108 protein-coding genes, 2 pseudogenes and 1 riboswitch (1 of these 111 cut by a window edge) are annotated in these 110,422 nt (G+C 72.3%); of the genes and pseudogenes, 49 read left to right on the top strand and 61 right to left on the bottom strand.

The features are described from left to right. From GTY47_RS36795 to bioB, 5 genes are all read right to left on the bottom strand, one after another. Window positions 1–140, bottom strand: partial view of an endonuclease/exonuclease/phosphatase family protein gene (locus GTY47_RS36795; protein WP_010041113.1) — the 5' portion only. It extends 790 nt beyond the left edge of the window; 140 of the gene's 930 nt are visible here — the first part of the coding sequence; its start codon is at window positions 138–140; its stop codon lies beyond the left edge, outside the window. Between the two features lie 9 nt (window positions 141–149). Next, window positions 150–1,073, bottom strand: a complete 924-nt coding sequence (gene bla, locus GTY47_RS36790; RefSeq protein ID WP_010041111.1) for a class A beta-lactamase — start codon at window positions 1,071–1,073, stop codon at window positions 150–152. A gap of 61 nt (window positions 1,074–1,134) precedes the next feature. Then, window positions 1,135–1,860 carry a dethiobiotin synthase gene (gene bioD, locus GTY47_RS36785; RefSeq protein WP_010041108.1) on the bottom strand — a complete coding sequence of 242 codons (726 nt, stop codon included), beginning with the start codon at window positions 1,858–1,860 and terminating at the stop codon, window positions 1,135–1,137. Window position 1,861: 1 nt separating this feature from the next. Next, window positions 1,862–3,142 (bottom strand): adenosylmethionine--8-amino-7-oxononanoate transaminase, encoded by a 1,281-nt coding sequence (locus GTY47_RS36780; protein ID WP_010041106.1) that lies wholly within the window; start codon window positions 3,140–3,142, stop codon window positions 1,862–1,864. Further along, on the bottom strand, window positions 3,135–4,328 hold the full coding sequence (gene bioB / locus GTY47_RS36775) for a biotin synthase BioB (protein ID WP_010041104.1): 1,194 nt from the start codon (window positions 4,326–4,328) through the stop codon (window positions 3,135–3,137). Before bioB ends, GTY47_RS36780 begins: the two co-directional genes overlap by 8 nt. Before the next feature lie 150 nt (window positions 4,329–4,478). Here bioB and GTY47_RS36770 point away from each other — a divergent pair, with 150 nt between their 5' ends. Continuing rightward, window positions 4,479–5,606 carry an 8-amino-7-oxononanoate synthase gene (locus GTY47_RS36770; protein ID WP_010041102.1) on the top strand — a complete coding sequence of 376 codons (1,128 nt, stop codon included), beginning with the start codon at window positions 4,479–4,481 and terminating at the stop codon, window positions 5,604–5,606. A gap of 63 nt (window positions 5,607–5,669) precedes the next feature. Here GTY47_RS36770 and GTY47_RS36765 read toward each other — a convergent pair whose 3' ends face one another. After that, window positions 5,670–5,900, bottom strand: a complete 231-nt coding sequence (locus tag GTY47_RS36765; RefSeq protein ID WP_010041101.1) for a DUF397 domain-containing protein — start codon at window positions 5,898–5,900, stop codon at window positions 5,670–5,672. Window positions 5,901–5,909: 9 nt separating this feature from the next. Continuing rightward, complete coding sequence (locus tag GTY47_RS36760) at window positions 5,910–6,770, bottom strand: helix-turn-helix transcriptional regulator (RefSeq protein WP_010041100.1); 861 nt, start codon at window positions 6,768–6,770, stop codon at window positions 5,910–5,912. Between the two features lie 213 nt (window positions 6,771–6,983). Between GTY47_RS36760 and GTY47_RS36755 the strand changes: the two genes are divergently transcribed. Next, on the top strand, window positions 6,984–7,442 hold the full coding sequence (locus tag GTY47_RS36755; protein ID WP_029181257.1) for an ATP-binding protein: 459 nt from the start codon (window positions 6,984–6,986) through the stop codon (window positions 7,440–7,442). Between the two features lie 2 nt (window positions 7,443–7,444). Here GTY47_RS36755 and GTY47_RS36750 read toward each other — a convergent pair whose 3' ends face one another. After that, a complete protein-coding gene (locus tag GTY47_RS36750; protein ID WP_010041098.1) occupies window positions 7,445–8,371 on the bottom strand; it encodes a LysR family transcriptional regulator in 927 nt (308 codons plus the stop codon). A 92-nt stretch (window positions 8,372–8,463) separates the two neighbouring features. Between GTY47_RS36750 and GTY47_RS36745 the strand changes: the two genes are divergently transcribed. Continuing rightward, complete coding sequence (locus GTY47_RS36745) at window positions 8,464–9,093, top strand: LysE family translocator (protein ID WP_010041095.1); 630 nt, start codon at window positions 8,464–8,466, stop codon at window positions 9,091–9,093. Here GTY47_RS36745 and GTY47_RS36740 read toward each other — a convergent pair. From GTY47_RS36740 to GTY47_RS36725, 4 genes are all read right to left on the bottom strand, one after another. Further along, window positions 9,029–9,670 (bottom strand): DUF6328 family protein, encoded by a 642-nt coding sequence (locus tag GTY47_RS36740; RefSeq protein ID WP_010041094.1) that lies wholly within the window; start codon window positions 9,668–9,670, stop codon window positions 9,029–9,031. The genes GTY47_RS36745 and GTY47_RS36740 overlap by 65 nt on opposite strands. Before the next feature lie 81 nt (window positions 9,671–9,751). Beyond that, complete coding sequence (locus GTY47_RS36735; RefSeq protein ID WP_010041093.1) at window positions 9,752–10,225, bottom strand: C40 family peptidase; 474 nt, start codon at window positions 10,223–10,225, stop codon at window positions 9,752–9,754. Between the two features lie 3 nt (window positions 10,226–10,228). Next, window positions 10,229–10,441: riboswitch (cyclic di-AMP (ydaO/yuaA leader) on the bottom strand. A gap of 335 nt (window positions 10,442–10,776) precedes the next feature. Next, window positions 10,777–11,085 carry a hypothetical protein gene (locus tag GTY47_RS36730; protein WP_010041092.1) on the bottom strand — a complete coding sequence of 103 codons (309 nt, stop codon included), beginning with the start codon at window positions 11,083–11,085 and terminating at the stop codon, window positions 10,777–10,779. 7 nt (window positions 11,086–11,092) lie between these two features. Continuing rightward, entirely contained in the window at window positions 11,093–11,728 is a 636-nt protein-coding gene (locus GTY47_RS36725; protein WP_010041091.1) for an ATP-dependent Clp protease proteolytic subunit, read from the bottom strand. A 130-nt stretch (window positions 11,729–11,858) separates the two neighbouring features. Between GTY47_RS36725 and GTY47_RS36720 the strand changes: the two genes are divergently transcribed. From GTY47_RS36720 to GTY47_RS36685, 8 genes are all read left to right on the top strand, one after another. Then, a complete protein-coding gene (locus GTY47_RS36720; protein WP_010041089.1) occupies window positions 11,859–12,146 on the top strand; it encodes a hypothetical protein in 288 nt (95 codons plus the stop codon). A 202-nt stretch (window positions 12,147–12,348) separates the two neighbouring features. Beyond that, complete coding sequence (locus GTY47_RS36715; protein WP_010041088.1) at window positions 12,349–12,636, top strand: type II toxin-antitoxin system Phd/YefM family antitoxin; 288 nt, start codon at window positions 12,349–12,351, stop codon at window positions 12,634–12,636. A 167-nt stretch (window positions 12,637–12,803) separates the two neighbouring features. Continuing rightward, on the top strand, window positions 12,804–13,106 hold the full coding sequence (locus GTY47_RS36710) for an urease subunit gamma (RefSeq protein ID WP_010041087.1): 303 nt from the start codon (window positions 12,804–12,806) through the stop codon (window positions 13,104–13,106). An 11-nt stretch (window positions 13,107–13,117) separates the two neighbouring features. After that, a complete protein-coding gene (locus GTY47_RS36705; protein WP_010041085.1) occupies window positions 13,118–13,429 on the top strand; it encodes an urease subunit beta in 312 nt (103 codons plus the stop codon). After that, on the top strand, window positions 13,422–15,143 hold the full coding sequence (locus tag GTY47_RS36700; protein ID WP_010041081.1) for an urease subunit alpha: 1,722 nt from the start codon (window positions 13,422–13,424) through the stop codon (window positions 15,141–15,143). The genes GTY47_RS36705 and GTY47_RS36700 overlap by 8 nt, the downstream gene beginning before the upstream one ends. A gap of 10 nt (window positions 15,144–15,153) precedes the next feature. Next, window positions 15,154–15,828 carry an urease accessory UreF family protein gene (locus GTY47_RS36695; protein WP_010041073.1) on the top strand — a complete coding sequence of 225 codons (675 nt, stop codon included), beginning with the start codon at window positions 15,154–15,156 and terminating at the stop codon, window positions 15,826–15,828. Window positions 15,829–15,895: 67 nt separating this feature from the next. Beyond that, window positions 15,896–16,585, top strand: a complete 690-nt coding sequence (gene ureG / locus GTY47_RS36690) for an urease accessory protein UreG (RefSeq protein ID WP_010041070.1) — start codon at window positions 15,896–15,898, stop codon at window positions 16,583–16,585. Continuing rightward, on the top strand, window positions 16,567–17,346 hold the full coding sequence (locus tag GTY47_RS36685; protein WP_010041068.1) for an urease accessory protein UreD: 780 nt from the start codon (window positions 16,567–16,569) through the stop codon (window positions 17,344–17,346). Before ureG ends, GTY47_RS36685 begins: the two co-directional genes overlap by 19 nt. Before the next feature lie 8 nt (window positions 17,347–17,354). On the opposite strand, the gene GTY47_RS36680 is transcribed toward GTY47_RS36685, so the two are convergent. Further along, entirely contained in the window at window positions 17,355–18,380 is a 1,026-nt protein-coding gene (locus tag GTY47_RS36680) for an NAD-dependent epimerase/dehydratase family protein (protein ID WP_086012523.1), read from the bottom strand. Window positions 18,381–18,439: 59 nt separating this feature from the next. Continuing rightward, complete coding sequence (locus tag GTY47_RS36675) at window positions 18,440–19,159, bottom strand: lysophospholipid acyltransferase family protein (RefSeq protein ID WP_010041063.1); 720 nt, start codon at window positions 19,157–19,159, stop codon at window positions 18,440–18,442. 320 nt (window positions 19,160–19,479) lie between these two features. Here GTY47_RS36675 and GTY47_RS36670 point away from each other — a divergent pair, with 320 nt between their 5' ends. Further along, window positions 19,480–19,935 (top strand): RpiB/LacA/LacB family sugar-phosphate isomerase, encoded by a 456-nt coding sequence (locus GTY47_RS36670; protein WP_029181256.1) that lies wholly within the window; start codon window positions 19,480–19,482, stop codon window positions 19,933–19,935. A gap of 15 nt (window positions 19,936–19,950) precedes the next feature. Here the strand turns inward: GTY47_RS36670 and GTY47_RS36665 are convergent, their stop codons facing one another. From GTY47_RS36665 to GTY47_RS36645, 5 genes are all read right to left on the bottom strand, one after another. Beyond that, complete coding sequence (locus GTY47_RS36665) at window positions 19,951–21,192, bottom strand: SpoIIE family protein phosphatase (RefSeq protein WP_010041059.1); 1,242 nt, start codon at window positions 21,190–21,192, stop codon at window positions 19,951–19,953. Window positions 21,193–21,259: 67 nt separating this feature from the next. Continuing rightward, window positions 21,260–23,737 carry a SpoIIE family protein phosphatase gene (locus tag GTY47_RS36660; protein WP_010041056.1) on the bottom strand — a complete coding sequence of 826 codons (2,478 nt, stop codon included), beginning with the start codon at window positions 23,735–23,737 and terminating at the stop codon, window positions 21,260–21,262. A 275-nt stretch (window positions 23,738–24,012) separates the two neighbouring features. After that, on the bottom strand, window positions 24,013–25,266 hold the full coding sequence (rocD, locus tag GTY47_RS36655) for an ornithine--oxo-acid transaminase (protein WP_010041055.1): 1,254 nt from the start codon (window positions 25,264–25,266) through the stop codon (window positions 24,013–24,015). After that, window positions 25,263–26,084, bottom strand: coding sequence for a dimethylargininase (gene ddaH, locus GTY47_RS36650; protein ID WP_010041054.1), 822 nt, complete (start codon window positions 26,082–26,084; stop codon window positions 25,263–25,265). The genes rocD and ddaH overlap by 4 nt, the downstream gene beginning before the upstream one ends. A gap of 126 nt (window positions 26,085–26,210) precedes the next feature. Continuing rightward, window positions 26,211–26,726: an Lrp/AsnC family transcriptional regulator gene (locus GTY47_RS36645; RefSeq protein WP_010041053.1), complete on the bottom strand. Its 516-nt coding sequence runs from the start codon at window positions 26,724–26,726 to the stop codon at window positions 26,211–26,213. A 121-nt stretch (window positions 26,727–26,847) separates the two neighbouring features. Here GTY47_RS36645 and GTY47_RS36640 point away from each other — a divergent pair, with 121 nt between their 5' ends. The 4 genes from GTY47_RS36640 to GTY47_RS36625 are packed head-to-tail and all read left to right on the top strand — an operon-like array spanning window position 26,848 to window position 30,908. After that, complete coding sequence (locus GTY47_RS36640) at window positions 26,848–27,597, top strand: LytTR family DNA-binding domain-containing protein (RefSeq protein WP_010041051.1); 750 nt, start codon at window positions 26,848–26,850, stop codon at window positions 27,595–27,597. A gap of 2 nt (window positions 27,598–27,599) precedes the next feature. Further along, entirely contained in the window at window positions 27,600–27,959 is a 360-nt protein-coding gene (locus tag GTY47_RS36635) for a hypothetical protein (RefSeq protein WP_029181255.1), read from the top strand. Between the two features lie 25 nt (window positions 27,960–27,984). Then, a complete protein-coding gene (locus GTY47_RS36630) occupies window positions 27,985–29,697 on the top strand; it encodes a cation acetate symporter (protein WP_010041047.1) in 1,713 nt (570 codons plus the stop codon). Continuing rightward, window positions 29,694–30,908, top strand: a complete 1,215-nt coding sequence (locus tag GTY47_RS36625) for a histidine kinase (RefSeq protein WP_010041045.1) — start codon at window positions 29,694–29,696, stop codon at window positions 30,906–30,908. The genes GTY47_RS36630 and GTY47_RS36625 overlap by 4 nt, the downstream gene beginning before the upstream one ends. A 4-nt stretch (window positions 30,909–30,912) precedes the next feature. On the opposite strand, the gene GTY47_RS36620 is transcribed toward GTY47_RS36625, so the two are convergent. Further along, window positions 30,913–31,092, bottom strand: coding sequence for a hypothetical protein (locus GTY47_RS36620; protein WP_010041043.1), 180 nt, complete (start codon window positions 31,090–31,092; stop codon window positions 30,913–30,915). A 13-nt stretch (window positions 31,093–31,105) separates the two neighbouring features. Next, complete coding sequence (locus tag GTY47_RS36615) at window positions 31,106–32,932, bottom strand: serine/threonine-protein kinase (RefSeq protein ID WP_010041042.1); 1,827 nt, start codon at window positions 32,930–32,932, stop codon at window positions 31,106–31,108. A 61-nt stretch (window positions 32,933–32,993) separates the two neighbouring features. On the opposite strand from GTY47_RS36615, the gene GTY47_RS36610 reads away from it, so the two are divergent. Continuing rightward, window positions 32,994–33,278, top strand: a complete 285-nt coding sequence (locus GTY47_RS36610) for a hypothetical protein (protein ID WP_161286432.1) — start codon at window positions 32,994–32,996, stop codon at window positions 33,276–33,278. Between the two features lie 125 nt (window positions 33,279–33,403). On the opposite strand, the pseudogene GTY47_RS42000 reads toward GTY47_RS36610, so the two are convergent. The 5 genes and pseudogenes from GTY47_RS42000 to GTY47_RS36590 all read right to left on the bottom strand — a co-directional run. Further along, window positions 33,404–34,300, bottom strand: a pseudogene (locus GTY47_RS42000) (PASTA domain-containing protein); the annotation flags it as partial. 121 nt (window positions 34,301–34,421) lie between these two features. Then, window positions 34,422–35,372, bottom strand: a complete 951-nt coding sequence (locus GTY47_RS36605; protein WP_010041037.1) for a cytochrome c oxidase assembly protein — start codon at window positions 35,370–35,372, stop codon at window positions 34,422–34,424. A gap of 154 nt (window positions 35,373–35,526) precedes the next feature. After that, window positions 35,527–36,552, bottom strand: a complete 1,026-nt coding sequence (locus tag GTY47_RS36600) for a 6-phosphofructokinase (protein ID WP_010041036.1) — start codon at window positions 36,550–36,552, stop codon at window positions 35,527–35,529. A 202-nt stretch (window positions 36,553–36,754) separates the two neighbouring features. Further along, a complete protein-coding gene (locus tag GTY47_RS36595; RefSeq protein ID WP_010041035.1) occupies window positions 36,755–37,483 on the bottom strand; it encodes a glutamine amidotransferase in 729 nt (242 codons plus the stop codon). 28 nt (window positions 37,484–37,511) lie between these two features. Further along, window positions 37,512–38,750, bottom strand: a complete 1,239-nt coding sequence (locus GTY47_RS36590) for a MurT ligase domain-containing protein (protein WP_010041034.1) — start codon at window positions 38,748–38,750, stop codon at window positions 37,512–37,514. A gap of 159 nt (window positions 38,751–38,909) precedes the next feature. On the opposite strand from GTY47_RS36590, the gene def reads away from it, so the two are divergent. Further along, a complete protein-coding gene (gene def, locus GTY47_RS36585; protein WP_010041032.1) occupies window positions 38,910–39,449 on the top strand; it encodes a peptide deformylase in 540 nt (179 codons plus the stop codon). A gap of 101 nt (window positions 39,450–39,550) precedes the next feature. On the opposite strand, the gene GTY47_RS36580 is transcribed toward def, so the two are convergent. Then, window positions 39,551–40,195 (bottom strand): TetR family transcriptional regulator, encoded by a 645-nt coding sequence (locus tag GTY47_RS36580; protein WP_010041030.1) that lies wholly within the window; start codon window positions 40,193–40,195, stop codon window positions 39,551–39,553. Between the two features lie 172 nt (window positions 40,196–40,367). On the opposite strand from GTY47_RS36580, the gene GTY47_RS36575 reads away from it, so the two are divergent. After that, window positions 40,368–41,594 (top strand): acyl-CoA dehydrogenase family protein, encoded by a 1,227-nt coding sequence (locus GTY47_RS36575; RefSeq protein WP_010041027.1) that lies wholly within the window; start codon window positions 40,368–40,370, stop codon window positions 41,592–41,594. Here GTY47_RS36575 and GTY47_RS36570 read toward each other — a convergent pair. Together GTY47_RS36570 and GTY47_RS36565 are read right to left on the bottom strand one after the other, a co-directional pair. Beyond that, a complete protein-coding gene (locus tag GTY47_RS36570; protein WP_158688415.1) occupies window positions 41,516–42,013 on the bottom strand; it encodes a hypothetical protein in 498 nt (165 codons plus the stop codon). The genes GTY47_RS36575 and GTY47_RS36570 overlap by 79 nt on opposite strands. Continuing rightward, a complete protein-coding gene (locus GTY47_RS36565; protein WP_010041024.1) occupies window positions 42,010–43,224 on the bottom strand; it encodes a cytochrome P450 in 1,215 nt (404 codons plus the stop codon). Before GTY47_RS36565 ends, GTY47_RS36570 begins: the two co-directional genes overlap by 4 nt. Before the next feature lie 155 nt (window positions 43,225–43,379). On the opposite strand from GTY47_RS36565, the gene GTY47_RS36560 reads away from it, so the two are divergent. Continuing rightward, window positions 43,380–44,045, top strand: a complete 666-nt coding sequence (locus GTY47_RS36560; protein WP_010041021.1) for a transcriptional regulator — start codon at window positions 43,380–43,382, stop codon at window positions 44,043–44,045. A gap of 3 nt (window positions 44,046–44,048) precedes the next feature. Here GTY47_RS36560 and GTY47_RS36555 read toward each other — a convergent pair whose 3' ends face one another. The 5 genes from GTY47_RS36555 to GTY47_RS36535 all read right to left on the bottom strand — a co-directional run bounded on the left by GTY47_RS36555 (window position 44,049) and on the right by GTY47_RS36535 (window position 48,759). Further along, on the bottom strand, window positions 44,049–44,285 hold the full coding sequence (locus GTY47_RS36555; RefSeq protein ID WP_029181253.1) for a DUF6213 family protein: 237 nt from the start codon (window positions 44,283–44,285) through the stop codon (window positions 44,049–44,051). 25 nt (window positions 44,286–44,310) lie between these two features. Next, on the bottom strand, window positions 44,311–45,696 hold the full coding sequence (locus GTY47_RS36550; RefSeq protein WP_010041019.1) for an NADP-dependent succinic semialdehyde dehydrogenase: 1,386 nt from the start codon (window positions 45,694–45,696) through the stop codon (window positions 44,311–44,313). A 76-nt stretch (window positions 45,697–45,772) separates the two neighbouring features. Next, window positions 45,773–46,231 (bottom strand): NUDIX domain-containing protein, encoded by a 459-nt coding sequence (locus tag GTY47_RS36545; protein WP_010041018.1) that lies wholly within the window; start codon window positions 46,229–46,231, stop codon window positions 45,773–45,775. Continuing rightward, window positions 46,228–47,766 carry an ATP-dependent DNA ligase gene (locus tag GTY47_RS36540; RefSeq protein WP_010041016.1) on the bottom strand — a complete coding sequence of 513 codons (1,539 nt, stop codon included), beginning with the start codon at window positions 47,764–47,766 and terminating at the stop codon, window positions 46,228–46,230. The genes GTY47_RS36545 and GTY47_RS36540 overlap by 4 nt, the downstream gene beginning before the upstream one ends. A 72-nt stretch (window positions 47,767–47,838) precedes the next feature. Further along, entirely contained in the window at window positions 47,839–48,759 is a 921-nt protein-coding gene (locus tag GTY47_RS36535; RefSeq protein WP_010041014.1) for an NAD(P)/FAD-dependent oxidoreductase, read from the bottom strand. A 78-nt stretch (window positions 48,760–48,837) separates the two neighbouring features. Between GTY47_RS36535 and GTY47_RS36530 the strand changes: the two genes are divergently transcribed. From GTY47_RS36530 to GTY47_RS36505, 6 genes are all read left to right on the top strand, one after another. Continuing rightward, on the top strand, window positions 48,838–49,410 hold the full coding sequence (locus tag GTY47_RS36530; RefSeq protein ID WP_010041010.1) for an XRE family transcriptional regulator: 573 nt from the start codon (window positions 48,838–48,840) through the stop codon (window positions 49,408–49,410). 118 nt (window positions 49,411–49,528) lie between these two features. Then, the gene (locus tag GTY47_RS36525) at window positions 49,529–50,497 is read left to right on the top strand and encodes an NADPH:quinone oxidoreductase family protein (protein WP_029181251.1); all 969 of its coding nucleotides are present in this window, start codon (window positions 49,529–49,531) and stop codon (window positions 50,495–50,497) included. Beyond that, window positions 50,494–51,711, top strand: coding sequence for an acyl-CoA dehydrogenase family protein (locus GTY47_RS36520; protein ID WP_010041002.1), 1,218 nt, complete (start codon window positions 50,494–50,496; stop codon window positions 51,709–51,711). Before GTY47_RS36525 ends, GTY47_RS36520 begins: the two co-directional genes overlap by 4 nt. Next, window positions 51,708–52,781 (top strand): acyl-CoA dehydrogenase family protein, encoded by a 1,074-nt coding sequence (locus GTY47_RS36515; protein WP_010041000.1) that lies wholly within the window; start codon window positions 51,708–51,710, stop codon window positions 52,779–52,781. The genes GTY47_RS36520 and GTY47_RS36515 overlap by 4 nt, the downstream gene beginning before the upstream one ends. Before the next feature lie 196 nt (window positions 52,782–52,977). Further along, window positions 52,978–53,841: a phosphatidylinositol-specific phospholipase C/glycerophosphodiester phosphodiesterase family protein gene (locus GTY47_RS36510; protein ID WP_010040998.1), complete on the top strand. Its 864-nt coding sequence runs from the start codon at window positions 52,978–52,980 to the stop codon at window positions 53,839–53,841. Between the two features lie 110 nt (window positions 53,842–53,951). After that, window positions 53,952–54,146: a hypothetical protein gene (locus GTY47_RS36505; protein ID WP_010040996.1), complete on the top strand. Its 195-nt coding sequence runs from the start codon at window positions 53,952–53,954 to the stop codon at window positions 54,144–54,146. Between the two features lie 2 nt (window positions 54,147–54,148). On the opposite strand, the gene GTY47_RS36500 is transcribed toward GTY47_RS36505, so the two are convergent. The 6 genes and pseudogenes from GTY47_RS36500 to xylB form a co-directional block, all read right to left on the bottom strand. Next, the gene (locus tag GTY47_RS36500; RefSeq protein ID WP_029181250.1) at window positions 54,149–55,387 is read right to left on the bottom strand and encodes a phosphodiester glycosidase family protein; all 1,239 of its coding nucleotides are present in this window, start codon (window positions 55,385–55,387) and stop codon (window positions 54,149–54,151) included. Between the two features lie 127 nt (window positions 55,388–55,514). Further along, window positions 55,515–56,612, bottom strand: a complete 1,098-nt coding sequence (locus GTY47_RS36495) for an NUDIX domain-containing protein (protein ID WP_102515041.1) — start codon at window positions 56,610–56,612, stop codon at window positions 55,515–55,517. Window positions 56,613–56,690: 78 nt separating this feature from the next. After that, window positions 56,691–57,086, bottom strand: a complete 396-nt coding sequence (locus GTY47_RS36490; protein ID WP_010040991.1) for a luciferase family protein — start codon at window positions 57,084–57,086, stop codon at window positions 56,691–56,693. 104 nt (window positions 57,087–57,190) lie between these two features. Then, window positions 57,191–57,499: pseudogene (locus GTY47_RS36485) on the bottom strand (N-acetylmuramoyl-L-alanine amidase); the annotation flags it as partial. A 69-nt stretch (window positions 57,500–57,568) separates the two neighbouring features. Then, window positions 57,569–58,777 (bottom strand): ROK family transcriptional regulator, encoded by a 1,209-nt coding sequence (locus tag GTY47_RS36480; protein ID WP_010040989.1) that lies wholly within the window; start codon window positions 58,775–58,777, stop codon window positions 57,569–57,571. Window positions 58,778–58,792: 15 nt separating this feature from the next. Continuing rightward, window positions 58,793–60,238 (bottom strand): xylulokinase, encoded by a 1,446-nt coding sequence (xylB, locus tag GTY47_RS36475; RefSeq protein ID WP_010040988.1) that lies wholly within the window; start codon window positions 60,236–60,238, stop codon window positions 58,793–58,795. A gap of 116 nt (window positions 60,239–60,354) precedes the next feature. Here xylB and xylA point away from each other — a divergent pair, with 116 nt between their 5' ends. Beyond that, window positions 60,355–61,521 carry a xylose isomerase gene (xylA, locus tag GTY47_RS36470; RefSeq protein ID WP_010040987.1) on the top strand — a complete coding sequence of 389 codons (1,167 nt, stop codon included), beginning with the start codon at window positions 60,355–60,357 and terminating at the stop codon, window positions 61,519–61,521. A 155-nt stretch (window positions 61,522–61,676) separates the two neighbouring features. Continuing rightward, a complete protein-coding gene (locus tag GTY47_RS36465) occupies window positions 61,677–62,015 on the top strand; it encodes a hypothetical protein (protein WP_010040985.1) in 339 nt (112 codons plus the stop codon). On the opposite strand, the gene GTY47_RS36460 is transcribed toward GTY47_RS36465, so the two are convergent. Further along, complete coding sequence (locus tag GTY47_RS36460) at window positions 62,004–63,284, bottom strand: hypothetical protein (RefSeq protein WP_010040983.1); 1,281 nt, start codon at window positions 63,282–63,284, stop codon at window positions 62,004–62,006. The genes GTY47_RS36465 and GTY47_RS36460 overlap by 12 nt on opposite strands. Beyond that, entirely contained in the window at window positions 63,281–66,016 is a 2,736-nt protein-coding gene (locus GTY47_RS36455; protein ID WP_010040980.1) for a DEAD/DEAH box helicase, read from the bottom strand. Before GTY47_RS36455 ends, GTY47_RS36460 begins: the two co-directional genes overlap by 4 nt. Window positions 66,017–66,381: 365 nt before the next feature. Here GTY47_RS36455 and GTY47_RS36450 point away from each other — a divergent pair, with 365 nt between their 5' ends. After that, complete coding sequence (locus GTY47_RS36450) at window positions 66,382–66,564, top strand: hypothetical protein (protein WP_010040978.1); 183 nt, start codon at window positions 66,382–66,384, stop codon at window positions 66,562–66,564. A 63-nt stretch (window positions 66,565–66,627) separates the two neighbouring features. Here GTY47_RS36450 and GTY47_RS36445 read toward each other — a convergent pair whose 3' ends face one another. Next, window positions 66,628–67,485: a hypothetical protein gene (locus GTY47_RS36445; protein ID WP_010040975.1), complete on the bottom strand. Its 858-nt coding sequence runs from the start codon at window positions 67,483–67,485 to the stop codon at window positions 66,628–66,630. Window positions 67,486–67,619: 134 nt separating this feature from the next. After that, complete coding sequence (locus GTY47_RS36440; protein WP_010040973.1) at window positions 67,620–67,916, bottom strand: hypothetical protein; 297 nt, start codon at window positions 67,914–67,916, stop codon at window positions 67,620–67,622. 99 nt (window positions 67,917–68,015) lie between these two features. On the opposite strand from GTY47_RS36440, the gene GTY47_RS36435 reads away from it, so the two are divergent. Beyond that, entirely contained in the window at window positions 68,016–68,918 is a 903-nt protein-coding gene (locus GTY47_RS36435) for an oxygenase MpaB family protein (protein WP_010040972.1), read from the top strand. Window positions 68,919–68,940: 22 nt separating this feature from the next. On the opposite strand, the gene GTY47_RS36430 is transcribed toward GTY47_RS36435, so the two are convergent. Then, window positions 68,941–69,540: a class I SAM-dependent methyltransferase gene (locus tag GTY47_RS36430; RefSeq protein ID WP_010040971.1), complete on the bottom strand. Its 600-nt coding sequence runs from the start codon at window positions 69,538–69,540 to the stop codon at window positions 68,941–68,943. Window positions 69,541–69,692: 152 nt separating this feature from the next. On the opposite strand from GTY47_RS36430, the gene GTY47_RS36425 reads away from it, so the two are divergent. The 5 genes from GTY47_RS36425 (at window position 69,693) to GTY47_RS36405 (ending at window position 74,633) form a co-directional block, all read left to right on the top strand. Then, window positions 69,693–70,466, top strand: coding sequence for an MHYT domain-containing protein (locus tag GTY47_RS36425; protein ID WP_010040970.1), 774 nt, complete (start codon window positions 69,693–69,695; stop codon window positions 70,464–70,466). Window positions 70,467–70,571: 105 nt separating this feature from the next. Continuing rightward, on the top strand, window positions 70,572–73,097 hold the full coding sequence (locus GTY47_RS36420; RefSeq protein WP_029181247.1) for a nitrate- and nitrite sensing domain-containing protein: 2,526 nt from the start codon (window positions 70,572–70,574) through the stop codon (window positions 73,095–73,097). Then, window positions 73,094–73,531, top strand: coding sequence for a roadblock/LC7 domain-containing protein (locus tag GTY47_RS36415; protein WP_010040967.1), 438 nt, complete (start codon window positions 73,094–73,096; stop codon window positions 73,529–73,531). The genes GTY47_RS36420 and GTY47_RS36415 overlap by 4 nt, the downstream gene beginning before the upstream one ends. Window positions 73,532–73,553: 22 nt before the next feature. Beyond that, the gene (locus GTY47_RS36410) at window positions 73,554–73,964 is read left to right on the top strand and encodes a DUF742 domain-containing protein (RefSeq protein ID WP_010040964.1); all 411 of its coding nucleotides are present in this window, start codon (window positions 73,554–73,556) and stop codon (window positions 73,962–73,964) included. Window positions 73,965–74,027: 63 nt separating this feature from the next. Next, window positions 74,028–74,633: an ATP/GTP-binding protein gene (locus GTY47_RS36405; protein WP_010040962.1), complete on the top strand. Its 606-nt coding sequence runs from the start codon at window positions 74,028–74,030 to the stop codon at window positions 74,631–74,633. Window positions 74,634–74,655: 22 nt separating this feature from the next. Here GTY47_RS36405 and GTY47_RS36400 read toward each other — a convergent pair whose 3' ends face one another. Continuing rightward, window positions 74,656–75,084: a PPOX class F420-dependent oxidoreductase gene (locus GTY47_RS36400; protein WP_010040960.1), complete on the bottom strand. Its 429-nt coding sequence runs from the start codon at window positions 75,082–75,084 to the stop codon at window positions 74,656–74,658. Between the two features lie 104 nt (window positions 75,085–75,188). Between GTY47_RS36400 and GTY47_RS36395 the strand changes: the two genes are divergently transcribed. From GTY47_RS36395 to GTY47_RS36380, 4 genes are all read left to right on the top strand, one after another. Further along, window positions 75,189–75,602 (top strand): roadblock/LC7 domain-containing protein, encoded by a 414-nt coding sequence (locus GTY47_RS36395; RefSeq protein WP_010040958.1) that lies wholly within the window; start codon window positions 75,189–75,191, stop codon window positions 75,600–75,602. 125 nt (window positions 75,603–75,727) lie between these two features. Beyond that, the gene (locus GTY47_RS36390) at window positions 75,728–76,606 is read left to right on the top strand and encodes a DUF6397 family protein (protein ID WP_010040956.1); all 879 of its coding nucleotides are present in this window, start codon (window positions 75,728–75,730) and stop codon (window positions 76,604–76,606) included. A gap of 112 nt (window positions 76,607–76,718) precedes the next feature. Beyond that, the gene (locus GTY47_RS36385) at window positions 76,719–77,090 is read left to right on the top strand and encodes a VOC family protein (protein WP_010040954.1); all 372 of its coding nucleotides are present in this window, start codon (window positions 76,719–76,721) and stop codon (window positions 77,088–77,090) included. A 10-nt stretch (window positions 77,091–77,100) separates the two neighbouring features. Then, window positions 77,101–77,886 carry a DNA-formamidopyrimidine glycosylase family protein gene (locus tag GTY47_RS36380; RefSeq protein ID WP_010040952.1) on the top strand — a complete coding sequence of 262 codons (786 nt, stop codon included), beginning with the start codon at window positions 77,101–77,103 and terminating at the stop codon, window positions 77,884–77,886. An 87-nt stretch (window positions 77,887–77,973) separates the two neighbouring features. Here GTY47_RS36380 and GTY47_RS36375 read toward each other — a convergent pair whose 3' ends face one another. The 4 genes from GTY47_RS36375 to GTY47_RS36360 form a co-directional block, all read right to left on the bottom strand. Then, on the bottom strand, window positions 77,974–78,870 hold the full coding sequence (locus GTY47_RS36375; RefSeq protein WP_029181246.1) for a DMT family transporter: 897 nt from the start codon (window positions 78,868–78,870) through the stop codon (window positions 77,974–77,976). Window positions 78,871–79,129: 259 nt separating this feature from the next. Then, window positions 79,130–80,443, bottom strand: a complete 1,314-nt coding sequence (locus GTY47_RS36370) for a prolyl oligopeptidase family serine peptidase (protein ID WP_010040947.1) — start codon at window positions 80,441–80,443, stop codon at window positions 79,130–79,132. Window positions 80,444–80,754: 311 nt separating this feature from the next. Next, on the bottom strand, window positions 80,755–82,005 hold the full coding sequence (locus GTY47_RS36365) for an SLC13 family permease (RefSeq protein ID WP_173937326.1): 1,251 nt from the start codon (window positions 82,003–82,005) through the stop codon (window positions 80,755–80,757). Between the two features lie 107 nt (window positions 82,006–82,112). Further along, window positions 82,113–83,246 (bottom strand): PrpF domain-containing protein, encoded by a 1,134-nt coding sequence (locus GTY47_RS36360; RefSeq protein ID WP_010040943.1) that lies wholly within the window; start codon window positions 83,244–83,246, stop codon window positions 82,113–82,115. Window positions 83,247–83,415: 169 nt separating this feature from the next. Between GTY47_RS36360 and GTY47_RS36355 the strand changes: the two genes are divergently transcribed. After that, entirely contained in the window at window positions 83,416–84,369 is a 954-nt protein-coding gene (locus GTY47_RS36355; RefSeq protein WP_010040942.1) for a LysR family transcriptional regulator, read from the top strand. A 62-nt stretch (window positions 84,370–84,431) separates the two neighbouring features. Here the strand turns inward: GTY47_RS36355 and GTY47_RS36350 are convergent, their stop codons facing one another. Both GTY47_RS36350 and GTY47_RS36345 read right to left on the bottom strand, forming a co-directional pair. After that, a complete protein-coding gene (locus GTY47_RS36350) occupies window positions 84,432–85,304 on the bottom strand; it encodes an acyl-CoA thioesterase II (protein ID WP_010040939.1) in 873 nt (290 codons plus the stop codon). 37 nt (window positions 85,305–85,341) lie between these two features. Further along, entirely contained in the window at window positions 85,342–87,855 is a 2,514-nt protein-coding gene (locus tag GTY47_RS36345; RefSeq protein WP_010040937.1) for a DEAD/DEAH box helicase, read from the bottom strand. Window positions 87,856–88,000: 145 nt separating this feature from the next. Here GTY47_RS36345 and GTY47_RS36340 point away from each other — a divergent pair, with 145 nt between their 5' ends. Then, window positions 88,001–88,795, top strand: a complete 795-nt coding sequence (locus GTY47_RS36340; protein ID WP_010040935.1) for a metal-dependent hydrolase — start codon at window positions 88,001–88,003, stop codon at window positions 88,793–88,795. Window positions 88,796–88,823: 28 nt separating this feature from the next. Here the strand turns inward: GTY47_RS36340 and GTY47_RS36335 are convergent, their stop codons facing one another. The 4 genes from GTY47_RS36335 to GTY47_RS36320 all read right to left on the bottom strand — a co-directional run bounded on the left by GTY47_RS36335 (window position 88,824) and on the right by GTY47_RS36320 (window position 93,362). Next, complete coding sequence (locus tag GTY47_RS36335) at window positions 88,824–89,069, bottom strand: type B 50S ribosomal protein L31 (protein WP_010040933.1); 246 nt, start codon at window positions 89,067–89,069, stop codon at window positions 88,824–88,826. Between the two features lie 35 nt (window positions 89,070–89,104). Continuing rightward, the gene (locus tag GTY47_RS36330; protein WP_010040932.1) at window positions 89,105–89,575 is read right to left on the bottom strand and encodes a DUF5709 domain-containing protein; all 471 of its coding nucleotides are present in this window, start codon (window positions 89,573–89,575) and stop codon (window positions 89,105–89,107) included. 203 nt (window positions 89,576–89,778) lie between these two features. After that, entirely contained in the window at window positions 89,779–91,560 is a 1,782-nt protein-coding gene (locus GTY47_RS36325) for an ABC transporter ATP-binding protein (RefSeq protein ID WP_010040931.1), read from the bottom strand. Next, entirely contained in the window at window positions 91,557–93,362 is a 1,806-nt protein-coding gene (locus GTY47_RS36320; protein WP_010040930.1) for an ABC transporter ATP-binding protein, read from the bottom strand. Before GTY47_RS36320 ends, GTY47_RS36325 begins: the two co-directional genes overlap by 4 nt. Before the next feature lie 200 nt (window positions 93,363–93,562). Here GTY47_RS36320 and GTY47_RS36315 point away from each other — a divergent pair, with 200 nt between their 5' ends. Beyond that, window positions 93,563–95,170 (top strand): peptide-N4-asparagine amidase, encoded by a 1,608-nt coding sequence (locus GTY47_RS36315; protein WP_010040929.1) that lies wholly within the window; start codon window positions 93,563–93,565, stop codon window positions 95,168–95,170. A 175-nt stretch (window positions 95,171–95,345) separates the two neighbouring features. Then, window positions 95,346–96,758: a C4-dicarboxylate transporter DctA gene (locus GTY47_RS36310; protein WP_010040926.1), complete on the top strand. Its 1,413-nt coding sequence runs from the start codon at window positions 95,346–95,348 to the stop codon at window positions 96,756–96,758. Window positions 96,759–96,867: 109 nt separating this feature from the next. On the opposite strand, the gene GTY47_RS36305 is transcribed toward GTY47_RS36310, so the two are convergent. Beyond that, complete coding sequence (locus tag GTY47_RS36305; RefSeq protein ID WP_010040923.1) at window positions 96,868–97,317, bottom strand: MarR family transcriptional regulator; 450 nt, start codon at window positions 97,315–97,317, stop codon at window positions 96,868–96,870. Between the two features lie 104 nt (window positions 97,318–97,421). Between GTY47_RS36305 and GTY47_RS36300 the strand changes: the two genes are divergently transcribed. Then, complete coding sequence (locus GTY47_RS36300; protein WP_010040921.1) at window positions 97,422–99,224, top strand: ABC transporter ATP-binding protein; 1,803 nt, start codon at window positions 97,422–97,424, stop codon at window positions 99,222–99,224. A gap of 43 nt (window positions 99,225–99,267) precedes the next feature. Further along, entirely contained in the window at window positions 99,268–100,113 is an 846-nt protein-coding gene (gene mltG / locus GTY47_RS36295; protein WP_010040920.1) for an endolytic transglycosylase MltG, read from the top strand. 12 nt (window positions 100,114–100,125) lie between these two features. Here the strand turns inward: mltG and GTY47_RS36290 are convergent, their stop codons facing one another. Genes GTY47_RS36290 through GTY47_RS36275 form a run of 4 tightly spaced genes read right to left on the bottom strand, consistent with a single transcriptional unit; the run spans window position 100,126 to window position 103,920 of the window. After that, window positions 100,126–101,202, bottom strand: coding sequence for an NAD(P)-binding domain-containing protein (locus tag GTY47_RS36290; protein WP_010040918.1), 1,077 nt, complete (start codon window positions 101,200–101,202; stop codon window positions 100,126–100,128). Window positions 101,203–101,258: 56 nt separating this feature from the next. Next, window positions 101,259–102,284, bottom strand: coding sequence for an ABC transporter substrate-binding protein (locus GTY47_RS36285; RefSeq protein WP_010040915.1), 1,026 nt, complete (start codon window positions 102,282–102,284; stop codon window positions 101,259–101,261). 53 nt (window positions 102,285–102,337) lie between these two features. Beyond that, the gene (locus GTY47_RS36280; protein WP_010040911.1) at window positions 102,338–103,078 is read right to left on the bottom strand and encodes an ABC transporter ATP-binding protein; all 741 of its coding nucleotides are present in this window, start codon (window positions 103,076–103,078) and stop codon (window positions 102,338–102,340) included. After that, window positions 103,051–103,920, bottom strand: coding sequence for an ABC transporter permease (locus tag GTY47_RS36275; RefSeq protein WP_029181244.1), 870 nt, complete (start codon window positions 103,918–103,920; stop codon window positions 103,051–103,053). The genes GTY47_RS36280 and GTY47_RS36275 overlap by 28 nt, the downstream gene beginning before the upstream one ends. Before the next feature lie 336 nt (window positions 103,921–104,256). Between GTY47_RS36275 and GTY47_RS36270 the strand changes: the two genes are divergently transcribed. From GTY47_RS36270 to GTY47_RS36255, 4 genes are all read left to right on the top strand, one after another. Beyond that, window positions 104,257–104,679: a secondary thiamine-phosphate synthase enzyme YjbQ gene (locus GTY47_RS36270; protein WP_010040909.1), complete on the top strand. Its 423-nt coding sequence runs from the start codon at window positions 104,257–104,259 to the stop codon at window positions 104,677–104,679. Between the two features lie 144 nt (window positions 104,680–104,823). Beyond that, entirely contained in the window at window positions 104,824–107,841 is a 3,018-nt protein-coding gene (locus GTY47_RS36265; RefSeq protein ID WP_010040908.1) for a SpoIIE family protein phosphatase, read from the top strand. A 67-nt stretch (window positions 107,842–107,908) separates the two neighbouring features. Next, window positions 107,909–109,462: a sugar ABC transporter ATP-binding protein gene (locus GTY47_RS36260; protein ID WP_010040907.1), complete on the top strand. Its 1,554-nt coding sequence runs from the start codon at window positions 107,909–107,911 to the stop codon at window positions 109,460–109,462. After that, window positions 109,459–110,422, top strand: a 964-nt coding sequence (locus GTY47_RS36255; RefSeq protein ID WP_010040906.1) for an ABC transporter permease, incomplete at its 3' end; no start/stop codon positions are given. The genes GTY47_RS36260 and GTY47_RS36255, both read left to right, overlap by 4 nt.

Below are 110,422 nucleotides of genomic sequence, written 5' to 3'. Positions count from 1 at the left end.
CCCAGCCACGGCAGGAACGTCTCCAGGAGGCTCCCGAGCCGCCCGAACCCGTTGGGCACGGCGGAGTGCAGGGCCAGCAGACCGGCGACACCGGCGGCGCCCCCGACGAGCCAGGCGTCCCAAGGCCGTACGCCTCCCACTCGCACTCCCTACCCGAGTTCAGCCGCCAGCAACGCGGCCGTCCTGGCCACCAGCGCGTTGTCGGCCGGGGCGTCCCGCTCGGGCTGCATCGTCAGCACGGACAGCACGATCGGCGTGCCGTCGGGCGGCCAGGTGATGCCCACGTCGTGGGCGCCGCCGTACTCCGGCTGGCCGGTCTTGTCGGCGAGAAGCCATTCCGGGGGAAGGCCCTTGCGGAACTTCTCGGTACTGGTGGTGTTGCGCAGCAGCCAGTCCGTGAGCCGTGCCCGGTCCCGGGGCTCCAGCACGTCGCCGAGCACGAGACGGGCGTAGGACAGGCCGATCGCGCGGGGAGACGTCGTATCGGTCACGCGCCACGGTTCCGCGCTGTTCAGGTCCGGCTCCCACCGGTCGAGCCGGGTGACACCGTCACCGATCGAACGGGCGAAGCGCGTGACGGCGGTCGGTCCGCCCAGCTCCTTCAGCAGCAGGTTGCCCGCGGCGTTGTCACTGAAGCGGATGGTCGCGTCGCACAGTTCGCCGACGGTCATGCCGGTCGCGAGGTTCTCCTGGGTGACGGGGGAGTAGCCCGACTTCGTCACGCAGTCCTGGGTGTAGTGGATCCGCCTGGCCAGGAACTCGCCGTCGCGGTCGAGGTCACGCAGGACGGCCGCGGCGGCGAGCGTCTTGAACACCGAGGCGATCGGGAAGCGTTCACCGGCCCGGTACGCCACCGTCCGGCCCGTACGCATGTTCCGCGCGTACACACCCAGCCGGGCGGTGTGCTCCCGCTCCAGTTCCCTCAGCCGTGCGGTGACGCCGCCCGTACCGGGTAAGGCGTGGGCCGTGCCGGCGCCCAGCGAGAGAGCGGCGGCGGCGCCCAGCGTCAGGGCCGTGCGCCGGGACGGGCGCGGGTGTGTGGTGTGCACGGTGTTCCCTTCGAAGGTGATCACGTACGTAGTCCAACACGCGATCACGTCCGCGCCGGTTCTCACCGGGCGCCCGCCGGAACCCTCAGAACGCCGGAGGCGCCTCCCGCACCTGGAACGCCTCCGCGTCCCACGTACCGTCCAGGCGCGGTGCCAGCCAGTGCGGCGCGGCCGCCCGGAAGGCGGCGGGGGACAGGGCCCCCGACCCGGCGGGAACGGAGCCCAGCAGCGGAGCCCCGGCCACGTCCGGCAGGTCCGCGACATTGCAGCGCGAGGCGAGGTCCGGCGCGGCGGGCCAGCTCCCGATCACGATCCCCGCCAGGTCCAGCCCCCGGGAGCGGAGCTCACGCGCCGTCAGCTCCGTCGTGTTCAGGGTGCCGAGCCCCGCCGACGCCACGACCAGCACCGGCGCCGACAGCAGCCGGGCCGCGTCCGCCAGGGTGCCGCCGGCCGGGTCGAACCGTACGAGCAGTCCGCCCGCGCCCTCGACCAGCACCAGATCGTGTTCGGTGGCCAGCTTGGCGGCGGCCTCCGCGACCTCGTGCGGGTGCACGGGGGCGCGACCGGCCCGGCGGGCGGCCGTGGCGGGCGCCAACGGCTCGGGATAGCGGGCGATTTCCGCCGCCGTCACGGCACCCGCGAGCCGCGCGACCTCGGCGGCGTCCCCAGGCTCGTCCGGCCGTACTCCCGTCTGCGCGGCCTTCAGCACGGCCACCGAACGGCCGGCCGCCAGCGCCGTCGCGGCCACCGCGGCGGTCACGACAGTCTTGCCGACCTCCGTGCCCGTGCCCGTGATCACCAGTACCGGCATGTCATCCCTCCCGTGCCGCCGCGCACACCGCCCGCGCGATCCGCGCCACGTCCGCGTCGCCCGTGACGTACGGCGGCATGGTGTAGATCAGATCGCGGAACGGCCGCAGCCACACGCCCTCGCGTACGGCCGCCCGCGTTGCCGCCGTCATGTCCACGGCATGATCCAGCTGCACGACGCCGATGGCGCCGAGCACCCGCACGTCCTGGACGCCAGGCAGCTCCGCGGCCGCCGCGAGCCCGTCCCGCAGCCCCGTCTCGATCCGCTTGACCTCCGTGCGCCAGTCCTGGCCGAGCAGCAGCTCGATCGAGGCGCAGGCCACCGCCGCCGCCAGCGGATTGCCCATGAACGTCGGGCCGTGCGCGAGCACCGGCACCTCGCCGCGCGAGATGCCGTCGGCCACCCGCGGCGTGCACAGCGCCGCCGCCATGGTCAGATAGCCGCCGGTCAGCGCCTTGCCCACGCACATCACGTCCGGCGTCACGGCCGCGTGGTCCGCCGCGAACAGCGCGCCCGTACGGCCGAAGCCGGTCGCGATCTCGTCGAACACCAGCAGCACGTCGTGCGCGTCGCACGCCTCGCGCAGCACCCGCAGATAGGCGGGGGAGTGGAACCGCATCCCACCCGCGCCCTGCACCACAGGCTCCACGATCACCGCGGCCAGCTCGTCGGCATGCCGCTCGATCGACGCGCGCAGCAGTTCGGCGTACGACTCCTCGTACTCGACCGGAGGCGGACCGACGAACACCTGACGGGGCAGTACCCCGGTCCACAGCTCGTGCATCCCGCCCTCGGGATCGCACACCGACATCGGCTGCCAGGTGTCGCCGTGGTATCCGCCGCGCCAGGTCAGCAGCCGCTGCTTGCGGGGGCGGCCCAGCGAGCGCCAGTACTGGAGGCACATCTTGACCGCGACCTCGACCGACACGGACCCGGAGTCGGCGAGGAACACATGCTCCAGACCCTCGGGCGACATGTCGACAAGGAGCTTCGCCAGCCGCACGGCGGGCTCGTGCGTGAGCCCGCCGAACATCACGTGGCTCATCCGCTCCAGTTGCCCGCGCGCCGCCTCGTTCAGCACCGGGTGGTTGTAGCCGTGGATCGCCGACCACCAGGACGCCATGCCGTCGACCAGCTCGCCCGAGCCGTCGGCGAGCCGCAGCCGCACCCCGCTCGCCGACTCCACGACGAGCGGTTCCTGCCGGCCGGGCATCGGGCCGTACGGATGCCACACGTGCCGCCGGTCGAGCTCCAGCAGTTCGGGCACCGTCAGCTCAGGCATTGGGCGCGAGGTCCGTTCCGGCGCCCCGGCGGCGGACGGCGACCAGGTCGGTGCGGGGCTCCGCGGCCGTACGGGGCTCGGCTGCCGTACGGGGCTCGGAGGACTCCGGGGCGGCAGCGGAACCGCAGACTCCGCCGCCCTCGGAACCGCAGACCCCGCCGCCGTCGTGGCAGCCGCCGGCCGCGCGGTGCTCCGGCAGCGTCACCTGGTCGGTGCCCTCCACCTCGAACCCGGCGTCCGCGATCATCTCCAGGTCGGCCTTGCCCGCCTGGCCCTCGCTGGTGAGGTAGTCGCCGAGGAAGATCGAGTTGGCCAGGTGCAGGGCGAGCGGCTGCATCGTGCGCAGATGGACCTCGCGCCCGCCCGCGATCCGCACCTCGACGTCCGGGCACACGAACCGCGTCATGGCCAGGATCCGCAGGCACCGCTGCGGGGTCAGGTTCCACTCCTTGCCGAGCGGGGTGCCCTCGAACGGGATCAGGAAGTTGACCGGAACCGAGTCCGGGTCCAGCTCGCGCAGCGAGAAGACGACGTCGACCAGGTCCTCGTCCGACTCGCCCATGCCGGCGATCAGCCCGGAGCAGGCGGACAGCCCTGCCGCATGGGCCTTCTCGACGGTGTCCACGCGGTCGGCGTAGGTGTGGGTGGTCGTGATCTCCCCGTACGTCGCCTCGGACGTGTTGAGGTTGTGGTTGTAGGCGTCGGCGCCCGCCTCGCGCAGCCGCTCGGCCTGTCCGTCGGAGAGCAGCCCGAGGCACGCGCACACCTCGACGCCCTCGTTGTTCTCCTTGATGGCCTTGATCGTCTCGGAGACCCGGTCCACGTCCCGGTCGGTCGGGCCGCGCCCGCTGGCCACCAGGCACACCCGCTTGGCGCCTCCGGCGACCCCGGCGGCGGCCGCATCGGAGGCCTGGTCGGGTTTGAGCCAGGTGTACTTCAGGATCCCGGTCCGGGAGCCGAGTCGCTGCGAACAGTAGGAGCAGTCCTCGGGACACAGGCCGGACTTCAGGTTGACGAGATAGTTGAGTTTCACCCGCCGGCCGAACCAGTGCCGGCGCACCTTCCCGGCCGCGGCCACCACATCGAGCAGGTCGTCGTCGGACGTGGCGAGGACGGCCAGCGCCTCTTCGCGGGTCGGCAGTTCGCGCCGAAGCCCCTTGTCCACCAGCGTGTTCAGCAGGTCCATGGGAGCCGATCCTGTCGTACGGAGCCGCCCGCGGCCAAGGAGAGTTCGTACAACAGAGGCGCTTCGAGGTGTGGGTATTGCCACACACTGACCTGCTGGTGGGCCCGCTAGTGTCTGTGCACTGCCTACAAATTCCCCGGAGGACCCCCCATGGCGTTCGGCTGGATCGACGAGCAGGCGCGGCTGCGCCGTCGCGCCGGACTCGTACGGACACTGCGCCCCCGTCCGGCCGTTTCACCGCTCCTCGACCTGGCGAGCAACGACTACCTGGGACTGGCCCGCCATCCCGAGGTCACCGAGGGTGCGGCCCGTGCCGCGCGGCTCTGGGGCGGCGGCTCGACCGGCTCCCGGCTCGTCACCGGCAGCACCGAACTGCACGCCGAACTCGAACGGGAACTGGCCGATTTCTGCGGTGTCGAGGCGGCCCTCGTCTTCTCCTCCGGCTACGCGGCCAACCTCGCGGCGGTCACCGCGCTGGCCCCGCACGGCTCCCTCATCGTCTCCGACGCGGGCAACCACGCCTCGCTCATCGACGGCTGCCGGCTGGCCCGCGGCACCACACAGGTGGTGGCGCACGCCGAGCCGGAGGCCGTGCGCAAGGCGCTGCACACGCACGGGGGCACGGCGATCACCGTGTCCGACACGGTCTTCTCGGTCGACGGCGACGCGGCCCCGCTCGCCGCGCTCGCCGAGGCGTGCCGGGAGCACGGCGCGGGTCTGGTGGTGGACGACGCCCACGGCCTGGGCGTCCTCGGTGACGGCGGCCGCGGCGCCCCGCACGCGGCGGGGCTCGCGGGCGCCGACGACGTCGTCGTGACGGTCACGCTGTCCAAGTCGCTCGGCAGTCAGGGCGGAGCCGTCCTCGGCCCGGCCCGGGTGATCGACCACTTGGTCAACGCGGCACGGACGTTCATCTTCGACACGGGTCTCGCCCCCGCGGCGGCGGGGGCGGCCCTGTCGGCACTGCGGCTGCTGCGCCGCGAGCCGGAGCGCGCGGCTCGGGTCCGCGCGGTGGCGGGCGAGTTGCACGCACGCCTGACCGCCGCGGGTCTGGAAGCGGTACGTCCGGACGCCGCGGTGGTCTCGGTGCGGGCGCCCTCTCCCGAGGACGCCGTGCGCTGGGCGGCCGGGTGCCGCGCGGCGGGCCTGGCCGTGGGCTGCTTCCGTCCTCCTTCCGTGCCCGACGGCATCTCACGGCTCAGGCTGACCGCCCGCGCGGACCTGACCGCGGAACAGATCGAACGCGCTGTACGACTGATCGGCGAGACGCGGCCATGAGTCGGCGTGACACGGCCGTGCGTCGCTCGACGACGGACTGATCAGGAGTGGTTCGGATGCGGCTCAGATGCGGTCGACCGCGGCCGTGAACTCCGTCCAGCTCCTCCGTGAGAAGAGCAGTGCGGGCCCGGCCGGGTCCTTGGAGTCGCGCACGGCGAGCAGTCCGGCCCAGGGCGGGGCGGCCGGACACGCGGTCTCGACGCAGTTGTTCGCGCCGGTGCTGTAGCTGCTGCGCAACCACCGCACACCGTGCAGTTCGATGCTTGAGGGGACGTGACGAGGCAGTGCACGCATGGTGCCTCCTTACGCGCCGGCGGCTGTCCCGGCGATGAAATCCAACGAGTCCTCGGGCGAAAGGGCGTGGATCTGAAGGGCGTTGAAGGCCTCCGTGTAGGCCCGGAGGTCTTCTTTCCGTTCGAGGTAGAGGCTACTCGTCAAGTGGTCGAGAACAACAACATCCAGATCAGATGTGCTCGAAAATGAGAAAATAACGAAAGGGCCGGTGACTCCGATGTGCGCCCCGGCGGCGAACGGCAGCACCTGGAGCCGCACTTGGGGCAGCCGCGCCGCCTCGACCAGCCGTTCCAGCTGCCGGGCCATCACCCCGGGCCCGCCCACCTCCCGCCGCAGCACCGCCTCGTCCAGGACGGCGCTCAGTTCCAGCGGCGGATCCGCGCGCAGCACGTCCTGCCGGGCCAGACGCACCTCGACCAGCGTGTCGAGCCGGTCCTCCGGCAGCCCCTCCACCGCGGCCTTCGTCACCGCACGGGCGTACTCGGGCGTCTGGAGCAGCCCCGGGACGACCGTGGTCTCCAGCGTGCGCATCGCGCCGGCCTGTGACTCCAGGCTGATGAAGTCCCGGTAGGTCGGCGGCAGCACCCCGCGGTAGGCGTGCCACCAGTGGGTCCGCCCGCCACTGTCCTCGGACCCCGCCAACACCATGAGCAACTCGCGCAGTTGAGCGTCCGCCACGGCGTACGCGTCGAGAAGTAACCGCACATCGGCCGGTTTCACCCCGCTCGTGCCCGTCTCGATACGGCTGACCTTCGACTGGTGCCAGCCCACCAGCCGGGCCGCCTCACCACTGGTGAGCCCCGCCGAGGTGCGCAGCGCGCGAAGTTCGGCGCCCAGTTTCCGGCGGCGCACCGCGGGACCGTGCTGCATGGGTTACTCCTTACTCCTTCCGAGCCACCCAAATACGGTCTCGCGTCGCAGAGTTCACCGCTTTGAGCGACAGATATATGCATATCTTGGTGGATCGCCGCCCTTCCGGGGTGTTCTGGTGGCACTCTGGCGACGAAGCACCAGTCCGGGACCGTACTCGAACCTTCCGCTCCGTGTCGGACTGCGGTCCCGTGGGAAAGGGACGACGTCGCCATGGCAGACCATTTGGAAGCATCCGTCACTCTGCCGAGCGATCCCGCCTCGGTCTCCGCAGCGCGCGCCTACGTGGTGGGCACGCTGGCGGAGTGGGGCCTGCCGGCGGACACGGAAGTGTCCGACACCATCCGGCTCATCATCTCCGAACTCGCGACCAACGCCGTCCAGCACACGTTCGGACAGTCGCCCACCTTCACGGTGGACGTCGAACTCGACCGCGACGAACACCTGCGCATCGGCGTCACGGACAGCCACCCGCGATTCCCCAGACGCCTGCCCGCCGCCGTCCAGCAGGACAACGGGCGCGGCCTCGTCATCATCCGCTGGCTGACCGCGGAATGCGGCGGCAGGCTCAGGATCCGCCGCACCCGCGAGGGCGGCAAGACCATCTCGATCGAACTCCCGTGGACCGTCCCGGTCCAGCCCGTGACGGCTGCGGGGCAGCAGGAGCCGTGATCTCACCGCATCTCTGACGCGTGCCGCGCGCGGCCGAACGCCCCGCGCAACAGGGCCCGGAAGGCCTCCACGGCAGGCGCCGCCTCCTCGCCCCGGTAGGCGACCGAGATCGTACGGCGCAATTCGCCCGCCCCGAGCGGGCGCACCCCGACCGGCGTGACCGATGTCCGCGCCACCATCTCCGGTACGACGCCCACCCCGAGCCCCGCGCTGACCAGTGCGCACACCAGCGCATAGCCGGGTGTCGAGACCAGGACCGACGGGCTGGCCCCGGCCCGCGCCAGCGCCGCCTCCACACCCTGCCGGGAAGGATGTTCCGGCGCCATGCTGATCAGCGGCTGACCTGCCAGTTCCGTCAAGGGAAGCCTGGACGTGCCGTCGGCGAGGGCATGACCCGGGGCGGTCACCAGAACCAGCTCCTCCACCAGGACCGGCTCCAAGCGGACGGAAGCGGGGAGCGAGAGGGCGTCGGCGGGCTCGTACGTGTGCGTCAGGGCCAGGTCGATGTCACCGGCGGCCACGGCCATGACACCGGTCGGCGGTTCGTGGTCGGCGACGGACAGCTCCACATCCGGGTGAGCCCGGCGGAACGCGCTCAGTACCGGCGGCAGCAGATGGATGCCCGCCGTCTGGAACGTCCCGAGCCTCAGGACGCCGCCCGACAGACCGGCCAGCCGGGCCAGTTCATGACGGGCCCGCTCCAACTCGTCGAGCACGCGCCGGGCCCGTGCCACCAGCAGCTCGCCCGCGCCCGTCAGCCGCGCCCCGCGGTGATGCCGGACCAGCAGCGCCGAGCCGGCCTCCCGCTCCAGCTTGGCCAGTTGCTGGGAGAGCGCGGGCGGGGTGTAACCGAGGCGCTCGGCCGCCCGGGTGATGGACCCGGCCTCCGCGACGGCGACCAGAGCCGCGAGCCGGGTCGGGTCGTACATGCCGCTGACCTCCACAGACCAAAGCGATGCTTAAGGCTTCCTCAGGATATTCGACATACCTGCTGAAGGCCCTGGTCCGGCAGGCTGGCCGCATGGACGCACAACTCATCGCCTTCACCGGGGTGGCGGCGGGCATGGTCGCGATGCCGGGCGCCGACTTCACGGTGGTCGTGCGCAACGCCCTGGTCTCCCGCCGGGCCGGCGTGGCCTGCGCGCTCGGCATCGCGGGCGGGCTGCTCCTGCACACCGCGCTGGCCGTTGCGGGGGTCGCCGCGGTCCTGGCCGCCGTGCCCGCGCTGTTCCGGGCGCTCCAGCTGCTGGGCGGCGGCTACGTCCTGTACCTGGGAGCGCGGACGCTGTGGTCACTGCGCGGGCACCGTGCCGTGGTCGCCGAAACCACGGGGACCGCTTCGTCCGCCGTGCGTCCCTTGCGGCAGGGCTTCGTCACGAACGCCCTGAACCCGAAGGCGCCCATCACCTTCCTCAGCCTGCTGCCGCAGTTCGTGCCCGCGAGCGGTCCCGCGCTGCCCCGGACGCTGCTGCTGGCGCTGATCGTGGTGGTCCTCGCCCTGCTGTGGTTCCCGGCCGTGGCGCTGCTGGTGGACCGACTCGGCCGCCGGCTGCGGGAGCCGCGTGCCGCGCGGGCCGTCGAGGGGGTCACCGGGGCCGCGCTGACGCTTCTCGGCGTGCTGCTCCTTCTCGAACCCCTGAGGGCTGCCTGATCGTGCCGCGCGGCGGTGCGGGGATCCGGACGGGACCCCGGGACGCAGGCTCCTCGCTGGTGGCTTGCGGCCGTCCGGGGCTGCCCTGCGTCTCGTCGCGCAGCCCCGCTCGCCGCACCAGCCGGGGGAGCAGCCCCCACAGACCGACGCAGACCAGGAACGTCGCCGCGCCCGCGGCGATGCCGCCGGCCCGACTGGTCGTCACATCGACCACCAGCAGGACCGAACCGCTGAAGGCGAACACCAGAACGATCAGACCGGTGGTGGCCAGTCGTGAGGAGACCTGCACGATGCGCGGCTTGGCGCCCTGCTGGAAGAGCGAGCGGTGCAGCGCGGCCGGCGCGGTGAACAGGGCCGCGGCCAGGACCGCCAGCAGCAGCGTGATGACGTAGGTGACGCGCTGGACCGTGTCGAGGGACGTGAAGCGCGAGGTGAACGCGAGCGACAGCAGGAACGCGAAGAGGATCTGTACGCCCGTCTGGGTGACCCGGAGCTCCTGGAGCAGCTCGACGAAGTTCCGGTCGGCGCGTTGCAGCGGAGTCTCGCCGCGCGCGGTGCAGGGACGGTGCTCGGCCATGGGGGACGGGTAACCACTTGAGGCCGTGTCACGCCCCGGCGTGCGGCGGCGCGTCAGGGACGCCGCCGCACGCCGGGCGGATCACCTCACGCGTCCGTACCAGACGCTCTTGGTCCAGATCTTCTGCAGCCGCACCACGTCCCCGCTCTTGGGGGCGTGCCAGAGCTTGTTTTTACCCGCGTAGATACCGACGTGGTACACGCTGCTGCCCGAGTGGAAGAACACCAGGTCTCCGGCTTTGCGGTTCTTGGCGGAGATGTGGCGCGTCTTGTTGTACTGCTGGGCGGCCGTGCGGGGGAGCTTCTTGCCCGCCTTCTTGAACGAGTACAGCGTGAGACCCGAGCAGTCGAACCTGTGCGGGCCGGTGGCCCCGTACTTGTAGGGCGATCCCTTCTTCGAGGCCGCTATCTGGAGTGCCTTGGTCGCCGGTGTGGCTGCCGCCGCCTCGGAGGAGAAGCCGGGAGCCACGATCGAGCCGCCCACGGCGGCGATGGTGAGGGCCGAGGCCGTACCGGCCCGGACCATGAGCGACGGGACACGATTGAGCGCAGTCATGCGCAACCCTTCGTCAGCCGCCTGTGAAGGATGACCTGTCGGATTCGGGCTGGCGAAGTTGCCCGGCCGCTGACGCGGCTTCACCCCAAGGGCTGCTCGGACCCGGTCATGGCGTGACCGTCCCGGCGACCCGTCGTGCTTGGGTCCTCCACTCCTGCCGATCCACTCCTGTCGACCGGTCATCCGGGCGGCGGCAGGACTCGGCGTCCGCCCGGACCGCCCCGCCGCTGCGGCGGGGGCTTGTCGTCAGACGGGATCTTGGCTCATGGTTGTCCCGAAATCCCAACGGAACCGGGGATTTGTGTTGTTACTCACCACTCACCCGTTCGGGTGGACACGTCTGTGTTCGAGCCACGGTCCACAGGCCCACTGGCCGTCGGACCAGCGATGGAATGTCCCATTCCGCCCTTCGGTCACGCGCGTTGCGCAACTGTGAGGGCCCGAAAAAAGGACTCTCGTCTACTCCGAACAGGGGTACGTCGTTCGGCCCGTTTCGACTCAGGCCCGGGCGCTCCGTCGACAGGGCGGGTGTCCGGGCCGGTGAGGCGGCGTCAACTGACGGACTCGGGGGGCAGGGTGACGCGGGCCGTGCGCCGCTCGCCGTCCAGCACCCGCAGTGCCCGGCCGAGGGTGCCGGCGTGCAGCTCCGTCTCGCCCCGCTGGTGCATCAGCGTCAGTGCGTCACGCAGCGCGGTCGCCTTGCCGACCAGGGCCTGGGCGGCGCGCAGTCCGCGATAGGTGTCGCCGGGCAGCGCCGGGTTGATCCGGCCGAGCAGATCGACGACCTCCAGGTAACGGTCGATCAACTCCGCCTCGGCGCGTGTCAGCGCGGGCAGCGGCGGCAGTTCGGGTGGGAGCACCGGCGGCTCACTCTCCGGTCGGCGGGGCCAGGGTGGCCTTGCGGTTGGGGATGATCCGGTCCACCAGGCCGTACTCCACCGCCTCCTGGGCGGTGAGGACCTTGTCGCGCTCGATGTCCGCGCTCACCTGCTCCCGGGTGCGCCCCGTGTGCCGTGCGAGCATCTCCTCCATGCGGGTCCGGATGCGTGTCAACTCGTCGGCCTGGATCGCCAGATCGCTGGCCTGTCCGCGGACCGGCTCGGGCAGGGCGGGCTGATGGATCACCACCCGCGCGTCCGGCAGCACGGATCGCTTGCCGGGCGTGCCCGCCGCCAGCAGCACCGAAGCGGCCGCGCCGGCCTGGCCCAGGCAGGTCGTCACCACGTCGCAGGCGACGTACTGCATCGTGTCGTAGATGGCCGACATGGCGTGGAAGGTGCCGCCGGGGGAGTTGATGTAGAGCGAGATGTCACGGTCGGGGGCCTGGTGCTCGAGGTACATGAACTGGGCCATCACGTCGTTCGCCGAGGTCTCGTCCACCGGCGTCCCGAGGAAGACGATCCGCTCCTCCAGCAGCTTCGAGTACGGATCCATCGACCGTTGTCCGGACGCCGTGCGTTCGGTGAACTCGGGCAGCACGTAACGGGCGGACGGTCGGGTCATGGCGACCCCCTCCTCGCGGGCAGAGCCGTCTCCGGCGACAGCTGTGTCTGTAAAAAATGTACAGGACGTACTTTTCAGAATGGAGGCAGATCGTGGGGGCGGGTAGATCACGCCGCGGTGCGCCGGGCCCGTGGTGCAGCGTCAGCAGATCAAGAAGCTGCCGTTGCGCGAGAGGATCGCGGCGGCGCGACGGCTGGCCGAAGGGCTGGACCCCGAGCTGCCGGACGCGCCGGTGACGCGGGAGCGTTTCCGTGTGGAGGTTCAGGAGAACATCGACACGGCCGGCTTCCATGACCAAGATCCTCAGCGGCAAGCGGGCGATCAAGTAGGGCCGCACCCACGCATGCACCATGAGGCCCGGGCCAGAGCCGTGGCTCACCACCTGGAGGTCAACCGCACTGCGGCCTGGGGGACGTGACAGAAAGTCCGTGTTGATCTCATGGGCCAGGGCCTCGGACATCATGTCTCGACGGACACGGACAGCGCGAGCAGGCGTTCGGCGGCCTCGACCAGCTCACGGGCCCCGTGGGTGAGTCACCGGTCAAACCCGCCTCTGACCTGCGGTTTTTATGGTCTCTATGGATCCCACGGACGTCATGGACGCCGCGTAGGCTAGGGGCATGGCCTACGAGATTCCGGTGACGCAAGCCAGGGCTGAGCTCGCCGACCTGATCAACCGCGTGGTGTACGGCGGCGAGCGCGTCGTCGTCACCCGGCACGGGAAGCCCCTCGTCGCCCTCGTCTCAGCCGATGACCTGCGGCGGCTCGACGAGACCCAGGAGCTCGTGGAGCCCGCGGAGGAGCAGGTGATCAGCGCGGTCTCCACGGTCCGCGATGTCGCGTCCGCTCCTCGCGAACGGCAGCGGTTCGGGATCGCGGCGGAGCACCGGGGGGCCGACCCGGCGTAGTCTCCGCGCCCGGAGCACGCGCCCGCTCGCCGGCCCGAACGAGCACGGCCCGGTTAACGTGCCTGAAACCCGGTCCAACTAGCCTGCCGCCACGCCACCAGGGCTTTTCCCCGGGGCTGCGGCAACCGGGCCCCGCACGGTCCGGAGCGAGGACTGTGAGGTGGGACGTGCAACTGACCCCGCACGAGCAAGAGAGACTGCTGATCCACGTGGCGGCCGACGTGGCCGAGAAGCGCCGGGCCCGTGGGCTCAGGCTCAACCACCCCGAGGCGGTCGCCCTCATCACGTCGCACATCCTCGAAGGCGCCCGTGACGGCCGTACCGTCGCCGAGCTCATGTCCTCCGGACGCACGCTGCTCACCCGGGACGACGTCATGGAAGGCGTCCCGGAGATGATCCACGACGTCCAGGTCGAGGCCACCTTCCCGGACGGCACCAAGCTCGTCACCGTCCACGAGCCCATCGTCTGAGAGAGGCCTCGATGACCCCCGGAGAGATCCTCTTCGCCGACGACCCGATTGTCTACAACGAGGGCCGCGACGTCACCCGGCTCACCGTCCTCAACGCCGCCGACCGGCCCGTACAGGTCGGCTCCCACTACCACTTCGCCGAGGCCAACCCCGGTCTGGAGTTCGACCGCGCCGCCGCGCGCGGCAAGCGGCTGAACGTCGCCGCCGGCACGGCCGTGCGCTTCGAACCCGGGATCCCCGTCGACGTCGAACTCGTACCGCTGACCGGCGCCCGCGTCGTGCCCGGTCTGCGCGGGGAGACCGGAGGTGCCCTCGATGCCTGAGATCTCGCGTGCCGCGTACGCCGACCTGTTCGGCCCGACGACCGGCGACCGGATCCGGCTCGCCGACACCGATCTGCTGGTCGAGATCGAGGAGGATCGTTCCGGCGGGCCCGGGCGCGCCGGAGACGAGGCGGTGTTCGGCGGCGGCAAGGTCATCCGCGAGTCCATGGGCCAGGCCCGCGCCACCCGTGCGGAGGGCACCCCGGACACCGTCATCACCGGCGCTGTAATCATCGACCACTGGGGCATCGTCAAGGCCGACGTCGGCATCCGCGACGGCCGGATCACCGGCATCGGCAAGGCCGGCAACCCCGACACCATGGACGGTGTGCACCCGGACCTGGTCATCGGCCCCGAGACCGAGATCATCGCCGGCAACGGGCGGATCCTCACCGCCGGCGCGATCGACGCCCACGTGCACTTCATCTGCCCGCAGATCGCCGACGAGGCGCTGTCCTCGGGCATCACGACCCTCGTCGGCGGCGGTACGGGCCCCGCGGAGGGCTCCAAGGCCACCACCGTGACCCCCGGGCCCTGGCATCTCGCGCGGATGCTGGAGGCCATGGAGGCCTACCCGCTCAACATCGGCCTGCTCGGCAAGGGCAACACCGTCTCCCACGAGGCGATGCTGTCGCAGATCCGGGGCGGCGCACTCGGCCTGAAGCTGCACGAGGACTGGGGCTCGACCCCGGCCGTCATCGACGCCTCGCTCACCGTCGCCGGGCAGACCGGCATCCAGGTCGCCATCCACACGGACACGCTCAACGAGGCCGGGTTCGTCGGCGACACGCTCGCCGCGATCGCCGGACGGGGCATCCACGCCTACCACACCGAGGGCGCCGGCGGCGGGCACGCGCCGGACATCATGACCGTGGTCTCCGAGCCGCACGTGCTGCCGAGCTCCACGAATCCCACCCGGCCGTTCACCGTCAACACCGCCGAGGAACACCTCGACATGCTGATGGTGTGCCACCACCTCAACCCGGCCGTGCCGGAGGACCTGGCCTTCGCCGAGTCCCGGATCCGGCCGTCCACCATCGGCGCCGAGGACGTGCTGCACGACCTGGGCGCGATCTCGATCATCTCCTCCGACTCGCAGGCCATGGGGCGCGTGGGCGAGGTCGTCATGCGGACCTGGCAGACCGCGCACGTGATGAAGCGGCGCCGGGGTGCGCTGCCCGGCGACGGCCGCGCCGACAACCGGCGAGTACGCCGCTATGTCGCCAAGTACACGATCAACCCGGCGCTCGCCCAGGGCCTGGCCCGGGAGATCGGGTCGGTGGAGAGCGGCAAGCTGGCCGACCTGGTGCTGTGGGAGCCGGCCTTCTTCGGCGTCAAGCCGCAGCTCGTGATCAAGGGCGGGCAGATCGCCTACGCGCAGATGGGCGACGCCAACGCCTCGATCCCCACACCCCAGCCGGTCCTGCCGCGCCCGATGTTCGGGGCGATCGGGCGGGCGCCCGCCGCCAACTCCGTGAACTTCGTCGCGCCCCTGGCCGTCGAGGACGGGCTGCCGGAGCGGCTGGGCCTCGGGAAACCATTCGTCGCGATCGAGTCGACGCGCGGCGTCACCAAGGCCGACATGCGGGAGAACGACGCCCGGCCCGACGTACGGGTCGACCCCGACAGCTTCGCCGTGCACATCGACGGGGAGCTGGTCGAGGCGGCGCCGGCGGCCGAACTGCCCATGGCCCAGCGGTACTTCCTGTTCTGAGGACGTCCTGATGTCACGTGCGGCACTGCTCGTCCTGGCCGACGGCCGCTTCCCCGCCGGCGGCCACGCCCATTCCGGCGGGGCGGAGGCGGCGGTCAAGGCCGGGCGAATCAGCGGGGCGGCGAGCCTGGCGGACTTCTGCCGGGGGCGCCTGCACACGGCCGGTTCGGTCGCGGCGGCCCTTTCGGCGGCTGCCGCGCTGGGGATCGACCCCGTCATGCTGGACCGTGCCGCGGACGCCCGTACGCCCTCGCCCGCGCTGCGGGTCGCCGCGCGCAAGCTGGGGCGGCAGCTGATGCGGGCCGCCCGGGCGACCTGGCCGTCCGCCGAGCTGGACGCCCTGGCCCGGGAGTTCCCCAAGGGCGCCCATCAGCCGGTGGTACTCGGGCTGGCGGCGCGGGCGGCCGGGCTGGGGCCGGTCGACGCGGCGTACTGCGCGGCGTACGAGAGCGTGAGCGGGCCCGCCACGGCGACGGTGCGGTTGCTGAGTCTGGATCCCTTCGACGCGACGGGGGTGCTGGCCCGGCTGGCGCCGGAGGTGGACCGCGTCGTGGACCGGGCGGTGCAGGCGGCACGGAGGGTGGTCGACGAGGGGGTCGACGCGCTGCCGGCGGGGTCGGCGCCGCTGCTCGAGATCGGGGCGGAGGTGCACGCGGCCTGGCCCGTGCGGCTCTTCGCCTCATAGGCAATCGATCAATCCCTTTCCCCCACCACCACTCGAATCAGTCGGACAAGAACGCGGGAGCCGCCCGATGCACCTCGACCACGACCACACCCACGACGGCCCCGGCGCCGTCAGCGCCGACGCCCTCCGGCCCGACGGCAGCCGCCGGGCCCTGCGGATCGGACTCGGCGGGCCCGTCGGGTCCGGGAAGACCGCCACCGTCGCCGCGCTGTGCCGCGCCTTGCGGGACGAGTTGTCCCTCGCGGTCGTCACCAACGACATCTACACCCGCGAGGACGCCGAGTTCCTGCTCCGGGAGGCCGTACTGCCGCCCGAGCGGATCTCCGCGGTGGAGACGGGAGCCTGCCCGCACACCGCGATCCGGGACGACATCTCCGCCAACCTGGAAGCGGTGGAGGACCTGGAGGACGCGGTGGGGCCGCTGGACCTGGTCCTCGTGGAGTCCGGTGGGGACAACCTCACCGCGACCTTCTCCAAGGGGCTCGTCGACGCGCAGATCTTCGTGATCGACGTGGCGGGGGGCGACGACATCCCGCGCAAGGGCGGTCCGGGCGTGACCACCGCCGACCTGCTCGTCGTCAACAAGACCGACCTCGCACCGTACGTCGGCTCCGACCTCGCGCGGATGGCGGCCGACGCCAAGGCACAGCGGGCCGAACTGCCGGTCGTCTTCCAGTCGCTGCGCAGCGGGCCCGGGGTGACGGATGTCGCGGCCTGGGTGCGTGCGCAGCTCGCCGCATGGACGGCACGGGCGTGAACAGCGCCGGGGTGCGGTCCGTGGCGAGGATCGTCGCCCGGGACGACGGCCGGGGCGGAACCGCCCTGCCGCTGCTGGAGAGCGACGGACCGCTTGCGCTGCGGCGCACCCGGGCGAGCGGTGCCGAGGCGCGGGTCATGCTGGTCGGAGCGATGAGCGGGCCGCTCGGCGGTGACCACTTCACCGTGCGAGCCCGGGTGGAGGAGGGGGCGCGGCTGTCCGTCGGCTCGGCCGCCGCCACCATCGCCCTGCCGGGGCAGGCCAAGGGAGAGGCCCGCTACGACGTCCGGCTCGACGTTGCCGACCAGGCCGAACTGCACTGGCTGCCCGAGCAGTTGATCTCCGCACAGGACAGCGACCTGTACGTCACGACCCGCGTCGAACTCGCCGCCACGGCCCGGCTCGTGCTGCGTGAGGAGCAGGTGCTCGGACGGGCCGGTGAAGAGCCCGGGCGGCTGACGAGCCGGCTGACCGTGCGGGTCGCCGGGCAGGTCCTGCTCGACCAGGAACTGGCCTGCGGGCCCGGCGCGCCGGGCGGCTGGGACGGCCCCGCGGTGCTCGGGGGGCACCGGTCGGTCGGTCAACTCCTCATTGTGCGGCCGGAGTTCGCCGCCGAGCCGGTGCCGGCCCGGGCACTCGGGGAAGGGGCCTCGGTGGTCCCGCTCGCCGGTCCCGCCGCCCTGGTGACCGCCGTGGCACCGGACGCGCTGCGGCTGCGGCGGCTGCTGGACGAGGCGCTGGCGTCTCTCGCGGAGACCTAGACGTCCGCTCAGGCCCCGAACGAGGCGTCCTCCGCCGCATAGTCGAACAGGTCGGGATAGGCCCTGGCGAGCGTCGGGAACGCCTCCTGCCAGTCCTGCCCGGACAGCCGGCGGGTGAGCCAGTCGATCGTCTCCGGCAGGCTCTCGGCGTAGGACACGACCGGCCGGTAGCCCAACTCCCGTTCCGCCGCGGTCATGTCGAAGACCACCGGCAGCTCCACCGACCAGGGCGAGCTGCCCACGGACGGCGAGGGCGGCGCCCCGTCCACCAGGACGGTCTCCGTCTCCACTCCCATCACCGCGTCCACCGCAGACCCGATCTCGGCCACCGTCGGCGGCTGCGGATCGCAGGCGTTGAGCACGCGCGAGCCGGGCCGGGCGGCCGCCAGCCGGATCAGTTCGGCGATGTTGCGGGCGGCCGACGTGTGGAAGCGGCTCTCGCCCCGGTGGGCGAGCACCCTCCTGCGCCGGCCGTCGAGGTTCCGTTTCACGAAGTACAGCTCGCGGGGGAGCGGGCTGTGGGGACCGTGGATCGCGGCCGGGCGCAGCAGGGTCGTGGGCAACCGGTCGCCCGCCGCGACGAGTTCGCTCTCCAGGGCGGCCTTGCCGGTGCTGTACGTGGCGTCCCCCGGCGGGACCGTCGGCTGGTCCTCCCGCACGGGCACGGGGTACTGCGGGAAGCCGCCCGGCTCGCTCATCGTGTCGAAGCCGCGACCCGTGCCGTCCTCGTACACCGTCACCGTCGACACGACCACGGCCGAGCCGATGCGGTCGGCCAGCCCGGTCAACTGCCGGGCGTGCCGGGCACCGTAGGCGACGATGTCGACCACGAGGTCGCAGCCGCCGCCGATCAGCGAGCCGAGCGCCGCGTCGTCCTCGCGGTCCAGCCGCACCGCCCGTACCTCGGCGGGCCAGCTCTCGTCCCGTGCCCCGCCGCGCGACGCGGCCGTCACCTCCCAGCCGTCCCGCGCCAGCGCCTCCACCGCCGGCCGTCCGATCTGCCCGCCGGCCCCGATCACCACAGCACGTCTCATCCCTCGACCGTAGATCGCCGGTCCGGCCGGGGAGGCGGCTTCTGCCGACAGCAGACACCTCAACTGAGCGGCAAGCGCGGGAACTTCCGCTCCTTCGCGGCGGCGGCCTCCTCGGCCTTCACGACGGCCGCGTACTGGTCGACGTACTCCTGCTCGGACAGGGAGAGGATCGCGTACATGATCTCGTCGGTGACGGCGCGCAGGATGGCCTTCTCGTTCTCCATGCCGGCGTAGCGCGAGAAGTCGAGGGGCTTGCCGAAGCGGATCACGACGGGGTGGATGTTGGGGATGACCTTGCCGGGGGGCTGGGCCTCGAAGGTGCCGATCATCGCGCAGGGGATGACCGGGACACCGGCCTTGAGGGCCATGACCGCGACGCCGACCTTGCCCTTGTAGAGCCGGCCGTCGTGCGAGCGCGTGCCCTCCGGGTAGATGCCGAGCAACTCGTCCTTGCCCAGCACGCCGAGGCCTTCGCGGATCGCGGCCTGCCCGGCGTCCTTGCCGGAGCGGTCGACGGGGATCTGCCCGGCGCTGCGGAAGAACGACGCCGTCAGCCGGCCCTTGATGCCGGGGCCCGTGAAGTACTCGGCCTTGGCGAGGAAGGTGATGCGCCGCTTGAGGACCGCGGGCATCAGGAAGTGGTCCGAGAAGGACAGGTGATTGCCGGCGATGATGGCGGCGCCCTCCGAAGGAACGTGCTCCAGGCCTTCTATTCGAGGCCGGAACACCAGTCTCAGCAGCGGTCCCAGCAGCACGTATTTCAGCAGGTAGTAGAACAAAGCGGGCGCTCCTCGACTCTTGCGGTGGACTCAACCGCCGCGTTCCAGCAGGTCAACCGGCATGTCGTGGGGTGCCAGTGTAGGTGCAGGCATGGCCACCGGGCACCTCGTGGGACCGGACCCGGCCGATCTTTTGCCGATTGACTGACGGTCAGTCAGAGAGGTGCATCCGGTGGTGCTCGTGCGGCTGGGGAGGACCGCGGGACCAGCGTGCTGCTCCATGCGGGTGACCGGCAAGCCGAACGGCCTGCCTGGCGGGATACGAGGGGGTGCCTGGCCAGCCGCTGGTTCTTGCGGCCCCGCCGAGTAGTCTGCGAAGCATGCGGATCTCTGTTTCCTCGGACATGGACGAGCCCGTCGCCCGCTCCCTCGTGGCCGCGCTGCGCGAGAGAGGGCACGAGGTGCGCCCGCACGGCGCGCTGCGCCCCGGGGACGACCCCCAATGGGCGGTGTGCTCCCAGGCCGCGGCCCGCGAGGTCGCCGACGGGACGGCCGACCAGGCCGTGGTGTGCTGCTGGACCGGCACCGGCGCCTCGATCGCCGCGAACAAGGTGCCCGGCGTCCGGGCCGCCCTGTGCACGGACGCCTACACGGCCGACGGGGCCCGCCGCTGGAACGACGCCAACGTCCTCGCGCTCAGCCTGCGGCTCACCTCCGAGCCGCTGCTGAAGGAGATCCTCGACGCGTGGTTCGCCGGCGAGCCCAGCACGGACGCCGAGGACCGGCAGAACGTGGACCGCGTCCGGCTGCTCGATCACGGCAACACCCGCCGCTGAGCCGGTCGCCCCGGCTCACAGCCGCACGATGATCAGCGCGGTGTCGTCGGTGGCGCCGCCGGGCGGCAGCAGTTCCAGCAGCACCGTGTCGGCGAGGCGCTCGGGATCCTGCTCCCGGTTCCGGTACAGGGCGTCGGCGAGACGGGTCAGGCCGGTGTCGATGTCCTCGCCGCGCCGCTCGACCAGGCCGTCGGTGTAGAGCGTGAGTGTGGCACCCGGCGTGAAGGACGTCTCGGCCTGTGGTCTCGGGATCGGGTCGGGGCGGGCGTCGAGCGGCGTGTCGGTGGCCTGGTCGAGGAACTCGGCGCGGCCACCGGGGTGGACCAGTACGGGCGGGAGGTGGCCGGCGCTGCTGTAGGTGATGGTGTGCCGGTCGAAGTCGATGAAGGTCGTCACGGCGGTCGCCGACTCCGCTCCTTCGACCACATGGGCGTAACGCCCCAGCACGTCCAGGGCCTGGGCCGGGCCCTCGGCGACCCGGGAGGCCGCGCTGAGCGCGCTGCGCAGCTGGCCCATGACGCCGGCGGCCTCCAGCCCGTGCCCGACCACGTCGCCCACGGACACGCCGACCCGGTGGCCGCCGACCAGGTCGACCAGGTCGTACCAGTCCCCGCACACGTTGAGCGCGCCCACGGCGGGCCGGTACCGGACGGCGGCCCGGTGGTGGTGGCTGACCTGACGGCGGTCGGGCAGCATCGCCTCCTGGAGGACCATGGCCACCTCCCGCTCCCGGGAGTGCGCCTGACGCAGCCGCTCGTTGAGCTCCTGGAGCTCGCGGGCCCGGGTGTACAGCTCGGCTTCCAGGACCCTGGACCGGCCGCCCCGGCCTCCCCCCGAGCGGCCCCGGGCCCGGATCAGCTCGGTGACCTCCTCGACCCGGTGCAGGATCAGCGCCACCTTGCCGTCGGGGCCGAGCAGCGGCGCGTTCACCGGACTCCAGTAGCGCTCCTGCCACTCCCCGGGCCGCTCGGGATCCTCGACGTCGTAGCGCTGGAGGGCCATGGCGTCACGCTCCCCGGTCGCCAGGACCCGGTACAGCGAGGCCTCCAGGTTGCGCATGCCCGTCGAGGCCGGGTCGTTGGGGTTGTCCGGGAAGACGTCGAACAGGTAGTGGCCGACCAGCTGCTCGCGGGAGCGGCCGGACACCCGGACGAACTCCTCGTTGACGTCCGCGTACACCAGCTCGGGCGTCAGCAGCGCCACCATGCCGGGCAGGGCCTGGAACACCGCCGTGTAATCGATCGCCGAGTCCGTCATGGCTGCCGCCTCACCACTGCCGGGTTCAGACCAGTTTCCCACGGTATGGGCGAACCTGTGTCCGGCATCACTCGAGGAGCGCCGCCACGGGCAGCTCGGCGAGCTCCGTCAGGGACTGCTCCGCCCAGATGATCTTCCCGTCGGGGACGAACCGCGTGCCCCACCGCTGGGTCAGCTGGGAGACCAGCAGCAGACCGCGCCCGCCCTCGTCCGTCGTACGGGGATGGCGCAGATGGGGCGCGGTGGCGCCGCTGTCGAAGACCTCGCAGACCAGGGCGCGCTCCCGGATCAGACGGAGCCGGATGGGCCCGGTGGCGTGCCGGATGGCGTTGGTGACCAGCTCGCTCACCACCAGTTCCGTGGTGAACGCCAGCTCCTGAAGCCCCCAGCGGGCAAGTTGCCGGGTGGCCATGCGGCGGGCGTCGGCGACGAGGGCCGGGTCGGGGTCCAGGTCCCAGGCCGCGACCTGCTCCGTGCCGAGGCGTTTCGTCCGGGCCATCAGCAGGGCCACGTCGTCGTACGGGCGCGCCGGGACCAGCGCGTCGACGACGTTCCGGCAGTGCGCCTCGAGCGGGCCGGCCCCTTCCAGCGCCCCACGCAGCCGTTCCCGGCCGGCGTCGACGGCCCAGGTCTCGGCCCGGGCCAGCAGCCCGTCCGTGTGCAGGGCGAGGGTGCTGCCCTCCGCGAGCGACAGCTCGACCGCCTCGAAGGGCGGCCCGCCCACGCCGAGCGGCGGCCCCTGCGGGAGATCGACGAACGTGACCGAGCCGTCGGGCAGGACCACGGCCGGCACGGGATGGCCCGCCGCGGCCATCGCGCACCCGCCGTCGACCGGGTCGTAGACGACGTACACACACCCGGAGCCCACACACTGCTGGCCCGCGGAGCCCGCCGTGCCCGGTTCGGCGCCGTCTTCCCGGGCCGACCGCGCGACCAGGTCGTCGAGGTGCGCCAGCACCTCCTCGGGCGGCAGATCCTGAGCGGCCAGCGTCCGTACGGCCGTCCGCAACTGCCCCATGGCCGCGGCGGCGTCGATGCCGTGCCCGGGCACCTCACCCACGACGAGCGCGACGCGCGCTCCTGACAGCGGGATGAGGTCGTACCAGTCGCCGCCCAGACCGGTCAGCTCGTCGGCCGGCCGGTAGCACGCGGCCACCTCGACCGCGTCCTGCTCGGGCAGCCGGTGGGGGAGCAGACTGCGCTGGAGGACGAGCGCGGCGTCGCGCTCGCGCGTGTAGCGCCGGGCGTTGTCCACGCAGACGGCCGCGCGGGAGACGAGGTCCTCGGCCAGCCGCAGGTCCTCCTCGTCGAAGGGCATCCGGCGCTGCCGGAAGAAGGTGGTGATGCCCAGGGTGGTGCCGCGCGCCCGGATCGGCACGACCATCACGCTGTGCAGGCCCAGCTCCGAGAACGTGGACCGCCGGCCGCCCGGGACGTCCGTGACCCACACCCGGGCCGACGGATCGAGCCGCTCCGCGTGCCAGGCCCGTCCCGTGGTCAGACAGCGGACCGGGGGCGACCCGGCCGGGTACGTCGCGACCTCGCCGATCCCGACGACGGCCTCCGGGACGCCCGCCTCCACGGACCGGTGGCCCGCCCGGCGCAGCGCCACCGAGTCGGCGTCCGCGAGCGGTCCGGGCGTCACCTCGGCGCCCCGCAGCACCGTCTCCAGCAGGTCCACGGTGACGAGGTCGGCCAGTCCCGGCACGGCCACGTCGGCCAGTTCCTGCGCGGTGCGCATGAGGTCCAGGCTGCGGCCGATCTTCTCGTTGGCGCGGTCGAGGAGCGCCAGCCGCTGCCGGGCGCGGTGCCGCTCGGTCATGTCGACGACCGTGTAGTACACGCCCATCGGGCGGCCCCGGTCGTCGTCGAGCCGGGTGAACGACAGCATGTGCGCGGTCTCGCGCAGCGGCGCCGACACCACATGGCCGACGTGCTCGTACCCGACCACGGCCTCGCCGGTCTCCAGCACGTGCCGCATCTGCGCCTCGACCGCCTGGGCGTCCAGGCCCGGCTGGACGTCCGCGAAGCGCAGCCCGAGACGCCGGGGCGGCGGTCCGCCGCCGAACTGCTCCAGGGCGGCGTTCGACCACACGAAACGCAGGTCCGTGTCCACGATCGCGATACCGACCGGGGCGTCGGCCACCATCCGTTCCAGCACCGTGCGGCTCATGTCCCAGCCGGGCGCGTCGGCCAGCTCCGACAGCAGCACCAGCCAGCGTGAGGCGCCGTGCGCCTCCTCGGCCGAGGTGATCCGGGCCGCGACCCTCACCGGCTGCCCGTCCCTGTGGCGGGCCGTCAGCAGCCCCGTCCAGCCGCCGTCCCTGCGGCACCGCTCGACCAGGTCCGGCACGCGCTGCGCGTCCTCGGCGGTCAGCAGATCCGCCAGCTTCCTGCCGACCGCCTCGGCAGCCGGGTACGCCAGCAGCCGCCGGGCCTCGCTGGTCCAGCCCGTCACCACGCCCTGCGGATCGAGCAACAGGGGCGCGGCGTCGGCCACGTCGAACCGCTGCCGGGCAACGCCGTACTCCTCGTGTGCGCCCACGGCCGACCTCTCTGTCGCTGAGAGTGGTCTACCACCTCTTGCCTCAATCTTCACCCTTCCGGCATGCGGGGGCGGTTTGTACGGGGCCGGTCGGGGCGGCCCAACGCCCCGCACCCCGCCGACACGGTCGTACGCCCGGCGCATTTTCGCGATGCACCTGGTCGGGGTGGCTCGCGGCGCGCCCAGCCCGGCGGAGGCCGCCCCCTGTCGGGCGGCCTCCGCCACACACCGGGCCTCCGCGACAGACCGGGCCTCCGCCGCAGATCCTGCGCCTCTTACCGCAGTACCTTCTCCAGCGACCCGAGCGCCCCTTCGAGCTCCTCGCCCGTGATGGTGAGCGGTGGGGCCAGGCGGATCGTGGAGCCGTGGGTGTCCTTGGCCAGGATTCCCTCCCGCATGAGGCGTTCGCTGATCTCCCGGCCCGTGCCGAGCGCGGGATCGATGTCGACGCCCGCCCACAGCCCCCGCGAGCGGAAGCCGACGACGCCCTTGCCGACCAGACCGGTCAGACCGTCCCGCAGGACCGCGCCCAGCTCGGTCGCGCGGCGCTGGAACCCGCCGGTCTCCAGCAGCTCGACCACCGCCGTGCCGACCGCGGCCGCCAGCGGGTTGCCGCCGAACGTCGACCCGTGCTCCCCGGGGTGCAGCACCCCGAGTACCTCCCGGCGCCCGACCACCGCCGACACCGGCACGATGCCGCCGCCCAGCGCCTTGCCCAGCAGCACCACGTCCGGCACGACCGACTCGTGCTCGACCGCCAGCGTGCTGCCCGTACGGCCGAGCCCGGACTGGATCTCGTCGGCGACGAACAGGCACCCCTTGCGGCGGGTCAGCTCACGCACGCCGGCCAGATAGCCGTCGTCCGGGACGATCACCCCGGCCTCGCCCTGGATCGGCTCGATCAGCACCGCCGCCGTCGTCTCGTCGACCGCCGCCTCCAGCGCGGCCAGGTCGTTGTACGGCACGATCCGGAAGCCGGGTGTGAAGGGCCCGAAGCCCGCCCGGGCCGTCTCGTCCGTGGAGAAGCTGACGATCGTCGTCGTACGGCCGTGGAAGTTGTCCGCGGCGACCACGATCGTCGCCCGGTCCGCCGGGACGCCCTTGACGTCGTACGCCCACTTGCGGGCCACCTTCACCCCGCTCTCCACCGCCTCCGCACCGGTGTTCATGGGCAGCACCATGTCCATACCGGTCAGCGCCGCCAGCCGCTCGGCGAACTCGGCGAGCCGGTCGTTGTGGAAGGCCCGCGAGGTCAGGGTCAGCCGGTCGAGCTGGCGATGGGCCGCCTCGATCAGCGCCGGGTGCCGGTGCCCGAAGTTGAGCGCCGAGTAGCCGGCCAGCATGTCGAGGTACCGCCGCCCCTCCACGTCCTCCACCCAGGTGCCCTCGGCGCGCGCGACGACCACGGGCAGCGGGTGGTAATTGTGCGCGAGGACCGGCTCCTCCGCGCGGATCAGGTCCTGCGAGCCACGGCTCTCCCGCGGGTCACGGGCCCCCTGCGAGTCGTCGGTGCGGACGGGTGCGGTCATGAGCGGATCTCCCGGATCTCCTGGGTGCAGCACTTGATGCCGCCACCGGCCTTCTGGAACTCGGACAGGTCGACGGGGACGGGGACGTAACCACGGTCGGCGAGCCGGCCGGCCAGGGCCGTCGCCCCCGGTGAGATGAACACGTGCCGTCCGTCGGAGACGGAGTTGAGCCCGAACGCCATCGCGTCCTCGCGGGTGGCGAGCACCGCGTCCGGGTACAGCCGGGCCAGCACCTCGCGGCTGCCCGGCGAGAACGCCTCGGGGTAGTAGGCGATGTTCTCCTCGTCCAGGACGAACAGCGCCGTGTCCAGGTGGTAGAAGTACGGGTCCACCAGCGTCAGGCTGATCACCGGCACCCCGAAGTACTCCTGCACCTCGCTGTGTGCCTCCCGGGTGGTACGGAAGCCCGTCCCGGCCAGGATCCAGCGGCCGGCCGGCACCAGGTCGCCCTCCCCCTCGCACACCGACTCGGGGTGATAGACCTCGTGGCCCTCGGCCTTGAACCACGCCTCGTACGGCACCGATTCGGGGCGGCGCTCGGGCGCGTGGAAGAGGGAGCCGAAGACGCGGCCGTCGACGACGACCGCCGCGTTCGCGGCGAAGACCATGTCGGGCAGACCGGGCACGGGTTTCACAGTGTCCACGGTATGGCCGTGGGCACGATAGGTGTCGACCAGCGCCTGCCACTGGTCCAGGGCGCGGATGACGTCGACGGGTTCGTCGGGATGCATCCACGGGTTGATCGCGTACTGCACGGCGAAGTGTCTGGGTTCGCAGACGAGGTAGCGCCGCCGGCGCGGCACACGGGAGTCGGGCACAGAGGGGTCCCTCCGCTTCCTCACGGTGTGTGACTGGGTGTTGACCCAACGGTAGGAACTGACGGAGGGGGCCGACAAGAAACAAAGGTTGCGCGTCCGCGCAGGAACGCTGCGTCTTCGGGCCGGTCAGCGCACGTCTGCTGCGCCGCCCGGGGCCTCCTCCGGCGCCGGGTGGCTGGCACCCGCCTCCGGGCTCTCCGGAAGCAGATGGGACAGCACCATCACGCTGATGGTCTTCCGGATGAACGGCTCCTGGCGGATCCGCTCCAGCACCTCCTCGAAGTGCTCCACGTCCCGCGCCCGCACATGCAGCAGCGCGTCCGCACCACCGGTCACGGTCATCGCCGCGGTGATCTCCGGGTAGTCGCGCACGACCTCCGCGAGCCGCCGCGGCGGGGCCGCGCCCTCGCAGTACACCTCGACGTAGGCCTCGGTCCGCCAGCCCAGCGCCGACGGCTTCACCGTGGCCGTGAACCCGGTGATCACGCCCGTCTCCCGCAACCGGTCGACCCGGCGCTTGACCGCCGTGGCGGACAGCCCGATCGCCGTGCCGATCTCGGCGAAGGACGTCCGGGCGTTCGCCATCAACGCGGTGATGATCTTCCGGTCGAGTTCGTCGAACGGCGTGGACCTGCTGTTCATGCGGGCACTGTATCCACCGGCACCCCACCCCGCGCCCGGCCCGACGCGGCCACCGCATCCAGCGCGAACGTCCACCCGGCGCATGTCCAGACGTACCGATCGCCCCCTACACTCCGGGTTCATGCTGCGCGCCCTGGCTGTCGACGACGAACGCCCCTCGCTGGAGGAACTGCTCTACCTGCTGCAGGCGGACCCCCGCATCGGCAGCGCGGAGGGCGCCGGCGACGCGACCGAGGCGCTGCGCCGCATCAACCGGGCCCTGGAGTCCGGCCCGGGCGGGCCCGAGGCGATCGACGTCGTCTTCCTCGACATCCAGATGCCCGGCCTCGACGGCCTCGACCTGGCCCGGCTGCTCACCGGGTTCGCCCGGCCGCCGCTCGTCGTGTTCGTCACCGCCCACGAGGACTTCGCCGTGCAGGCCTTCGACCTCAAGGCCGTCGACTACGTCCTCAAGCCCGTCCGCAAGGAACGGCTCGCCGAGGCCGTACGGCGCGCCGCCGAGCTCCGCGGCACCGCACCCCGCATCCCCGTGAGCGAACCCGATCCCGACCACATACCCGTCGAGCTCGGCGGCGTGACCCGCTTCGTCGCCGTCGACGACATCACCCACGTCGAGGCCCAGGGCGACTACGCCCGGCTGCACACCGACAAGGGCAGCCACCTGGTCCGCATCCCGCTGTCCACCCTGGAGGAGCGCTGGCGCTCCCGCGGCTTCGTCCGCATCCACCGCCGCCACCTCGTCGCCCTGCGCCACATCGGCGAACTCCGCCTCGACGCGGGCACCGTCAGCGTCCTCGTCGGCTCCGAGGAACTCCAGGTCAGCCGGCGCCACGCGCGCGAACTGCGCGACCTGCTCATGAGGAGGACGTGACGGTGCCCCAGGACCACACCGAGCGCCGCGTCGTCGTCACCGGCCCGCCCCGCCAGTCCGGCAGGGCCTCCGGCTACTACCGCCCACGCACCGAGATCGACGAGCAGACCACCCTCGGTCACACCTACGTCCGGTCCCTGATGCGCACCCAACTGCGCGCCGGCCTCACCGTCTTCGCGATCCTCGGCCTGCTCATCGGCCCGCTCCCGCTGCTGTTCGCGGCGATGCCCGACACCCGCCGCCTGGAGTGGGCCGTCCTCGGCTTCGGCCTCTACGCCCCGCTGGTCCTGCTCGCCCGCTGGTACGTCCGCCGCGCCGAGCGCAACGAGCGCGACTTCGTACGCCTCGTCGAAGACCGATGAACGACGACCGAACTGGCGCCCGCCGATGAACTCCAACTACGCCGTCCCCGCCGTCGCCCTGGTCGTCGTCGCGACGGTCCTGGTCGGCGCCTTCGGCCTGCGCATCTCCCGCACGACCTCCGACTTCTACGTCGCCTCCCGCACCGTCGGCCCCCGCCTCAACGCCGCCGCCATCAGCGGCGAGTACCTCTCCGCCGCCTCCTTCCTGGGTATAGCGGGCCTGGTCCTGGTCCAGGGGCCCGACATGCTCTGGTACCCGGTCGGCTACACCGCCGGCTACCTGGTCCTGCTCCTCTTCGTCGCGGCCCCGCTGCGTCGCTCCGGCGCCTACACCCTCCCCGACTTCGCGGAGGCCCGCCTCGCCTCCCAGGCCGTGCGGCGGCTGGCCGGTGCCTTCGTCGTCGGTGTCGGCTGGCTGTATCTGCTGCCCCAGCTCCAGGGCGCGGGACTCACCCTGACCGTGCTGACCGGGGCGCCCGACTGGCTCGGCGGAGTGATCGTCGCCGTCGTCGTGACCGCCACCGTCGCCGCCGGCGGCATGCGCAGCATCACCTTCGTCCAGGCCTTCCAGTACTGGCTGAAGCTCACCGCGCTGCTCGTCCCCGCCCTGTTCCTGGTCCTCGCCTGGCAGAGCGACGGAGCTCCCCGCCACGCCTTCGACGAACCGGCCACCTTCCGCGAGCAGCGCGTCGTCCGCGTCGGCGACAGCATCGACCTGAAACTGGACCGGCCCCTCACCGTCACGGTCACCGGCACCGTGGACGGCCGTACGCACACCGGTACCCGCCTCGATCTCCCCGCCGGCACCCACCGCGTCGAACGCGGCACCCGGCTCACGTTCGCCGAGGGGGCGGCCGTCCCCGAGGCGCAGCGCAGCGGCGGCGGCGACCTGTCGCCCGCACAGGCCGAGAGCCGCGAGGAACGCCCGCTGTACGCCACGTACGGGCTGATCCTCGCCACGTTCCTCGGCACCATGGGCCTGCCGCACGTCGTGGTCCGCTTCTACACCAGCCCGCACGGCGTCGCGGCCCGCCGCACCACCGTCGTGGTCCTCGGCCTGGTCGGCGCCTTCTACCTCCTGCCACCCCTCTACGGCGCCCTCGGCCGCCTCTACGCACCCGAACTCACCCTCACCGGCGACACGGACGCCGCCGTCCTTCTGCTGCCCGACCGCATCATCGGGGGAGTGGGCGGCGACCTCCTGGGCGCGCTGGTGGCGGGCGGCGCCTTCGCCGCGTTCCTGTCCACGGCCTCGGGGCTCACCATGGCCGTCGCGGGCGTGCTCACCCAGGACGTCCTGCCCGCGCGCGGCGTACGGCACTTCCGGCTCGGGACCGTCCTCGCGATGGCCATGCCGCTCGCGGCGAGCGTCCTGGTCGGCGGGCTCCCGGTGGCCGACGCGGTGGGGCTCGCCTTCGCCGTGTCCGCGTCGTCGTTCTGCCCGCTGCTCGTCCTCGGCATCTGGTGGCGGCGGCTCACCCCGCCCGGCGCGGCCGCCGGCATGCTGGTCGGCGGCGGCTCGGCCCTGCTCGCCGTCGCCGCGACCATGGCGGGCTACCCGGGAAAGGGCGCGCTGCACGCCCTGCTCGCCTGGCCCGCGCTCTGGTCGGTGCCGCTGGGCTTCCTCACCATGATCCTGGTGTCCCTGGCCACCCCCGGCCGGGTGCCGCCGGCCACGGCGGCGGTCCTGGCCCGGTTCCACCTGCCCGAGGAACTGCGCACGGAGGTGACGGCATGAGCGGATTCCTGGCCGGCCTGTGCGTCGCCGTGCTCCCGGTCCTGGCCGTGGGAGTCTGGCTGGGCCGCCGCACGGCACGCCCCAAGAGCCTCGGCGGCCTGGGCACCCCCGTCGAACACGCCACCTTCGAGACCCTGCACACCGCCTCCCTCGCCGCACCCCCGCTGCGGGCCGGGCTGACGGAGGAGACGGCCCGCAAGTCCGCCCGCAAACTGCGCTCCCTGCTCGGCACGGACGCCCTCTGCCTGACCGACCGCAAGCAGGTCCTGGTCTGGGACGGCGACGGCGCCCACCACCGCAGCGAGATCATGGGGCGCCTCGCCGGACCTCTGGAGACCGGCCGCGGCGAGGCCTTCCAGCTGACCTGCGACCTCCTCGACTGCCCGGTGCGCTGGGCGGTCGTCGCCCCGCTCACCGTCGACGACCGGGTGCACGGCGCCCTCGTCGCCTGCGCGCCCCGCGAGTCCGCGGTCCTCGTCCGGGCGGCCGGCGAGGTGGCCCGCTGGGTGTCCGTACAGCTGGAGCTGGCGGATCTGGACCAGTCTCGCACCCGCCTCATCGAGGCCGAGATCAAGGCGCTGCGGGCTCAGATATCCCCGCACTTCATCTTCAACTCGCTCGCGGTGATCGCCTCGTTCGTCCGGACCGACCCCGAGCGTGCCCGCGAACTGCTCCTGGAATTCGCCGACTTCACCCGCTACTCGTTCCGCCGGCACGGCGACTTCACCACGCTCGCCGACGAACTGCACGCCATCGACCACTATCTGGCGCTCGTGCGGGCACGCTTCGGCGACCGCCTCTCCGTCACCCTCCAGATCGCCCCGGAGGTGCTGCCCGTCGCCCTGCCCTTCCTGTGTCTCCAGCCGCTCGTCGAGAACGCCGTCAAGCACGGCTTGGAGGGCAAGGCGGTGTCCTCGGGCAAGTGCCACATCCAGATCACCGCCCAGGACGCGGGTGCCGAGGCCCTGGTCGTCATCGAGGACGACGGCGCCGGCATGGACCCCGACCTGCTCGGCCGCATCCTGGCCCGCGAGGTCAGCCCCTCGGGCGGCATAGGGCTCTCCAACGTCGACGACCGGCTCCGCCAGGTCTACGGCGACGACCACGGCCTCGTCATCGAGACCGCCATGGGCGCGGGCATGAAGATCACCGTCCGGCTTCCCAAGTACCAGCCGGGCGTGCATTCGGCCGGACGGCTGACCCGGGAGTGAGTCCTCAGGTGCTCTTCGTGGTGACCACCATCCCGAGGGTGATCAGGCCCAGGACGACCCAGCCGAACCACAGCCAGCCGTTGCTGCCCAGCGCCACCGTGTAGGCCGTCACCAGGACGAGGCCGCCGACGGTGACGACTCCCATGGTCTTCGTCGCGTTCGAACCGTTCGTGGAACCGGGCATCGCAACACCCTCCTCATGGTTCTGTCCCCTCCATGGTGCCCCCGTTCTGCCTCCTGACGGTGCAGACGACGACATGAGTACCGGATTTCCAGGGTCCGTCGCTGGTCCACGAACCCGCTTCGTAGACGGACGGGTCGAAGCCGTAGTCGCGCGGCGCCACCTCCCGGGCGCATGCCGCGTCCGACGAGGTCCGCGCCTCGGCGAGCGTCACATCGGCGCCCAGTCGGGTGAACCCCAGCACCTGCTGGTCGTACCGCCCGCCGCACGGCACCAGCCGCGCCTCCCGGTTCGAACGGACGTCCAGGCAGTCCCGCTTCTGCATGGTCGCGGTGTCGGCGAACGGCGTACCGAACCTACGTCGCTCCCCGAGCGGCCCGTACAGCGGCCCGTGCGCGCCCAGCACCAGGCAGGCGGTGCGCCGCCCCGCCGCCTCGAACCCGGCGCCGCTCGGCACGACGGCGTGGCTGCGGACATCGGCGAGCCGGTCCCGCAGCTCCCGGGTCAGCTCCTCGCACCGGACCGGTCCCAGCTTCCGCGCCTCGTCCGGCGAGGCCGCCTCGGCGAACGCCACCACCTGCCCGTCGGGCGCCTGGTCCCGGCAGGTCGGGTCCAGGGAGAGCCGGGGCGTGCCGGCGAACCGGGTCCCGCCCGGCCAGTCCGCGAGCACACAGTCCCCGTCCGCGAGCGGCTTCCCCAGCCCCACGGCCTCCCCGTACGGCCGGGCCGTCCCACCGCCCGCCCGGTCGGCCAGCGCGTACCAGACGCCGCCGAGCGCGAGGACCAGCCCGAGACCGCAGGCGGCGACGGCCCGGAGGGCGGGGGAGCGCCGCCTTCGCCGTGCGCCGGGCGCGGTGACGCCGGGCGTGGCGGTGACCGGTCCGGAACCGTCCGGCCCGGCCGTGGGCGCGGGCGGGGTCTCCCAGGGGGACGGCGATCCGGGATCCGTCCTGGTCCGCTCGAACGCCTCCACGTGGGGCGTGACGAGCCCCGACAGCGCGGCCTCGGCCTCCTGGGCGGTCATCCGCAGCTCCGGATCCTTGGCGAGCAGCCCGTGCAGCACGGGTTCCAGAGCCCCGGCCCGTACCGGCGCGAGCGGCTCCTCCATGACCGCCGCGGTGAGCGCCGCCAGGTGCGACTCGCGCTCGAAGGGGCCGCGGCCCTCGACGCCGAAGTACAGCGTGCAGCCCAGGGAGAAGAGGTCGGCGGCCGGCGTCGGCGTACCGCCGGACGCACGCTCAGGCGCCAGATACCCCGCCGTGCCGACCAGCACGGACGCCCTCGTGTACCGCGTCTCACCGCCGTCCGGCTGCACGGAGATGCCGTAGTCGGTGAGCAGTACCCGCCCGTACGGTGAGCCCGCGCGGTCCGGCGCGAGCAGGATGTTGGCCGGCTTCACGTCCCGGTGCATCACACCCCGCTCGTGCCCCGCGGTCAGCGCGTCCAGCACGGCCAGACCGACGCGGGCACACTCGGCCGGGGCGAGCGGCCCGCGCCGGGTCACCAGCTCCCGCAGGTCGACGGCGCCCGCCACGTACTCCATGACGATCCACGGCAGCCCCTCGTGCTCCAGCACGTCGTGCACCGTCACCACGTGCGGGTGTCCGCGCAGCCCGGCCGCGTGCCGGGCCTCCGCCCGGGCCCGGGCGACCCGCGCCTCCCTCTCGTTTCCGGCTTCGGCCGGGTCGCGGAACACGATCTCCTTGAGCGCGACCTCGCAGGCGAGTTTCTGGTCGTGGGCGAGCCAGACGTGCCCCATGCCGCCGCTGCCGAGCCGGCGCAGCAGCAGATAACGGCCGGCGATGATCCGGCCCGCTCCCGACCTCGGTGATCCTGAGGACATCCGGTGACTCCAGGGTTCGGCGGGGGTGCGGTCCTAGACATTGGTGCTCGGGGTGGGCGGGGTGGTCGCCGGAGCGCTGGACGCGGGGGCAGTCGTCACAGGGGCAGTCGTCGCCGGAGCGCTGGACGCGGGCGTGCTGTTCGTCGGCGGCGGCGCGCTGCTCGTGACCGGTGCACCTGTGGGAGGCGAGACAGTCGCCGGGGGAGGCGAACCGGTGACCCGCGGGGGAGCCGAGCTGGTGACCTGCGGAGGTGAGCCGGTCGCCGTGGGCGGTGTGCTGCTCCTGGGCGCGGCGCTCGCCTCAGACGGCGGCGCGGAGCTGGGCGGCGCCTTCGACGGGGACTGACGGGAAGGCGTGGGCCCGGTACTCGTCGGAGGCCTGGAGCCGACAGGGGGAGCGGAGGACGCCGATGGCGCGGGTGCCGACGTACGCCGCCCCTCCGTCCCCGGCTCCGCCGCCACGCTCAGCGTCACATACGCCCCGAACCGCAGCTCGACACCCGCTCCCGGGTCGGACGCGATGACCCGCGCACGGTCCGGAGGCGGCCCCCCGCCCCTGAACGCGACCGCAAGCCCCGCATCGGCCAGCCGCCGGCTCGCCTCCCCGAACGTCGTCCCGGCGAGACGCGGCACGGCCCGCCGCTCCGTCGCGTCGAACCCGGCGTCGGCCTCACCGGTCGTGCCGACGGGCCGCTCGATGCCCCGGCCGGGGTCCTGGACGTCGACGAGGGCGATGCGCTCCAGCTTCCGGGGAGCGGGCCGTACGACCACCACCTCGGCACGGTCGTATCCCCGCCACTTCTCGTTGCCGTCCCCGAACGTGACGGATATCCGGCTCGTGTCGCCCTCGAAGGGCCGCAGCGGATTTCCGCACGAACATTTGACCGACGGGAGCCCCTGCTCGTCGACGAGAATCGCGATTCCCGCCTGGAGCAGGGCACGGAAGGGAACGGCCTTTCCCTTTTTGTAGTCGTGGTTCAGTGCGAGGGTGTCGTGACGCAGGAGAACCGGTGTGAGCCGGTCGAGATATCCCGGAATCTCGTCCGTGCGGAGGTCGAGGGCGGCCGCCCACACCCGCGCCTTACGGGCGTTCCGCGGCGCGGTGAGGAACCGCTTCAGCCGCTCGACATCACAGATCCCCGGCTGCTTCGTCCCTCCGTACAGCCCAGGCGTGTCCCCCTGCTGCAGGCCACCCGGCACGGCCCGCGACCGCACCTGCCCGTCCCGGCCGAGCCCGCTGTCCTCGGCGAAGAAGGGCGCCAGGGACGGAACTCCCGCGGCGACCGCCTTCACCTCGAACAAGGACCCGCCCGAATCGCACCCCCCGAGAGCCAGCAGAAAAGCGACCAGGACAGCGAACCTCCGCATCACCGCTCCCCCCTGCGGTTCCCCCGACGCGTTTCATGCTACTGAAGGAAAATGCTATTCAGCCGCGTTGTGGAGAAAGAGCAGAGCGAGGATGAACGGGCGCCTTGAGGCGGGGGAAAAGTCAGTTCCCGCGCGCGTGCAGCGAGCTCAAATAGGCGTTGTAAGCCTCGAGTTCCTTGTCCCCGTCGCGGTCGGCGGCCCGGTCCTCGCGCCTGGCCTGCCGCTGGTCCGAGGCGTACCACTGGAACAGCAGCGCGACCAGCACCAGCACGGACGGGATCTCGCTGAACGCCCAGGCGATGCCGCCCGCCGCGTTCTGGTCGGAGAGCGCCTCGATGCCGAGCGAGGCGGGCGGGTTCTTGAACGTCTCGACCATCGGCTCGGACGCCATCATCAGCGCGATGCCGAAGAACGCGTGGAACGGCATGCCCGCGAACAGCTCCAGCATCCGCATCAGATAGCCCGGCCGGTGCGGGCCCGGGTCCACGCCCATGATCGGCCAGAAGAACACCAGACCGACCGCGAGGAAGTGCACCATCATCCCGATGTGCCCCGCCTTGGAGCCCATCAGGGTGTCGAACAGCGGCGTGAAGTACAGCCCGTACAGGCTCGCGATGAACAGGGGGATGGTGAACGCCGGGTGCGTGACGATCCGCATGTACCGGCTGTGCAGGAACATCAGCAGCAGCTCCCGCGGTCCCTTGCGGCCTCGCCCCGCCGTCGGCAGCGCGCGCAGCGCGAGCGTGATCGGCGCACCGAGCAGGATCAGGATCGGCGACACCATGCTGATCACCATGTGCTGCACCATGTGCACGCTGAACATGACCATGCCGTAGTCGTTCAGCCGGGTGCACATCATGAGCACGATGCTCAGCACGCCGATGACGTAGGCGACCGTGCGCCCCACCGGCCACTTGTCCCCGCGCCGCACCAGCCGCGCGACACCCCACCCGTACAGCGCCAGTCCGGCCAGGCACGCGACGAGGAAGAACGGGTCCGCCGACCACTCCAGCCCTCGTCCCAGCGTGAACGGCGGCAGATCCATGGTCATGCCGTGCCCGCTGTGATCCATACCGCCGGCTCCTGTTTCGTGGGGGTGTGCAGCAATGTGTCCGCCCCAAGAGTAGAACCGCCCCCGGCCACACAGGTGACCGGGGGCGGACCAGGGGCGCGGACAACTGCGCGACAAGCCACACAGACCCCGCACCCGACGGATCAGCGCAGCCTCAGAGAACGCACTCCGCCTCTTCGTACCGATCGTCCGGCACGGTCTTCAGCGTCTCCACGGCCTCGGCCAACGGCACCATCACTATGTCGGTGCCCCGAAGGGCGGTCATCTGCCCGAACTCGCCCCGGTGCACCGCCTCCACCGCGTGCCACCCGAACCGCGTGGCCAGTACCCGGTCGTAGGCGGTCGGCGTCCCACCACGCTGCACATGCCCGAGGATCACCGGCCGGGCCTCCTTGCCGAGGCGTCCCTCCAGCTCGACCGACAGCTGACGGGCGATCCCGGCGAACCGCTCGTGCCCGTAGATGTCCTTGCCGCCCTCGTCGAACTCCATGGTCCCGGCGCGGGGCTTGGCCCCCTCCGCCGCCACCACGATCGCGAAGCGCTTGCCCGCCTCGAACCGTTCGCCGACCCGCCTGGTCAGCTCCTCTATGTCGAAGGGCCGCTCGGGTACGACGATGGCGTGCGCGCCGGCCGCCATGCCGGAGTGCAGCGCGATCCAGCCGGTGTGCCGGCCCATCACCTCCACGATCAGCACGCGCTGGTGGGACTCGGCGGTGGTCTTGAGCCGGTCGAGGGCCTCGGTCGCCACCCCCACGGCCGTGTCGAAGCCGAAGGTGACGTCCGTGACGGCGATGTCGTTGTCGATGGTCTTCGGCACGCCGACGATCGGCAGGCCGTTGTCGGACAGCAGCCGGGCAGCCTTGAGCGTGCCCTCGCCGCCGATGGGGATGATCGCGTCGAGCCCGAGTTCCTCGACGTGTCCCCTGGCCCGCTCCACGCCGTCCCGCAGGTGCTCGGGACGGACCCGGGAGGAGCCGAGGATCGTACCGCCGCGGGCGAGGATGCCACCCACCGCGTCGAGGTCGAGCTTGAGGTAGTCGCACTCCAGAAGGCCCTTCCAGCCGTCCCGGAAGCCGATGACCTCGTCGCCGTGGTCGACGACGGCGCGGTGCACGACGGACCGGATGACGGCGTTCAGGCCGGGGCAGTCGCCGCCGGACGTGAGGACACCAATGCGCATAGCCCGAAAAACCTTCTCAACGTGGGCCGGGACCGGACCACATTGTCCGGCTCGAATCCCCGCCACCCTAGCGGCAGGAGGGGGCCGGACCGAACCGTGCGTCCGCCTGCTGGACGACCCCGCTCACCTGTGCGGATGTGCCGTCAGACGGGCTGTTGACCAGCAGGTTGACGCGTCCTTTCGGTACGCTGCCGCGCAGCGCTCACGCGGGCTGCTGAGCAGCGGCGATGCGTTCGTTGCGCAGTGCCTCGTACCAGCGGTCGTCCGTGGGCGGCAGCGCGTTGACGTCGAGCGCCAGCTTCAGCAGCAGGTCCGCGATCAGCGGGTTGCGCGCCAGCACCGGGCCGTGCATGTACGTGCCGAAGACGGTGTCGTTGTACGCGCCTTCCGTGCCGTCACCCGTGCCGTTGCCGTTGCCGAAGCGCACCCGGGCGAGCGGGCGGGCGGTGGGGCCGAGGTGGGTGACGCCCTGGTGGTTCTCGAAGCCGGTCAGCGGGGGCAGGCCGAGGCGCGGGTCGATGTCGCCCAGCACGTCACCGACGCACCGGGCGCCCTCGCCGCGCACGGACACCACGTCCAGCAGACCGAGGCCGGGCTCGCGCTGCCCCAGGTCGTTGATGAACTCGTGGCCGAGGATCTGGTAGCCGGCGCACACGGAGAACACGATGGCGCCGTTCTCCACGGCCCGCTGCAGTCCGCCGTCCCGGCGCAGCCGCTCGGCCGCGAGCCGCTGCGGACGGTCCTCGCCGCCGCCGATCAGGTAGATGTCGCCGGAGGTCGGGATCGCCTGGTCGCTGCGCACGTCCAGCCGCGCCACGTCCAGGCCGCGCTGGCGGGCCCGGCGCTCCACGACCAGGACGTTGCCCTGGTCGCCGTAGGTGCTGAGCAGGTCGGGATAGACCCAGACGACCCGCAGTTGGTTGTCGCTCACAAAAGTCCCCTGACGTCTCGTCTCGTGCTCAGTTGCCGACCCGGCGGCGCAGGTCCTGGAACGCCGTGTAATTGGCGATGACCTCGATCCGGCCCGGCGGGCAGGCCTGCACGGCCTGGTCGAGGTTCTCGTAGACCTGGAAGTGCTGGTCGGCGACCTCCAGGCGCACCGCGAGGTCCAGCCGCCGGTCACCGACGACGCAGATCGGGTGGCCGGTCAGGCGCGTGTAGTCGACGTCCCACAGCCAGGAGGTGTCGGTGCCGTCGGCGGAGCGCGCGTTCACGGACAGGATGACCGGGGCGGGCGGCGGGTCGATCAGGGAGAACGTCTCCAGCCAGCCGGCCGGGTTCTTCGCGAGGAGGAGTCTGAGGTCACGGCCCTGGAACTGGACGACGTCGTACCGGCCGGCGACCGCCTGCACCTGGTACATGCGCTCCAGCGCGACCTGCGGCGGCACGCCGAACACGGCGGCGACGGCGGCCGAGGAGGCGGCGTTGGCCTTGTTGGCGCGGCCGGGCAGCTGGAGGTGGATCGGCCAGGCGGAGCCGTGCGGGTCCAGGACGTGGTCGCCGGAGAGCGCCCAGCTCGGCGTCGGACGGCGGAAGCCGCACTCGCCGCAGTACCAGTCGTCGCCCGGGCGCTGCATCACGCCACCGCACGACGGGCAGGACCAGGCGTCGTCCTTCCACATCTGACCGGCGGCGACCCAGATCACATTGGGGGAGGAGGAGGCCGCCCACACCACCAGCGGGTCGTCGCAGTTGGCCACCACCACGGCCTTGGAACCGGCGAGCCCCTCCCGCCAGTTCTCGGCGAGCATGCGGGTCTCGGCGGCGCGGTCGAGCTGGTCACGGGAGAGGTTGAGCAGGGCGATGCACTTCGGCGCGGTGTCCCGGGCGACGCCGGCGAGGTACTTCTCGTCGACCTCGATGACGCCGTACCGGGCGTCCGAGCTGCCCGCGAGGGCCGAGGTGATGCCGGCCGGCATGTTGGCGCCGAGCGCGTTGGAGACGACCGGTCCCGCGGCGCGCAGGGCCTCGGCGATGAGCCGGGTGGTCGTGGTCTTGCCGTTCGTCGCGGAGACCAGGATCACGTCCAGGTTCTGGGCGAGCCGGGCGAGGAGGTCGGGGTCGAGCTTGAGCGCCACCCGGCCGCCGATCACCGAACCGCTGCCGCGCCCCGCGGCGCGCGATGCCGCCGCGACCGCCTTGCCCGCGGTCACGGCCAGCTTGGCCCGCGGCGAGAGCGGGTCCGAGTTGCCTGCCATCAGTTCTCGATCCTCCTTGCGTACGCGCCGCGCCTTGAAGCCTGACGGCCACGTGGTGTGGACCTCAGCCTATCGAGATCCATTAGCACTCCCGAACCGCGGCACTGTGGTGAAGTCGTGTGGGAGGCGCGGAATGACAGGGACCTTACTCTTGCGGCCATGCGAAACAGCTCCATCCCCGGCGCCCACGGCCACGTGAGACCCCTCACCCTGCACGGCGACCCGCTCCTGCACGCACCCTGCGCGGAGGTCACCGATTTCGGCCCCGAACTGGCCCGGCTCGTCGAGGACTTGTTCGCGACCATGTACGCCGCCCAGGGCGTCGGACTCGCCGCCAACCAGATCGGCGAGCCGCTGCGGGTCTTCGTCTACGACTGCCCCGACGACGAGGACGTCCGGCACCTGGGCCACGTGGTCAACCCGCGCCTGGTCGAGGCGGACGGAGTGGTGATCCGGGGCCCGGAGGGCTGCCTGTCCCTACCGGGCCTGGAGGCGGCCACGGAACGCTACGACCACGCGGTGGTCGAGGGCTTCACGGTGACCGGGGACCCGGTCACCGTGCATGGAACGGGCTTCTTCGCCCGCTGCCTCCAGCACGAGTACGACCACTTGGACGGCCGTATCTACGCGGACCACCTCAAGGGCTGGCGCCATCGCAGGCTGATGCGCCAGGTGGCCAGGTCTTCTTGGGGTCGCTGAGGGTGACCTACCGTCTTTGGGGGCGCGGGGCTGTGTTCAATATGCGGCTCCGCCGCGTGGGCGGGAACAACCCCCACCGGCCGTCAGCCGAGACGCAACGGTCAGAACCCCGGACCCCCCATCCGGTCTCCCGCAGCCGCAAGCCGCCCCCACAACAGATCAGCCAGACTCCGCACCAACTCGGCCCGGGAACAAGGCCGTTCCCCCAGCCACCAGTCCCCGGCCGCATGCATCATGCCGACGATCCCGTGCCCCCACACGCGAGCGAGTTGCTGCCCACCCGGCCCGAGGTCCAGTCGCTCCTCGATGACCTGGGCCAGCTCCTCACCCATCCGTCGCAACAGCGGCGCACTGTGCTTGCCGACATCGAATCCCTGATCGCCCGGCTGGCTCCCCTCCGCCGGATGCATCAGGAACCGGTACACCTGCGGCCGCGCCTCGATCGCCGCGAGATACGTGTCCAGCGTCGCCTCGACCCGCTCCCGCCTCTCCGCCGGCGCGTCCAGGGCCGCCCGGAGCGAGTCCAGCAGCGCGTCCGTGTGCCGCTTGGCGAGGGCGGCGTATAGTCCGCCCTTGTCACCGAAGTGCCGGTAGAGGATCGGCTTGGTGATGCCGGCCTCCGCCGCGATCGCGTTCATCGAGGCATGCGGACCGTCGCGCAGCACCACTCGGTCGGCGGCTTCCAGCAGCTCACGCCGTCGGCGGTCGGCGGACCGTTGCTGGTCGGTCCGCTGCGTGGTGTCCATGTGCTCTCCCCACCCGTGCTGATTCGATGACGCCTGCGCAAACTAACACTCAAACATGCCCCGGACACCGAACGGGTGCCGACCGGTCGGTAGGAGTTGACTTCGACTACCCGCCGGTAACAGACTGGTGTTACCGCAAGTAACATGCATGTGTGCCGCTGGAGGGGACGACATGGCCGAGTTCACCATGGAGCTCAACGACGAACAGAAGGAGGTCCGGGACTGGCTGCACGGCTTCGCGGCCGATGTCATCCGCCCCGCGGCCGCCGAATGGGACGAGCGTGAGGAGACTCCCTGGCCGGTCATCCAGGAGGCCGCCAAGGTCGGCATCTACTCCCTGGACTTCTACGCCCAGCAGTACTTCGACCCCACCGGCCTCGGCATCCCCATGGCGATGGAGGAGCTGTTCTGGGGCGACGCGGGCATAGCCCTGTCCATCGTCGGCACCGGACTCGCCGCCGTCGGCGTCCTCGCCAACGGCACCGAGGAGCAGATCGGCACCTGGATCCCGCAGATGTACGGCGACGCCAATGACGTCAAGGTCGCCGCGTTCTGCTCCTCCGAGCCCGACGCCGGCTCCGACGTTGCCTCCATGCGCACCCGGGCCGTGTACGACGAGGCCAAGGACGAGTGGGTGATCAACGGCACCAAGACCTGGGCGACCAACGGCGGCATCGCCAACGTCCACGTCGTGGTCGCGGTCGTCGACCCCGAGCTCGGCTCCAAGGGGCACGCCTCCTTCATCATCCCGCCGGGCACCGAAGGCCTGTCCCAGGGGCAGAAGTTCAAGAAGCACGGCATCCGCGCCTCGCACACCGCCGAGGTCATCCTGGACAACGTGCGCGTTCCCGGCTCCTGCCTGCTCGGCGGCAAGGAGAAGCTGGACGAGCGGCTCGCCCGGGCGCGGGAGAAGGCCAAGCAGGGCGGGGAGCGCGTGAAGAACGCGGCGATGGCCACGTTCGAGGCGTCGCGCCCGGCGGTGGGGGCCATGGCGGTCGGTACGGCCCGGGCCGCCTACGAGGTCGCCCTCGACTACGCCAAGACCCGGGAGCAGTTCGGGCGGCCGATCATCGACAACCAGGGCGTGGCGTTCCAGCTCGCGGACATGCGCACCTCCATCGACGCGGCCCGGCTCCTCGTGTGGCGCGCCTCCTGGATGGCGGTCAACGGCAAGCCGTTCACGGCGGCCGAGGGCTCGATGTCCAAGCTGTTCGCGAGCGAGACGGCCAAGAAGGTCACGGCCCAGGCGATCCAGATCCTCGGCGGCAACGGCTACACGCGGGAGTACCCGGTGGAGCGGATGCACCGGGACGCGGCGATCTACACGATCTTCGAAGGCACCAGCGAGATCCAGCGCCTGGTGATCGCCCGGACGCTGTCGGGCACGCCGATCCGGTAACCGGCGTTCTCCTCCCGCGCGCACAGGGCGGCCCCCTCCTGGTCATGGAGGGGGCCGTTCACAGTCGCATCAGGATCACCGCCGCGGCGGCGGCCGTGATCGGTGCGCTCACCATCACCGGGTGCGGCTCCGGCGACACGGTCGTCGACAAAGCCCGAGGCCACGGCGTCCGCCAGGGCCGACAGCGGGCAGCAGGCCGCGAAGAAGCCCGCCGCGAAGGCGAGCGCCGCACCGGCCAAGTTCCAGTCCACCTTCGCCGACGTGACCGCCGGCCCGTCGATGTCCTCCGACGTCCGCCTGAAGCCCGGTGCGAAGGCGCTCGGCTGGGTCGTGTTCGAGGTGCCGAAGGCGTCGAAGACGGCAACGGTCCAGTTCGCGATGGACTCCGGTTTCGCCGCCTGCGGGCATCGCCGTCTCACCACGTCACGGGCAGGGCCTCGGGGTCGCGGATCAGCGCGCCCTTCCTGAACGGCACATCCTCGGCGGGGACGGCGAGCCGCAGTCCGGGCACGCCGTCGAGGAGCGCGTCGACCAGGAGTTCCGACTCCAGCCTGGCCAGCACACCGCCGGGGGCGTGGTGCGGGCCGAGGCCGAAGGAGACGTGCGGGTTCGGGTGGCGGATGAAGTCGATCGTCCCCGGACAGGGGAAGACGTCCGGGTCGCGGTTCGCGGCCCGGTACGACACGTAGATCGCGTCGCCCGCCCGGATCCGGACGCCCCCCGTCTCCACGTCCTCCAGGGCGATCCGCGACAGGCCGACCGCGTTGCGGTGCAGGATCCAGCGCAGCAGTTCGTCGACGGCCCGCGGGCGGATCTCCGGTTCGGCGCGCAGCCGCTCGCCGAGTTCGGGATGGGTCAGCAGGATGTGGAACACCTGGCCGCCGTTGGAGGTGACCGCCTCGCCGCCGATCTGGAGGAGCACCGCCAGGCCCACCGCCTCCCCCAGAGTGATCTCGCCGCGGCCCACGGCGGCGCCGAGCAGGGACGTGACGTCCTCGCCGGTGCCGCCCTCGCGCAGACCGATCAGGTCCGAGAAGTAGGCTCCCATCTCCTTCTTCGCCTTCTCGCCGGCGTCGGCGCCGTGCGAGGAGGACAGGACCAGCTGGGTCCAGGTGTGCATGCCCTGCCGGTCGGCGGCCGGGACGCCCATCAGCTCGCACACCACCGCGATGGGGAACGGGCTGAGCACGGTCTCGGTCAGGTCGGCCGGCGGGCCGTCCTGGAGCATCTCGTCGACCAGTTCCGCCAGCATGCGGCGGGACCGCTCGCGCACCCGCGCCACCCCGCGCGGCGTGAACGCCGCGGCGACGCTGCGGTGCAGCCGGGTGTGGTTCGGTGCGTCCAGGAAGCCGACCCCGCCACAGGCCGGGACGAAGTGCGGGGCCAGCCGTGTGACCTGCCGGTCCATGACGGCCTCCGGGCCGAAGCGCGGGTCCTCGGTCACCGTGCACACGTCGTCGCGGCGGGTGACCAGCCAGGCCCAGCCTTCCCCGTTGGGCAGCTTGATCCGGGTGACCGGACCCTCGTCCATCAGCTCGCGAGGGACCGGGCAGAAGTCCGCGCCGGACAGGTCGAGCGCGGGTCGGCCCCGGGCCGGGGGCGGCGTTTCGGTGATCGTCTCTTCGCTCATCTCACATCGTCTCGTCCGTGCGGTGCGAGCGGCCCGGCCTCGTAGAGCTCCAGCAACCACGATCACCCGGTGGGGCGCCGAACTCGCGCCGGACTACTCCGTATCGGGGACGCCGTGCCAGGCTCGTCCCGACACCTCGACGACGAAAGGACGCGATGACGCACCCGGCCCGGGACCTGCTGCAGACGACCACGGCGGACCTCGCTCCCAACCCGCGGTCCAACCCCCTGGTCCCCCGCATCGCCGACGGCACGGCGCCCCGCTCCACCCTCGCCGCGCTCGCCCTGGAACAGTCCTGGGTGATCCCCGCGGACCGCCGGGCCTTCGAGTACCTGGCGGAGCGCTCCCTCGTGAGGGACCCGGAGGCCGCGGCCTTCTTCAGGACACTCGCGGAGGGCGAGGCGCTGGCGGAGGAGCAGCTGTCGACGTTCGCACAGGCGTGCGGCGTGGACGAGACACGGACGGCGGAACACGAGCCGCTCCCGGGATGCCAGGCCTACCCCGCGTACGTGGCCTGGCTGGCTCTCAACGCCTCGCCGGCGGACGTCGTCCTGGCCCTGACCGCCAACTTCTCCGCGTGGGGAGGCTATTGCGCGACCATCGCCCGGGCCCTGCGCACGCATTACGGCTTCACGGACGAGGTGTGTGCCTTCTTCGACTTCTTCGCGGAGCCGTCCCCGGAGCTGGAGAGCCAGGCGACGGCGGCGGTACGGGCCGGGCTGGACGCAGGCCGGCTCGATGAGAGGAGGGCGTATCGATACGGCCGCCTACTGCAAACCTACGAGGCCATGTTCTGGAACGCGCTGAGTGAGACTCCTTAGGGCTCATGTCGCACCCCCACTGCTGTGCGCGATACAAGCCACATCGATCCGGTCGGCCAGCTTCGCCAGCTCAATGGCCAACTCGGCGACCGTGTCCTCGTCGAGCCCGGATTCCCCGGCCTCGACAAGCCGCACCCACCGGCCCCCCACCGTCCGCAACAACTTGCTGACATCGGCCGCAGTCACCTGCAAGGTCCCGCGGTCGTCGACGATCAGAGGCAGAGTCACTTCGCGGTTCACAGACGGGATCGTAGCCCCGCAACACTCACGCACCGTGCCAAACGGTCGTGATGTTGCAGAACTCCCGGATTCCGTGCCCGGACAGCTCACGCCCGTACCCGGACCGCTTCACTCCGCCGAACGGGAACGCCGGATGGGAGGCCGTCATGCCGTTGAAGTACACACCGCCCGCCTCCAGGTCCCGGACGAACCGGTCCACCTCGGCCTCGTCCCGCGTCCACACGTTCGAACTCAGTCCGAACGGCGAGTCGTTCGCGATCAGCACGGCCTCGTCCAGGTCGGCCGCCCGGTACAGCGTGGCGACGGGCCCGAACGCCTCCTCCCGGTGGATGCGCATCTCCCGGGTGATGCCGGCGAGGATGGTCGGCGTGTAGTACCAGCCGGGCCCGTCGGGCCGTTCGCCACCGCACAGCACCTCGGCACCGCTGCGCACCGCGTCGTCGACCAGCTCCTCCAGATCGCGCAGTCCCTGCTCGCTGGAGAGCGGCCCGACCTCGGTGTCCTCGGACAGGGGGTCGCCGACCGTGAGCGCCTTCATGCCCTCGGCGAAGCGCTCGGCGAAGGCGTCGTAGACGTCCGTGTGAACGATGAACCGCTTCGCGGCGATGCAGGACTGCCCGGTGTTCTGTACGCGTGCGGTCACTGCGACCTTCGCGGCCCGGTCGATGTCGGCGGAGGGCATGACGACGAACGGGTCGCTGCCGCCCAGCTCCAGCACCGTCTTCTTGACCATCTCGCCGGCGGTCGAGGCGACCGCGCGGCCCGCGGGCTCGCTGCCGGTGAGGGTGGCCGCCTTGACGCGCTCGTCGCGCAGGATCTCGTCCACCGCGGCGGAGCCGATCAGCAGGGTCTGGAAGCAGCCCTCGGTGAAGCCGGCCCGGTGGAACAGGTCCTCCAGGTAGAGGGCGGTCTGCGGGACGTTCGAGGAGTGCTTGAGCAGGCCCACGTTCCCCGCCATCAGGGCGGGCGCGGCGAAGCGGACCACCTGCCACAGCGGGAAGTTCCACGGCATGACCGCCAGCACCGGGCCCATCGGCCGGTAGCGCACCCGCACGCGCGAGGCGCCCGAGTCCTTCACGTCGGTGTCGGCGGGCTCCTCGTCGGCGAGCAGTTCCTCGGCGTGGTCGGCGTACCAGCGCATCGCCTTGGCGCACTTCGCGGCCTCGGCCCGGGCCTGCTGGATCGGCTTGCCCATCTCGGTGGTCATCACGCGGGCGATGTCCCGCTGGTCCTCGTCGAGGAGGTCGGCGGCCTTCCTCATCAGCCGGGCGCGCTCGTCGAACGTGGTCGTCCGGTACGTGCGGAACGTGGCCTCCGCGAGCTGGAGCCGGCGCTCGATCTCCTCCTCGCCCATGGCCTCGTACGTCTTGAGCGTCTCGCCGTTCGCCGGGTTCACCGTTGCGATGGGCATGGCTGACCTCCCTCGGAGCGGGCTGTAGTCCGACCTTCCCGCGTGGCGGAGGGGACCGCAACGCGGGAGCGTCTCCTCAGGGCGAGTGCTCCGCCAGGCGGTCGAGAAACGCCGCCTGAGCCTTGACGATCACCTCGCGGCCCCGGTCGAGCCCGAACCACGCCACCCGGTCCAGCTCGGGGAACTCCTGGAGCCGCCCCGATCTCGGAGGCCACTCCATCCGGAAGGTGCCGGGCGCGATCGTCGCCGGGTCGAGGTCCGCCTCGACCGCCCAGGCCGTGACGATCTTGCCGCCTGTCTGCCGGACCTCGCCCAGGGCGAGGGCCTCGCCGTCGGGCGGCGGCAGCCCCAGTTCCTCCTCGAACTCGCGGCGGGCGGCGGCCCAGGCGGACTCGTCGGGCTCGTACTCGCCCTTGGGGATGGTCCACGCCCCGGCGTCGCGCCGGGCGAAGAACGGGCCGCCCATGTGTCCGAGCAGCACTTCGAGGCCGTCGTCGGTGTGGTGGAAGAGCAGCAGGCCGGCACTGCGCTTCACGGGCTCACCTCCGGATGCGCGGCCAGCAGCGTCTCCACCGTGTCGGCGTCCTCGGGGCGCTTGTCCTCCCGGTAGCGGACCACGCGGGCGAAGCGCAGGGTGACCCCGGCCGGGTAGCGGGTGGAGCGCTGGAGGCCGTCGTAGGCGATCTCGACGACGAGTTCCGGGCGTACGGTCACGACGTAGCCGTTGTCGTCGACGGCGAGCTGCCGGAGCCGTTCGGTCTGCCAGGTCAGCATCGCGTCGGTCATGCCCTTGAAGGTCTTGCCGAGCATGGCGAGGCCGCCGTCGGCGGTGCGGGCGCCCAGGTGGAGGTTGGAGAGCTTGCCGGTGCGGCGGCCGTGTCCCCACTCGGCGGCCAGGACGACCAGGTCGAGGGTGTGGACGGGCTTGACCTTCAGCCAGGACGCGCCGCGCCGGCCCGCGCTGTAGGGGGCGTCCAGCGCCTTGGCGACGACGCCCTCGTGGCCGCGCTTCAGGGTCTCGGCGAGAAACTCCTCCGCCGTGTGCAGACCGTCCGGGCCGGACACCGTCGTGCGGCGTACCCGCATCGGCTCGGGGACCAGCCGGGCCAGCTCCGCGTGCCGCTCGGCGAACGGCAGGTCCAGCAGGTCACGGCCGTCGACGGACAGCGCGTCGAAGAAGACGGGGGAGACCGGCACCGCGCGTGCCGCCGTCGCCACGTCCGTGCGCGAGCCGACGCGACCGGCGATCTCCTGGAACGAGCGGGGGCGCCCGCCCTCGTCGAAGGAGATCACCTCGCCGTCGAGGATGAACCGCTCGCCCCGCAGTTCCAGCGCGGCGGCGGTCACTTCGGGCAGCCGGTCGGTGATGTCGTCGAGGGTGCGGGTGTAGAGCCGTACCGCGTCGCCGTCCCGGTGCACCTGGACGCGGATGCCGTCCAGCTTCTCCTCGACCGCGCAGGCGCCGAGCTTGTCCACCGCCTCGGCGACCGAGGAGGCACTGTGCGCCAGCATCGGCCAGACCGGGCGGCCCACGGTGAGACGGAAGCGGTCCAGGGCGGCCGGGCCGTCCGCGAGCAGCGCCTCGGCCACCGTCTGGAGGGAGCCCGCGAGCATCACGGCCCGCCGTACGTCCGCCGGAGGCGCCCCGGTCGCCTGGGCCAGTCCCTCGACCGCGACGGCGTCCAGCGCGCCCTGCCGTACCTCGCCGGTGAGCAGCCCGATCAGGAACCGCTGCTCCTCCTCGGTTGCCGCGCCCATCAACTCCCCGACCAGCCGGGCCCGTTCCGCCTGGGAGCCGGGCCCGGAGACCTTGGCGAGCTCCGACAGCCGGGCGTCCACCTCCCGCACGGTCAGTCCCGGCTCGGCGGCGGGGGCGACCGGGCGGCTCAGCACCTTCCAGCCGACGCCGATCCGGCCCTGCGGCAGCCGGCCCGCCAGATACGGGATGACGATCGGCACGTCGTCCGCCTCCGCGCCCCGGAAGAGCTCCGCGAGCAGGGCCGTCTTCCGGGACCGCGCCGAGGTGGCGGCGACCTCCTGGGACACTCGGGCCAGCCGGTGCAGCAGCATGCAGCCATGGTGCACCGGAGGCGGCGCCTCTACACCCGGACGGCCCGGCGCGGTGACTTTCGAGGAGAGCCTTCAGACGGCGTCCAGGTCCGCCATCAGCAGATCCCCGACGATCGCCGACGCCGCCCGGTACCCGCCGCTCGCCGCGTGCACGACCTGCTCGGCGAAGCCGATCGCGTTGCCCGCGGCCCACACGCCCGGCACGGTCGTCAGACCGTTCCCGTCCACCACCGGGTACGCGCCGAACGGCGTCTCGTGCAGTTCGGCGCCGAGCCGCTCCAGCAGGCCGGTCTGCGGGACGGGCCGCGGTCCGACGAAGAGCACCGAGCGGGCGTGTGCCGTGCCGTCGGCGAGCCGGACACCGGTGAGCCGGTCCTCCTCGACCACCAGGCCCGCGACCTCGCCGGGCACCACGTCCACCCCGGCCGCGGCGAGCCGGCGCAGGTCCTGGTCGGACAGCTCCTCCTCGGCGACCGTGTGCAGGAAGAACCGCACGTCCTTCGACCACTGGGACACGATCAGCGCCTGGTGCACGCTCGCCGGGCTCGACGCCAGCACCCCGAAGGGCTGGTCGCGCACCTCCCAGCCGTGGCAGAACGGGCAGTGCAGCACGTCCCGGCCGAACCGCTCGGCGACCCCGGGGACCGCCGGCAGCTCGTCCTTCAGCCCGGTCGCGATCACCAGCCGCCGGGCCCGCACGGTCCGCCCGCCGGCCAGTACCACGGCGAAGTCCTCGCCCTTCTCCACCTCCACCACCCGGTCCCGCACGAGCTCCACCCCGTACCGCGCGATCTCCTCCCGGCCGACGGCGAGGAACTCGGCGGGCGGCATGCCGTCCCGCGACAGATAGCCCTGCATGTGCGCGGCCGGCGCGTTGCGCGGCTCGCCCGCGTCGACGACCAGCGTCCGGTGCCGGGCCCGGCCCAGCACCAGCGCCGCGGACAGGCCCGCCGTACCACCGCCGACGACTACGACTGCGTACCTCTCGGTCATGGTGACCACCTCCACCGCCGAGCGTCGCCCCGGTGCCACGGGATTGACAAACATGTTTGCCGAACCTGCAATACGACCATGACTACGGACGAGGTACTCGCGGGCGTCGGACCCCGGCTGCGGCAGATGCGGAAGGAGCGGGAGGTGACCCTGGCGGCGCTTTCCGAGACCACCGGCATCTCCGTCAGCACCCTGTCCCGCCTGGAGTCCGGTCTGCGCAAACCCAGCCTTGAGCTGCTGCTGCCGATCGCCCGGGCGCACCAGGTGGCCCTGGACGAGCTGGTCGGAACCCCGTCGGCCGGTGACCCGCGGGTGCGGTCGAAGCCGATCGAGATGTTCGGGCGCACCCACTGGCCGCTCACCCGCCAGCCCGGCGGCCTCCAGGCCTACAAGGTGCTGGAACCCCAGCGCAGGCAGGAACCGGAACCGCGCACGCACGAGGGCTACGAGTGGTTGTACGTGCTGTCCGGCAGGTTGCGCCTGGTGCTGGGCGAGCACGACGTGGTGCTGACGGCGGGGGAGGCCGCGGAGTTCGACACCCGGGTGCCGCACTGGTTCGGGTCGACGGGGGAGGGGCCCGTGGAGTTCCTCAGCCTGTTCGGGCCGCAGGGGGAGCGGATGCATGTGCGGGCGCGGCCGAAGCGGTCGTGACGCACGAGACACCCGCCCACGGGACTCTTCTCCCGGAGGCTGTTCCCTGATCGGCAAGCGACCGCTTAGTATGCGAACGACCCCGGTCAGACGAAGCAGTCCCCCGTGGAGGCCCCGCATGCAGGCATGGCAAGTGCACGAGAACGGCGAGCCGGGTGAGGTGATGCGCCTGGCGGACGTGGCGCCGCCGGCGCCCGGCGACGGCCAGGTCCTGCTGAAGGTGCGCGCCGCGAACATCAACTTCCCCGACGCCCTGCTCTGCCGCGGCCAGTACCAGGTCAGGCCGCCGCTGCCGTTCACCCCGGGGGTGGAGATCTGCGGCGAGACGCAGGACGGCCGCCGGGTGATCGCCAACCCGGTCCTGCCGTACGGCGGCTTCGCCGAGTACGCCGTCGCGGACTCCGCCGCCCTGCTGCCCGCGCCGGACGCCCTGGACGACGCGGAGGCCGCGGCCCTGCACATCGGCTACCAGACCGGCTGGTTCGGTCTGCACCGCCGGGCCGGCCTGGAGGCCGGCGAGACCCTGCTCGTCCACGCTGCCGCAGGAGGGGTCGGCAGCGCGGCCGTGCAGCTCGGGAAGGCCGCCGGCGCCACCGTCATCGGTGTCGTCGGCGGCTCCCACAAGGCGGCCGTCGCCCGCGAGCTCGGCTGCGACGTCGTGATCGACCGGCGCTCCGAGGACGTCGTCGCCGCCGTCAAGGAGGCCACCGGCGGCCGGGGCGCCGACGTGATCTACGACCCGGTCGGCGGCGAGGCCTACGCCCAGTCCGCCAAGGTCGTCGCCTTCGAGGGGCGCATCGTGGTCGTCGGCTTCGCCGGCGGCACGATCCCCAGCCCGGCGCTGAACCACGCCCTGGTGAAGAACTACTCGATCGTCGGCCTGCACTGGGGCCTGTACAACACCAAGAACCCGAAGCTGGTCCAGCACTGCCACGAGCAGCTCACCGAGCTGGCCGCCCGGGGTGCGATCAAGCCGCTGGTGAGCGAACGGGTGCCGCTCGGCGGGGCCGCCGCCGCCGTGCAGAAGGTCGCGGACGGCCTCACCACCGGCCGGATCGCCGTCGTCGTGGAGGAGGCAGCAGCATGAGCAGCGCTGAGGAACTGCGCCGTCTTACCCGGGAGTTGCTGGCCGCGCACCCGCCGGCCTCGACCGACCGCCTGGACTTCCTCCGGGCCCGCTTCGACGCCGGACTGGCCTGGGTGCACTACCCGGAGGGCCTCGGCGGACTCGGCGCTCCGCGGTCCCTCCAGGCCGTCGTGGACGCCGAGTTGGAGGCGGCCGGGGCGCCCGACAACGACCCGCGGCGCATCGGCATCGGCCTCGGGATGGCCGCGCCGACCATCCTGGGCTACGGCACCGAGGAGCAGAAGCGGCGGTACCTGAGGCCCCTGTGGACGGGGGAGGAGGTCTGGTGCCAGCTGTTCAGCGAGCCGGGTGCCGGGTCCGACCTCGCCGCCCTGGGTACCCGGGCCGTCCGTGAAGATGGGGGCCCCTCCCGCTCGAGCGAAGCCGAGAGTGGGGGAGACTGGGTGGTCAACGGGCAGAAGGTCTGGACGTCCAGCGCCCACGTGGCGCGCTGGGCGATCCTCATCGCCCGCACCGACCCGGACGTGCCCAAGCACCGGGGCATCACGTACTTCATCTGCGACATGACCGACCCGGGCGTCGAGGTGCGGCCGCTGCGGCAGATCACCGGCGAGGCCGAGTTCAACGAGGTGTTCCTCACCGACGTCCGCATCCCGGACTCCCGCCGCCTCGGCGAGGTCGGTGACGGCTGGCGGGTCGCGCAGACCACCCTGAACAACGAGCGCGTCGCCATCGGAGGCATGCGGCTGCCCCGCGAGGGCGGCATGATCGGCCCGGTCTCGAAGACCTGGCGCGAGCGCCCGGAGCTGCGCACCCACGACCTGCACCAGCGCCTGCTGAAGCTCTGGGTCGAGGCCGAGGTCGCCCGGCTCACCGGCGAGCGGCTGCGCCAGCAGCTCGTGGCCGGCCAGCCCGGCCCCGAGGGCGCCGGCATGAAGCTCGCCTTCGCCCGCCTCAACCAGGAGATCAGCGGCCTGGAGGTGGAACTCCTCGGTGCGGACGGCCTGTTGTACGACGACTGGACCATGCGCCGCCCGGAGCTGGTCGACTTCACCGGCCGCGAGGCCGGCTACCGCTACCTGCGCTCCAAGGGCAACAGCATCGAGGGCGGGACCAGCGAGGTGCTGCTGAACATCGTCGCCGAGCGCGTCCTCGGTCTGCCCGCCGAACCGCGTACCGACAAGGACGTCGCCTGGAAGGACCTCGCCCGATGACCGACCTGTTGTACTCGGAAGAGGAGGAGGCGCTGCGCGCCGCCGTCCGCGACCTGCTCGCCGACCACTGCGACGCCCCGGGCGTCATCGCCCGCATCGAGTCGGACGCCCCGCACAACCGGGCGCTGTGGAAGGCACTCACCGACGGCATGGGCCTCGCGGGCCTGCTGGTGCCGGAGGAACTGGACGGCCAGGGCGCCACGCACCGGGAAGCCGCCGTGGTGCTGGAGGAGTTGGGGCGTGCGGTCGCGCCCGTCCCGTACCTCACGAGCGCGGTCGTCGCCACCGAGGCGCTGCTGGCCTGCGGGACCGGCGACCTGCTCACCGAGCTCGCCTCCGGGACGTCGATCGGATCCCTCGCGGTCGCCCTCGACGTCGCACCGGGCGCCGCCTACAAGGTCGTCCGGCACGAGAACGGCCTGCTGCACGGCGAACTGACCGGCATCGCGGACGCGGCCGTCGCCGACGTGCTGCTCGTGCCCGCCGACGACGGCGGCCTGTACGCGGTCGACGCCGCCGCCGCGACCGTCACACCCCAGATCTCCCTGGACCTGACCCGGCCGTTGGCGACCGTCACCCTCGACGGAGCTCCGGGCCGCCTGCTGGGCGACGCCGAACCCGCCGTACGCCGGGCCCTGCGCGCCGGAGCCGGGCTGCTCGCCTCCGAACAGCTCGGCCTGGCCGACTGGACGCTGACGGAGACCGTCCGCTACCTCAAGGACCGCAAGCAGTTCAACCGGCCCGTCGGCGGCTTCCAGGCGCTCAAGCACCGGCTGGCCCAGCTGTGGCTGGAGGTCGCCAATCTCCGGGCCGCCGCCCGCAACGCCGCCGACGCCCTGTCGACCGGCCGGGACACCGACGTGGCCGTCACCGTCGCCCAGGCCTACGCGGCGCCGGTGGCCGTCCACGCGGCCGAGGAGGCACTGCAACTGCACGGCGGCATCGGCATGACGTGGGAGCACCCGGCACACCTGTACCTGAAGCGCGCGAAGGCCGACTCGATCGCGTACGGCACGGCCGGCGCCCACCGGGAGGCACTCGCCGGACTGGTCGACCTCCAGGCCCCCTGACGTACACCTGGCCGACACTGGCCAACGCCGGAGAAAAGCCCGCCCCACCAGGGGCGGGTTTTTTCGTGCGCCCTGCCCCGGTTGAAGTGAACGCCCGACGGCACTCCGGCCAACTCCCCGCAAGGCCCTGCTCCTTGGCCCTGCCCGAACCCCATACTCGCAGGGTTCCCGTACGGCACTCCCAGGGAGGCAGAGCATGGACCTCACCACCCGTCGCAGAGCCCTCACCACCCTCGGCGCCGCCCTCGCGGGCTCGGTCGCCCTCCCGGCCGGCCGCGCTCTCGCCGGCGAACGGCGGCACGGGCCCCGACCGTTGTGGCGCGCCCACGCCCACAACGACTACGAGCACCCGCGCCCTCTGTTCGACGCCCTCGACCACCGCTTCGGCAGCGTCGAGGCCGACATCTACCTCGTCGGCGACCAGCTCCTCGTCGCCCACGACCCGGAGGACCTCGATCCGGCCCGCACGCTGGAGTCGCTCTACCTCGACCCGCTCGCCGCGCGCGTGCGGGCCAACCGCGGCCGCGTGTACCCGGGGTACCGCGGGTCACTGCAACTGCTCGTCGACATCAAGACCGAGGGCTCGTCGACGTACCTCGAACTCGACCGCCACCTCAGGCGCTACCGGCACCTGTTCACGACGTACGCCCACGGCCGGGTCCTCCCCGGGCCGGTCACCGCCGTCATCTCCGGCGACCGCGCGGCCCGCGCCCCGATGGAGGCCCAGACCGTCCGGCGCGCCTTCTACGACGGCCGGCTCGCCGACCTCGGCAGCCAGGCGCGGGCCTCCTTCATCCCGCTGATCAGCGACAACTGGACGCTCAACTTCACCTGGCAGGGAGTGGGCGCGTTCCCGGACGCCGAGCGGGAGAAGCTGCGGCACATCGTCCGGGCCGCGCACAGCCGGGGCCAGAAGGTGCGGTTCTGGGCGACCCCGGACCTGGCCGGGCCCGCCCGGGACGCGCTGTGGGCCGAGCTGCTCGCCGCGGACGTCGACTACCTCAACACCGACGACCTCGCCGGACTCGAGTCGTTCCTGGACGCCCGGCGGGCGGCGTAGACATCACACGTTCGGCGGACAGGTCAGCTGCCCGGATGAACCCTCCGCTACGCCACACTTACGGCCGAACGCCGTGAACCGGACATGGCGGCGTGGCGGAGGAGTTGACGATGGCCATTTCCATCTCTGTGGTGCTGCTGCTCACGGTCCTGGCGGTGATCTTCCTGCGCAACGGCGGGCTGAAGGTCTCCCATGCCCTGGTCTGCCTGCTGCTCGGCTTCTACCTGGCCAGCACCAGCATCGCCCCCACGATCCACAGCGGGCTCACGGCGACGGCGGAGATCGTCAGCAGCCTGCGGCCCTGACGTCACGGCCGCGAGAACACGCCGATGCCGTTCGGAACGGCGCGCTCGGCACCACCGCTGGGGTGGTTGCGCACCGAGACGGTGCTCGCTCCCTTCTTCCGGGCGACCAGCGTCGACGACCCGCCGCCGTCCAGGCTGAAGGCGTCGTCCGAGCCCAGACTCCGCATGGTGTCGGCCACCTCGGCGATCGTCAGGCCGCTGCGGTAGGCGGCGGCGCCGTCCAGTGCGAGCAGCAGCATGCGCCGCCCGCCGTCGGCGATCCCCACGGCCGTACGGACGGCCGACGTCGTGTCGTCCAGACCAGGCAGCGGCCGGCCACCGGTGAGTACCGGGTAGCCGCCGAGGGCGAGGCGGTACGCGGCGCCGTCCGTGGCCGCCACGAGACGGTGCTCGACCTCGACCGCTTCGCCGGTGGACAGCTTCCGCAACTGCTGGGCCCCCGCCTCCCGGCCGACCAGCACGGTGGTGCCCGGGGCGATGGGACCGCTTCCGGGTGTGTCGGCGGCCGACACGACCCTGCCCTCGCGCACCGTCACCTCGTACGTGTCCGTGCTGCACGGCGCGGCCCGGTCCGTGTCCGTGCCGCACGTGGCGCGCACACGGGAGACGCTGCCCCATGCGGAGGTGAACGCGCCGACGGAACCCACCGGCAGTGCGTACTGGTTGAGCCCGCCCAGCGGCAGCTGCGCCTCGCCCGTACGGACGGAGCCGTCCAGGGTCAGCCGGTCCAGCCGCGCCACCCCGTCGGTACCGACGCCGAACACCTCCTCGGTGGTCGTGCCGGGCGGCAGCGCCGGACCGAAACGCTGACCGTCCGGCACGGCCGCCTTGAGCGTCCGCCCGGCCGCGATCGCCGGACCCACGCTCGCGCCGGTCACCTCGACGCCCGGGTGCTGCGTCTCGGTGATGTTGAAGAAGTCGCCGTTGACACCGGCGACCGCCCCCTGGGCGTCGGCCATCCGCGAGACCGGCGCCCGCGAGGCCACCGCCCCGGGATACAGCAGATCGACCCGGACCTGTGGATTGCCCAGGTCGACCTTCAGCAGGTGGGCGTGCGTCACCCCCTTGGCGGCCTTGATGTCGAACTCCTCGTACGTGACACCCGGCGCGACCCGTACGCCTTTCTGGACGGCGCCGGCCGGAGCCGCCCCCACCAGGGCCGCACCGGTCAGCGCGCCGAACGCCGTGAGAAACGCCAGAACCGCTCTGCCTGCTCCGTGTCGCCTGCGACGACCTGTCACCGTGCCCCCTGATGCCTCGTCAGCTGACCGGATTCTCAGAGGCAGTGCACCAGACCACGGGGGCCGGCAGGGTGGCTGAGCGCCGACTCCACGGGAACGGCTGAAAAAACGCACCCCTCTGGGCGCTTCAGACGTCGTCCGTTCCGGTGTCGTACGGCGTGAAGTGGGCGGGCGCGTGGTCGATCGGCAGCCCCGGTCGCCAGGCGGTGAGGGCCTGCGCGCTGCACACGAACAGCTCCTCCGGCAGCCGGTCCAGGGCGAACCAGCGCCAGCGGCCCACGCTCTCCCCGGGCTGGTCCGACGGCTCGCCCCGCCAGGCGGTGACCCGGGCGGCCACCGTCACCCGTACGACACCGCCGGCGTCGTCGAGGAGCGTCCCCAGCAGCCGGACGTCCTCCGGCCGGGCGTCGAGCCCCGTCTCCTCGCCGAGTTCGCGCACGACCGCCTCCTGCAACGACTCCCCGGCCTCCACCGTCCCGCCGGGCAGCTCCCACGTCCCGTGCCGGTGCCGGCCCAGGAGCAGTCCGCGGGGACCGTGCAGGACGGCGCCGACCCCGAGCGCGGCGTGGACCACCGGGGGCTTCGCGGTGCGCGGCCGGGAGGAGACACGGACGGGCCGGGTCACCCGGAAGAGCCGGTACGACGCGTGGTTGCCGGCCTGCGGCGTGTCGAGGACGTCGATCTGCTCCACGCGCAGCCCGTGCTCGGCGAGCAGGGCCGTCCACAGCTCCGGGCCGAGGACCCACATCTGGACGGTGACGTCCCCGCCGCCGGCCAGCCGCAGGATCTCCGGCCGGGCGATGACCTCGTCCGACGGTCCGTCACCCTGCGAGTTGGTGTGCAGCACGGTGAAGCAGAGCCTGCCGCCCGGCTTGAGTGCCGCGGCCAGGGCGGGCAGCAGCCGGTGCGGGTCGATGTACGGCACGGCGTTGACCGAGTAGATGACGTCGTACGGCTCCGCCGAGCGCAGATGCTCCACCGCGTCGGCCCGGACCAGGCGCAGCCCGGGCAGGGAGCCGTAGCGGGCGCGGGCCCGTTCGTACTGCCCGGCCGAGGAGTCGACGGCGTCCACCAGCGCGCCGTGAGCACGGACCAGATGGGCGGCGTGCCGCGCCGGACCGCACCCGAGGTCCAGCACACGCCGTCCCGTCAGCTCCCCGAGCACCTCGATCCCCGGCCCTGCGCCCTCGAACCCCCAGTCGATCCGCGCCACCTCGGGCAGCACCGTGCCCCGCCGCAGGTGGTGTGCTCCGTACGCGCTCCAGGCCTCGGCGTTGACGGCCTCCGGACGGGTCGCCAAGGCTCAGCCGCCCGCCGCGGCGTCGCGCGGAAGGACGGTGACACGGTGGAAGTTGCACCCGGCGAGCCGCCGCTCCTCACCGGTGGGTCGGGTCTGGTGGGCCTTGAGGGCGATGCTCACCAGGCTCAGCAGCAGTTCTATGTCCGCCTCGCAGTCGAGGTGGACCGTCACCCAGCACGAGCCGGGAACCAGGTGGATCGCGCTCGAACCGGCGAGGTCGTAGTGGAAGCGCTGGATGGCCCGGCGTGTGAGGTGCAGGTCCACGTCCCGCGTCGAGTGGAAGTGGACGATCTCGTCGCGGACGGAACGGAGTGCCCGTCCGGTACCGCAACTCGCCGGGCCCGCCATCAGGTCGGGCCAGGCCTGCAAACGCTCCAGGGCGCGCTGGGCCAGGGTCATGGTCCCATCGTTGCGTGCTTACCGTGCCGCAACCAGAGGTTGAGCGTTTTGTAACCGGGACGTGAGGTGACGGCCGGGGGCCGGGGCGGGGAAGTGCGCTGCTCTCAGGCGAAGTTGCCGACCAGTCTCATGTAGCGCTTCCAGTCCCAGTGGCGGCCCGGATCGGTGTGGTCGCTGCCCCGTACCTCGTGGTGACCGATGATGTGCGCCCGGTCCTTGGGGATGCCGTACCTCGCGCAGATCGCCGCGGTGAGCCGGGCCGACCGCTCGTACATCGCGTCGGTGAAGTACGACGGCTGGTCCACCCAGCCCTCGTGCTCGATGCCGATGCTGCGGGTGTTGCAGTCCCAGTTCCCCGCGTGCCAGGCGATGTCCGCCTCGCGCACGCACTGCGCCACGTGCCCGTCGGAGGACAACTCGCCCACCCGGTCGGGTGATTGACGGCCTCCGAGAGTCGGCGTCGCCCGTGGGTCAGGGCCGTCTCAGGCCCGCTCGGCAACGGTGGCCGGATCGTCCAGCACCGCCCGCACGACCGAGTGTGCGGCTCCCAGCAGCGGCCCCTGAGGACCCAGCCGGGACACGGAGACGGGACAGGCCGGACCCGCCGTGCGGCGCGCCAACTCGTCCCGCAGGGACGGCAGGAGCCACGGCGCCAGCCCGGACAGCTCCCCGCCCAGCACCACGCTCTGCGGGTCGAGCAGGTTGACCGCCCCGGTCAGGGCGACTCCGAGCGCCGTGCCCGCGTCGCGCAGGGCTCGGCGTACGTCCTCGTCGCCCTCCGCCGCGCGCCCCGCCAGCAACCCGACCCGGTCCTCGTCCGGCTCCAGACCGGCCGCGCGCAGCACCGCCTCCTCGCCGGCGTACTGCTCCAGACACCCGCGCCCCCCGCACGCGCACTCCGGGCCGTCCGGCTGGACCGGCACGTGCCCCAACTCGCCCGCGAAACCGCGGGTTCCGCGCAGCAGTCCGCCGTCCACCACGACCGCCGCGCCGATGCCGATCTCCGCCGACACGTGCAGGAAGTCGCGCGGCGTGCCGTCGCCCAGCCAGAGTTCTGCGAGGGCGCCGAAGTTGGCTTCGTTGTCCACCGTCAGCGGGAAGTCCGCCGGCAGCAGGTCACCGAGGTCCGCTTCGTGCCAGTCGAGGTTCGGGGCGCGTACGACGGTCCGGGCGTCGCGCGCCACCAGGCCGGGCACGGCCACGGCGAGACCGGCCGGCCACAGCCCCTCGCCCTCCGCCTCGGCGACGACCCGGCGGATGAGTTCCGTGAGCTCGGCGAGCACGGGCCCGGGGGAGCGGCCGCGGTTCGCGCCCTGGCGTATCGCCCGCGACCGGGTCGTGCCGCGCAGGTCCACGGCACAGACCGCGAGATGGTCGACACCGATCTCCGCGCCGATCCCGGCCGGGCCGCGTCCGCTCAGCGCGAGCGCGGAGCCGGGGCGGCCCACCCGGCCGGGCCGTTCGGGCCCCAGCTCCTCCAGCAGCCCCGAGCGGATCAGTTCGTCCACGAGCGTCGACACCGCAGCCCGGGTCAGGCCGATCCGCGACGCGACGGCGGCCCGGGACAGCGGCCCCTCGGCGCGGACGGCGTGCAGGACCCGGGCGAGGTTGCGGCGGCGCATGCCCTGCTGGGTGTCCGGCAGGGCGCGTCCCGGCCCGGCCGGACGGTCCTCGTGCAGCGGTGCGGTCATGCCTGACGCCAGTCCTCAGTGGGTGTCCGTGGGCCGCTCCAGCAGCGGGGCCGCGTCGGAGAGTACCCCGGCGATCCTGGCCAGCGTCTCCTCGTCCCGTTCGACGGCGTCGAGCACCGGCCCGGCCGCCGTGTTCCAGCGCCGGGCGACCGCCGCCGGGTCCTCCCCTGTCAGTACCCCGGCCGCCTGTGCGGCGGCGCCGAGTGCGACCAGTTCCTTCGCCTCGGGCACCTGCACGGGACGCCCCGACAGCCGCCGTACGGTCTGCTGCCAGGCGGTGCCCCGGGCGCCGCCGCCGATCAGCAGGAGGGGGGCCGAGGGGTCCGCGTCCTCGTCGAGGACCAGGTCGAGCGCGCCGAGCAGGGAGTGCACGGCACCGTCGTACGCGGCCTGGAGCAGCTGCCCGGCGGTCGTGTCGTGGCGCAGGCCGTGCAGCAGGCCGGAGGCGTTGGGCAGGTTCGGGGTGCGTTCGCCGTCCAGGTAGGGCAGCAGCGTGACGGCCGTGCCGGGCTCGACGGCCTCGCGGTCCAGGCCCAGCAGCGTCGCCACACGGTCCACGGCGAGCGTGCAGTTCAGGGTGCAGGCCAGCGGCAGCCAGTCACCGCGGGCGTCGGCGAAACCGGCCACCGTGCCGCTCGGGTCGGCGGGCCGCCGCTGCGACACCGCGTACACCGTGCCCGAGGTGCCGAGGCTCATCACGGGTACGCCCGGACGCACCCCGAGGCCGAGCGCCGCGGCGGCGTTGTCGCCGGTGCCGGGCGCGACCAGGGTGCCCTTGGAGAACGGCAGATCGTGGCTGTCGCGCACCGTGCCCGCGATTTCGCCGGGCCGGACCACACGGGGCAGCAGGGCCGGGTCCAGCCCCACCTGCGCCAGGATCTCCTCGTCGTAGCGTTCCGTCCCGGACGCCCACCAGCCCGTCCCGGAGGCGTCGCCGCGGTCGGTCGTGCCCTGCCCGGTGAGCCGCTCGGTGAGGTAGTCGTGGGGGAGGCGCACGGCCTTCGTGGCGCGCGCCGCCTCCGGCTCGTGCTCGGCCAGCCAGGCCCACTTGGTGACCGTGAAGGACGCGGCGGGCACGCTTCCGGTGCGCTCGGCCCAGAACTTCGCGCCGCCCAGTTCCTCGGTCAGCCGGCGTGCCTGCGGTGCCGAGCGCACGTCGTTCCACAGCAGGGCGGGTCGCACCGGCTCGCCCCTGTCGTCCAGGGTGACCAGGCCGTGCTGCTGCCCGCCGACCGACACGGCGGCGGCCTCGTGCGCCGCGTCGCCGCACTGGCGCAGTGCCTCGCACAACGCGTCCCACCACTGACGCGGATCGCTCTCGCGCCCGGACCCCGAGGAGACCGTGTGCGGCGCCTGGCCGCTCGCGACGACCCGGCCGGTGGACACGTCGACGACCAGCGCCTTGGTGGACTGGGTGGACGAGTCCACGCCGACGACGAGCGGACCCTCGGCTGCTGACATCGGGTTTCTCCCTCTGCTCTCGTCCCGAGACACCTTGTCTCTTCCCAGGAAGCTGCTCGCATACTAATTTGTAAATCGGCATGACGAAATAGCCTCAGCGAGCAAGGAGCCGCGGCATGAGCTACCAGCCCACCCCCGAGGACAGGTTCACCTTCGGCTTGTGGACCGTCGGCTGGCAGGGACGGGACCCCTTCGGCGACGCCACGCGGCGTGCCCTGGACCCGGTCGAGACGGTGCAGCGACTGGCCGAGCTCGGCGCCCACGGCGTCACCTTCCACGACGACGACCTGATCCCGTTCGGCTCCAGCGACACCGAACGCGAGGCCCACATCAAGCGCTTCCGGCAGGCGCTGGACGCCACGGGCATGAAGGTCCCGATGGCCACCACCAACCTCTTCGCGCACCCGGTCTTCAAGGACGGCGCCTTCACCGCCAACGACCGCGACGTGCGCCGCTACGCGCTGCGCAAGACCATCCGCAACATCGACCTCGCCGTCGAGCTCGGCGCCCAGGTGTACGTGGCCTGGGGCGGCCGGGAAGGTGCCGAGTCCGGCGCCGCCAAGGACGTCCGCGCGGCCCTCGACCGGATGAAGGAGGCCTTCGACCTGCTCGGCGAGTACGTCACCTCCCAGGGCTACGACCTGCGGTTCGCGATCGAGCCCAAGCCGAACGAGCCGCGCGGTGACATCCTGCTCCCCACCGTCGGCCACGCCCTGGCGTTCATCGAGCGCCTGGAGCGTCCGGAGCTGTACGGCGTCAACCCCGAGGTCGGGCACGAGCAGATGGCCGGGCTGAACTTCCCGCACGGCATCGCGCAGGCGCTGTGGGCGGGCAAGCTCTTCCACATCGACCTCAACGGCCAGTCCGGCATCAAGTACGACCAGGACCTGCGCTTCGGCGCCGGTGACCTGCGTGCCGCGTTCTGGCTGGTCGACCTGCTGGAGTCGGCCGGCTACACCGGTCCGCGGCACTTCGACTTCAAGCCGCCGCGGACCGAGGACCTCGACGGGGTGTGGGCCTCGGCAGCCGGCTGCATGCGCAACTACCTCATCCTCAAGGAGCGCGCCGCCGCCTTCCGCGCCGACCCGGAGGTCCAGGAGGCGCTGCGCGCGGCCCGCCTGGACGAACTTGCGCAGCCCACCGCCGCGGACGGCCTCCAGGCGCTGCTCGCCGACCGGTCGGCGTTCGAGTCGTTCGACGTGGAGGCGGCTGCCGCGCGCGGCATGGCCTTCGAGCACCTGGACCAGCTGGCGATGGACCACCTGCTGGGGGCCCGCGGCTGACCGCACGCGCGCGTGCGGTCCGTTGGCCGGTCACGGGGTGCGTGACCGGCCAACGGGCCCGTATTGCTCCGGAATCATGCGATCCAGGCCATGAGCCCGTATCAACTCCCGTGCGCCCCTCCCGCCTTGAGCGGGGCACGGCGACTCTGGTCGGTATGGCCATGCCACCCGTACCGCCTCATCCGCCCGGGCCTCCCCGGCGCCGGAATCCCCTGCTCGTCCTGCTCGTCCTGCTCGCGGCCGTCGCAGCCGTGTCCTTGGTGGTGCTGATGGCCAGGGGAAGCGACGACTCGCCGGACCCGGAGCCGCCTGCCGAGAGCACCAGCCGCAGCCCAGCCCCGTCCTACAACATCCCCACGGAGCTGCCCACCGAGTTGCCGAGCAACCTGCCGACCCGGCTGCCGTCGGGCTTTCCCAGCCGGCTGCCGAGCGATCTGCCCAGCGATCTCGAATCGCTCCTGCCGTCCCTGGACACCGGCGAGCTACTGCCCTGAGCTCGGCGCGGCTCCGTCTCCGGCGGCGAGCACCGCCGACGCCAGCGCCGTCGCCGGATCCTGCGCGGCGCCTCCCGAGGGCAGCCAGTGGCCGCGCTCCTTGTGGTACGGCCACCACCGGCCGTCCCGGCCGAGGCGCAGCTGGACTCCTGCGCCGACGACCGTCCAGCGGTTGCCCCGCGCCCGCAGCTCCGGCCGCTCCTCCGCCTCCCAGGCCGACTCCAGGGCGGCACGCGCGCGTGCGAGCGTCTCGCCCTCCGCCTGCCACTCCTCGTCGAGCACGGACAACGCGGCCGTACCGCCGTGGCGCCAGGCCCGGACCGCCACCGCCAGCCCCTCCCGGCCGCGTCCCGACCCGTCGGCGAGACGGTCCGCCACCGCCTGCCCTGGGTCGCCCGCGGCCAGCCGAACGGCGTCTTCCGAGACGGTCGGGTCCGCGTCGGGGCGTCGTTCGGAAGTGCCCCGGAGTGCCTCGGCGAGCAGGCGGTGGGCCTGTACCGCGGTCCGCGCGGCCAGGAACTCCAGCGCGGCCGGGTCGATGCCCGCAGCGGGCGGCGTCTCGGTGTCCAGGGACGGCGGCACCCCCGGCTCGCCGGGGAGTTCGGGCAGGGGCGGCAGCGGAGGCAGGATGTCGCCGGCGGCCAACGCCTCGGCCGCGTCCACGCCCTCCTGGCCGGAACGCGCCGTGACGGACGCGCCGCCGCGCGACTGGAGGTCGTCCAGCAGGGTGGCTTCGTCGCGTCCCCGCATCAGGAGCAGGACGAAGGGGTCCTGGTCCAGCAGGCGTGCCACCTGGTAGCAGAGCGCCGCCGTGTGCCCGCAGTGGTCCCAGGCTCCGCAGCCGCACTCCGGCTCCAGGTCGCCCAGGCCCGGCAGCAGTTCGACGCCCGCGGCCGCCGCGTCCTCGACCAGGTGCGGCGGCATCTCACGGTCCAGCAGCGCCGCCACGTGACCGGCCCGCTCGACGGCCATGTCCAGGAAGCGGTCCCACTGTCCGGATGGGAGTTCCTCCAGCAGGACGTCGGCCCGGTGTGCCGTGCGGTCGCGGTCCTGGACGACGGCTGTGAGCCGCCCCGGGCGCACCGACACCGCGCCGACCGCCCCCGCGCGCGCGAGCCGGCGGCCCGTCCTGAGCTGCGCCGAGTCAAGTGCCGTGTCCTCCAGCGCCTTCAACCAGGCCTGGCCCCACCAGGTCTGTGCGAATCCCCGCCCGCGCTCGGGCGGCAGCGCGGCGAACGTGCGCTCCCTGTCACCGTCGTGCCGAGTCATCGCAGGCCCCCTCGCAGTTCGACCAGATCCGCCAGTTCCGCGTCCGTCAGCTCCGTGAGGGCTGCCTCGCCGGAGCCCAGGACCGCGTCCGCCAGCTCCCGCTTGCGGGCCAGCAGTTCGGCGATGCGGTCCTCGATGGTCCCCTCGGCGACGATCCGGTGCACCTGCACGGGCCGGGTCTGGCCGATGCGGTGGGCCCGGTCGGTCGCCTGGGCCTCGACGGCCGGGTTCCACCAGCGGTCGTAGTGCACGACGTGCTCGGCCCGGGTGAGGTTCAGGCCGGTTCCCGCCGCCTTCAGCGACAGCAGGAACACGGGCACTTCACCGTCCTGGAAGCGCCGCACCATGGCCTCGCGTTCGGCGACGGGCGTTCCGCCGTGCAGGAACTGCGAGGGCGTGCCCCGGGCGGCCAGGTGCCGTTCGAGGAGGCGGGCCATCTGCACGTACTGGGTGAAGACGAGCGCGCCCGCCTCCTCGGCGAGGATCGTGTCGAGCAGTTCGTCCAGCAGCTCCAGCTTCCCGGACCGTCCGGCGATCACCGGCCGCTCCTCCTTGAGGTACTGCGCCGGGTGGTTGCAGACCTGCTTGAGGCCGGTCAGCAGCTTCACGATCAGTCCGCGCCGCGCCATGCTGTCCGCGCCGGCGATCTCCGCGAGCGCCTCCCGCACCACGGCCTCGTACAGGGCTGCCTGCTCCTGGGTGAGCGACACCGCGTGATCGGTCTCCGTCTTCGGCGGCAACTCGGGCGCGATCCCCGGGTCCGACTTGCGGCGGCGCAGCAGGAACGGCCGTACGAGCCGGGCCAGCCGGTCGGCCGCCGCCGGGTCCTGACCGCCCTCGACGGCCTCCGCGTACCGCCTGCGGAAGGTGCCGAGCCGGCCCAGCAACCCCGGAGTGGTCCAGTCGAGGATCGCCCACAGCTCCGAGAGGTTGTTCTCCACCGGCGTGCCGGTGAGCGCCACGCGCGCGCGTGCGCCGATGGAACGCAGGGCCCGCGCGGTCGAGGAGTGCGGGTTCTTCACGTGCTGGGCCTCGTCCGCCACGAGCATGCCCCACGGCACCTCGGCGAGCCGGGGCGCGTCCAGGCGCATCGTGCCGTACGTGGTGAGCACGAACTCCCCGTCGACCAGGTCGTCGAGGCCGCGCCGCGCGCCGTGGAAGCGCCGCACGGGTGTGCCGGGCGCGAACCGCTCGATCTCCCGCTGCCAGTTGCCCATCAGGGACGTCGGGCAGACCACCAGGGTGGGCCCGGCCGACCGGGCGTCGGTCTGCCGGTGCAGGTGCAGGGCGATCAGCGTGATCGTCTTGCCGAGCCCCATGTCGTCGGCGAGGCAGCAGCCGAGGCCCAGCGAGGTCATGCCGGCGAGCCAGTTCAGGCCCCGCCGCTGGTAGTCCCGCAGGGTGGCGGCGAGGGCAGTCGGCTGCTCCACGGGCTGCTGCGCCTCGGGGTCCGCGAGCCGCTCCCGCAGGGCCGCCAGCCACCCGGTGGGCCGCACCTCGACCCGGCGGCCGTCCACCTCCGCCCAGCCCGTCAGGGCTGCGCCCAGCGCGTCCACCGGCGTCACCTTGTGGTCCTGCCGGGAGCGGGCCAGGCGGACCTCCTGAGGGTCGATCAGGACCCACTGGTCGCGCAGCCGCACCACGGGGCGCTTGGCCTCGGCGAGCCGGTCCAGCTCTTCCCGGCTCAGCCGCCGGTCGCCCAGTGCGAACGACCAGTCGAAGGCGAGCAGCGCGTCGGCGGACAGGAACGACGGCATGGTCGCGAAGGCCTGGCCGGACTCCGGCTCTTCGTCGGGAGGCCCTACCTCCGCGCGCGTGGCGAACTCACGGGTCAGCCCCTTCGGCCAGTGCACGTCCACTCCGGCCGCCGCCAGCGCCCGGGCGCCTGCCCCGAGCAGCTCGGTGACCTCCTCGTCGGCGAGCTCGACCGCCTCCGGCACGGTCGCCGACAGCAGGGGCGCCAGCGGCCCCCAGGCCCGGGCCGCGCGGCGCAGCGCGAGCAGGGCGTCCATCCGCGCGCGGGGACCGAAGGCCTCGCCCCTGGCGCCGGCCCAGACGTCCGCGGCGTCCGCGACGAGCGCGGGGTCGCTCACGCCGTGCACCTGGAGCACGGCCCGGAACGTCACGTCCGCGTCGTGGTCCGCCGCGTCCGCCAGGCCGTCCGCCTCGATCCGCAGCGACAGCCGCACTCCCGCGTCGTGGCCCGCGGCGACGTCGGCGGCCCACGCGCGCTGCTCGGGCAGGCGCACCGGCTCGGGCGACGCGTAGGCGGGGCCGCCGGTGACCAGCGGCGCGGCGGGGGAGCGGGGCAGGGTGTCGGCGACCGCGTCGAGGAAGGCGCGCAGCAGCCGCTCCGGGTCGGGCAGCCGCAGCGGCCCGGCGCCCGCCAGTGGGACGGCGTGCGCCTCGGGCGGCATCGCGGCGGCCAGGCGGCGGACGTCCTCGACGTCCTGGGCGCGCAGCGGGCCCGTGCGCCAGGCGTCGTGGTCGCCCGGGGACAGCCCCGGCAGCAGCAGTCCGCGCGCCACGAGGTGCAGGGCTTGCGCGGCCGCCGCGCCCCAGAACACGCTGGACCGGTGCCCCCGAGCGCCGGTACGCGCGCGCATGAGGGACGGCAGGGCGGTGCGCACCGGCATCAGGACGGCGGACACGCTCCGCGGCTCGACGCCTTCGACGCCGGGAACGATGACGGTCAGGTCGGTGACGGACACCGGCGCCGTGGCCGATGCCATGGCCGGAGGCTCCTCGCCGTCCGGCCGCCAGAAGGCGACGCTGCCCGTGCGGGCCGGGTCGCCGGGCAGGAAGACAGCGCAGCAGTGGGCGAGTTCGGAGAAGTCGGAGGAGGGTGCCGGGAGAGTCTGATACTCGGCTATGGCTGATTCCTCAAATTTGACTAGCGGAGTCGGAGTCGCCGAGGGTACAGCACTTTCCGCAACCCCTGGGTATGACTTGACTGTGAGCTGGGTCACCATGGAGGTCTCAGGGGTGCGTAAGGGTAGCGCCTCAGGGATGTCTCAGGGTCGCGGTCCGGAACCGTCGCAAGCGCGGGCCCGTTTTCGAGACAGAGAGCGGCAGTGGCCGCGGAGGAGGCGACACCATGTCCAAGAACGCCAAGATCGCCGCAGGTGGTGTGGCAGTCGGGCTCATCCTGTTGATCTGGCTGCCCTGGTGGGCATCGCTCCTGATCATCCTGGGAGTCCCGGCCGCCGCGTATCTCACTCTGGACCCCTCGCAGCGGCGCAGGCTGCGCCGCGCCACCCGCAAGGAACTGGGCCGTTGACGGGCTGACGACCGGTGCGGCCGAAGGCTGCACCGGTTCGGTTCGGCGGTACGGCCCACGGGCTCAGTTCGGCCGTACGGCCATCTTGTCGAGGGCCTCGAGAAGACCCGGCAGCTCCGGCCCCCGCCCCACCGGCAGGACCTCGCCGGGTTCCTCGTCGAGCAGCACGAAGGCGATGTCGTCGGTCCTGGCCACGAGCGACCAGCCGGGACCGTCGGCCCGCAGGGTCCGCGCCTCACCCGGCGCGAACGACGACCGGACCCGGCCGAGCGGCGGCGGCGAGTCGATGTAGGTGCGGGCCTCCGCGAGGACGCGCCGGATGCCGCTGTGGCCCGGCTGCCCGTTCTCCCCGCCTCCCCCCGGACCCTCGGCCGCAGCGCCGGCCTCGCCCGATGCCGCCGACGACCCCGGGGCGGGGAAGGCCGAGTCGTCGACCTGTTCCCGCCACATCGCCCACTGAAGCGCTATCTCGTCCGCGCCCAGGCGCCGCTGGGCGGGGCCCCAGACGGTGGTGTCCGGCGGAGCAAGCGGGGGACGGTCGTCGGCCTCCGGGCCGGGATCGTGCGGGGCGGGCACTCCGGGCGCCGCGACGGCGACCGCGAGGGGCCAGCCGGGCAGCGCCGCGACGACCGTGCGCTCGTCGGGCGACAGCTCGTACTCCATCCCGCAGTCCCAGGACGCGATCGCGACGGCCACCAGAGAGACGTCGTCGATGACCACGGTCCACCGGGCGCCGTCGCCGTCCTGACCGAGCACCAGCCCGTACCCGTCGGCGAGCGGCGCGAGGCCGAGTGCCGCGCACGCCTCCGGATAGTCGTCGCCCAGCACGCTCGGGAACTTCGCCGGCGTCAGCAGTACCGCCGTGAGCACATAGAGCGCATCGTCCGCGGCGGCGACGGTGTCCTCGTCCGTCCCGGCCATCCCAGCCTCCCCATCGGTTCGTCCACCGGCGCGCACCCTAGTGCGCGCGGAAGCCCCTTGTCACTGCCCCCGCGAGCACGTGGAGCTGCCGTTTTCCGGCGGACGGGGCGAATCGGCCGTCCCGGCCGGGCGCGTCACTCCGCGGGCAGCCCCAGCAACTCACGGGCCACGGTCCGGGGCGACTCGCCGCGTTCCCGCGCGAGCGCGACGACGGCCCGGCAGGCCAGCTCGTTCACCCCGAACGACAGCGCCTCGGGCGACACCCAGCCGGCCGCCTCGTCGGCCCGTTCCTGGTCGTCCTCAGCGTTCGCCGTGACATAGGCCGCGGCCGCCTCGAAAAGATTGTGTGGACGTTCGTCCCCGCCGGTCTTCGTCTCCGTGCGCAAGGCATGAGCGACTCTGCCGCCGGCCTTCCGGACCTTGCCCCACATGCTGACCACCTTCCCCCTGCGCGGATGTCGCGCGTGCCGGTCATCTCCCGGACACCAACGTAAAGTTACAGATCCGGTGGCAGAAGGGGGACGGGCACTGTGAAGCGCTTCGCACGGCTGGAACAGATACGGCGGATGGACCCGTACCGGGAGGCCACGGAGATCTATCGGCTGAGCGTGGCGTACGAGTTCCCGTGGGACTTCACCCGTGCCCTGGAGCTGGCTTTGTACCGCACCTACGCCGTCCCGAGCATCGGCCGGCTGCTCGCCGAGACGGCGGAGCTCACGGAGCGGACGCAGAAGCGCTACGACGACACGTCGCTGCTCCTGGACGCCGTGGTCGAGCACGGCTTCGGCAGCGACCAGGGCAGGACCGCGATCCGCCGCATCAACCAGATGCACCGCAGCTACGACATCAGCGACGACGACATGCGCTACGTGCTCTGCACGTTCGTCGTGATGCCCAAACGGTGGATCGACTCCTACGGGTGGCGCAGGATGTCGCGCCACGAGATCGTCGCCAGTGTCGTCCACCACCGCACGCTGGGCCGGCACATGGGCATCAAGGACATCCCCGAGACCTACGAGGAGTTCGAGACCTGCCTCGACAGCTACGAGGCGGCCCACTTCGCCTGGGACGAGCAGGCCCGGTGGGTCTCGGACGCCACGCTCGACCTGATGTCCTCCTGGTACCCGCGCCCGCTCGCGCCGCTGCTGCGCACCGCGACCCTCGCGCTGCTCGACGACTCGCTGCTGCGCGCCTTCCGCTACACCCCGCCGAGCGCCGCCACGCGCGCGTGGGTGCGGCGCGCGGTACGGCTGCGGGGCCGTGCCGTCCGGCTGCTGCCGCCCCGGCGCGCCCCGCACTTCGCCCGGCAGAACCGGGAGATCAAGGGCTACCCGTACGGGTACCGGCTCGCCGACCTGGGCACGCGCCCGGTGCCGGGCGTCCGGGGCTGTCCCGTGCGGCACGTGGCGGCGTCGGACGCCGAGGCCGAGTGACGCGGCTGGGTGGCGCTGCTGCTCAGTCCTCGCGGACGGCGAGCGCCAGGAAGCGGGATTCCTCGTCGACGTACGACGTCATGCGCCATCCCGAACCCGCCAGCAGTGGCCTGAGATTGGACTCGGCGCGCAGGTCGTCCGGGGTGAGCGGGCGGCCGTGGCGTGCGGCCAGGGCCGCCCTGCCGATCGGGTGGAACAGCGCGAGCACACCACCGGGACGCACCACCCGCGCCAGCTCCCGCAGGTTCTCGGCCGGACTCCGCAGGTGCGAGATCAGGCCCGCCCCGAACACGGCGTCCAGCGAGTGTGAGCGCAGCGGCAACGCGGCGACGTCCGTGAGCAGCAACGCCCCGTCACGGTCTCGTCCCGCCCGCACAGCCTCCCGCAGCATGGCCGGGGTCAGATCGGCTCCGAGCACCACTCCCGAGGGCCCCACGGCGGCGCGCAGCGGCGGCAGGGCGCGTCCGGTGCCGCACCCCGCGTCGAGCACGCGGTCGCCGGCGCGCAGTCCGAGTTCGGCGACCGCGGCCGCGTAGGCCGGACCGTCGTCGGGGAACCGGCTGTCCCAGTCGGCGGCGCGGGCGGTGAAGAACTCCTGGACACGCGTCTGGTCGTCGCTCATGCACGGCATGATTCCTCACCGGCACGGATGACGCCTCAGTGCACACGTTCGAGCGTGACCCGATCGTTCCGGTACATCCTTGCGTCATATTCCAACACCTTTCGAAATGCGCCCCCTTCGCGCGCCCCTGCCGGGTCTAGCGTCCCTGGGCCATGGGACACCTGGACCACGCCGCCCTGGGGTGGCTGACCCCCGCGCTGTCGTACGTGATGGCCTGCACAGGCGCGGCGCTCGGACTGCGCTGCACCGTCCGCGCGCTCGCCACCACCGGGCGCTCGCGCCGCAACTGGCTCGTCACCGCCGCCTCGGCGATCGGCACCGGCATCTGGACCATGCACTTCGTGGCCATGCTCGGTTTCAGCGTCGCCGGCACCGATATCCGCTACGACGTGCCGCTCACCCTGCTGAGCCTGCTCGTCGCCATGGTCGTCGTCTGCGCCGGCGTCTTCGCCGTGGGCTACGGCCGGGACCGCGGCCGGGCCCTGCTGATCGGCGGGCTCACCACCGGCCTCGGCGTCGCGAGCATGCACTACCTGGGCATGGCGGCCGTCCGCCTGCACGGCGACGTGACCTTTGACCCGGTGCTCGTCGGGCTCTCCGTCCTGATCGCCGTCGTCGCCGCGACGGCTGCGCTGTGGGCGGCGCTCAACATCAAGTCGCCCGTCGCGGTCACCATCGCCTCCCTGATCATGGGCGCGGCCGTCAGCAGCATGCACTACACCGGGATGTTCGCGGTGAGCGTGCGCGTGACGCCCTCCGGGGAGGCACTGCCCGGGGCCACGGCGATGCAGTTCATCTTCCCCCTCGCCGTCGGCCTCGGGTCCTACCTCTTCCTGACCTCCGCCTTCGTCGCGCTGTCGCCGACGGCGGGGGAGCGCGAGGCGTCCGCGTCGGCCCAGCGGCCCGTCGAGAACATCGCCCGTTAGCCGGGCACGCGGCCCAGCGGCAGCCCGGGCGGCACGCCCTGCGGCCTGGACGGCGCGTCCGAGACCGGGCGGCACGCCCCCGAACCACCCCCGAGCGAGGAGTCCATGCGTACACCCCGTAGGCCCCCCACGGCCGGCGCCGAGGCGCCGCCCCCGCCCGTGCGCGGTCGCCGCGCGCACGCCGGACCACCGGCCGACGAGGGCGGCGAGGCCCCCTCGGGAGCCGCACCGGACGGAGCGGCCACGCGGGCGGGGGGCTGGCACATACGCCCCCGTACCGTGCGCGCCAAGATCGTCTGCCTGCTGATGGTGCCGGTCGTCTCCCTCCTGGCCCTGTGGGCCCACGCCACCGTCACCACCGCCCAGGACGTCTCCCGGCTCCGGCAGGTCCAGCGCGTGGACGCCATGGTCCGCGCCCCCGTCTCCGCCGCGATCAGCGCCCTCCAGGCCGAACGCGCGGCCGCCGTACGCCACGCCACCGACCCCTCCGCCGCAGCGACCGACGAGCTGGAGGAACTCGCCCGGCGCACCGACCGGGCCGTCGCGAAACTGCGGCTCGGCGAGGACAGCACCGTCGCCGACAGCGAGGAGCTGCCCGCCGGAGTCGCCCGCCGGCTGGAGGCGTTCGTCACGGGTGCCGGACAACTGCGTCCGCTACGGACCGAGGTGCGGGAGGGGCGTGCGGGCTGGGCCGAGACGTACAGCCGCTACACCCGGACCATCTCGGAGGCTCTCGGCGTCGGCGGTGCCCTCACCGGCATCCAGGACGCCGACCTCGGCTCCGACGCGCGGGTGCTGCTCGAATTCTCCCGCGCCGGCGAGGCGCTGGCCCGGGAGGACGCACTCCTGGCGAGCGCCCGCCTGTCCGGAACGCTGACGGGGGAGCGGCTCAGGCTCTTCACCGGCGCCGTCGAACTGCGCCGCACCCTGACCGAGTCGGCGGTCGCCGACCTGCGCGGCACCGAACGCTCCGCGTGGAACGCCCTCGCCGACAGCAGCGCCTACGCCGGGCTGGGCGACGCCGAGGACGGGATCCTCGCCGGCGGACCGGGCGCCAAGGCGATCGAGGCGGCACCGGAAAGCACCTGGAACACCGCCCACGCGCGCGTGCAGAACGGCATGCGCACGATCGAGGACGACGCCGCACGAGGCGTCGCGGACCGGGCCGACCCGTTCACCCGGGGACTGCTCACGCCGGCCGGCGCGGCCGTCCTGCTCGGCCTCGCCGCCGTCGCCGCCTCGCTCGTCATCTCGGTACGCATCGGACGCGGCCTCGTGGTGGAGCTCGTGAGCCTGCGCAACAGCGCCCTGGAGATCGCCCGGCGCAAACTCCCCGAGGCCATGCGGAGACTGCGCGCGGGCGAGGAGATCGACATCCGTGCCGAGGCACCGCGGGGACCGGCCGCCGAGGACGAGACCGGGCAGGTCGCCGAGGCCCTCGGCACCGTCCACCGGGCCGCGCTGCGGGCCGCCGTCGAGCGCGCCGAACTCGCCAGCGGCATCTCCGGCGTCTTCGTCAACCTCGCCCGCCGCAGCCAGATCCTCGTCCACCGGCAGCTGAGCCTCCTCGACAGCATGGAACGCCGCTCCGACGACCCGAACGAGCTGAGCGACCTCTTCCGCCTCGACCACCTCACCACCCGCATGCGGCGCCACGCCGAGAGCCTGATCATCCTCTCCGGAGCGGCCCCCGGCCGGGCCTGGCGCATGCCCGTCTCCCTGACCAACGTGGTCCGCGCGGCCGTCTCCGAAGTGGAGGACTACGCGCGCGTGGAGGTACGGCAACTGCCCGAGGCGGCCGTCGTCGGCGCGGCCGTGGCCGACCTCACGCACCTCCTGGCCGAGATCATCGAGAACGCCGCACAGTTCTCGCCACCCCACACGCGCGTGCGCGTCACCGGCGAACCCGTCGGCAACGGCTACGCCGTCGAGGTCGAGGACCGCGGCCTCGGCATGGGCAAGGAAACCCTCGCCGAGGCCAACCGCCGCATCGAGCAGTCCGAGGCACTCGACCTGTTCGACAGCGACCGGCTCGGCCTGTTCGTGGTCAGCAGGCTCGCCGCCCGGCACGGCGTCAAGGTCCACCTGAGGACCTCGCCGTACGGCGGCACCACGGCGGTCGTCCTGGTGCCCACCGCACTGCTGCACACCGGGGCTGCGGAACGTTCCGACGGTGAAGCGGTGCACGCGCGGCAGCCCGAGGAACGCGCCCACGCCCGCCTGCCCGACGACCTCCCGCATCAGGACACCGCCCCCGACGCCGTCCCGGCACCGTCCGGTCGGCGCGCCCTGGTGGCTCCCGTCCCGGCCGTCGCCGAGACCCCGAGCCACACCCCACCCCCAGGAGTCGCCACCTTGCGACTGCACCGGCCCCACGAACAGCCCGAAGACTCCGACGACCTTCCGCGTCGCGTACGGCAGGCCAGCCTCGCACCCCAACTGCGCGAGGGGCGCCCCGAGGAGCCGCCGCCCTCGCCCGCACCCCGGGACGACGAACGCACGCCCGAGGCCGTCCGGGACCGCATGGCGGCGTACCGCGCCGGCTGGGCACGCGGTGGCGGCAGGCAACCCGGCCGCGGAACCACCCCCGGCCCGACGGGCAGCGACAGCAGCGAAGGAGACCCCGCATGATCCAGGACCCGAGCACGCAATCCGCACGGAGTTCCGGCGAACTCGACTGGCTGCTTGACGATCTGGTGCTCCGCGTGAGCGAGATACGGCACGCCGTGGTGCTGTCCAACGACGGCCTCGCCGTGGGCGCCTCGACCGACCTCCGCCGCGAGGACGCCGAACACCTCGCCGCGGTCGCCTCGGGCTTCCACAGCCTCGCCAAGGGAGCCGGGCGGCACTTCGGAGCCGGCGGTGTCCGCCAGACCATGGTGGAGATGGACGAGGGCTTCCTGTTCGTGGCCGCCGCGGGCGACGGCTCCTGCCTCGCCCTGCTCACCGCCGTGACCGCCGACATCGGCCTGGTGGCCTACGAGATGGCCCGCTTGGTCAAACGCGTCGGCGAGCATCTCGGCACGGCGCCCCGTGTCGGGGCCCGGCCACCCGCCGCCGGATGAACCGAGAGGGCGGTCCGCGCAGATGACCGAGGACATGACGGGCACACCGGCCGAGCAGGGCAGCCAGTGGTACGACAACGAGGCCGGTCCTCTCGTCCGCCCCTACGCCATGACGGGCGGACGCACCCGGCCCGGCCCCACCGGCGTCCGGTTCGACCTGATCGCCCTGGTCACGCTGGACCCGGCCGCACCCGGCGTGGACGACGCCCCGCTGGGTCCGGAACACCGCAACCTTCTCGACCTGTGCCGTACGGAGACCCAGTCGGTCGCCGAACTCGCCGCGGGGGCCGACCTGCCCGTGGGCGTCGTCCGGGTCCTCCTCGGCGACCTCCTGGAACTCGGCTGCGTCACCGTCAGCCGCCCCGTGCCGCCGGCACAACTACCCGACGAGCGCATTCTGCGCGAGGTGATCGCAGGACTGAGGGCACTGTAGATGCACGCACACCACCCACCTCCTCACCTGACCCCTTGCCGGCACACCCGAGAGAAGTGATCAATGGTCTCCGAGCACTCCGACGCCACCGGCGGCGAGACCGCCGCACTGGCGTTGAAGATTCTGGTCGCCGGCGGGTTCGGCGTGGGCAAGACCACCCTGGTGGGCGCCGTCAGCGAGATCCGGCCGCTGCGCACCGAGGAACTGCTCAGCGAAGCCGGCCAGTTGGTGGACGACACCGACGGCGTGGACCACAAGACCACCACGACCGTCGCCATGGACTTCGGACGCATCACCATCCGCTCCGGCCTCTCCCTGTACCTCTTCGGCACGCCGGGCCAGGACCGGTTCTGGTTCCTGTGGGACGAGTTGTCGCAAGGGGCGCTCGGCGCCGTCGTCCTCGCGGACACCCGTCGCCTGGAGGACTGCTTCCCCGCGGTCGACTACTTCGAGCACCGGCGCATCCCGTTCGTGGTGGCCGTCAACTGCTTCGCGGGCGCCCGGCGGCACGGCGCGCCGGACGTCTCACGCGCCCTCGACCTCGACCGAGGGACGCCCGTGGTGCTGTGCGATGCCCGTGACCGCGACTCGGGGAAGGAGGTGCTGATCCGGCTCGTCGAGTACGCCGGGCGGATGCACACCGCCCGGCTCCTCGACTCGGTCGGATGACCGCCGGGCACGAGCCCCGCGGTCAGTCCGCGACGTCCCGCTCCGCCAGGACCCTGTCGATGGCGACTCGGACGAGGAGTTCGCCCGGGACGCCGTTGCGGGCGCCGAACTCCTCGGCGCGTTCCTCGCCCATGTACCGGGCGCCGATGCGGGTGGCCCAGTGCCGTATCTCGTCGAGGTCCTCCGACACACGGGCGCGGCCCCGCACGACCACGAAGGAGTACGGCGGCCGGTCGTCGTCCACACACAGGGCGACCCGGCCGTCACGGATGAGGTTGCGCCCCTTCACGCTGTTCTTACCGGTGTTGAACACCAGCTCGTCACCGTCCAGGACGAACCAGATCGGGGTCACGTGCGGGCTGCCGTCGGCCCGGACCGTGGAGAGCTTTCCGGTGCGGGTGCCGTAGGAAACGAACTCCCGCCATTGCGCGTCGGTCATCTTCTCTGCCATGGCTCCCATCCTCCTTGCCCCGACAGCGGTCGTGGGGAAGGCTGGCGTGGAGATCCTCCGGCCAGGAGGAGAGTCGCACGGGGAGAAAACGGGGAGATCGGAACATGGCGCAGAACCAGGGACTGGACTGGCTGCTGGACGACCTGACCGAGCGCGTCCACCAGGTGCGGCACGCACTGGTCCTGTCCAACGACGGCCTGGTGACAGGGGCGAGCACCGGACTGCGCCGCGAGGACGCGGAGCACCTCGCGGCCGTGTCGTCCGGACTGCACAGCCTGGCCAAGGGCTCGGGACGGCACTTCGGCGCGGGCAGCGTACGCCAGACGATGATCGAGTTCGACGACGCGGTGCTCTTCGTCACCGCGGCCGGCACGGGCAGTTGTCTGTGCGTCCTCAGCGGCGCGGAGGCAGACATCGGCCAGATCGCATACGAGATGACCCTTCTGGTCAACCGGGTCGGCGAGCACCTCGACGTGGATGCGCGCCAGCCCGAACAGAAACCGGAAACAGAGGCCTGACCTGCGCGTCGCCCTCCCTCGTGGAGTTATCCACAGGCTCGCCACGAGATTCGCCGAAGCGGCTACGGTTTTTTCACGGCGACCGCACACGGCGTGAGCCGCTTGCTCCACGGGGGAGACCGACCATGGCAGGCACCATCGCGAAATCCGACCGCCTCACCTGTGCCCCGAGCCGGGCCGCCCGCGAACTCGACCTCAAGCGCGGCGAGTTCGACCTGGCGGTGAATCTCGGACTCATCCGGACCGTCCCCGACGAGGGAGGCGGAGGCCGGCGGGTCGCCCGCGCCGAGATCGACCGGCTGCGCGCCGGGGACGGCTTCCCGGACGCACTGCGCGAGCGCGTCGCCACCGCGGGCACCCATGAGGGCGCCGAGATCATGGACGTGACGCCCACCAGGTTCACCAGTCTCGCGCGCTTCGGCCTGCTCGTGCCCGTACGGTTCCATCTGAACCGCTACCGCACCGTCGTCTGGCTCTATCTCGCCGAGGAACTACGGCAGTTCGCGGCCGAGGAGAGCAACGCCCGGCTGCTGACCGGCCGCATGCCCCCGGAAGTGCGGGAAGGGCTGAAGGCGAAGCTGGACCGGCGGCCCCGCAACTGGCGGGGACGGCACAGCGGGTTCCTGCTGCGGCAGGCGGGAGACGACCCGTGGGCGCATGCGGCGGCCGTCGCCAGTCTCCTCGACCCGGCCGACGTGGCGGACGTCGTCGAGGACCCGCACGAGCGCGACCACCTGGACCGCTGCCGCCCCAGGCTCCCGGCCCACGGCGCGCCCGGCTCCCCCACCGCCGAGCGGGCCCAGAAGCTCATGACGGCGAGCGAGCCGGACGAAGTGGCCTGGTTCCGTGCGGACCTCGCCCACACGATGGAAACGGCCCGCAGGCAACACCCGGCACCACGCCCGGCCCCGGAACCGGCCCCACACGTACCGGCCCCACAGCGCCCTCCATCCCACGGCCTCCTGGGCTGGCTGCGCCGCAGAGGCCGGCGGCCTACGGGGTGACCCCGCCCCTGGCCGGGCGGAGGGCACGTGCCCCGCTGTCCGCCCGGTAAGCGATGAGTTTCCGGATGCGTCCCGGTCGGACATCTGAGGAGACTGTGTCCAGGAGGCAATCATGTTCGGTACGAGCAAGGCGTTCAGCGGGTTCTCAGTGAACGACATCGAAGCGGCCAGGACGTTCTACGGCGACACGCTCGGACTCCGGGTGTCGGAAGAGAACGGCATGCTGTTCCTGCACATCGCGGGTGACCGGGACATCCTGGTCTACCCCAAGCCGGACCACACCCCGGCGACGTACACCGTCCTGAACTTCCCCGTCGACGACATCGATGCGGCGGTCGACGAGCTGAGAAGAAAGGGGGTGCGTTTCGAGCGCTATGACCACCTCAAGGCGGACGACAAGGGCATCTTCCGCGGCGGTGGCCCGCTGATCGCCTGGTTCACCGATCCGGCGGGGAACGTGCTGTCCGTCCTCCAGGAAACCTGACCCGCAGGTCATGCCCGAGCTGCCCGATGTCGAGGGCTTCCGGCAGGTGCTCGAGTCCTGTGCGAAGGGACGCGTCGTGCGGCGCGTCGAGGTGCGGGACGCGGGCGTCCTGCACGGCGTCGGGGTGCGGGGCCTGCGTGACGCCCTGGAGGGACGGCGGTTCGGCACACCGGAGCGGCACGGCAAGTGGCTGCTCGCCCGCACCGGCGGCCCCACCCTCGTGCTGCACTTCGGCATGACCGGCCGACTGGTCTGCGGTCGTCCCGAGGACGCCGTCGAAGCCCATGACCGTGTGCTGTTCACGCTGAGCGGCAACCGTCAGCTGCGCTTTCGTGACCAGCGCAAACTCCAGGGCCTGTGGCTGGCCCACGACGACTTCGACCTCGACCGGCTGCTTCGGCGGCAGGGACCCGACGCGATGGCGGTGGACCGCGCGGAGTTCGAGGCCGTGCTCTCGTCGCGCCGCGGGCACCTGAAGACCGCGCTCACCGACCAGTCCGTCCTGGCCGGCCTCGGCAATCTGCTCGCCGACGAGATCCTCTGGCGCGCCCGGCTGCGTCCCGACCGCCGGGCGCGGGAGCTCACCCAGGACGACCGCCGCCGCCTGTACAGCGAGATGCGCAGAACCCTGCGGTCCGCCGTCGACGCCGGGTGCGTGCCGCCGCGTGACTCCTGGCTCACCGGACATCGCGACGACCCCGACCCCAGGTGCCCGCGCTGCGGCAGCGGCCTGCGCCGGTCCCGGATGGCGGGCCGTGGCACGGTGTGGTGCCCGCGGTGCCAGCCGGACGGCTGATCCGGCCGGGGCCGGTCAGTCGCCGGAGGCCAGGTCAGCCGGCGGGCCGGCCAGCGCTGAGACGTCCGGAGGTGTCCTCATTCCTCCTCAGGGCACTCCCGCAACTCGGTCTTCCTCATCCGGTGCCACGAGCGACCGGGTGAACGGAATGCGCGCCAGGGCGAAGACGCCCGCGGCGATCAGCGCGACACCGAACAGCTGGGGCAGCAGCCACCACCCGGTGCGGACCGTCTCCTCGTACAGCGTGATGCCGAGTGCGAGGCTCACCATCGCGTCCCCGAGGGTGAGCGCGGGCTGCGATGCGACCAGCGGGCCGGCCTGCATCGCGTTCTCCAGCAGGAACAGTGCGCACACGCCGGTCGCGGCGAACGCGTAGGTCTGCCAGGCGGTGAGGAAGCCCACGAGTCCCTGCTCCTCGAGGACGTGGGTGGCGGTTTTCATCAGCGCCGCGGTCACCGCGTAGCTGATCGCCGTCGCGGCACCCAGACACGCCGCCCGGGCCCGGCCCTCCGGGCGTCGCAGGGCGGCGACAGCCAGGCCGGCGACCGCCCCCGCGCACACGGCGAGCGCGGGGATCCAGCGGTCCAGCTCCACATGGGTGCGGTTGCCGGTGGGGGACGCGGCGGCGAGTGCGACCGCCAGGCCGGCCACCACCACTGTCACGGCCAGCCAGCCCGTGCGCGGCAGATGCCGGCGCATCAGCAGCGACGCGACGATGAGGGTCAGCGGCAGCTCCAGCACGAACAGCGGCTGCACGATCGTCAGCGGCCCGGTCGCCAGCGCCAGCGCCTGGCAGACGGCGGCGCCGATCACCGCGACGATGCCGGCCAGCCAGACGGGCCGGCGCAGCAGGTCGGCGATCAGTCCGGCCCGGAGCCCCTGGGAGCTCGGCACGGTGAGCGCCGCCTTGCGCTGCAACACCGTCGCGACGGCGTTGCTGAGGGCCGCGCAGACCGCGAAGACGACGGGGAGCACGGTGTGCAGCGTGGCCACCTCCCGGATCGGCGAGGGCGTGACGCCGGCGGTGCCTCCTCCTGCCATGGTCGCCGGGGCGGCGCACGTGCGCGATCGGAGGCGTGCGGGCGACCGACCCGCCGCCCGTAGCGCGCGGGTCAGCCCAGCTTGAAGATCCCGGTCGGTACGGTCACATCTCGGAGCTGGTGGTGGAGTCAGGCGGTCGTCACCGCCGCGTCCGGCCCACGGGTGCCGGACAGGGTGTCGTGGACAGGGGAGGTCCGGCCGGTCAGCGCGACTGCTCGAAGAGCCAGTCGATCACGACGTCGTTCTCGTACGTCTGCGCCCAGGACCCGTGCGGGTTCACCGGCGTTGTGCCGGCCGGGTAGCTGGTGAACAGCACATGGCTGCCCGTACGGCGGGCCCGGCGCAGCAGGGCCCGGGAGTGGGCCTCGAACTGCTCCTGGGGCAAGTCGTTGCCCCATTCCCCGCGGGTGACCTTGGCGCCGGCGTTCTCCAGCGCGTTCATCAGCGTCCAGGTCCCTGGTTTGCCGAAGCGCCCGTCTTTGTAGGGGACGACGGGGTCGTCGACGGAATGGTCGGCCCACAGCGGGATGTGTGTGATCCTCTCCATGGCGGAGGGGTCCCCCCAGCCGGCGGTGGCGACGGCCGCGGCGTACCTGCGGGGCTGTTGGGGGAGCAGGTGGAGAATTCCCCGCGCCCCGGACGACAGGCCGACGAGATAGAGCCGGTCCGCGTCGACCGGGTACTCGGCCGTGACGGCGTCGATGAGCTCGACCAGCGCGCGCTGCACCTTGGCGTCGGTCCAGTCCGTGCCGTCCGGCCCCTCCATGGGGCGGGGCAGCGGGATCTGCGGGGCGAGCACGAATGCCGGGTTCTTGTACTGGCGTTGGGGCTCGGCGAAGGCGACCGCGATCCGGTTGGCGGTGAGCTGGGTCATGTTGTTGTCGGCGACCTCGCCGCCGCCGTGCAGGGTGACCACGAGCGGGTACCGGGTGCCCGCCCCGGGGCGCCGTAGGTACCCCGCCGGCTGATGGAAGCGGAAGTCCAGGCCGAATCCGGTGGAGTCGGTGAACGATCCGGCGCCGAAGCCGTCCACGACGGGCGTGCGCACTCCATCGTTCCGGATGGCGAACGGATGCGCGGCGAGCACCGGGCCGCTGCCGCGCGCCGTGACATCAGCCACCTGCCTGACCGCGTAGGCGCGGTCGAGGGGAAGCGGGTCGGTCGCCCCGGAGGCCCGCGCGTTGGCGTCGCGGAGATCCAGCTCGATGATCAGGTGGTCGCCCGGGCGTCCGGGGTCGGCCCGCTCGTCCACCTCGGCTGCTGAGTTCGTGTAGACGCGGGTCACCGTGCGGGCCGCGGTCTGTCTGCCCACGGTCGCGGTGACGTGGAACGCGGAGGGCGGGATCACGCCACCGCGCGTGTCGATGGGTGCCGCGTACCGGATGGCGACGGCCGTCACCAGCCAGTTGTGCCTCGGTGTGACCTGCGTGAGCAGGTCACACCGCAGAACCGGGTTGAGCCGGGGCGTGCGGGGCCGCCCCGCTGTCATGGCGTCGGCCGCCGCAGCGGTCGGCACCGGCGTTACCGCCGTCGTCGTGACGGCACTCGCGGCTATGGTGAGTGCCCTACGTCTGGTGATCCTCGGCATGAGTCCTCTTCGCGTCGTCCGGTGGCCTGGGCTTCCTGCGGGGGAGGGTGCGATGGGGCGCGGTACGGACGTGCTACGCGAGAGTCTCCGAGGGACAGCCGATCGGCGTCCAGCATCGAACCGGCATATATTCATGCAGCATACGCATCAGTCTGGACCATGTTCCGAGGCTGGTGCGGAGCGCGCCGAGCGTGGTGTGACCACGCTCGGCGCACTCTGTCCTGTCGTCGTCCCGTGCGCTACGACCAGGGCAGGACCAGAGCACCCCAGGCGACGACGGGGCCGAGAGCGACGATGCCGCCGGTGTAGCCAATGATCTGGCGGTAGAAGCGGCGGGCGTCGACCCCGCGCGCGTTGCTCAGCACGAGTGCGCCGTTGGTGGAGAAGGGGGAGGTGTCGACGATCGTCGTGGAGACGGCGAGAGCGGCGATCAGCCCGGCGGCGCTGAGGTGGCTGGAGAGCAGCAGCGGCACGGCGATGGGGATGATCGCGGTGAGGATCGCGGTGGAGGAGGCGAAGGCGGACGTGATGGCCACGGTGAAGCACAGCAGGAGGGCGACGACGAGCGGGGCGCCCAGGCCGGCGGCCCGTTCGGAGATCTCCTCGATGACGCCGGCCTTCTCCAGCATCGCGATGTACGTCATCATGCCCGCGACCAGCAGCAGGGTGGACCAGCTCACACCGTCCACGGCCCGCTCCTGCCGCTTCATGTCCACCAGGGCCAGCAGGGCGCCGGCCGCCAGGGCCAGGAAGCCGATCTCCAGATGGAAGCCGAGCGCGCCGACCACGAGGGCGACCAGACAGGCGAGGGTGAGCCACTGGCGCCAGTCGAGCCTGCCGGAGACGGTGAGATCGTCGTCGGCTGTCTCCGCGACTCCCTCGGCCAGTGGCACGGGGCGCTTGGCGAGCAGCACGTACGTGAGGACCGACAGCACCAGGTTGATCAGGAAGCTGGCGCTGAACAGCGCCACGGCGGAGACGTGCAGCTCCGTCTTGTCGACCAGTCCCAGCACCAGCGCACCGGAGACGGCGAGCGGGGAGAACGCGCCCGCGTGTCCGCCGCTGATCACCATCATGCCGACCACCAGCGGGTTGAGCTTGTAGCGGTAGGCGAAGTTCATGCCGATCGGTGCGAGGATCGCGACCGCCGCCGGGGTGAAGGTGCCGAACGCCGTCAGCAGCGCGGCGACCAGGAACAGCACCCAGGGGATCAGCGCGGTCTTGCCGCGCACCAGCCGTACCCCGGCCGCGACGAGCCAGTCGATGGTGCCGTTGCGGCGGGCGACGGAGAACAGGTAGGTGACCCCGACGATGGTGACGAACAGCTTCGCCGGGAATCCCTCGAAGATCTCGTCCTCGGTGAGGCCGAGCGAGGCGGTGCCGACCGCGAAGGTGGCGACGAAGGCGAGGATGCCCAGGTTGATCGGCAGCACGGTGCCGACCACGAACATCACCAGCAGCGCGCCTATGGATATCACTTCAGCAGACATCATTGTCCTTGGTGCGGTGGGGACGGGGTGGCGCGCCCCGAGGGCGCGAGGGAATCCCGGTGCGGACGGCTGGGGGACCGGCTGCCCGAGGTGACGGTCGTCCCGGTTCAGGCGGCTTGCGGGCTGCCCGTTTCCGGTACGTAGATGCGTGCGTCGGCCAGCAGCCGCGCCGCCCGCTGCACGGTGACGCGGCGAGGCAGGCCGTCCGCCACGTCCGTGCAGCGGACCGCGACCACGCCGGCGGGGGTGCCGAGGCGCAGCCACTCGTCGGTGGGACCTCCGGCGGCCCGGGAGACCACGGAGTCCTCCAGCAACCCCGCCGCCGCGACGGCGACGGCGGAGGTCAGGCCGACCGCCGGGTGGGGGGCGTTCATGGTGAGCATGCGCACCGAGATGTCGTAGTCCTCGGAGGCGACGCGTTCGCCGAGAGTGGTGGTGTACGGCACCGGGGGACCGACCAGGCCCACCTTGGGTACTGCGTCGCCGGGTTCCGCACCCGGATGGAGCCCCGGTTCGAACAGGCCCATCAGAGGCGCGGCGGCATGCCGCACCGTGCGCAGCCAGGGGACCTCCGCCTGCATGCGCTCCAGCGTCTCGGCACCGGTGCGACCGGCGCTGCCGGCGTCGACGAGGACGACCGGGGCCCCGGCGTCCACCATGCTCACCCGTACCGGCCCGGCGGTGCCGACCCGCAGTTCCTCTGCGGCCCGGCCGGTGGGAAGCAGTAAACCGGTCGTGCCGCCTGCCGGTTCACGGAAGGTGAGGCCGACGGCGACACCGCCGGCGCGGGTGCCGGGGACGGTCTGCCGGCCGAAGTGGTGCACCACGCCTCCGGTGGTGTCCACGAGTCCCTCGAGGACCGCTCCGGTGTTGGTGTTGCGCATCACCACACGCGTCCGGTCACCGGTGATCGGCACCATGCCCTTCGCCACCGCGTACAGCGCGACGCCGGTGGCGCAGTTGCCGCAGTTGCTCGTCCACTCCACCGCGCCCGTGCCGATGCCGACCTGGGCGAAGAGGTAGTCGACGTCCACCCCGGGCTCGGGCGAGGCGCTGACGATCGCCGCCTTGGAGGTGGTGGGGGTGGCCCCGCCCACCCCGTCCAGTTCCACGGGGTCGCCGGCGCCATACGCGGCGACCAGCATCTTCTCCAACTCGGCGCGGTCGGCGGGGACATGTACCTGGTTGAACAGCCAGCACTTGCTGGTGCCGCCACGCACCAGGGTCGCGGGAGTGTGCACGTCTGAGGCTCTTCCGTGATCAAAGGGGCGGAGGGGCCGGGAAGGCGGGTTGCGGGCGGGTTGCGGCCCGGTGAACCGCTCCGGCGATGGCGAAGACCTTCGCAGAGGCGTGACTTGCGAACAATCGCAGTTCGCTTCACCAGGGTTTAGCCGAGCTAAAGTCGGCGTTATGTTGAACGTACGCCGCCTGCTGCTGCTCACCGAGGCCACCGAGCGCGGCTCGCTCACCGCCGCGGCGGAGGCGCTGGGCATGACCACCTCCGCCGCCTCCCAGCAGATGTCTCTGCTGGAGCAGGAGGCCGGGCAGCCACTGATCGAGCGGCTGCCGCGCGGTATCCGCCCCACCCCGGCGGGCGCCGCACTGGCCGAACGCGGGCAGAGGATCCGCCGCGAACTGCGCGCGGCTCAGGCCGACCTGGACTCCTTCACCGCCCTCGACCAGGGCACGCTGCGGCTCGGTTCCTTCCCCACGGCGAGCGCCTCCCTGCTGCCGCTCGCGCTCACCCGATTTCGCCGCCGCCACGCCGGCGTCCGTATCGAGGTACGCGCCGGGGTCCTCGCGGAGCTCCGCGAGATGCTGCACACCGGCGAGGTGGAGCAGGCCCTGCTCTGGGACTACGAATGGAACCGCCTCGACGATCCGGCGCTCACGCTGACCCACCTCCTCGACGACCCCACGGTGCTGGTCGTTCCCGCCGACTCACCGTTGCGCGCACGCCCCTCCGTGCGCCTCGGCGACCTCGCGGACCAGGAGTGGATCATTCGTGCCGACAACCATCCCGTCGCCGACGTCCTGCGCCGCAGCTGCCGTCAGGCAGGGTTCGAGCCGCGCATCGCCTACTCCTCGCACGACTACCAGGAGGCCCAGGCCATGGTCGCCGCCGGACTCGGCATCGCCCTCGCGCCCCGCCTTGCCCTCACCAGCCGCCGCAGCGACGTCCGCCTCCTGCCGTTCGCCTCCGACGTGCCCGCCCCCACCCGCCGCATCCTCCTCACCCGCGCCCAAGCCCGCCCCGCCACCCCGCCCGCGCAGGCCATGGCTCGCGTGCTGCGCACGGTGGCGCAGCGGTTTGCCGCCCCCGGCCTGCACCGAGCCCAGCTCGGCGCGGTCCGACGGGGCTGACGGCACGTCGACGTCCTCGTCGGCTCCAACGCGGTCGGCGGGGACATCGGCCTCGTGGGAGATCAGCCCAGCCTGCGGAAGAGCCCCTCCTGAACGACCGAAACGACCAGTTGCCCCTCGCGGTCGTAGATCCGCCCACGTGCCAGGCCCCTGCCGCCCACCGCGATCGGCGACTCCTGGTCGTACAGCAGCCAGTCGTCCGCGCGGAACGGGCGGTGGAACCACATGGCGTGGTCCAGGGACGCCATGTCGAAGCCCCGCGGGCCCCACAGCGGCTCGACCGGGATGCGGACGGCGTCCAGGAGGGTCATGTCGCTGGCGTAGGTGAGGGCGCAGGTGTGCACGAGCGGGTCGTCGCCGAGCGGCCCGACCGCGCGCATCCACACGGCGCTGCGCGGCTCGGCGTCCGCGACCTCCTCGGTGGTCCAGCGCAGCCGGTCCACATAGCGGATGTCGAAGGGCTGGCGGCGGGCCATCCGCTCCAACTGCTCGGGCAGCGCGCCCAGATGCTCCCGGATCTCGTCCGTGACCGTGGGCAGGGACTCCGGGTCCGGGACCTTGCGGGCGGGCGGCAGCTGGTGCTCGAAGCCGCCCTCCTCCGGCTTGTGGAAGGAGGCGGTGAGATTGAAGATCGTACGGCCCTGCTGCACGGCCGTGACCCGGCGGGTCGTGAACGACCGCCCGTCGCGCACCCGCTCGACCTGGTAGACGATCGGCACGCCCGGGATGCCCGGGCGCAGGAAGTACGCGTGCAGCGAGTGCACGGGACGGTCACCGTCCGTGGTGCGGCCGGCGGCGACCATGGCCTGGCCCGCCACCTGGCCGCCGAACACCCGCTGGAGGGATTCCTGCGGGCTGCGGCCACGGAAGATGTTGACCTCGATCTGCTCCAGATCGAGCAGGTCGACCAGTCTCTCGGCCGGGTTCGTCGTCATCGGTGGGATTCTCCTGTGCTCGCTGCTGCCCGGCCGTTCACAGCTGGCCGACGTCGGTGACCCGGACGACCGCGCGGCCCTCCGCGTCGGAGGCGGTGAGGTCGACCTCCGCGCTGATGCCCCAGTCGTGGTCGCCGTTGGGATCGTGGAAGATCTGCCGGACCCGCCACAGGGCGTTCTCCGGCTCCTCCTCGATGAGCAGCAGCTTGGGGCCGCGGGCGTCGGGGCCGGTGCCGAGGTCGTCGTACTCGTCCCAGTACTTGTCCATCGCCTCGCCCCACGCGTCGGCGTCCCAGCCGGACTCCGCGTCCATCTCGCCCAGTTCCCCGACCTGGTCCAGGGCGGCGAGCTCGACCCGGCGGAACATGGCGTTGCGGACCAGGACGCGGAAGGCACGCGCGTTGGCGGTGACCGGTTTGACCTCGTCGGCCTTCTCCTGGGCCTCCTCGGCGGTCATCTCCTCCGGGTTGGCGAGCTGCTCCCACTCGTCCAGCAGGCTGGAGTCGACCTGGCGCACCATCTCGCCCAGCCACTCGATCAGGTCCTCGAGGTCCTCGGACTTGAGGTCGTCCGGGACGGTGTGGTCGAGGGCCTTGTAGGCGCTGGCGAGGTAGCGCAGCACGATGCCCTCGGTGCGGGCCAGCTCGTAGTGGGACACCAACTCGGTGAACGACAGCGCCCGTTCGTACATGTCGCGGATGACCGACTTCGGCGACAGCGGATGGTCACCGACCCAGGGGTGGCTCTTGCGGTACGTGTTGTACGCGTGGAAGAGCAGCTCCTCCAGCGGCTTCGGGTACGTGATGTCCTGGAGGCGCTCCATGCGCTCCTCGTACTCGACGCCGTCCGCCTTCATCGCGGCCACGGCCTCGCCGCGCGCCTTGTTCTGCTGGGCGGCGAGGATCTGCCGCGGGTCGTCCAGGGTGGACTCCACCACGGACACCATGTCGAGCGCGTACGACGGCGATTCGGGGTCCAGCAGCTCGAACGCGGCCAGTGCGAACGTGGACAACGGCTGGTTGAGCGCGAAGTCCTGCTGGAGGTCGACGGTGAGGCGGACGATGCGGCCGGTCGCGTCCGGCTCGTCGAGCTTCTCGACGATGCCGCCGTCCAGCAGCGAACGGTAGATCGCGATGGCCCGGCGGATGTGCCGCAACTGCTGCTTGCGCGGCTCGTGGTTGTCCTCCAGCAGGTGGCGCATCGCCTCGAAGGCGTTGCCGGGGCGGGCGATCACCGACAGCAGCATCGTGTGCGTCACCCGGAACCGGGAGGTCAGCGGCTCCGGTTCGGAGGCGATGAGCTTCTCGAAGGTCTGCTCCGACCACGCGACGAAGCCCTCGGGGGCCTTCTTGCGGACGACCTTGCGGCGCTTCTTCGGATCGTCACCGGCCTTGGCGAGGGCCTTCTCGTTCTCGACGACGTGCTCGGGCGCCTGCGCGACGACGAAGCCCTCCGTGTCGTAACCGGCCCGCCCGGCGCGCCCCGCGATCTGGTGGAACTCCCGGGCGCGCAGGGTGCGTACGCGGGTGCCGTCGTACTTGGTGAGGGCCGTGAACAGCACCGTGCGGATGGGCACGTTGACGCCCACGCCCAGGGTGTCCGTGCCGCAGATGACCTTCAGCAGGCCGGCCTGCGCCAGCTTCTCCACCAGGCGGCGGTACTTGGGCAGCATGCCGGCGTGGTGGACGCCGATGCCGTGCCGGACGTAGCGGGAGAGGTTGCGGCCGAACTTGGTGGTGAAGCGGAAGTTGCCGATCAGCTCGGCGATCTGCTCCTTCTCCTCCCGCGAGCACATGTTGATGCTCATCAGCGCCTGCGCCCGCTCCACGGCCTGCGCCTGCGTGAAGTGCACGATGTAGACGGGTGCCTGCCGGGCCGCCAGCAGGTCGGTGAGCGTCTCCGTGAGCGGCGTGTACCGGTACTCGTACGACAGGGGCACGGGACGGGTCGCCGAGCGGACCACCGCGGTCGGGCGGCCGGTGCGGCGGGTGAGGTCCTTCTCGAAGAAGGAGACGTCGCCGAGCGTCGCCGACATCAGCACGAACTGCGCCTGCGGCAGCTCCAGGATCGGGATCTGCCACGCCCAGCCGCGGTCGCCCTCCGCGTAGAAGTGGAACTCGTCCATCACGACCTGGCCGACGTCCGCGTCCTTGCCGTCGCGCAGCGCGATCGACGCGAGCACCTCGGCGGTGCAGCAGATCACGGGGGCGTCGGCGTTGACGGAGGCGTCGCCGGTGAGCATGCCGACGTTCTCCGTGCCGAAGATCTTGCACAGTTCGAAGAACTTCTCCGACACCAGCGCCTTGATCGGGGCGGTGTAGAAGGTGACCTCGTCCCGGGCCAGAGCGGCGAAGTGCGCACCCGCCGCGATCATGCTCTTGCCGGACCCGGTGGGCGTCGACACGATCACGTTCGCGCCGGAGACCACCTCGATCAGCGCCTCCTCCTGGTGGGGATAGAGCGTGAGACCCCGCTCACCGGCCCACGACTCGAAGGCTTCGTACAGGGCGTCGGGGTCGGCGGTCCGCGGCAGCTGATCGATGAGGGTCACGCCCCCCATCTTGCCTGGCCTCCCGCCCGATGCGGGAATCGGCTGCGGGCGCGAAGATCGCGAACGCTACGCTGTGTCGCCGACGGGATGTCAGGGCGCCGGTCAACTGGACAGCGGTACACGAGGAATGGGGCGGGCAACGCCGATGATGGGACCAGCACACTCACTGTCGGGCGCCGCCGCCTGGCTCGGCGTCGGTGCGGCGGCCGCCGCGGCCGGGCACCCGATGCCCTGGCCGGTCCTCCTCGTCGGCGCCCTGATCTGCGCCGGTGCCGCGCTCGCCCCGGACCTCGACCACAAGGCGGCCACCATCTCCCGGTCCTTCGGACCGCTGTCGCGCTGGCTGTGCGAGATCGTCGACAAGCTGTCGTACGCCGTCTACAAGGCCACCAAGAAGCAGGGCGACCCGCGTCGCTCCGGCGGGCACCGGACGCTCACACACACCTGGCTGTGGGCGGTCCTGATCGGTGCGGGCACCTCGGTCGTGGCGATCACCAGCGACCGCTGGGGAGTGCTGGCGATCCTCTTCGTGCACTTGGTGCTGGCCATCGAAGGTCTGCTGTGGCGGGCGGCGCGCGGCTCCAGCAGCGACGTCCTGGTGTGGCTGCTGGCCGCGGCCACCGCGTGGATCCTCGCGGGCGTCCTGGACAAGCCGGGCAACGGCGCGGACTGGCTGTTCACGGCGCCGGGCCAGGAGTACCTCTGGCTCGGGCTGCCGGTCGTGCTGGGTGCGATCGTGCACGACCTCGGGGACGCGCTCACCGTCTCGGGCTGCCCGATCCTGTGGCCCATACCGGTGGGGCGCAAGCGCTGGTACCCGGTCGGGCCGCCGAAGGTCATGCGGTTCCGGGCGGGCAGCTGGGTCGAGCTCAGGGTGCTGATGCCGGTGTTCATGCTGCTCGGCGGGGTGGGCTGCGCGGCGGCGCTCAACGTGATCTGAGCGCCGACCGGACCGTTGCAGGCGAGGCTCAGCCGCCGCCGTACCGCCGCTCGAACGCGGCGACCCGGCCCTCCGAGTCCACCGTGCGGGCCTTGCCCGTGTAGAAGGGGTGGCTCTCCGAGGAGATCTCCACGTCCACGACCGGGTAGGTCTCGCCGTCGTCCCACTCGATGGTCTGGTCGCTGGTCGCGGTGGACCGGGTCAGGAACGCGTAACCGGCGGCCCGGTCGCGGAAGACGACGGGGTGGTAGTCGGGGTGCTTGTCCTGCTGCATGGATGCTCCTCGTGCGGCTCGGGTCGGGCTTGCGATCAGCCGGACAGGGTGTCCTCGTCGACGATGTGCACGGCTGCCTCCTCGGCCGACGCCGCCGCGCCGTCGATGCCCACGTCCATGGCGACCAGCGCGCTCTCCTCGTCCTCGTGCGCGCCCTCGTCGGGGGCCACCAGCCGGCCGGAGCGGGCGGCGCCGACCTCGTTGTCCAGGAGTTCCCCGTCGGTGCCCTGGCAGTCCCCGAGACCGTCACCGTCCGGCGCGACGGGTTCCGGCAGCTCCTCGGCGAGCCGCTGGTCCAGCGTCTCCCCCCGCCGCCGCTCGGCCGCCGTCACGCCGAGGTGCTCGACGGCCCAGGGCCGCTCGGGAGGGGACCAGCCCCGGTCCAGGGGATCGTCGACGCCGTCGTTCTCCAGGGTGTCCTCGGTGTCGAGCAGCCCCGTGTCCTCCCTCTGCTCGTCTTGGTCCGGCTGGTAGACATCGTCTCCCCAGCCGTCGGAGCTGTTCACGGGTACCTCCAGGGGGTGGGGACGGGCCCGCTCTCAACGGTGCCCGCGCCGGGCCGCCGCCGCACGGAGCACTGGCGCCGCCCGGAACCGCTGGTTCCAGGGCGTTCCCCGAGCCGGTGCCTGATTCCAGCCTTCCACCCCGGCTCAGGACCGCGCAACGCCACGGACCCCACGGTTCCGCCTGTCCCGGGCCCCTAGCCCGCTCACCCGTGCCAGGACCTCCACAACGCCGCATACGCCCCGTCCGCCGCCACCAGTTCCTCGTGGCTGCCCAGTTCGCTGATGCGGCCGTTCTCGACGACGGCGATGACGTCCGCGTCGTGGGCGGTGTGGAGGCGGTGGGCGATGGCGACGACGGTGCGGCCGTCGAGGACCTTGGCGAGGGATCGTTCCAGGTGGCGGGCGGCGCGCGGGTCGAGCAGGGACGTCGCCTCGTCCAGCACCAGGGTGTGCGGGTCCGCCAGCACCAGGCGGGCCAGGGCGATCTGCTGGGCCTGGGCGGGGGTGAGCGTCAGGCCGCCCGAGCCGACCTCGGTGTCCAGCCCGTCGTCGAGCGCCCGGGCCCAGTCGTCCGCGTCGACCGCGCCCAGCGCCGCCCACAGCTCGGCGTCGCCGGCGCCGGTCCGGGCGAGCCGGAGGTTGTCGCGCAGGGAGCCAACGAAGACGTGGTGCTCCTGGTTGACGAGGGCGACATGGGCGCGAACGCGCTCCGCCGGCATCCGGGACAGCTCGGCGCTGCCCAGGGTGATCCGGCCGTCCCGGGGCGCGTAGATGCCGGCGAGCAGCCGGCCCAGCGTCGACTTGCCCGCACCCGACGGGCCGACCAGGGCCAGCCGGGTGCCGGGGGACACCTGCAGGGACACCTTGCGCAGGACGTCCACCCCCTCCAGGTAGCCGAAGTGCACCCGGTCGGCGTGCACATGGCGTCCGTCGGGGGACACGGAGGGGTCGCCGGCGTCCGGCTCGATGTCCCGGACCCCGACGAGCCGGGCCAGCGACACCTGGGCCACCTGGAGCTCGTCGTACCAGCGCAGGATCATGCCCACCGGGTCGACGAGCATCTGGGCGATCAGCGCGCCCGTGGTGAGCTGGCCGACGTCGATCCAGCCGTGCAGTGCGAACACGCCGCCGACCAGGAGGACCGAGGCCAGCACGGTCACGTGGGTGACGTTGATGACCGGGAAGAGGACCGACCGCAGCCACAGCGTGTAGCGCTCCCAGGCCGTCCATTCCCTGATCCGGCGCTCCGACAACGCGACGCGCCGGTCGCCGAGGCGGTGCGCCTCGACGGTGCGCCCGGCGTCCACGGTCTCGGCGAGCGCGGCGGCCACGGCGGCGTACCCGGCGGCCTCCGAGCGGTAGGCGGCCGGTGCCCGCCGGAAGTACCAGCGGCAGCCGACGATCAGCAGCGGCAGGGCGAGCAGCACGGCGAGCGCCAGCGGCGGCGCCGTGACGACCAGCCCGCCCATCAGCAGCACCACCCACACCACGCCGATCGACAACTGCGGCACGGCCTCGCGCATGGCGTTGGCCAGCCGGTCGATGTCCGTGGTGATCCGTGACAGCAGATCGCCGGTCCCGGCCCGCTCCAGCACACCGGGCGGCAGCCCGACCGACCGTACGAGGAAGTCCTCGCGCAGGTCGGCCAGCATCCGCTCGCCGAGCATCGCGCCGCGCAGCCGCACCTGGCGGACGAACAGGGCCTGGACGGCCAGCGCCGCCACGAACAGCCCCGCGGTGAGTTCCAGCCGCAGGTCCCGCGCTCCGTCGGACACCCGCTCCACGACTCCGCCCAGCAGCCACGGACCGGCCATCGAGGCGACGACGGCGACCGTGTTGACGCCGACGAGCAGCAGGAACGCCCGGCGGTGCCGGCGCAGCAGTTCGGCCACGTAGGCGCGGACGGTCGTGGGGGCACCGACCGGCAGGGTGTTCGCCGTCGTCGGGGCCGCCGGGTCGTACGCCGGTGGCGCCACGCCGATCATGCCTTCTCCTCGATCTCTTCCAGTTCCTGCAGTACGTCCTTCAGGGCGACGGAACCGCTCAGCGCGGCCTCGTCGTCCGTCTCGCGGGTGACGACGGCCCGGTAGCCGGGTTCGGTGTGCAGCAGCTCGCGATGCGTGCCGGTCGCCGCGACCTCGCCGTCGTGCAGGAACACGACCCGGTCGGCGCGGTCCAGCAGCAGCGGCGAGGAGGTGAACACCACGGTCGTGCGCCCCGCGCGCAGCTCCCGCACGCCCTGCGCGATCCGCGCCTCGGTGTGCGAGTCGACGGCCGAGGTCGGCTCGTCCAGGACGAGCACCTCCGGGTCCGTGATCAGCGACCGGGCGAGCGCGAGCCGCTGGCGCTGGCCGCCGGACAGGGAACGGCCGCGTTCGGTGATCCGGGCGTCCATCGGGTCGGCGGCGTCCACCGACCCCTGCACCAGCGCCGCCAGCACGTCGTCGCACTGCGCGGCGGCCAGTGCAGCCCGCGGTTCGACAGCGCCCGACGCGGGTACGTCGAGCAGTTCGCGCAGCGAGCCGGACAGCAGCACGGGGTCCTTGTCCTGGACGAGGACGGCCGTACGGGCACAGTCCAGCGGGAGTTCGTCGAGCGGCACACCGCCCAGCAGTACCGAGGTGCCCTCCTGCGGAGGATGCCCGCCCAGCCGTTCCGCCAGCCGGCCGGCCGCGTCCGGGTCGCCGCACACCACGGCGGTGAACAGGCCGGCGTCGGCGAGCAGCCCGGTGTCCGGGTCGTACAGGTCTCCGGACGGGAGGCCGGCCCCAAGTGACCCGGCGGTGTCCGTGGCCCGCTCCAGCGACAGCACGCCCGCGGCCCGTTTGGCGGACGGCCGGGAGAAGGAGTACGCCATGGCGATCTCCTCGAAGTGCCGCAGCGGATAGGTGAGGACCATCACCGAGCTGTAGACGGTGACCAGTTCACCGACGGTGATCCGGCCCTGGCGCGCCAGGTGCACGCCGTACCAGACGACGGCGATGAGCAGCAGCCCCGGCAGCAGGACCTGGATCGCGGAGATCAGGGACCACATCCGGGCGCTGCGCACCGCCGCGTGCCGGACCTCCTGGGAGGCGCGGCGGTAGCGATCGAGGAAGAGTTCCTCACCGCCGATGCCGCGCAGCACGCGCAGACCGGCGACGGTGTCCGAGGCAAGTTCGGTGGCGCGTCCGGCCTTCTCGCGCTGCACGTCGGCACGCCGGGTGGCGCGGGGCAGCAGCGGCAGCACGGCGAGGGCCAGCACGGGCAGGCCCACGGCGACGACCACGCCGAGCGCGGGCTGGTAGACGAGCAGTGCGGCGCAGACCAGCACGATGGTGACCAGAGCCGCGGTGAACCGCGACCAGGCCTCCACGAACCAGCCGATCTTCTCGACGTCACCCGTGGAGACGGCCACGACCTCACCGGCCGCGACGCGCCGGGTCAGCGCCGAGCCCAACTGGGCGGCCTTGCGGGCGAGCAGTTGCTGGACGCGGGCGGCGGCCGTGATCCAGTTGGTGACGGCGGTGCGGTGCAGGAAGGTGTCGCCGACGGCGTTGCCGACGCAGGCCAGCACCAGCAGGCCGCCCGCCAGGGCGAGTTGCCCGCCGGAGCGGTCGACGACGGCCTGGACGGCGACACCGACGCAGAACGGCAGCGCGGCGACGGAGGCGAAGTGCAGCAGCCCCCAGGCCAGCGACTTGAGCTGCCCGTCCAGCTGATTGCGGAAGAGCCACCACAGGAATCGGGGACCCGAACGCGCGTCCGGCACGCCCGGGTCGGGGTACGGAAGGTCTTGAATCTGCATGACGTCCCAGTGGCTCGTGTCAGGGGGGATGGGGGTTCGGCCGACGGCAACAAACCGTGACAGGTTCGCGTCGTCACGTGGTCGGAGGCAACAGGTTTTCCACCCACCGAACGGAACCGGCCGACAGGGGAGGGAACAGGGCGCCTCGGCGGGCCGGTGCTCATTGCGGAGGCGGTGAGACTCCCCGTAGAACACCGCCCATGAAGAGACGGATCGTCATGTCCATGCTTGCCGGAGCGACCCTTCTGGCGAGCACCCTCCTCGGGACCGGTCCCGCCCGTGCGGCCGACGTCCCCGCCGAGTTCGGCACCGACTGGCACGACCCGGTGACGGCCGCCCCGCCCGTCCCGAAGCCCGGAGGCCGGTCCTGCGAAGTCACCCTGGTCCGGGCGCAGTTCCGCGACTTCACCCCGTACCGGGGCACGTACACCCCGCCCGGCGACTGCGGCGACCGCTGGAGCAAGGTGGTGCTGCGGCTCGACGGCAAGGTCAAGGGGCGCCAGTACGACCGGCTCGGCCATCTGCACGTCGGCGGGGTCGAGATCCTCCGTACGTCGACACCGCAGCCCTCGCCCGACGGCATCGAGTGGTCGGTGGAGAAGGACGTCACCCGCTACGGCGACACCTTCCGCAGCCGCCAGGACGTCGAGATGCTCATCGGGAACGTCGTCGACGACACCTACACGGGCGTCCTCGACGTCAAGGTCACGCTGACCTTCTACGGGGGCCGCCCCGACGGGGGGAGCCCCGACCGGGTCCTCACCCTCGACCAAGGGGCGGACGGCGCGACCACCCTCACGACCCCGCGCAACAGCGAACGCGTCGTCGCCGAGGTGTACGCCACCGGCTCCGGCGGCGGCTGCGAGGAGTACTGGTACCTGACCGTGCCCGACCCGGCGCCGTACTCCTGCAAGGCGGGCCGAGGCCCCTACCGCGAGGTGCAGATCCGCGTGGACGGCCGGCTCGCGGGCATCGCCGCACCGTTTCCCACCGTGTGGACCGGCGGCTGGTCCAACCCGTTCCTCTGGTACGTGATCCCGGGCCCGCGCGCCTTCGACATCAAGCCGATCACCTACGACCTCACCCCCTTCGCCGGGCTCCTCAACGACGGCCGCCCGCACCGCGTCGAGGTCTCGGTCGTCGGCGTGCCCGAGGGGCGGACCGGCTGGAGCACCCCCGTGAACGTCCTGGTCTGGCAGGACGAGCAGCGTGCCCACGTTCCCGGGAAGCTCACCGCGCACAAGGCGGGCGACCTCGCCGACTCCTCGGCGTACACGCCCGGTCCGGACCACCGGGTCGACACCGAGGGCGCCCACCGGCTGACCGTCGCGGGGTACGTCGACACCTCGCACGGCCGCGTCACGACCACCGTCGGCCGTTCGCTCGCCCACACCTCCGAGCACCGCTGGACGGACGGCGAGACGACCGACGCCCTCACGGCCACGTGGACCGACGACGAGTCGGTGACCGTCGACGGACGCGGACCGGCCCGCACCGCTCGCACGCACCGGACGTACACGATGGACGGCACGACCACCCTCGGCGCGGGCGACCGGCTGCGCACCGTGCTGACCCTCGGCGACCGGGCCACGGCCGTCGAGACGCGCGGCGGCCGGCGTACGGCGTGGTCGCGGCTCGACGACTCGTACACGGGCGACGCCACGTACACGGCGAACGTGCCCCGCGACCAGCGGCACGCGGTCGGCACGACGAGCGAGCGCTACCGGCTGTACGGCACGCACGGCTGCTACGACCGCACACTGACCACCGTGCAGGGGGTGCTCACGGAGGACCGCCGCCGTTGCTGAGGGGGTCCCTGGGGTGCGTGTGACATACGTCACTTAGGACGCTTTTACATGGCTGAAACGTTGCGGTCTTGTGCGCGATCAAGACAGCCTCCAGAGTGTACGGCTACGGAAGCCGCTTTCCGTATCGCAGAAGTCCCCTCCGGCCTCTGTGTGTCCCGTCCCCCTAGGAGGCCCCGTGCCACCGTCGGTACCGTCCCTGTCGCGGCGCGTCGCACGCACCCTGCGTACCTCACTCTTCGCGCAGGTCCTCTGCGCGCTCGTCCTCGGAATCGTCGTCGGGAAGCTGTGGCCGGATACGGCCACGGCTTTCCAGCCGCTCGGCGACGGTTTCACCCGGCTCATCAAGACGGTGATCTCGCCTCTGGTGTTCTGCGTGGTCGTCGTCGGCATCGCCAAGGCCGGTGACCTGAAGGCGTTCGGCCGGATCGGGGTCAAGGCCCTCATCTGGTTCGAGGTGGCCTCCACCGCCGCCCTGGTCATCGGCCTGGTCGCCGCCAACGTCGTCGGGCCCGGCAAGGGCATGAACGTCGACCCCTCCTCGCTGGACGCCGCCGCGGTGAACCAGACGACGGGCGGTGGGCATCTGCCCTCGACGACCGAGTTCGTCCTCAACGCCCTGCCCGAGAGTTTCGTCGGCGCCTTCGCCGAGAACGAACTGCTCCAAGTCCTCATCCTGGCCTGCCTGGTGGGCGCGGCCCTGCTGCACCTCGGACACACCAAGGTGCCGAAGATCCTGCCCGCCATCGACCAGGCCCAGGAAGTGATCTTCACGGTCGTCGGGTTCATCATGCGGCTCGCCCCGCTCGCGGTGTTCGGCGCGATGGCCCACCTGGTCGGCAACTACGGGCTGGGCGTGATGAAGACGTACGCCAAGCTCATCGTGCTCTGCTACGTGGCGGCCGCGCTGTTCGTCGTGCTGCTCGCCGTCGCCCTGCGGATGGTGACGGGGCTCAGTCTCTGGAAGTTCCTGCGCTACATCCGCGAGGAGATGCTGCTGGCGCTCGGCACCGCGTCCACCGAGTCGGTCATGCCGCGCGTGATGCAGAAGCTGCGCCGGGCCGGTGCCCGCGACGACGCGGTGGGTCTGGTGCTGCCCACGGGCTACTCCTTCAACCTCGACGGAGCCTCGCTCTACCTGTCCATCGGCACACTGTTCATCGCCCAGGCCGTGGGCGTGGATCTGAGCCTGGGCCAGCAGATCACCGTGGTCCTGGTGCTGATGCTGACCAGCAAGGGCATGGCGGGCATCCCCGGTTCGGCGTTCCTCGCCCTGTCCGCGACCGCCTCGTCCCTGGGCGCCATCCCGGCCGGAGCCGTCGCCCTGCTGCTCGGCGTGGACCGCATCATGGACTCGATGCGCGTCGTCACGAACCTGCTCGGCAACTGCGTCGCCGTCTTCGCGGTGTCCCGCTGGGAGGGTGCCCTGGACATCGAGCGGGCCAAGAAGACGCTCGACGGGGAGGAGACGGGCCCGCCGGACGGCGGTGACGGCGACGAGGCCCGGGCGGTCGAGCCGACGGCGGCCGAAACCCCGGCGCCGGGCATCCCCGCCCAGAAGCCCAAGGAACCCGCTCCCGAGGTCGGTTGACCGAAACCGACCGAAATCGAAGGGGCCGCGGCCACCGCTCCGGCATGAGGAGCGGTGGCCGCGGCCCGTCGTGGGTTTTCCTGGCCCGTCAGCAGGAACGCGCCGACCGTCAGCCGGAACGCACCGGCGTTCCGTCGATCAACGTGTTCAGCAGCCCCCCGAGCGCCTCGCGCTGTTCCTCCGTCAGCGGGGCGAGGATCTCCTCCGCGGCCGACCTGCGCGCCGCCCGCAGCTCGCGCAGCGCGCCCCGCCCGTCGTCCGTGAGCTCGATGCGGATCACCCGCCGGTTCGCCGGGTCCGGGACCCGCCGCACCTTGCCGCTCGCCTCCAGCCCGTCGACCAGGGTCGTCACGGCCCGCGGCACGACTTCCAGACGCTCGGCCAGGTCGGCCATGCGCGGCGGCGAACCCCAGTGCGCGAGGGTGCGCAGCAACCGGGACTGGGCCGGTGTGATGCCGAGGTCGCGTTGCTCCAGATGGCGCTTCTGGATGCGGTGCACCCGGCGGGTGAGCCGCAGCAACTGCTCGGCGAGCAGGCCGTCGGAATCGGGGGAGGTCATGCGGGAACAATATCAGGATGATGTTCATTGTGAGTATAGGTAACAATGAGCTACGATCCGACCCGCCGCCCTGGCCCGCCCGTACCGCTCTCCCGAAGGAGCCCATGCATCCCGACCACGAAGCCCCCTGGAGCGCACCCGCCGACGCGAAGGAACAACCCCGGCAGGTCCGCCGCATCCTCCGGCTCTTCCGCCCCTACCGGGGCCGCCTCGCCATCGTCGGCCTGCTGGTCGGCGCCGCGTCGCTGGTCTCGGTCGCCACGCCGTTCCTGCTGAAGGAGATCCTCGACGTCGCGATCCCCCAGGGGCGTACGGGCCTGCTCAGCCTGCTCGCCCTCGGCATGATCCTCAGCGCCGTCCTCACCAGCGTCTTCGGCGTGCTGCAGACACTGATCTCCACGACGGTCGGCCAGCGCGTCATGCACGATCTGCGCACCGCCGTCTACGGGCGCCTCCAGCGCATGTCCCTCGCCTTCTTCACGCGCACGCGCACGGGCGAGGTGCAGTCCCGCATCGCCAACGACATCGGCGGCATGCAGGCCACCGTCACCTCCACGGCGACCTCCCTGGTCTCCAACTTCACCAGCGTGGTGGCCACGATCGTCGCGATGGTGGCCCTCGACTGGCGCCTGACCGTCGTCTCTCTGCTGTTGCTGCCGGTGTTCGTGTGGATCAGCCGCCGCGTGGGCAACGAACGGCGGAAGATCACCACCCAGCGCCAGAAGCAGATGGCCGCCATGGCCGCCACGGTCACCGAGTCGCTCTCCGTCAGCGGCATCCTGCTCGGCCGCACGATGGGACGCTCCGACTCGCTGACGAAGTCCTTCGCCGAGGAGTCCGAGGAGCTCGTCGACCTGGAAGTGCGGTCGAACATGGCCGGCCGCTGGCGCATGGCCGTCATCACGATCGTCATGGCCGCCCTGCCCGCCGTCATCTACTGGACCGCCGGCATGGCCCTCCAACTGGGCGGCCCCGAGGTCTCCATCGGCACGATCGTCGCCTTCGTCTCGCTCCAGCAGGGCCTGTTCCGCCCGGCCGTGAGCCTGCTGTCGACGGGTGTGCAGATCCAGACCTCGCTCGCCCTCTTCCAGCGCATCTTCGAATACCTCGACCTGCCGATCGACATCACCGAGCGCGCGGACCCGGTCCGCCTCGACCGCGTGAAGGGCGAGGTCCGCTTCGAGGACGTCTCCTTCGGCTACGACGACAAGGGCGGCGCGGTCCTCGACGGCATCGACCTCACCGTCCCGGCGGGCGGCAGCCTCGCGATCGTCGGCCCGACCGGCGCCGGAAAGTCCACGCTCGGCTACCTCGTGCCCCGCCTCTACGACGTGACGGGCGGACGCGTCACCCTCGACGGGGTCGACGTCCGCGACCTCGACTTCGACACCCTGGCGCGCGCGGTCGGCGTCGTCTCGCAGGAGACGTACCTCTTCCACGCCTCGGTCGCCGACAACCTGCGTTTCGCCAAGCCCGACGCCACCGACGAGGAGCTGTACCAGGCGGCGAAGGCGGCGCAGATCCACGACCACATCGCGTCCCTGCCCGACGGCTACGACACCGTCGTGGGTGAGCGCGGCCACCGCTTCTCCGGCGGTGAGAAGCAGCGCCTGGCCATCGCCCGCACGATCCTGCGCGACCCGCCGGTCCTCATCCTCGACGAGGCCACCAGCGCGCTGGACACCCGGACCGAGGCGGCCGTGCAGGACGCCATCGACGCGCTGTCGGCGAACCGCACCACGCTCACCATCGCCCACCGGCTGTCCACCGTCCGGGGCGCCGACCAGATCGTGGTCCTCGACTCGGGGCGCGCGGTCGAACTCGGTACGCACGAGGAACTGCTGGAGCGGCACGGCCGGTATGCGGCGCTCGTACGCCGAGACGCTCAACTGGAACCGACAAGATGAAAATATGCCGGGTTTGTGACGATATACGGGTTACCGTGCCCGCATGCAGAAGAACACTCCGCCACGGAGCACGATTCGACTGACGCGCCGGGGCCGCATCGCCCTCGTCGCGACCGGAGCGGTCGTGGTGGGCACCGCCGTGGCGGTGCCGCTGCTGATCCTGCGGCCCGAGGAGCACGGCCGGCCCGCGACCCTGGTGATCCCGGAGGGCTGGCGCGCGAGCCAGGTCTACGCCGCCGTCGACAAGGCCCTCGCCCTGCCTCCCGGCAGCACGAAGAAGTCCCTGGCGAAGGCGGCCCTCAAACTGCCGAACGACGCCGAGGGCAACCCGGAGGGCTACCTCTTCCCGGCGGCCTATCCCCTCCGGGAGAAGACGACCCCGCAGGAGCTCCTGGCACTGATGGTCGACACGGCGAACGAGAAGTTCGACGGCGCTCCCATCGCCGCGGGGGCGCAGCGCAACGCCATGAACGTCTACCAGGCCGTCACCATCGCGAGCATCGTCCAGGCGGAGGCGGCCACCAAGGCCGACATGGGCAAGGTCGCCCGGGTCGTCTTCAACCGCCTCGAACGCGGCATGCCGCTCCAGATGGACTCCACCATCAACTACGCGCTCGGCCGCTCCACCCTCCGCACCACGGAGAGCGACACCCGGATCGACAGCCCCTACAACTCCTACCAGCGCATGGGCCTGCCCCCCACCCCCATCGACAACCCCGGCGAGGAGGCCATGCGCGCCGCCGTCAACCCACCCCCGGGCGACTGGCTGTACTTCGTCACGGTCCGCCCGGGCGACACCCGCTTCACCGCGGACTACGCGGAACACCAGCGGAACGTCGCGGAGTTCAACACCCACCAGAGGAAGGGCGACGCGCGGGCGGCCGGATGACCCGCCAGGGCGTCACGCGGCGACCGGCTCCTGCGCCAGCAGGCGCCTGATGTCGCGGACGGCGGCGCGGCCGGCACGGTTGGCGCCGATGGTGCTGGCCGACGGGCCGTAGCCGACGAGGTGGATACGCGGATCGGCGGCCGCGCGTGTGCCCTCCAGGCGGATGCCGCCGCCCGGCTCGCGCAGACGCAGCGGGGTGAGGTGGTCGATGGCGGCGCGGAAGCCGGTGGCCCAGAGGATGACGTCGGCGTCGACGTGGCGGCCGTCCTTCCAGTCCACTCCCGTCGGCGTGATGCGGTCGAACATCGGCTGCCGGTCGAGCACCCCGTCCTCGATGCCCCGCCGGATCGCGTCGTTGAGCGGCAGCCCGGTGACCGAGACGACACTCCTGGGCGGCAGCCCCTGCCGTACCCGTTCCTCGACGAGCGCGACGGCCGCCCGGCCCGCGTTCTCGTCGAAGGGGCCCTCACGGAAGACGGGCGGGCGCCGGGTCACCCAGGTGGTGGCCGCCGCGTACGGGGCGATCTCCAGCAGATGCTGCGTGCCCGAGGCGCCACCCCCCACCACGACGACCCGCTGCCCGGCGAACGCCTCCGGCCCGGGGTACTGCGCGGTGTGCAACTGCCGCCCGCGGAAGGTCTCCTGGCCCGGGTAGCGCGGCCAGAACGGCCGGTCCCACGTACCCGTCGCGTTGATCAGCGCCCGCGTCGACCACACACCCTCCGAGGTCTCCACCAGCAGCCGCCCGCCGGGCCCCTCGCGTACGGCCCGCACATCGACGGGGCGCCGCACCCGCAGGTCGAAGGTCCGCTCGTACCGGTCGAAGTAGTCGCTGATCACCTCGGCGGACGGCCGCGCCGGATCCGCGTCCGTGAGCTCCATCCCCGGCAGTGCGTGCATCCCGTGCACCTTGCCGTACGTCAGCGACGGCCAGCGGAACTGCCACGCGCCGCCGGGACCGGGGGAGTGGTCCAGCACGACGAAGTCGCGGTCCGGCTCGAAACCGGCTCGCCGCAGGTGATAGGCGCCGGCCAGACCGGCCTGACCAGCGCCTGTGACGACTACCTCGACCTCGCGTGTGTTGTTCACGCTTCTACTAACCGTGCCGGGGGCGTCGATCTTCCCGGCCTTCTGCCGGACAGACCCTAGCCCTCCGAGGGCCGGGGCGCGGTCGTCGACGGCGGCAGGTCGCCGTTGAACCGGGTGTCGGTGAAGTCGGCGAAGTCGACCTCGCGGGGGATCAGCTTCAACGACGTGAACGTGTCGGCGATCTCCTGCTCGGAGGCGATCAGCGGCTTGTCGACGGCGACCGCGATCCGGGTCGTGTACGTGCGCTTCACCGCGGCCAGGGCCACGTCCTCGGGGAGCCCGGTGTCCTTCGCCCAGACCTTCGCCCACTCCTCCTCGTGGTCGTACACCCACGTGTAGGCACGCCGCAGCCGCTCCAGGTAGTCCTTGACGGCGGCGGCCTTCTTCTTGTCCTTCAGCGCGTCCGGCGCCGCGACCTGGAAGGTGAGCCCGTTGGTCACGCCGTCGCCGTCTGTCAGGACCCGTCCCTGCCCGGCCTTCAGCACCTGTGAGGTGTACGGGTCCCACACCGCCCAGGCGTCGACCTTGCCGGCGGTGAACGCGGCGAGCGCGTCGGCCGGCTGGAGGTACTTGACCTTGACGTCGCTCAGTTTCAGCCCGGCCTTCTTCAGCGACGCGACCAGCTGGTAGTGGGCGGACGAGCCCTGCGCGACGGCCACCGACCTGCCCTTGAGCTGCTCGGGCCTCTTCAGGGACGAGTCGTTCGGGACGAGGATGGTGTCGCCCTTGGACGTGCCGTGCCAGGCGGCCACCACCTTGATCTTCGAGCCCGCTCCGGCCGCGAAGACCGGCGGGGTGTTGCCGACGCCGCCGATGTCGACGGCCCCCGCGTTGACGGCCTCCAGCAGCGGCGGTCCCGAGGTGAACGTGGACCACTTGATCTTGTAGTCGAGGTTCTTCAGTTCCCCGGCGGCCCGCAGGATGGCCTCCGAACCGCCCTTCTGGTCACCGACGTCGAGCGTGACGGAGCCCTGGCCGTCGGTGCCGCCGTCCGACGTACCGGCGGCCGAGTTCCCGCCGCAGGCGGTGAGCAGCAGGGCGAGGGGGAGGAGCAGGGCGGCGGGCGCGAGACGTCGTCGCATGGTGGTTCCGTTCGTGTAAGTCGTGAGGCCGGGGACGTAAGGGGCGGGAGGAGTCAGGCGGCTTCGGCGGCCGTCGCCTCGACGCCGAGGCGTTCGAGGAGGCCGGCGCGCAGCGCGGCGAAGCGCGGGTCGGTGATGTCGCGGGGACGGTCGAGGTCGATGCGCTGCTCGTGGGCGATGACGCCGCCGTCCATCACCAGGACGCGGTCGGCGAGCAGTACGGCCTCCTCCACGTCGTGGGTGACGAGGAGCACCGCGCAGCCCCGGCGCTGCCACAACTCGCCCACGAGCCGCTGGGCCTTGATGCGGGTGAGGGCGTCGAGCGCGCCGAACGGCTCGTCGAGCAGCAGCAGATCGGGCTCGCGCACCAACGCCCGTGCGAGTGAGGCGCGTTGGGCCTCGCCGCCGGAGAGGGTCTTGGGCCAGGCGGCCGAGCGGTGTCCGAGGCCGACCTCGTCGAGGGCCTGCTCGGCGACGGCGCGTTCGGGCTTGCCGGGCAGGCCGAGCAGGACGTTGCGCCACACCTTCTTCCACGGCATCAGCCGGGGGGCCTGGAAGGCGACGGCCTTGCGGCGCGGCACCAGGACGGTGCCCTCGATGTCGCGGTCGAGCCCGGCGAGGATGCGCAGCAGCGTCGACTTGCCGCAGCCGCTGCGGCCGAGCAGGGCCACGAACTCGCCAGGCCGGACGTCCAGTCGCAGATCGTCGATGACGGCACGCCCGTCGAAGGACCGGGTGAGCCCCTCGACGTGGACCGCCTGGGGGATCACCGGCCGGTGAACGTCGGTCGCCATTGCAGCAGCACCTTTTCGAGAGAGCGGACGATGAAGTCGGCGAGCAGGCCGAGGAAGGCGTAGACGACCAGGCAGACCACGATCACGTCGGTCCGCAGGAAGTCCCGCGCCTGCACCATGAGGAACCCGATGCCGGAGTCGGCGTTGACCTGCTCGGCGAAGACCAGCGCGAGCCAGGCGATGCCGAGCGAGTAGCGCAGGCCGGTCATGGCGTTCGGCAGCGCGCCCGGGAGGACGACGTGCCGGACGAGTCCCCGGCGCGACAATCCGAGGGACTCGCCGGCCTCGATCAACTGGGCGTCCACGCCGCGGATTCCGGCGTAGACGTTGAGGTAGAGCGGGAAGGTCACGCCGAGCGTGATGATGGCGACCTTGGGGGCCTCGCCGATGCCGAACCAGATGATGAACAGCGGGATGAGACCCACGAACGGCACCGTCCGCAGCATCTGCACGGGCGCGTCCACCAGGTCCTCGCCGATCCGGAACAGGCCCGACAGCAGGGCGAGTCCGGTGCCGACGACCAGGCCGAGCAGCAGCCCGGCCGCGACCCGCTGGAGCGAGGTGCCCATGGCCGCGGGCAGCGAGCCGTCGGCCACCATGTCCCCGGCGACCTGGGCGATACGGCCGGGCGAGGCGAGTACCTCCGGCTGCAACGCGCCCGTGCCGCTGAGGAGTTGCCACAACGCCAGCAGCAGGACCGGGCCGGTGGTGCGGCGCAGCCAGCGGGGGACGCGGGTGCGGCGGGAGGAAGTGGGGACGAGGGGCTGGAGGTCGAGGTCAGGAGCTGATACATGCGAAATATCAGCTTTCGAGGGCGTGGGCGGGGCATGACTGATGCTCATGAGGGCTCCACGGGGGAGAGCGAGTGCAGGGGAGGCACGCCTCGCCGCCGCCGCACCGACGAGAACAGGGACGCTCAGCGGGCAGGCGGAACCAAGGCGAGGGAACCGGAAAGCGAGGGGAAGAAGGGCGTCAGCGGCCGCGGCGACACGCGGCGGAGGCCACCCGCAGCAGGTCGATGTGACCGCGCGTGGTGAGCAGGGCTGAACGCAACATGCGGCTGAACCTAGCCAGCTGGCATGCGCACGGTCAACGGGCGTCTCGTCCAGTGGACGCCGGTACCACCACCCGGGCGGGGTCAGCCGGGTGGAACCGGGCGCGTGCGTCAGGATGGGGGCATGTCAGATGTCTTCACCACCCGAGTCCTGAACGTCCGCACCGGTTCCACGGAGAGGGTCGTCGACATCACCGGCGACTGCGAGTCCTACCTTCGGGAGGCGGCGGCCGGTCGCGACGGCCTCCTCAATGTCTTCGTCCCGCACGCGACGGCCGGAATCGCCGTGCTCGAGACCGGTGCCGGCAGTGATGACGACCTCCTGGCCGCACTGCACACGCTGCTGCCCGCCGACGACCGCTGGCAGCACCGGCACGGCAGCCCCGGCCACGGCCGCGACCACGTGCTGCCGGCCCTCGTCCCGCCGCACGCGACCCTGCCGGTGCTGGGCGGCCGGCTGGAGCTCGGGACCTGGCAGTCGGTGTGCCTCGTGGACACGAACAAGGACAACCCGGAGCGGAAGGTGCGGTTGAGTTTCCTGGGGTGAACGCGGTCAGCCCGGCCGGAGCCCTCGGTGCGGCGCCCGAACGGCTCCGGCGCACCGTGACGCGTGCCCTTAATGCCCGTATCCTCGTCAATGCCAGATTCTCTTCCGAGCAGCGGATGATCGCGGGCGCAAGCGAGGCGAAGCGTGGTTCGGTCCGGCGAGGAACCCAAGCCGGCGGGACGTGCGACCGACGGCACGGGCCCCGCCCGGCTTCGCGAGCGGTTCCTCCAGGGTGAGCCGGTCGACACGGGTGTACGGACGTCCATCCTGAACTCGTGGCGGCGCAGCCGGTCCCTGGGCCTGTCACCGGACCGGACCGACCTCCCTTACAGCGAGGACTTCGACCCCGGGGGCCGTATCGTCCGCGCGGCCGTGCCGGTGCTCGACCGGCTCCAGGTCGCGTTCTCCGGCAGCCAGGTCAACATCTCGGTCGCCGACGCGAACGGGACCGTCCTTCTGCGCCGATTCGGTGACCCCACGATGGCCAGGAGCCTCCCGGCGATCCAGCGGGTGCCGGGCTTCGTCTTCGCCGAGCAGGTCGCCGGCACCAACGGCATCGGACTCGCCCTGGCGGAGCGGCAGCTCATCCGCGTCTACGGCGCCGAGCACTTCGCGGAACGCTCCCAGGGCAACGCCTGCGTGGCGATGCCCGTCCGGGACCCGCTCAGCGGACGCATCGAGGGCGTGCTGTGCTTCGGCTATCCACGCAGTTTCGAACAGCCCGGGCTGGGCGCGGCGATCCGCCGGGCGGCCGAGAACATCGAGCGGCGGCTGCTGGGGCAGAGCTCCGCGCACGAGCGCGCCCTGCTGCGGACGTACCTGGCCACCGGCAGCGAGGCCGGCCTGTACAGCGGTGTCGCCCTGGACGCGGTGGCCGGCGAGTTCCCCCCGCGTGACCAGGACATCCTGAAGGAGAAGGCCGCCGAGCTGATCTCCCGCGGGCAGCGGGCCGCCATCGACGTGGCCCTGCCCGGCGGCCGGCGGGTGACGCTCGTGAGCCGCCCGATGACGAGCGCCTCCGGGGTGCGGGGCTTCGCCGTCGAGGCGGTGCTGCCCGGCGCCGCGGCAAGGGGGCCCCTCGTCCTCCCGCACCAGGCCGACGAGCTACCGGACCTCGCCGCCCTCTCGGCCGTCGTCCGGCCCGCCCGGCCGTCGATCACCCTGCCGTCCGGATATCTCGCCGCCGCACCCGGCCCGGCCGTCGCGCCCGACGGTGACCGGGTGCCCGGCGGGCACGGCGAGACCGGCGGCACCGAGAGCGGGAGGGGGCCGGCGGACGGCGCTGGGGGCATGGCTGACGGCGGTGGGGGTGCGGCTGGTGGTCGTGCGGGCGCGGTCGATGGTGGCAGGGACGTGGTCGACGGCGGTGGCGACGCGCTGTACGGCGGCAGAGGCGCGGCGGACGACGGCACCGGCTCGGCGTTCCCGGCCGCGGACGACGGCACCGGCTCCCCGTTCCCGGCCCGGGGGCTCGTCATGGTGGGGGAGCCGCACGTCGGGGCGTACGCCCTGGCCGCGCGCCGGCGCCTTGAGCTGCTGTCCGAGGCCAGCGCCCGCATCGGCACGACCCTGGACGTGCGCCGCACCGCCGAGGAACTGGCCGAGACGGCGGTCCCGCGCCTGGCCGACTTCGTCACCATCGACCTGCCCGATGCCGTCCTGCGCGGCGAGGAATCCGCCGACCCCCTCGCCGACCTGCGCCGCACGGTGGTGCACGGCGTCCGCGAGGGCCTGCCCTTCACCCAGCCCGGCAAGCGCATCGACTTCGGCCCGACCGCGCCCCAGTTGCGCTGCCTGACCAGGGGCGAGGCGGTGCTGGAACCGGACCTGAAGGCCGCCGCGGGCTGGCTCGCCCAGGACCCCGAGCACACCGCACGCCTGCTCGCCCACGTCCACTCCCTCATCGCGGTGCCCCTGCTCGCCCGCGGGGTCGTCCTGGGGATCGCCAGCTTCTACCGTGCCGGGGGCTCCTTCGGGGACGACGACCGTTCGCTGGCCCAGGAGCTCGCCGCCCGCGCCGCCCTGTCCATCGACAACGCCCGGCGCTACACCCACGAACGCACCATGGTCCTGGCCCTCCAGCGCAGACTCCTCCCGCACGGTCTGCCCGACCAGGACGCCGTCGAGGTCGCCCACCGCTATCTGCCCGCCGAGTCCGACGTGGGCGGGGACTGGTACGACGTCATCCCGCTCTCCGGCACCCGCGTCGGGCTCCTCGTCGGCGACGTCGTCGGCCACGGCATGCTCTCCGCGGCCACGATGGGCCGGCTGCGCACCGCTGCGCGCAGCTTCGCCGAGCTCGACTTCTCCCCGGACGAGGTCCTCACCCACCTGGACAACCTCGTAGGACGCCTGGACCGGGAGGACCCCGACGGCAAGGGCGCCGGCGTCATCGGCGCGACCTGTCTGTACGCCGTCTACGACCCGACCGAGCAGCGGTGCCTCATGGCGCGCGCCGGTCACCCGCCGCCCGCACTCGTCCACCCCGACGGCGCCGTGTCCTACCCGGACCTTCCGGCCGGGCCCCCGCTCGGTCTCGGGGGGCTGCCCTTCGACGCCGTCGAGATCGACGTCCCCGAGGGCAGTCAGCTGGTGCTCTACACCGACGGACTCATCGAGGACCGGCACCGCGACGTCGACGTGGTCCTGGAGCAGTTGCGCGCGGCCCTGGCCCACCCGGAGCGGGCACCCGAGGAGACCTGTCAGGCGGTCCTGGACACCGTGGCGCCCGCGCACCCGCACGACGACATCGCCTTGCTCGTCGCCCGCGTGCACGCCCTGGATCCCGGCCGGATCGCGGCCTGGGAGCTGCCCGCCGACCCGGCGGTCGTCGCCGAGGTCCGGGCGTCCGCCATGCGGCGCATGGCCGACTGGGGGCTCGACGAGGCCGCGTTCGCCGTGGAGCTGATCCTCAGCGAGCTGATCACCAACGCGATCCGGCACGGCGCCGGGCCCATCCGGGTCCGGCTGCTGCACGGGCGCACCCTGATCTGCGAGGTCTCCGACGTCAGCAACACCGCCCCTCATCTGCGCCGGGCGGCCAGTACCGACGAGGGCGGACGCGGCCTGTTCCTCGTCGCGCAGCTCTCGCAGAGCTGGGGCACGCGCTACCTCCCGGAGGGCAAGGTCATCTGGGCCGAGTGCGGGCTCGACGCCGCGTGACGCGTCCGCCGACCCGCGTGGGAGTCACCGCGGCCGAAAGGCGTCCGAAATGTTGTAATTTAATCGGGTGCGCGACGCTCCTGACACGCCGGTGAAGGCGGTTTCACCCTTCGGGCCGGAGCCCTTGGTCCGTATCCGCGGGCTGGGCAAGCGGTTCGGCGGGACCGTCGCGCTGGCCGGGGTCGACCTCGACGTCCACGCCCACAGCGTGCTCGCCCTCCTCGGGCCCAACGGCGCCGGCAAGTCCACGCTCATCAAGGTCCTCGCCGGCGTCCACCCCGCCGACGCGGGACAGATCACCGTGGACGGCCTGCCGCTCGGCAGTCCCGCCGCGTCCCGGAGCATGTCCTTCATCCACCAGGACCTCGGTCTCGTGGAGTGGATGACGGTCGCCGAGAACATCGCCCTGACCAACGGGTACGCGCGCCGGACCGGACTGATCTCGTGGCGGCGCACGCGCGAGCGCTGCGTCGACGCGCTGCGGATCGTCGCCGGACACCTCGACCCCGACGCGCCGGTCTCCGGGCTCGCACCGGCCGAGCGCTCACTCGTCGCGATCGCCAGGGCCCTGGCGACCCGCGCGAAGCTCATCGTCCTCGACGAGCCGACCGCCCGCCTGCCCGCCGCGGACAGTACCCGGCTCTTCGGCGTGCTCCACGGCCTGCGCGACCGCGGCCACGCCATCCTCTACGTCAGCCACCGCCTGGACGAGGTGTACCAGGTCGCCGACACGTTCGCGGTACTGCGCGACGGCCGCCTCGTCAGCCACGGCCGGCTCGCGGGCCACGCCCCGGCCCGCCTGGTCCACGACATCGTCGGCGAAGAACCCGAACCGCCTGCCGCCCGCCCAGCCAAACCCCCGGCCCCCACACCCCCCGTTCTGACCCTCGACGGCGTACGGACCGTTCGGGCCGGGCCGGTGAGCCTGGAGCTCGGGGTCGGTGAGGTCCTCGGGCTGGTCGGGCTGTCGGATGCCGGGCACACGGACCTGGGGCGTGCCCTCGCCGGGGACCGGCCCCTCCTCGGGGGGCGGGCCGTGTTGGACGGGCGGCCCTATCACCCCCGCTCGGTCGCGGAGGCCGTCGCTCGCGGCGTCGGCTTCGTGCCGGGGGACCGGCTGCGGGAGGGCTGCCTCGCCGAACTGACCGTGCGGGAGAACTTCCTGGCCAATCCCCGCGCGGGAGGCGGGCCGGCGCCGCACTGGATCGGTCCGCGCAGCGAGCGTGTCCAGGCCGCCGCCCTGATCGACCGGTTCTCGGTGCGCCCCCGCGACAGCGAGGCCCCCATCGCCACGCTCTCCGGCGGGAACCAGCAGAAAGTCATGATCGGCCGCTGGCTGCGGACGCGGCTGCGGCTGCTGATCCTCGAGGAGCCGACCGCGAGCGTGGACATCGGCGCCAAGGCCGCGATCCACCGCCTGCTCGACGAGGCGCTGTCGGCGGGCCTTTCGGTCCTGCTCCTGTCCACCGACTTCGAGGAGGTCGCGAGCGTGTGCGGGCGCACCCTGGTCTTCGTCCGCGGGTCCGTGACGGCCGAGCTGAGCGGCAGCGCCCTCACGGTCACCGGGCTCACCCGGGCGGCCTCGGCCCTGCCCCCGTCCACGGCCGCGACGAACCGATGACCGAAGCGCCCCCCTCCCCGCCCCGCTCCGGGCGCCTGCGCGCCCCCGGCGGGCACCACATCGGCGCCTACGGCCTGCTCGCCCTCACCGCCCTGCTCTACCTGGTCTTCTCCCTCGCGCTGCCGGACACCTTCCCCACCCTGGACACCGTCGACTCGATCCTGTCCAACCAGTCGATCCCGGCCGTCCTCGCGCTGGCCGCCATGGTGCCCATCGTCACCGGCGCGTTCGACCTCTCCATCGGCTACGGCCTCGGACTGGCCCACGTCATGGTGATGCAGCTCGTCGTCGACGAGAACTGGCCCTGGCCGCTCGCCTGCCTCACCGTGCTCGCCGGAGGGCTGGTCGTGGGCGTCCTCAACGGCGTCATCGTCGAGTTCGGCCGGATCGACTCCTTCATCGCCACGCTCGGCACCGGCAGCATGATGTATGCCGTGACCGGCTGGATCACCGACGGCAGCCGGATCGTCCCGGGCCCGCAGGGCCTCCCGCCCGCGTTCACCGACCTCTACGACTCCACCTTCCTCGGCCTCCCCGTCCCCGCCTTCTACGTGCTCGCCCTCGCGGGAATCCTCTGGCTGGTGCTGGAGCGGCTGCCGCTCGGCCGGTACCTGTACGTCGTCGGATCGAACCCGCGCGCGGCCGACCTCGTCGGCATCCCGACCCGCACCTACACCGTCTTCGCGTTCGCCGCCTCGGGGCTGATCGTCGGTTTCGCCGGTGTGCTGCTCGCGTCCCAGCAGCAGATCGGCAACCCGAGCGTCGGCCTCGACTACCTGCTGCCCGCCTTCGTCGGCGCCCTGCTCGGCTCCACGGCGATCAAGCCCGGCCGGCCCAACGCCCTCGGCACCGTCGTCGCCGTCGCCGTCCTGGCCGTCGGCCTCACCGGCATCGCCCAGCTGGGCGCCGACTTCTGGACGGTGCCGCTGTTCCACGGCGGCACCTGTCTCTTATACACAT

The sequence above is a fragment of the Streptomyces sp. SID5464 genome (genome assembly GCF_009862985.1).
Classification (GTDB): domain Bacteria; phylum Actinomycetota; class Actinomycetes; order Streptomycetales; family Streptomycetaceae; genus Streptomyces; species Streptomyces chartreusis_D.
Note: the sequence above shows the minus strand (reverse complement) of the source record. Positions and strands in the feature narration are given on the sequence as shown.

What these genes read in the sequence shown, in the direction of transcription:
- bioD (WP_010041108.1), bottom strand. Translation starts at nt 1,860, where the DNA reads ATGCCGGTACTGGTGATCACGGGCACGGGCACGGAGGTCGGCAAGACT.
- GTY47_RS36780 (WP_010041106.1), bottom strand. Translation starts at nt 3,142, where the DNA reads ATGCCTGAGCTGACGGTGCCCGAACTGCTGGAGCTCGACCGGCGGCAC.
- bioB (WP_010041104.1), bottom strand. Translation starts at nt 4,328, where the DNA reads ATGGACCTGCTGAACACGCTGGTGGACAAGGGGCTTCGGCGCGAACTG.
- GTY47_RS36770 (WP_010041102.1), top strand. Translation starts at nt 4,479, where the DNA reads ATGGCGTTCGGCTGGATCGACGAGCAGGCGCGGCTGCGCCGTCGCGCC.
- GTY47_RS36765 (WP_010041101.1), bottom strand. Translation starts at nt 5,900, where the DNA reads ATGCGTGCACTGCCTCGTCACGTCCCCTCAAGCATCGAACTGCACGGT.
- GTY47_RS36760 (WP_010041100.1), bottom strand. Translation starts at nt 6,770, where the DNA reads ATGCAGCACGGTCCCGCGGTGCGCCGCCGGAAACTGGGCGCCGAACTT.
- GTY47_RS36755 (WP_029181257.1), top strand. Translation starts at nt 6,984, where the DNA reads ATGGCAGACCATTTGGAAGCATCCGTCACTCTGCCGAGCGATCCCGCC.
- GTY47_RS36750 (WP_010041098.1), bottom strand. Translation starts at nt 8,371, where the DNA reads ATGTACGACCCGACCCGGCTCGCGGCTCTGGTCGCCGTCGCGGAGGCC.
- GTY47_RS36745 (WP_010041095.1), top strand. Translation starts at nt 8,464, where the DNA reads ATGGACGCACAACTCATCGCCTTCACCGGGGTGGCGGCGGGCATGGTC.
- GTY47_RS36740 (WP_010041094.1), bottom strand. Translation starts at nt 9,670, where the DNA reads ATGGCCGAGCACCGTCCCTGCACCGCGCGCGGCGAGACTCCGCTGCAA.
- GTY47_RS36735 (WP_010041093.1), bottom strand. Translation starts at nt 10,225, where the DNA reads ATGACTGCGCTCAATCGTGTCCCGTCGCTCATGGTCCGGGCCGGTACG.
- GTY47_RS36725 (WP_010041091.1), bottom strand. Translation starts at nt 11,728, where the DNA reads ATGACCCGACCGTCCGCCCGTTACGTGCTGCCCGAGTTCACCGAACGC.
- GTY47_RS36715 (WP_010041088.1), top strand. Translation starts at nt 12,349, where the DNA reads ATGGCCTACGAGATTCCGGTGACGCAAGCCAGGGCTGAGCTCGCCGAC.
- GTY47_RS36705 (WP_010041085.1), top strand. Translation starts at nt 13,118, where the DNA reads ATGACCCCCGGAGAGATCCTCTTCGCCGACGACCCGATTGTCTACAAC.
- GTY47_RS36700 (WP_010041081.1), top strand. Translation starts at nt 13,422, where the DNA reads ATGCCTGAGATCTCGCGTGCCGCGTACGCCGACCTGTTCGGCCCGACG.
- GTY47_RS36695 (WP_010041073.1), top strand. Translation starts at nt 15,154, where the DNA reads ATGTCACGTGCGGCACTGCTCGTCCTGGCCGACGGCCGCTTCCCCGCC.
- ureG (WP_010041070.1), top strand. Translation starts at nt 15,896, where the DNA reads ATGCACCTCGACCACGACCACACCCACGACGGCCCCGGCGCCGTCAGC.
- GTY47_RS36685 (WP_010041068.1), top strand. Translation starts at nt 16,567, where the DNA reads ATGGACGGCACGGGCGTGAACAGCGCCGGGGTGCGGTCCGTGGCGAGG.
- GTY47_RS36680 (WP_086012523.1), bottom strand. Translation starts at nt 18,380, where the DNA reads ATGAGACGTGCTGTGGTGATCGGGGCCGGCGGGCAGATCGGACGGCCG.
- GTY47_RS36670 (WP_029181256.1), top strand. Translation starts at nt 19,480, where the DNA reads ATGCGGATCTCTGTTTCCTCGGACATGGACGAGCCCGTCGCCCGCTCC.
- GTY47_RS36665 (WP_010041059.1), bottom strand. Translation starts at nt 21,192, where the DNA reads ATGACGGACTCGGCGATCGATTACACGGCGGTGTTCCAGGCCCTGCCC.
- rocD (WP_010041055.1), bottom strand. Translation starts at nt 25,266, where the DNA reads ATGACCGCACCCGTCCGCACCGACGACTCGCAGGGGGCCCGTGACCCG.
- GTY47_RS36645 (WP_010041053.1), bottom strand. Translation starts at nt 26,726, where the DNA reads ATGAACAGCAGGTCCACGCCGTTCGACGAACTCGACCGGAAGATCATC.
- GTY47_RS36640 (WP_010041051.1), top strand. Translation starts at nt 26,848, where the DNA reads ATGCTGCGCGCCCTGGCTGTCGACGACGAACGCCCCTCGCTGGAGGAA.
- GTY47_RS36630 (WP_010041047.1), top strand. Translation starts at nt 27,985, where the DNA reads ATGAACTCCAACTACGCCGTCCCCGCCGTCGCCCTGGTCGTCGTCGCG.
- GTY47_RS36625 (WP_010041045.1), top strand. Translation starts at nt 29,694, where the DNA reads ATGAGCGGATTCCTGGCCGGCCTGTGCGTCGCCGTGCTCCCGGTCCTG.
- GTY47_RS36620 (WP_010041043.1), bottom strand. Translation starts at nt 31,092, where the DNA reads ATGCCCGGTTCCACGAACGGTTCGAACGCGACGAAGACCATGGGAGTC.
- GTY47_RS36615 (WP_010041042.1), bottom strand. Translation starts at nt 32,932, where the DNA reads ATGTCCTCAGGATCACCGAGGTCGGGAGCGGGCCGGATCATCGCCGGC.
- GTY47_RS36605 (WP_010041037.1), bottom strand. Translation starts at nt 35,372, where the DNA reads ATGGATCACAGCGGGCACGGCATGACCATGGATCTGCCGCCGTTCACG.
- GTY47_RS36600 (WP_010041036.1), bottom strand. Translation starts at nt 36,552, where the DNA reads ATGCGCATTGGTGTCCTCACGTCCGGCGGCGACTGCCCCGGCCTGAAC.
- GTY47_RS36590 (WP_010041034.1), bottom strand. Translation starts at nt 38,750, where the DNA reads ATGGCAGGCAACTCGGACCCGCTCTCGCCGCGGGCCAAGCTGGCCGTG.
- def (WP_010041032.1), top strand. Translation starts at nt 38,910, where the DNA reads ATGCGAAACAGCTCCATCCCCGGCGCCCACGGCCACGTGAGACCCCTC.
- GTY47_RS36580 (WP_010041030.1), bottom strand. Translation starts at nt 40,195, where the DNA reads ATGGACACCACGCAGCGGACCGACCAGCAACGGTCCGCCGACCGCCGA.
- GTY47_RS36575 (WP_010041027.1), top strand. Translation starts at nt 40,368, where the DNA reads ATGGCCGAGTTCACCATGGAGCTCAACGACGAACAGAAGGAGGTCCGG.
- GTY47_RS36565 (WP_010041024.1), bottom strand. Translation starts at nt 43,224, where the DNA reads ATGAGCGAAGAGACGATCACCGAAACGCCGCCCCCGGCCCGGGGCCGA.
- GTY47_RS36560 (WP_010041021.1), top strand. Translation starts at nt 43,380, where the DNA reads ATGACGCACCCGGCCCGGGACCTGCTGCAGACGACCACGGCGGACCTC.
- GTY47_RS36550 (WP_010041019.1), bottom strand. Translation starts at nt 45,696, where the DNA reads ATGCCCATCGCAACGGTGAACCCGGCGAACGGCGAGACGCTCAAGACG.
- GTY47_RS36540 (WP_010041016.1), bottom strand. Translation starts at nt 47,766, where the DNA reads ATGCTGCTGCACCGGCTGGCCCGAGTGTCCCAGGAGGTCGCCGCCACC.
- GTY47_RS36535 (WP_010041014.1), bottom strand. Translation starts at nt 48,759, where the DNA reads ATGACCGAGAGGTACGCAGTCGTAGTCGTCGGCGGTGGTACGGCGGGC.
- GTY47_RS36530 (WP_010041010.1), top strand. Translation starts at nt 48,838, where the DNA reads ATGACTACGGACGAGGTACTCGCGGGCGTCGGACCCCGGCTGCGGCAG.
- GTY47_RS36525 (WP_029181251.1), top strand. Translation starts at nt 49,529, where the DNA reads ATGCAGGCATGGCAAGTGCACGAGAACGGCGAGCCGGGTGAGGTGATG.
- GTY47_RS36520 (WP_010041002.1), top strand. Translation starts at nt 50,494, where the DNA reads ATGAGCAGCGCTGAGGAACTGCGCCGTCTTACCCGGGAGTTGCTGGCC.
- GTY47_RS36515 (WP_010041000.1), top strand. Translation starts at nt 51,708, where the DNA reads ATGACCGACCTGTTGTACTCGGAAGAGGAGGAGGCGCTGCGCGCCGCC.
- GTY47_RS36510 (WP_010040998.1), top strand. Translation starts at nt 52,978, where the DNA reads ATGGACCTCACCACCCGTCGCAGAGCCCTCACCACCCTCGGCGCCGCC.
- GTY47_RS36505 (WP_010040996.1), top strand. Translation starts at nt 53,952, where the DNA reads ATGGCCATTTCCATCTCTGTGGTGCTGCTGCTCACGGTCCTGGCGGTG.
- GTY47_RS36490 (WP_010040991.1), bottom strand. Translation starts at nt 57,086, where the DNA reads ATGACCCTGGCCCAGCGCGCCCTGGAGCGTTTGCAGGCCTGGCCCGAC.
- GTY47_RS36480 (WP_010040989.1), bottom strand. Translation starts at nt 58,777, where the DNA reads ATGACCGCACCGCTGCACGAGGACCGTCCGGCCGGGCCGGGACGCGCC.
- xylB (WP_010040988.1), bottom strand. Translation starts at nt 60,238, where the DNA reads ATGTCAGCAGCCGAGGGTCCGCTCGTCGTCGGCGTGGACTCGTCCACC.
- xylA (WP_010040987.1), top strand. Translation starts at nt 60,355, where the DNA reads ATGAGCTACCAGCCCACCCCCGAGGACAGGTTCACCTTCGGCTTGTGG.
- GTY47_RS36465 (WP_010040985.1), top strand. Translation starts at nt 61,677, where the DNA reads ATGGCCATGCCACCCGTACCGCCTCATCCGCCCGGGCCTCCCCGGCGC.
- GTY47_RS36460 (WP_010040983.1), bottom strand. Translation starts at nt 63,284, where the DNA reads ATGACTCGGCACGACGGTGACAGGGAGCGCACGTTCGCCGCGCTGCCG.
- GTY47_RS36455 (WP_010040980.1), bottom strand. Translation starts at nt 66,016, where the DNA reads ATGGCATCGGCCACGGCGCCGGTGTCCGTCACCGACCTGACCGTCATC.
- GTY47_RS36450 (WP_010040978.1), top strand. Translation starts at nt 66,382, where the DNA reads ATGTCCAAGAACGCCAAGATCGCCGCAGGTGGTGTGGCAGTCGGGCTC.
- GTY47_RS36445 (WP_010040975.1), bottom strand. Translation starts at nt 67,485, where the DNA reads ATGGCCGGGACGGACGAGGACACCGTCGCCGCCGCGGACGATGCGCTC.
- GTY47_RS36440 (WP_010040973.1), bottom strand. Translation starts at nt 67,916, where the DNA reads ATGTGGGGCAAGGTCCGGAAGGCCGGCGGCAGAGTCGCTCATGCCTTG.
- GTY47_RS36430 (WP_010040971.1), bottom strand. Translation starts at nt 69,540, where the DNA reads ATGAGCGACGACCAGACGCGTGTCCAGGAGTTCTTCACCGCCCGCGCC.
- GTY47_RS36425 (WP_010040970.1), top strand. Translation starts at nt 69,693, where the DNA reads ATGGGACACCTGGACCACGCCGCCCTGGGGTGGCTGACCCCCGCGCTG.
- GTY47_RS36420 (WP_029181247.1), top strand. Translation starts at nt 70,572, where the DNA reads ATGCGTACACCCCGTAGGCCCCCCACGGCCGGCGCCGAGGCGCCGCCC.
- GTY47_RS36415 (WP_010040967.1), top strand. Translation starts at nt 73,094, where the DNA reads ATGATCCAGGACCCGAGCACGCAATCCGCACGGAGTTCCGGCGAACTC.
- GTY47_RS36410 (WP_010040964.1), top strand. Translation starts at nt 73,554, where the DNA reads ATGACCGAGGACATGACGGGCACACCGGCCGAGCAGGGCAGCCAGTGG.
- GTY47_RS36405 (WP_010040962.1), top strand. Translation starts at nt 74,028, where the DNA reads ATGGTCTCCGAGCACTCCGACGCCACCGGCGGCGAGACCGCCGCACTG.
- GTY47_RS36400 (WP_010040960.1), bottom strand. Translation starts at nt 75,084, where the DNA reads ATGGCAGAGAAGATGACCGACGCGCAATGGCGGGAGTTCGTTTCCTAC.
- GTY47_RS36395 (WP_010040958.1), top strand. Translation starts at nt 75,189, where the DNA reads ATGGCGCAGAACCAGGGACTGGACTGGCTGCTGGACGACCTGACCGAG.
- GTY47_RS36390 (WP_010040956.1), top strand. Translation starts at nt 75,728, where the DNA reads ATGGCAGGCACCATCGCGAAATCCGACCGCCTCACCTGTGCCCCGAGC.
- GTY47_RS36385 (WP_010040954.1), top strand. Translation starts at nt 76,719, where the DNA reads ATGTTCGGTACGAGCAAGGCGTTCAGCGGGTTCTCAGTGAACGACATC.
- GTY47_RS36380 (WP_010040952.1), top strand. Translation starts at nt 77,101, where the DNA reads ATGCCCGAGCTGCCCGATGTCGAGGGCTTCCGGCAGGTGCTCGAGTCC.
- GTY47_RS36365 (WP_173937326.1), bottom strand. Translation starts at nt 82,005, where the DNA reads ATGTCTGCTGAAGTGATATCCATAGGCGCGCTGCTGGTGATGTTCGTG.
- GTY47_RS36355 (WP_010040942.1), top strand. Translation starts at nt 83,416, where the DNA reads ATGTTGAACGTACGCCGCCTGCTGCTGCTCACCGAGGCCACCGAGCGC.
- GTY47_RS36350 (WP_010040939.1), bottom strand. Translation starts at nt 85,304, where the DNA reads ATGACGACGAACCCGGCCGAGAGACTGGTCGACCTGCTCGATCTGGAG.
- GTY47_RS36340 (WP_010040935.1), top strand. Translation starts at nt 88,001, where the DNA reads ATGATGGGACCAGCACACTCACTGTCGGGCGCCGCCGCCTGGCTCGGC.
- GTY47_RS36335 (WP_010040933.1), bottom strand. Translation starts at nt 89,069, where the DNA reads ATGCAGCAGGACAAGCACCCCGACTACCACCCCGTCGTCTTCCGCGAC.
- GTY47_RS36325 (WP_010040931.1), bottom strand. Translation starts at nt 91,560, where the DNA reads ATGATCGGCGTGGCGCCACCGGCGTACGACCCGGCGGCCCCGACGACG.
- GTY47_RS36320 (WP_010040930.1), bottom strand. Translation starts at nt 93,362, where the DNA reads ATGCAGATTCAAGACCTTCCGTACCCCGACCCGGGCGTGCCGGACGCG.
- GTY47_RS36315 (WP_010040929.1), top strand. Translation starts at nt 93,563, where the DNA reads ATGAAGAGACGGATCGTCATGTCCATGCTTGCCGGAGCGACCCTTCTG.
- GTY47_RS36305 (WP_010040923.1), bottom strand. Translation starts at nt 97,317, where the DNA reads ATGACCTCCCCCGATTCCGACGGCCTGCTCGCCGAGCAGTTGCTGCGG.
- GTY47_RS36300 (WP_010040921.1), top strand. Translation starts at nt 97,422, where the DNA reads ATGCATCCCGACCACGAAGCCCCCTGGAGCGCACCCGCCGACGCGAAG.
- mltG (WP_010040920.1), top strand. Translation starts at nt 99,268, where the DNA reads ATGCAGAAGAACACTCCGCCACGGAGCACGATTCGACTGACGCGCCGG.
- GTY47_RS36285 (WP_010040915.1), bottom strand. Translation starts at nt 102,284, where the DNA reads ATGCGACGACGTCTCGCGCCCGCCGCCCTGCTCCTCCCCCTCGCCCTG.
- GTY47_RS36280 (WP_010040911.1), bottom strand. Translation starts at nt 103,078, where the DNA reads ATGGCGACCGACGTTCACCGGCCGGTGATCCCCCAGGCGGTCCACGTC.
- GTY47_RS36275 (WP_029181244.1), bottom strand. Translation starts at nt 103,920, where the DNA reads ATGAGCATCAGTCATGCCCCGCCCACGCCCTCGAAAGCTGATATTTCG.
- GTY47_RS36270 (WP_010040909.1), top strand. Translation starts at nt 104,257, where the DNA reads ATGTCAGATGTCTTCACCACCCGAGTCCTGAACGTCCGCACCGGTTCC.